The organism is Mucilaginibacter rubeus (genome assembly GCF_014643835.1).
GTDB classification, from domain to species: Bacteria; Bacteroidota; Bacteroidia; order Sphingobacteriales; family Sphingobacteriaceae; genus Mucilaginibacter; species Mucilaginibacter rubeus.
In genome coordinates this window covers 749,730-865,072 of sequence record NZ_BMKD01000002.1, presented here as the reverse complement: position 1 = coordinate 865,072, position 115,343 = coordinate 749,730, and the positions used below count along the sequence as shown (strand labels likewise).

Below are 115,343 nucleotides of genomic sequence, written 5' to 3'. Positions count from 1 at the left end.
GTTAACATTACCGCTACAGCAGGCGGCAGTATGCTCCGCAACAATTATAACCGCGATGAGGTACGTGCCGACTCGTTAGTATATCCGGGCGTGTATTCGATGGCTAACAATGCTGGTCCGCTGGTTACGTTGCCGTTTAAGTCAAAATATGCTATCAACAGCTTTTACGGCTTGTTATCTACATCTTTTAAAGATTACTTGTATGTGGATTTAACAGCCCGCCAGGACTGGATCAGCACGCTGGCTACTGCGAACCGTACCGATCAGGTTGGTTTCTTCTATCCATCGGCAAGCATGAGCTTTTTGCCATCTGAAGCATTCAAGCTGCCTAAATTTATTGACTATGCAAAAGTGAGGGCATCGCTTGCAGGTGTTGGTAGCGGTACAACAAATCCTTATCAAACCTCATTTAATTATGTATCGGCGGGTAGCACTTATGCAGGTGGTTTGCAAAATCCGCGTACACTATCAAACCCCGATCTGAAACCTTTACGCACCACAACGCTTGAAGTTGGTGCCGAAACCAGGATGTTCAGCAATCGCTTAGGTTTTGATATAGCTTTATATACGGGTAACACTAAAAACCAGATCCTGAGCCGTACTGTGGATCAATCGTCAGGTTATAACCAGGCAGTTATCAACGTAGGTAAGGTAAACAACAAAGGCATCGAAATTACATTGAACGGAACGCCTATACGCAAAGCCAACGTGTTTAGCTGGAATGTTACTGCAACCTTCAGCGCCAATAAAAACACCATTGAGCAACTTGCCGATAGCGCGGTTGTGTTGCGGAATGGCCCTACCGGCGGTGGCCAGATTGTTGCCCGTGTAGGCGGCAGTATGGGCGATATGTACGGTCGCGGTTATTTGCGCTCGCCTGATGGGCAGATCGTTTATGATGCTTCTACAGGTTTTGCCAAATTAGCTGATAACCTGGTTTATTTAGGCAACACTATCCCTAAATGGAAAGCAAGCATGGGGCACGATTTCAGGTATAAGCAATTTAACCTGCACCTGTTGTTTGATGCCCAGGTTGGCGGTGTATCATATTCGCTTTCAAACTATAAACTGGCCGAGCAGGGTAAAACAACGCTCACCCTACCCGGCAGGTATAACGGTATCATAGGCAAAGGCGTTATCCAAAACCCGGACGGCAGTTACAGACCGAACGATGTTATTGCAACAGATGTTGACGGTTACTACCGCTCACACTATGGTATTGATAATGCCGAAGGTAATACGTTTTCAACCAACTTCCTGAAATTCCGCGAGGCAAGGTTTGAATATTCATTGAGCCCTCGTTTAGTTAAACGCCTTGGATTAACGCGTGCTACGGTAGGTGTATATGGTCGTGACCTATACATCTGGACTAAGTGGCCAATCTTCGATCCTGAATTTGGTACGCTTTCGGGTACCGACATTGTGCAGGGATTTGAAGTGGCGCAGTTTCCATCAACCCGCACATTTGGTTTTAACATAGTTATTGGCATTTAATAATTAACAATATGAAAAGGAACGGATATATACTTATATCAATGATGATGTTGTTCGTTAGCATAATGTCGTCATGTAAAAAGGATTTTATTGCACTTAATACCGATCCCAACGGTACGCCTAATGCCTTGCCGCAGCAATTGCTGGCCCCGGCATTGGTGAATACATTGGGTACTAATATGCTTCGTGCCCGTAATTTTAATAACGAGCTGATGCAGGTTACAGTTGATGCAGGCGACTCGGAGGGTAGGGTGTTCAGGTATGACATCAAACGTACCTGGGCCGATGTTACCTGGAATGCCTGGTATACCCAGTTAACTAACTTTAAAGATATTTATACCATTGCCAGCAAGGAGGTTACCTATAACAAAACTTATATGGGCATTTCGCTCATTTGTCAGGCATGGTTGTACTCCATGCTCACCGATACTTATGGCGATGTACCTTACTTTGATTCGAACAAAGGCAAGGACGGAAACTTTACACCAAAGTTTGATAAACAGAAAGAGATCTACCTGGATATTTTTAAAAACCTGGAAGCAGCAGACACCCTGCTTAATGCTTCAGCAAACGTAGTTGCCGGCAGTGATCCGGTATTTAACGGCAATGCTTTAAAATGGCGCAAGTTTGGTAACACGCTTTATTTAAGGCTGTTGTTAAGGGTATCTGGTAAGGCTGATGTTTCGGCTGATGTGATCGCCAAGATCAAACAAATTGTTGATACCAATCCGGATGCTTACCCCATTATGGGCAGCAATGATGATTCGGCAGTTTTGCGGTGGACAGGCTCCGGTGCCTTGACATCTCCATTTATTGGGGGAGTACGCGAACAGGACTGGCGGCAACCCGGTATTTGCGAGTTTTTTGTAAACAACCTGGCTAAATGGGCCGATCCGAGGCTGGTTAACAACCGCTGGTCGATATCAAGTTACCAGGGTGGCATACAGGGGATTCCAAGTGGTTATGCCCCAGGTGAAAATGTTGGTATCAAATCATATTTCCAATCTACCACATCAACAACTACGTTAATGAACGATCCGTTGATGGGTAACATCATGAACTATTCGGAGTTGCAATTTATCCTTGCCGAAGCCGCTGCCAAGGGCTGGATAGCCGGCGATGCTGCTACTTATTATAAAAACGGTGTTCAGGCTGGTATCACTTTCTGGATCCCGACATATACAGTACCTATTGATACCTATTTAGCAGGCGCTGATATTACGTGGGATAATGCTGCTCCGCTTGATGAAAAAATGGAGATGATCCATGTTCAGAAATACTACTCCATGTTTTACACTGATTTTGAGCAATGGTTTGAATATCGCCGTACCGGCCACCCGGTATTGCCGAAAGGTAATGGTTTAAAGAACAACGGTATTATGCCGGCCAGGCTGCAATACCCGGTTTATGTACAATCGGCCAATCCTGATAGTTACAAGGCTGCGGTAGCTGCACAGGGTGCCGATGAGATAAGCACACAGGTGTGGTGGCAAAAACAATAATAACCCGGTTTTAAACTAAGAGATCCATAAAATGAAAAAAGTATATTTATTACTGGTGCTTGCAATGGCCGCCGGTATAAGTTCATGTAAAAAGAATAACTATGCCGAAGGTACATTAAGCCCCATCATAGCAGTTGTTGACCTTCGCGCTATTTACAAAGGCTCGGATGTTGTGCTGAACAGCAACAACATGGGTGGGGCTAAGGAAATAGTGGGTGTAGTAATATCAAATGCGGCGGCAGGTAACAGTCCGGCCGGCGTATTGGTGGTACAAAATAACCGCCGCAATGCTGTACGAGGTATTTCTCTTGAAATAGGCAGCGCAGCTGCAAATTATGTTCCGGGCGATTCGGTAATAGTGCAAGTTGATGGCGCTACACTTACCAAAGTAAATGGCAGTATGCGTGTTAAAGGTCTTACTGAAACATCAGTAAGTAAAGTTGCCGATAACAGACCTATCAAAGTACAATCTGTTCCGTCAGCTACTTTACTGGCTTCGCCGGACGTTTATGAAGGCACGCTGGTTACTATAGCCAAAGCGGTTACTGATCCGGAGCCGCAGCAGGGCGAAACCTACGCGGGTGATAAAACACTTAATGATGGTTTTGGCAAAATAACCATGCATACAGAGGCAAACGCTGCTTTCGCAAGTACCGAATTGCCGTTCAGCGCTAATTTTACAGGTATCCCGTTTGCGGTAACATCTGGTACGGATACCAGGTTGCAGCTTTGGCCGCGTACTATTGATGATGTGTTTACACTTGCGGCAACCAAGCCATCGCCGATTATTATAACCGGATACCTTACAAATCCTTCGGGCAGCGATGGTAATTATGAATATATTCAGTTCAAGGCAATTAAGGATATCGATTTTTCGGTAACCAATTATGCCGTGGTAACCTGTAATAACGCGGGTACCAACCCGGCACCTGCCAATGGCTGGGCGCAAGGTTTGGCAAAAACTTACAAGTTTAACCTTACATCAGGCACAGTTAAAAAAGGCCAGTTCTTTTATGTAGGTGGTAACAAAAATATCTGGGGCAAAGGCTCAACCGATATCAGTTCATCAAACTGGATCAACAGCACGATGTATGCCGAAATACCGGGTGCTGATTTTGGTAACGTAACTACTAACCTGTTAGCTAACAGTGGTAACGTTGCGGGTATAGCGGTATTTAGCGGCACAACTGTTACGGCTTCAAGTGTCCCTCTGGACGTGATCATGTATGGTGGCGGTGGTACCGTGTACTCTGCTGGCCCGCCGGAAATTGGTTACCGTATTACCAATACCGATTACTATAGTACCATTAACCCGGTAACCCGTACAGACCAGGGCTTTTATGGCGGTGGTACCAATACCTCAAAGCTCACCTTGCCAACTGATGGCCTATTTTGCCAGTTGGGTGGCGTTTACGATGCACTTACCGGCAGGTGGGTAACCGGCAGGACAGTGACCAGCGTTACACTTACACTAACATCGCCAATTACTGCTATTGAAACAGCTACTGGCGTAACAACGATTCAGAACTAAAACCTTACCCCAACCCCTCTCCAAAAGAGAGGGCTTTACAATTTCATCTGTTAAAGTCCTCTCCTTTGGAGAGGATTTAGGTGAGGTCAAAATATCATCAAATGAACAGAAGATCATTTTTACAGGGCGTAGGCCTTATAACCGGCGGCGCGTTCATCTCGCTGCGTGCCAATGCTCTTACTCAAATATTAAAAGGGGATACAGTAAAAGGCCGTGTCACCGCAGGCAAAAAAGGAATTAAAGGAGTGATAATATCCGACGGTTTTTCGGTAGTTATTACTGATGACAAAGGTAATTACGAACTTACTCCAAATGAAAAAGCCAAAAGCATTTTCATGAGCACGCCATCGGGGTACGAGTTTAAAACAGACTATAACGTAGCCAAACATTACGAAAACATAGGCGATAGTTCGCATTTTGATTTTAAGCTGGAGCCCTTAAAAGTTGACGACAGTAATCACCATTTCATTATCTGGGCCGATCCGCAGGTGAAAAACAAAAAGGATGTTAAGCAGATGATGGACACGTCGGTTCCGGACACTATCGCTACCATAAAATCGTTGGGAAAAAATGCGTTGGTGCATGGTATTTGCGTAGGAGATATCGTGTGGGATAACCATGAGCTTTTCCCTGCATATAACGAGGCTGTGGCGCAAATGGGGATCCCGTTTTTCCAGGCTATAGGCAACCATGATATGGATTACCGTATGGGCGGAGACGAAACCTCGGATGTTACTTTTAAGCAGATTTATGGGCCAACTTATTATTCCTTTAACCGTGGTAAAGCACATTATGTAGTATTGGATAATGTTCGTTACCTGGGCATTGAGCGCGAGTATGACGGTTATATCACCGAAGATCAGCTAAACTGGCTGGCAAAAGATCTGCAATATGTAAAGAAAGATGAATTGCTAATCATTAACTTGCATATCCCTGTGTATAACCAGGTAAAGAATAATAAGGATTTTTATAAAGTGCTGGATGGCTTCAGCAATGTGCACATCATGTCGGGCCACACGCATTACCATGATAACAATATCACCAACGCCATTTTTGAACATAATCATGGCACCGTATGCGGCGGCTGGTGGACAGGCCCCATATGCGTTGATGGCACCCCGCGAGGTTATGGTGTGTACTCAGTAAATGGCACCGAATTAAAGTGGTACTATAAATCTACAGGGTTACCGGCCGAAAATCAGATCAGTGTTTATGCAGAAAAATTAACCGACCAGATGCGCCTGATTGCTAATGTTTGGAACTATGACCCGCAATGGAAGGTGGTGTATTATTTAGATGACAAACCAATGGGAGCCCTAACAAAAGAACAGGGATATGACCCCTTATCAGTAAGTTTGTATAAAGGCGATCAATTACCTGCAGGCCGTCATTTTGTGGAACCTCATGAAACCGGGCACCTGTTTGTGGCGCACTTTGATCCGTCGGTTAAAAAGGTTAGGGTTGAGGCTACGGATCGTTTTGGGAATAAATATACAAGCGAATTAGATGCAAAATAAATTGAACATTGTTGCCGGAATAAGTCTTATCTTGTTATCAGGTTTTACCGTTGTCAAAAAAATGGAATTTAAAAACGCGGATTTTCCTTCATTCAGCGCCGAAGCGCATCGCGGCGGCAGGGGACTGAGGCCCGAAAACACCATTCCGGCAATGAAAAACGCCATTGATCTTGGTGTTGTTACCACGCTGGAGATGGATACGCACGTTACCGCGGATGGGCAGGTGGTTTTATCGCATGATGAATACATCAATCCGCTGTTTTCGCTTACGCCCGATGGTAAGGAGATCAGCAAGGAGGAAGCAAAAAACCTGATCCTCTATAAAATGAAATATGAGGATCTGAAAAAATATGATGTAGGCTCAAAGCCGTACAGCAAGTTTCCGCGCCAGCAGAAGATCAAAACCTATATGCCGCTGCTGTCTGAATTAATTGATTCGGTTCAGAATTATATTAAGGTAAATCATAAAAAGCCGGTATTCTACAACATCGAAACCAAATGCTCACCAGAAGGGGATGGTATTTATAATCCAAGCCCGGATGAATTCGCGGAGCGTTTGATGGCTGTTTTGATCGAAAAGAAAATCCTGCCTTACGTGGTGATCCAGTCATTTGATAGACGCACGCTACAGATCATCCACAAAAAATATCCTGATGTACGTACTTCCTATCTTATCGAAAACAAAAAAACGTTTGAAGATAATATGGCCGATTTGGGCTTTACCCCATTCATCTACAGCCCGGACTATAAACTGGTTGATGCCAACCTGGTAAAGAAATGCCATGATGCAAAGATTAAAGTACTACCATGGACAGTAAATACCAAAAAGGAAATAGAACAACTCAAAAGTTTAGGTGTTGATGGTGTGATTACGGATTATCCGGATTTGTTTTAGTGAAACAACCTGCCGCCACTCGGCTGGAGCCGAGCGGCGGCATATGTTTTTATCCTCGCCACGCCAAATAAGCTGAATGTAATGTCAATTTTCGATAATCTAAACATTAAATTTAAATGTGATATTGCGATTGTTAAAACGTTTTATCAATTTAACCAACAACCCAATCATGTTTAAATTAAGAGCTATATGCTTAGCAGCCTTTTGTGCGGCTTCACTCTCACTAAAAGCACAAACAGCGCAGCAGCCTGTAAAACCGCTTGCCCAGCTTCAGCAGGAATTTGTCGACCTGCGTTTTGGCATGTTTATCCACTTTAACATCCCAACCTATATGGATCAGGACTGGGCCGATCCGGAAGCATTGCCAACCATCTTCAATCCAAAAAAACTCAATTGCGATCAATGGGCAAAGGCGGCAAAATCGGCCAACATGACTTACGGTTGTATCACTACCAAACATCACAGCGGTTTTTGTATCTGGGATACCAAAACAACCGATTATAACGTAATGAACAGTCCGCTGAAAAAGGATGTGGTTAAAGAATATGCCGATGCGTTCAGGGCTAACGGTTTAAAAGTGTTCCTGTATTATTCTATTCTGGATACCCATCACAGGTTAAGGCCAAACATGATCACGCCAAAGCATATTGAAATGGTAAAAGCACAGATCACAGAACTGATGACCAAATACGGCGAGGTTTCTGCATTGATCATTGACGGATGGGATGCCCCATGGTCCAGGATCTCGTATGATGATGTTCCGTTTGAAGAGATCTACACACTGGTAAAATCATTACAGCCAAACTGCCTCGTAATGGACCTTAACGGAGCCAAATACCCCGCCGAGGGCATGTATTATACCGATATCAAAACTTATGAAATGGGTGCAGGGCAACGTGTATCAACTAAAGATAACCGCATGCCGGCCATTGCCTGTTTACCGCTGCAGTCAACCTGGTTTTGGGAAACAAAGCACCCGGCAGCCCAGGTTAAAGAACCTGCCAAGTTGGTTAATGATATCCTGAAACCGTTGAACAACGTTGACTGCAATTTTATCCTGAATGTAGCGCCTAATCGCGATGGCTTGTTTGACGATAACGCCCTTGCCGCGCTTAAGGAGATCGGCAAGCTTTGGAAAAACGAAGGTCCGCTTGCTAAACTCTCTCAACTGGATGCGCCTATCATCTCATCAAATATTGCTAAAAATCAACCGGCAAGTTCAAGCTGGAGCGATGATTCGGCCATTATGGATTTTGCGAACGATGATGATTTTCATAGTTCATGGGTATCAAACCCAACAGTTAAGAATCCATGGTACGAGATCGACTTTAAGAAAGACCAGGCCCTGAATACCATTGTTATTGCCGAAGAAAAGCCGAATATTTCACATTACCGTTTAGAATATTACCTTAACGGAAGCTGGAAGCCATTGTTTGACGGTGAGAATGCTAACAAGATTAAAGTTCATCGTTTTGACAGGGTATGGGCTGGTAAAGTACGGATCTCGATAGATAAGGCCGATCACCAGGTATCAATAGCCGAGTTCCAGGTTTATAACGAAAGAAGATAATTACACAATAACTAACTACTAACTGATGAGAGCCCGCCCGCAAAGCGGGTTTTTTTATTGAGCACTAACCGTTTTGGATATAAAAATGCCAATAAGCATTATTTTTTATAGATATCCCGTTGTTATACTTGTAAAAACAATTGTAACCTATTTTATGAACCAAGCTCTGAAAGCAGCACTCCTGTCTGCAGTTTTACCACTATGCATGCAACTGGTTGCGTTTAACGCAAACGCCCAAAACAATACTTTATGGTATAAACAACCCGCAAAGGTATGGACGGAAGCCTTGCCCATAGGCAACGGCCGGTTGGGTGCCATGGTTTTTGGAGGGGTTAATGATGAATTGCTGCAGCTCAATGAATCAACTTTATGGTCGGGTGGGCCGGTGAAGCAAAATGTAAATCCCGGTGCATTTCAGTATTTGGCCCAAGTGAGGGAGGCATTATTTAAAGGCGATTATCAAAAGGCGCATGAACTGACAAAAAAGATGCAGGGTTTGTACTCTGAAAGCTATCTGCCTATGGCCGATTTGCATATCAAACAATCATATAATGGAGTTAACAGTGCAAACTATTACCGCGACCTGAATATCGGTAATGCTGTTGCCACAACAAAATATACGATTGGCGGTGTAAACTATAAACGCGAGATTTTTGCTTCGGCACCCGATAAGGTGATCGTGATCCGGTTTACTGCCGATAAGCCTAAACAGTTAAATCTTAAAATAAATACTAACAGCCAGCTCAGGTTTCAAAAAGAGGTGCTGAATAAAAATATACTACAATTAAGCGGCAAGGCCCCAGCACATGTTGAGCCAAGCTATGTTGATTCAAAAAATCCCATAGTTTATGCCGATGATGATAAGTGCCGGGGTATGCGTTATGAGGTGTTGGCAAAGGCCGTAAGCAGTGATGGTAAAATAACTGCCGATACAAGCGGGATCACCGTAAAAGGGGCATCAAGTTTAACGCTGTATGTTACCGCAGCCACCAGTTTTAAAGCATACAACCAATGCCCTGATGGCGACGAAAAGGTTGCGGCCAAATACCTTGATAAAGCTGCTGCCAAACCTTATGCACAGTTGCTCGCCGCCCACCTGACCGATTATCATCGTTTTTTTAACAGGGTAAGCCTTAAAATTAACGATAACAAGGGCAGTCATGCCGAATTGCCTACTGATGAACGACTTGCGCTTTACAATAAGAATCATGGTACTGATCCTGGCATTGAAGCTTTATATTTTCAATATGGCCGTTACCTGTTGATAAGCAGCTCCAGAACACCGGGCGTTCCTGCTAACCTTCAGGGCATCTGGAATAAAGAATTACGTGCACCATGGAGCTCAAACTATACCAGCAACATCAACGTGCAAATGAACTACTGGATGGCAGAGGATTGTAACCTGTCTGAAATGCACCAGCCTTTATTTGAGCTGATCAAAGGATTGTCGGAAACGGGCGCTGGTGTTGCTAAAGATTTCTACCATGCTAAGGGCTGGGTAACCCACCATAATACAGATATCTGGGCTTTGGCTAACCCCGTAGGCGACCTTGGTCATGGCGACCCTAAATGGGCAAACTGGGCAATGGGTGGCGACTGGCTAACCCGTCATCTTTGGGAGCACTATTTATATACCGGCGATAAAGCGTTTTTAAAAAATACAGCTTACCCTTTAATGAAAGGCGCCGCCGAATTTACTTTTGATTGGTTAGTGCCCGATGGTCAGGGCCATTTGGTAACTGCACCGTCTATGTCGCCCGAAAATGATTTTATTTATGCTGAGGGTAAAACCGGGGATGTTTCTGTTTCTACTACAATGGATATGGGCATCATCCGCGATCTGTTTGATAACCTGATAGCAGCAACTAAGGTACTGGGCGTTGATGCAGCTTTCAGGGATTCGCTTATCGCCAAAAAAGCTAAACTGATCCCGTATCAGATAGGCAGTAAAGGCCAATTGCAGGAATGGTACAAAGACCAGGAATCGCCTGACCCGCATCACCGCCATGTATCGCATTTATATTCGGTTTACCCGGCTAATGAAATTTCGATAGCTACAAATCCTGAGTTGGCAGCCGCGGCTAAAAGATCGTTAGAGTTACGCGGTGATGAAAGCACCGGCTGGAGCCTGGCCTGGAAAGTAAACCTTTGGGCCCGGTTGAGAGATGGCAACCATGCCTACAAACTTTACCGCGATCTGCTGCGCTTAACCGGCGAAAGTGGATACAACTACAGCGAGGGTGGGGGCCTCTATCCAAATATGTTTGATGCCCATCCGCCGTTCCAGATTGATGGAAATTTTGGTGGCACCTCTGGTTTGGCCGAAATGCTGCTGCAAAGCCAGAACGGTAATGTACACCTGCTACCTGCATTGCCCGATGCCTGGGCAAATGGTGAAATTAAAGGTTTGGTAGCAAGGGGCGCATTTGTAGTTGACATGAAATGGGCAGCGGGCAAGGTTGTGACCGCCGATATTTTATCAAAAGCAGGAGGCACCTGTCGTGTTTTATCTAAATCTAAACTGACAGTTAAAGGTTTAAGTGTTACTCCTGTTAAAATAAAAGAGGGGTATGAGTTGGTGATCAATACAGAAAAAGGCAAATCATACCAGTTAGTAAGCAGCTTATGAGTAACAGCAGGAGAGATTTTTTAAAGAAAGCATCGCTGGCCGGAGCCGCGGTGGTGGCAGCACCAGGATTGGCATCAGCATCTGGCACAGATGATAAATATCTTCCCGATGATGGCGTAGGCAAAACCTTCCTGTTTCAAGGTGATTCGATAACCGATGGCGGTCGTAGTTATGATAAAGACTGGAACCATGTTTACGGGCAGGGCTATGCTTACCTGATAACCGCCCGCATTAATTTTGACTATCCCGGCCGTGATTACCAATTTTTTAACAGGGGCATTAGCGGGAATACCGTAAATGACCTTGCAGCACGCTGGCAAAAGGATACGTTGGATATTAAGCCCGATGTATTAAGCATACTGATAGGCATTAACGATGTGCACAGGGTAATTATGCAGGGCGATAAAGCAACCGCCAAAGATTTCGCCAATGCTTATGATAGGATGTTAACACAAACCAAAGCTGCGTTACCCGACGTTAAGCTGATCATGTTAGAGCCTTTTATTTTACCAGTTGGTATGGTAAGCAAGAACCCGGAGCTATGGACAACTGAAGTTCAAAAACGACAGGTTATGGTTAACTCACTTGCTTCAAAATTTAACGCCATTTTTGTGCCTTTGCAGGATGTGTTTAATAAGGCCTTGCAAAAAGCCAAAGCTGAGCATTGGATCTGGGATGGTGTTCATCCCATGCCGGCAGGGCATGAACTTATTGCCCGGGAGTGGATGAAGGCGGTTAAAAAGCTGTATTAAGTTTTCCCTAATTAGTTCCCGCAATCATTTGAATTGCCTCTTCGCGGGTTTTGTGTTCAATGGCCATTACAAATTCAACAGGGCCGCCGCCTTTACCGCAGCCAAAGCATTGAAAAATATTTTTTTCGGGCGATACCATCAGGGAGGTTGCCTGGTCTTTATGGAAAGGGCAGCGGCCTTTTAAATTTCTCCGGCTTTCTTCAAGCAACACATATTTTGAAACAATTCGTACAAGATCGACCTGTACCGGCGACAGGGAATGAGATGCAGACATGTTGGGTAATAGAATGATTAATTTATCAGGCTGCGAAAATAATTTTTTACCAGGTTGCAATAAGGGATTGTTGAAAAAAATGTGATTTCAACGGGATAAGGTAATGCCTCTTTATTACAAGTGGCAGTTTATATAGCAACTGGGCATCACTTTTATTTAGGCGCCCACATGCTAAGTTGATGGATGTTTAACAGATGGCTTGTTCTGTGCATTCCCAAAACAAGTTCGGTATGACTTTTTTTAAGTAACTGGCCATACTTTCTGCTTTTCTCAGAAATATTTACTTTAGCGACACAAGCAAATCGGCAAAAAAACTTTGCGCCTTTGCGAGAGAAAAATCAAACACCATGAACTACACTCAAATTTGCAAAGCTTTTAACGATTTAACCGTTACCGAGTTGTACCAATTACTAAAGCTCAGGAGCGAGGTATTTGTAGTTGAACAAAATTGTGTGTTTTTAGACACCGATGATAAAGACTACGCTTGCCACCATCTGTTATTGTTTGATGATGATCAGGAACTGGTGGCTTATGCCCGTATTGTACCCGCGGGTAAATCATATGCCGAAGCATCAATTGGGCGTATAGTTAGCAGCAAAAAAGTACGCGGTACAGGTGTAGGTAAAATACTAACCCAGGCCGCTATCGATCAAACTAAAAAGATCTATGGGGATGTGCCTATCCGGATAGGGGCACAGTACTATGCTGTCAAGTTTTATGAACAGTCGGGCTTTAAAATTGATGGTGAAATTTATGATGAAGATGGTATCGACCATATTGAAATGATCCTGTCCTGATAGATCTCTACCTGAAAAGAGCGTTGATGATTGCCGTTGCCCGCTTCACTAATTTGATGCAGTTGTAAATGTGGTACTGACTAAATTGTATGATGACACTTCCAAAAAAACTACATAGCATGAAAGTCATAATCTGCGGGGCGATGGTGTTTATCACGCCTGTACTGTCATCTATTGGTTGGGATTTGTCATACACATACCATGATCATCATGCACTGTTTATTTTTTACTTTGAGGTAACCGCATTTACGTTATATTGGCCCAGTAAAAACACAGTTCAGCATGTGTAAGCATTCGCCCCAATATGAATAAGTTATAACAAGAAATAGCAATCACAAATTACATATATCATGAAAACAAACATCGGAATTAACGAAGCCGACCGCCAGGTCGTTTCAGATCAGTTAGCCAAATTATTAGCCGACGAATTTGTACTGTACACCAAAACCCGTAATGCCCACTGGAATATTGAAGGTCCCGACTTTCATTCAATGCATGTGTTTTTTGAACAGCAATACAACGAGCTTGATGAAATTATGGACAGCGTGGCCGAACGCATCCGTAAGATAGGCCATTACGCGCCTGCTACTTTAACCCAATTATTACAACTTACCCATTTAACCGAAAAACTTGATCATAAAAATGATAGCCTTGGTTTTTTGAAAGAATTGCTTGAAGACCATGAAAGCATCATCGAGTTTATCCGCGGTAATATCGATCCTTTTGTTAGCAAGTACAATGATGCCGGTACCAGTGATTTTATTACCGGCCTTATGGAAACACATGAAGGCATGGCCTGGATGCTGAGGTCACATTTCAGATAAGATCCCCGTTTAAATTACACTTTTCGGCTCATATGGTCTTCCGGATGCAAACGGAAGACCGTGAGCGGAACGTAAAATGATTATGTCTGCAATATTATTCGGCCTGCTCATGGTGAGTTTAGTTGCAGATGATAATCCTATTGCCATGCAAACCTTTTGCACCTTCGGCACATTTTTTACTTGTTCCTGAAGTAAGATCTCCAGAGGAGAGCGTTAAATACAATCGATAATATAATGTATTAAAAAAGATAGTACAGGATGCCAGATCATGATGAAAGCGTTAGTATTGTTTAATTATAAACTTACCAGCTTTTACGATAAATCTGTATCATTTGGTATTTAGTCTTCGGTAATATCTTCAAAGAAAGCGCGGTTAACGAACTTGAATCGATGAAAAAGACTATGTTTAACCGGGCAACTAATAAAGCAGTGCGAAATACACCTTTGCTGTGGCATTTTCCATTGTGTACCTTCTTCAGAGGGAAATTATAAAAGTAGGCAAAAAGGTATTTTCACATGAAGAAAATCATCGGTATACTCATATTGACTATCATCTGTTTTATTTGCAAGGCCCAAAAGCTTCCTCCGGTTTTTGATGCTAAGCGATCTGCCGAAGCGCAATCGACAGAAACGGTGAGGAAATATCTTTCTCCGATCCGCATCCTTTGGAAATCGGCTGATGCCGCTACCAATATTATCAATGCCGAAAAACTGCTGAAGCAAGGTGATGGACAAGCCAATCTTTCAGGTAATGACTTGTGCATTCTTCAAAGTAATGAAAAGGGAAAGCCCGGTTTATTGCTTGATTTTGGTAAGGAATTGCACGGCGGTTTGCAATTGGTAACCGATCAGTCGAGGGGTGGCAAGCCGGTGAGGGTGCGTATCCGTTTTGGCGAATCGGCGAGCGAAGCTATGTCAGATATCGATACCATAAAAGGCGCTACTAACGACCACGCTATGCGCGACATGATCGTGTCCCTGCCATGGTTGGGTAAGCTGGAAATCGGCAACACCGGTTTTCGTTTTGTACGGATAGATTTGGTGGATGATAACAGTCAACTTAAGCTGAAAGAAGCAAGGGCCATTTTTGTTTACCGCGATATCCCTTACCTCGGCTCATTTAAATGCAGTGATACGTTGCTTAACAAAATCTGGCTTACCGGTGCGTACACCGTCCATCTTAACATGCAGGATTATCTTTGGGACGGAATCAAGCGCGATAAGCTGGTTTGGGTAGGTGATATGCATCCCGAAACATCAACCATTGCCGCTGTATTTGGCGATAATCCGGTGGTGTCAAAGAGCCTTGATCTGGCACGGAACACTACCCCTTTGCCGGGCTACATGAACGGGATGGTATCCTATTCCATGTGGTGGATCCTGATCCAACGCGATTGGTATATGCATACCGGTAATTTGAAATATCTGCAGCAGCAGAAAGCTTACCTGGTAAAGTTGCTGGATCAGTACGCTGTACAGGTTGATGCAAACGGCAGCGAAAAGCTGGACGGTGCCGGTCGGTTTTTAGACTGGCCATCGAGCGAAAATAAACCTGCTATTCATGCCGGCTTACAGGCCATGCTGGTGATGACCCTGAATGCCGGTGCCGAGCTCTGCAAAATATTGAAAGATCCGGCCACCGCCAAAAAATGCGAAGCCGCGGTTGCTAAACTAAAAAATAATGTGCCGGATGCCAGCGGTTCAAAACAGGCAGCAGCCTTATTGGGCTTATCGGGTTTACTCCCTGCCGAAAAAGCAAACGATATTCTTTCTAAAGATGGAGTACACAATTACTCAACGTTTTTTGGTTATTATATGCTGTTGACCAAAGCCAAAGCCGGCGACTACCAGGGTGGCATTGATGCTATCCGTAACTTTTGGGGACCGATGCTGAACCTTGGCGCTACTACTTTTTGGGAAGATTTTAATATCGACTGGCTGCCCAACGCTTCGCGGATAGATGAGTTGGTGCCCGATGGTAAAAAAGATATCCATGGTGATTATGGCGCTTATTGTTATAAAGGTTTCAGGCATAGCCTTTCGCATGGCTGGGCATCAGGGCCAACACCGTGGTTAACCGAGTATGTATTGGGTGTAAAGGTAATAGCGCCGGGTTGTAAGGTAATTAAGATTGAACCCCATTTGGGCGATCTGAGCTTTGTCGAAGGTACTTATCCAACGCCATATGGTATTGTGAAAATTAAACATGTTAAGCAGGCTGATGGTAAAGTGAAATCGGTGATTAATGCCCCAGCCGGGATTAGGGTAATTCAATAAATATCTACCGTTGCCGCTGGCAAAACCGTAAAGTATTGCCGTCAGTATCCGTAACATAAAACTCGCGCGTTCCCCAGGTTTGGTCGGTTGGTCCCTGGTGAACGGGCGATTCTTTTTTAACTGAGGTATCCAACCCGCGGGATAGGTAATATGTAAACCGGCTATCCATATCATTAACCCAAACATTTACCACCGAACCAAATAAGTGGTCGCTTTCATATACTGATAACTGCAGCTCTCCAAATTCGCTTATTAGGTCAATAACGCCGTCGTCAGCGGTGGCTTCTGGGTATTTGAGCCTGAAATCAAGCACGTTAGTGTAAAAACCAACGGCCTGGTGTAAGTCCCGGCATTTAAAAAGTGGGATCATTTTCATTGTGAAGTATTTGCTTAAAGTTAGCCCTAAACTTTTGTTAGAAGAAATATTAAAAGCGCAGCGATTGAATAATTGGATTTTTCATTGTTCAAAACAAATTTGTTACGGAGTTATTGATATTAAAAGTGCTATCTTGGTGTAATTATAAATCGCTGTATATGTCTACAACAAAGCCCTGCACTCCAACCGACGGCGAAGACAATTCAAACGGAACGCGCCGTGATTTTCTTAAGCAAACATCGCTGTTAACGGCCATTGCCTTAACACCGGGTACTGTAGTTAAAGCGGCCGAAAACCAATGGGATGAGAAACTTGCCGGCGTTTTTGAAAAGCAAGCCCTGCACCTGGAGGTGAACGGTGTAAAACATGAATTGATGGTTGAACCGCGCGTGACCTTGCTGGAAGTGCTGCGCGAATACCTCGACCTTACGGGTACCAAAAAGGGTTGCGACCGCGGCCAGTGCGGCGCTTGTACGGTGCATGTAAATGGCGTACGCGTTAACTCATGCCTAAGTCTTGCATTAACAAATGATGGTAAAAAGATAACCACTATTGAAGGCCTTGCCAAAGAGGAAGAGCTGCACCCTATGCAGGAGGCTTTTATTAAGCATGATGGTTTTCAATGCGGATATTGCACATCGGGACAGATCATGTCGGCTGTGGCTTTGCTTAAAGAAGGCCATTCCGGTTCTGAAACAGAGATCAGGGAGTTTATGAGCGGCAATATTTGCCGTTGCGGCGCTTATCCCAATATTGTTAAGGCTATTCAGGAAGTTAAAGGAGGTATGGTATGAACCAGTTTCAATACACACGACCAGCCGAAACGGCTGTCGCCGTTAAATCATTGGCAAAAGAACCAAACGGTTACTTTTTGGCAGGCGGAACCAATTTGGTTGATATGATGAAGATGGGATTGGTAGTACCGGATAAGTTGATTGATATTAACCGCCTCCCGCTTAAAAAGATAGAAAAAACGGCCACAGGTATGCACATCGGCGCTTTAGCCTCCAATAGTGAGGTTGCTGAGCACGCTTATATAAAGGCGCAATACCCGTTGCTGGCGCTGGCTATCAATGCCGGTGCTTCGCCGCAGCTGCGCAATATGGCTACCGTTGGGGGCAATCTTATGCAGCGCACCCGCTGTCCTTATTTTTTTGATACTGCCATGCCTTGCAATAAACGTACACCCGGAAGCGGTTGTGGAGCGTTGGAGGGGATTAATCGCATGCATGCCCTTTTTGGCGCCAGCGATAAATGTATTGCCGTTAACCCCAGTGATATGAATGTGGCGCTGGCCGCATTGGATGCCACCATCCACGTAACGGGTGTAAAAGGCCCGAGAGCCATTAAGATTGGTGATTTTCACCGCTTGCCAGGCGACCATCCCGAACTTGATAATACCCTGCAAAAAGGTGAGCTGATCACTTCAGTTGATCTGCCCACAGCATCATCTGCTTATAACAAACACGTTTACTATTTAAAAATCCGCGACCGTACATCATATGCCTTTGCCCTGGTTTCGGTGGCTGCTGCCTTGCATATCGAAAATAATACCATTACAGGCGCAAGGTTGGCGATGGGTGGGGTAGCACATAAGCCATGGCGTTTATCCACTGCCGAAACATTTTTAAAAGGTAAAGCTGTTAATGAAGATAATTTTAAGCATGCAGCGCAAATTGCCATGCAGGGAGCTAAAGCTTATGAGTACAACAAGTTTAAGTTAAAGCTTGCACCTAATGCTATTGTACAATCCTTAAAATTGGCCACCGGCCTTGCATCATAAATTAACAACTATTTAGCTAATAGATTTAATACTGATCTTCATGAAAAAAGACGCAATTGGCGATTCCTTAAGCCGTGTTGATGGCCGGTTAAAAGTAACCGGCGGAGCTAAATACAGCGGTGAGTATAAAGTCCCCAACCTCACCTATGGGGTGCTGGTATCGGCAACCATTGCTTCTGGTACAGTAACTGCACTTGATACCAGGTCTGCCGAGCGTGCGCCGGGGGTGCTTGCTGTCATTACGCCATTTAATGCGCCAAAAGTACCGGGTTATCAGGCCGGAGCCGAAAGGCCGGTACGCGGGCTTAAGTTATTTAATGATAATAAGATCTACTTTAACGCGCAACCCATCGCGCTGGTAGTTGCTGATACCTTTGAACGTGCTACCTATGCGGCAAGCCTGGTTAAAGCAACTTACAATACGGAGCCTTTTGAAACTGATTTTCATAAAAACATAGATAAAGGAGTAACCCCGCAAAAAGGTAATTATAAAGATTATGTGCGCGGTGAGGCAAATGCCTATAAAAATGCCCCGGTAATGGTTGAGGAGGAATATCTGCTTCCTACCGAAGTGCATAACCCTATGGAGTTGCACGTCACCACCGCTTTTTGGGATGGGGATGATAAGGTTACACTGTATACCAAATCGCAGGGGGTAAAAGGTTCCCAGCGATCCATTGCTGCGGCGTTCGGGCTTAACCCCGATAATGTGCAGATCAATTCGAGGTTTGTTGGTGGAGCTTTCGGCTCTTCATTACGTACCTGGCCACATGAAATTGCAGCCGCACAGGCAGCCAAGCTGGTAAAACGCCCGGTTAAACTTACACTTACCCGCGAACAGATGTTTACGCAGGTAGGTTATCGCCCTTTAACCATCCAAAAAATAGGACTGGGCGCAACTGCCGATGGTAAGCTGATTGGCATTACCCATGAATCGCATTCGCAAACGGCAGTGTATGAGGAATTTACTGAGGGGGCAGTAAATGTATCGCAGTTTTTATATAACAGCCCTAATGTAAATACGCTTTACAAGGTAGTGCCTTTAAATGTAGGCGTACCTGCGCCTATGCGCGGTCCGGGGGAGGCTACAGGTTCTTTCGCACTTGAATCGGCGCTGGATGAGTTATCTTACAAGCTTAACCTCGATCCCATAGAGCTAAGACTAAGAAACTATACCGATACCGATCCTGAACGGAACAAGCCATGGTCGAGCAAATACCTAAAGGAATGTTACCAGAAAGGGGCCGAGGCCATAGGCTGGGCCGATCGTAAAGCACAACCTGGTACCAATAAAGAGGGCGAATGGCTGGTAGGCTACGGGATAGGCTGCGGTGCGTTTGGTGCATACCGGGGCAATGCCATGGCTAAAATAAAGTTAATGGCTGATGGTAGCGTAAATATTCAGAGTGCGACGAGCGATATTGGCCCAGGCACCGGCACATCGATGGTATTGATAGCTGCTGATACTTTGGGGATTCCCGCGGATAAGATCACGTTTGAGCTGGGCAATTCGGCTTTTCCTAATGCGCCAACGCAGGGTGGATCGGCAACGGTATCATCTGTTGGTTCGGCGGTGCATGATGTGTGTGTGGCTTTAAAACAGAAGCTGTACACCATGGCCGGCAAACCTGCCGATAGTATGGAGCCTATTGATTACGTTGCTGTGTTAAAGCAAAACAATATGCCCTCGGTTGAGCTTACACAAGAATCAAAAGGCAATCCAGAAGCGCAAAAATATTCCATGTACTCGTTTTCGGCGCATTTTGCCAAAGTGCATGTACACCCGCTTACAGGGCAGGTAAAGATCAAGAAGATTGTAGCCTGTGTTGATGCCGGAAAAATAGTTAACCACAAAACCGCCAGCAGCCAGATGATTGGCGGCGCGGTTGGTGGCGTTGGCATGGCCATGACTGAAGAAGCTGTTTTTGATGAGCGTTACGGGCGCTACATTAACGGTAACTTTGCCGATTACCACGTGCCGGTAAATGCCGATATCCAGCAGATAGAAGCTATATTTATTGATAAGCCCGATCCGGTTTTGAATCCGGTAGGCACCAAAGGTATTGGCGAAATTTCGTTGATAGGGGTAGCTCCTGCTTTGGCAAACGCCATTTATAACGCTACGGGCAAAAGGGTAAGGGAACTGCCCATAACACCCGACAAACTGATATAGCTGTAAAGCTGCTGATGAAAGAGATCATTGATATTGTTGCTGCCTATGATGAGGCATATGCGCTGGGAAAAAAAACTGCCCTGGCTACTGTTGTATTGGTGGAAGGCTCTGCCTATCGTCGGGCCGGTGCACGTATGCTGATTACTGAGGACGGGCAACTTACCGGCGCCATCAGCGGCGGGTGTTTGGAAGGCGATGCCCTGCGCAAAGCCCGCCTGGTGATCCTGCAGCAGCAACCTTTACTGGTAACCTATGATACTACCGACGATGATGATGCCAAGCTGGGCGTAGGATTGGGTTGCAACGGTATTATCCATATTCTCATTGAACCCATAACCAGCGATATCAATAACCCAATTAGTCTGTTGAAAAATATCGTCAGCAATGGTCAGCATGCCGTACTTGCAACGGTATTTTCTATTAAAGACCGAAAAGCGCCACAGCCCGGTACCTGCCTTTGCCTTACCGAAGATAAACTTACGATAAGCCATCCCGGGCGCCTGCAATACCAGGTTACTTTGGTAAGTGATGCCGAAAGGGTACTGGAGGAACAGCGATCAGAAATACGGTTTTACCAGGCTGATACTGAATATACTGCCTTTGTAGAACATATTAAACCTGTGATTTCGCTCGTGATTGTTGGGGCAGGTAACGACGCAATTCCTTTAACACGGATAGCTGCGGTTTTAGGCTGGAATATTACCGTGATAGATGGCCGGCCTAATTATGCCATTAAGCAGCGCTTCCCGGTTGCTCAAAATGTTGTAACTGCCAAACCGGCTGAGGTATTATCAAATATAAAGATCAATGGTCGTACGGCTATTGTTATGATGACCCACAATTATAACTATGAGATAGCGCTGCTTAAAGAACTATTACCGACATCGTTACCTTATATCGGTATCCTCGGCCCCAAAAAGAAATTGGAGCGTATGCTGGCAGAAGTTGAACATGCAGGCATATCTATCAGCGAAGCACAAATGAACAACATCTATGGCCCGGTAGGCTTGGATATAGGCGCAGAGGGGGCCGAAGAGATAGCTTTATCGATTATGTCTGAAATTAAAGCGGTGTTATCAGCACGCCAGGGATATTCATTAAAATATAAACCCGCGCCTATTCATATTTCTAATCTTCAATACCTGGTTAAGTAGCCGTTAGGTATCAGGATTTGAAAGCTAAAAGCGGAACGCAAAAAGCGCTAAGCTTAAATCCAAAGATTGTCTATTAACTCTATTCAAATATTTTATATGAAATTAGTAGACTCTAAATAATTACTTTAGTTAGTTTTTCAAATCTTCTTCGAATTAACAGTTTTGGTTGCGATTTGTCATACTGCAATCATTAATTGTCCCGAACCGTAAAATAGACCAAAACATCAGAACTTTAGCCATTTTTAATCAGGTATTACTGCGCAATTTTGTATCGCATAGGTGAGGTAATGCAGCGGAATGGGTTGAGTTTTTAAGTGTGTAATATTTACACTAAGATGAGGCTGGTTGCCATAAACTTTAGTAAATTTATGTTAGAAAAACGAGGCAAATGAAGCCGGAATATTTTTCAGATCGGGACCTGATCCTGCTTTACCTGCCTATAAAATATTAAGTATCATGACAAGTATAACACCCCAGAGCGGCAAAAAAAAGATAGTAATTGTTGGCGGCGGTTTTGCCGGGCTTAACATTGCACAGCAGCTATATAAAAACAAGTATTATGATGTTACCCTGGTTGATAAAAATAACTACAATTATTTTACACCGCTGCTTTACCAGGTAGCAACCAGTTTCCTTGAACCATCAAGTATCAGCTATCCCTTCCGTAAGCTTTTCAGGGATAAAAGATTGAGTTTCCGTATGGCAGCCATGGTTAAGGTTGATCCTGCGGCAAAGATTCTTTATTTGAGTAATGGCGAGCTATCTTATGATTACCTCGTTTTCGCGGCCGGTGCAAGTACAAATTTTTACGGGATTGAGAGTATCAAACAAAATGCCATCTCCCTTAAAGAAATTGATGACGCGCTCCGAATGCGTAACAGCCTTATTAAAACAATGGAAAAGGCAGCCATTACTACCGATCCGATAGAGCGTCAAAAGCTTTTAACCATAGTAGTTGCCGGGGGCGGTCCAACTGGTGTTGAAGTAGCTGGTATGCTTGCCGAAATGAAAAACTATATCCTGAAAAAGGATTACCCCGAGCTAATGAATGCAAAAGGTAAAATTTACATAGTTGATGGCGGCCCTGATTTGCTTGCCCCCATGAGTGATAAAACCCACAAGGAAACCCGCCAGGCACTGATTGAGTTGGGTGTTGAAGTTAAATTAAATGCCCATGTAAACGATTTTAATAACGGTGTGATAACCTTTGCCGATGGTGAAACACTTGAAGCTAAAACCCTGATTTGGGCTGCCGGTATCATTGCCAATACTTTTGAGGGCATCCCTGCAAGTAGTTTAGGCATAGGCCGCCGCATGATCACTGATGAATATAACCGGGTTAAAGACCTTGAAGATATATACGCCATAGGCGATATCAGTGTGCAAATAACCGACCCGGTTTATCCCAAAGGGCACCCGCAACTGGCACAGGTTGCCATACAAATGGGACGCAATACCGCTAAGAACTTTATAGCCATGGCAAAAGGCAAAGCCATAAAACCATTTAAATATTTCGACAGGGGAGATATGGCCATTGTTGGCCGGCATAATGCCGTGGTCGACCTGTTTAAGCACAAGGTACACCTTAGCGGTATTGCGGCTTTATTTGTATGGCTATTTATCCACCTGATGTCCTTAGTGAATTATAATAATAAAATTAAAACTTTGTATAACTGGGCGGTGGCTTTTTTAACACGCGACCAGGCACTAAGGATGATATTTGGGAGCGGGGAGAGCCGGGCAGATTAATCGTCTGTATTAAATGGTTTGCTTATTACAGTTTTTCAAAAAAGGGGCAGTGCCTGGTGTAGGTTGCTGCCCCTTTTTGTTTCTTAAATAATGTGCAGGCGCGTTTGTGGCCAGAAACCATTGTAACAAATGGGCTGTCCCAATTTTTTGATTCCCGAAAAAAAAATGAAAAAAGGCCGGTGCTTCTTTTTTTTAAAATCCATGTGTTCCATTTTTTAAGTGTAAAATAACGGAACAGGTTAAAAATGTTATTCGTTGATAATCAGTGGTTTGTGTTTTTGCATGGAACATAGTTAAATTATTGATAATCAGTATTTAAAACTTTTTGGAGTATTTGTTTAGTGTTTCACCCTTAATCCAAACAGGGGCTGATTTTTTAGCATATTTTTATCCGTTTTTTGATGTTTTTTAGATGAGGCTAGTTGACGGAGTCTTGATGGTGACAAAGTACTGCCACCATTGCTTAAATCCGGGAAGATTAGCTTTGCGCTTATCTGTGTATATGACGAAGCTTCGCTTCGTCAGCCCCGAGGCTTGAGTAACTTTTATTACCGTGCACATGTGCCGCATGTGCTTTATCTGATATTAGTTTAGAGATACCCGCGAAACGCGCACCAGCACGGTAAAATACTTGTTTTCACAGTTGCGATTTAGCGGTTTAATGGTAGTTTTGAACAACCAATCGCAATTTTATGAGACGTTTAATTTTTATGCTTGCTTCAGTGCTTACTGTGGTAGCTGCCAATGCACAACCGGCTCCTGTTAAGGTAAATGAAGGGCTGCTGCAGGGTACCTTTGAAAATAGCCTCACAGTTTATAAAGGTATTCCATTTGCCGCTCCTCCGGTAGGCAAATTGCGCTGGTGCCCTCCGCAGCCCGCCGCGAAATGGGATGGTGTGCGCCTGGCGGACAGATTTGCCCCTGAACCCATGCAGGGGGGCAACCCTGTGTCGGGAAAAAGTGAAGATTGCTTGTACCTGAATGTTTGGACGCCTGCTAAATCGCCCGATAGCAAAATTCCGGTCCTTGTATGGATTTACGGCGGTGCTTTCAATGCAGGTGGCACTGCCGAATGGGCTTATAACGGTGCCAATCTGGCAAAAAAAAATGTAGTGCTGATAAGCATCGCCTATCGCGTGGGCCAGCTTGGATTTTTGGCGCACCCCGAATTAAGCGCCGAAAGCCCCAACCACGTTTCGGGTAACTACGGCCTTCTTGATATGATAGCGGCACTTAAATGGATTAAACAAAATATCGCGGCCTTTGGGGGCGATCCTGGCAAGGTAACTATTTTTGGCGAATCGGCAGGAGGCATCGCGGTTAGTATGTTATGTGCAAGCCCATTGGCTAAAGGACTGTTTCGCGGGGCTATTTCCGAAAGCGGGGGCTCATTCGGCCCAACGCGTACCACAACCTTTCCGGGCGAAAATATGAAAAAGCTGCATGATGCCGAGGCTGCCGGCGAAGCATATGCTAAAGGTGCCGGGTATCCCTCAATTGACAGTTTGCGAAAAGTTGATGCTGATAAGCTCCCTGCCGTACGCGGGCTTGCATGGCCCATTGTTGATGGTTGGGTGATTCCCGATGATCAGTACAGGCTCTACGAAGCCGGGAAGTACAACGACATACCGATACTGGTTGGTTATAACTCTGATGAAGGAGCCAGTTTTTCGCCGCCTAAAACTACGGATGACTATATCGCCGCAGTAAAAAACCGCTATGGAAAATTCGCCGATGAACTTATCAAGGCTTATCCGCCCGGCACAGGTACGGTAGCAAAAACCGCGCGCGACTTAACACGTGATGCGGCGTTTGGCTGGCATACCTGGAGCTGGGCTACATTACAGGCAAAAAGGGGTAAATCTAAGGTTTTTTATTATTATTTTGATCAACACCCCGAGTATCCGGCAGGTTCCCCGCAGACAGGTTATGGATCGCCGCATGCACAGGAAGTGGCTTACGTATTCGGCCTGCTTAATGCCTCAGGTGCGCAGGCTAAAGCAAACCTGGATATTTCGGATGCGATGAGTACTTACTGGACAAACTTTGCAAAGTATGGCGACCCCAATGGTGCCGGAAAGCCCGAATGGCCGGCCTACAGCCCTGCCCGTCCGGTAGTAATGTACTTTTCCCAAACGGCGCATACCGGCCCTGTTCCGGACCTTGCGTCGCTTAAAGTGTTGGATGCTTATTTCAGATGGAGGCGTTCGCCGGATGGCCAGGCCGGTGTTAAATAAAACGGGGGCGCCTGGCTCCTCGTAAAGGGTTGGTACCGGATTAAAGGAAATAGCTGGTTGGCCGATTAAGCTTTAAATAAAACTTGAATGAAGTTAAGAACTATTGATGCAGCATCGTTAACACCGGCGGAAATGCAGGTTTATCTGCACTATGCCATTGCACCCCGGCCAATATGTTTTGTATCCACTATCAACAAAAGCGGCGAGGTTAACTTAAGTCCGTTTAGTTTTTTTAATGTTTTTAGTATCAACCCGCCAATATGTGTTTTTTCGCCCACAAGCAGGGCGCGGGATAATACCACTAAGCACACACTCGAAAACGTTTTGGAAGTGCCTGAATGTGTGATCAATATTGTGAACTACGAGATGGTGCAACAGACCTATTTAACCAGTATGGATTACAAAAAAGGGGTAAACGAATTTGCAAAAGCGGGCTTTACCGAATTGGCTTCGGATACGGTAAAGCCACCGAGGGTAGCGGAGTCGACCGTTCAATTGGAATGTGCAGTGAATGATGTGATATCGTTAGGAAAAAACGGGGGCGCAGGTAATTTGGTTATTGCCGAGGTGAAACGGATCCATATCAGCGAAGCTATTTTGGACGCTAATGATAAAATAGACCCGCATAAAATAGATCTGGTGGCCCGTTTAGGCGGCGATTGGTATTGCAGGGTAACCAGTGATAATTTATTTAAAATTTCCAAACCAACAGGCAGCGCCGGCATAGGTATCGGTGTAGATGCTTTTCCAATAGAGGTTAAATACTCCAAAGTATTAACCGGGAATGATCTGGGGCTATTGGGGCTTGTTGAAACGCTGCCATCCCATGAGGAGGTAAGCGCTTTTAGCAAAACCGATGAAATGAAAGAACTGGTTGATGCTGCCACCAGTGACACCCACACTCTGCACCTGCATTTAAAAGCCAAACAATTGTTAGATAACGGCCGGGTAATGGATGCCTGGAAAGTGTTGCTAATGTAGTTTATTTAAGCCTTGCGATAGCTTTTATCGAAAGCTGAGGTCTTAAGCATTGTAAATTCAGCTTAACTTGGTCTAAGTTTAGCGATAGCGTAACTTAGACCTAAAACTATGCACGCATTTTGCCTGCGTAGTCCGACTGGCAGTAAAGTAATTACCACCGTCAAAAATTAAGCTGAAAGCTTAAATCATTTTAGGACGAAGTTACGCTATCGCTAAACTTCGACCAGTGGGGCGGACGCTTGCGGCTGCTGGGATACTCCGAATTTTAAATATAAGACACTCAAAATACATCAACCCACCGCCCCCATAAATTATATAGAAAAATGAAAAATCAAATAACGCTGAAGTTAGTTCTGATCAATGTTATTCCAATTATCTTTTTGCTGTTTAATATTTCTGAATTGTATAATGTTTTTTACGGAAATAGTGATTATTCATTTGGCAGTGATTTTTTTTCAGCTTATTCAATTTATCAATCTAAAATGTGGTATATTATTTACTTATCCATATTTATTGTATCGCTTTTGGGCATGATTTTATTTAGTAAAACAAATAAGCGGGTAGGTTATTATGCGCTGCTGATAGTTAACGTGCTGCTTTTTCTCTACCCGATGTGTACGAATTAATATGAACAATGGAATATTACATAATTTTTGAAAAGTTGTAAGGCTTACAACTTAGATAAGCAGCCTTAACACGCGTGCGCCAGCGAGGGGGTTAAATCAAACGCTACCGCAAGCGTCCTCGTTTGTGGACATCATGCTAAAACAACAGGTGGTTGATTAACTAAATGTGGGTTATAAGGAGACGCTTGGGATAGAGAAAGATAAAATGTATTTTTAAATATGAGTCGTAATTATAAATTCCATAACTCCGAAGGAATGTACTTTGTGAGTTTTGCCACGGTGTTTTGGATTGATGTATTTGTGCGACGATTGTACTTTGATTGCGTGGTAGATAATCTTAATTTTTGTGTGCATGAAAAGGGAATGGAAGTATATGCCTGGTGTATTATGCCAAGCCATGTTCATTTGGTATTTCGATCAGAGCGGATTAAACCCGAGGAGTTGATAGGTGGTTTTAAATCTGTAACATCGAGACAACTTATCAAGTTGATTGATGAAAATATACAAGAGAGCAGACGCGAATGGCTTTTAAATTCATTTAAAAAAGCTGGCGCAGCAAACTCAAATAATACAAAAAATCAATTTTGGCAACAACACAACCAACCTATTGAACTTTGGAGTAATCACGTTATACAACAAAAAATAGATTATACCCACAATAATCCGGTAGTTGCCGGTTTTGTTGAAAATGATTATGAATATCTCTATAGCAGCGCACGAGATTATGCTGATATCAAAGGATTAGTTGATGTAATATTGGATTAGCATATAAATTGAAGGCTACCGCAAGCGTCCTCGCTTATGGGCATCATGCTAAGTTATGCAAGGTATTTTGTCATGTTGTAGACCTTGAACGCGGGCCACAAGCGAGGACGCTTGCGGCAGCGGGGGCACGAGATTATGCTGGTGTTAAAGGGCTGGTTAAGGTAGAAATAGATTAGTTTATAAATTCAACGCTCCCGCAAGCGTCCTCGCTTGTGGACATCATGCTAAGTTATGCAAGCGGATCGTCATGTTATAGACCTGAACACGGGCCACAAGCGAGGACGCTTGCGGCAGCGGGGGTAGCTTCAGCACTGCAAAGCGCATTATAATACGACATCTCCCTCAAATGGTGGCTGTAACAGAAAGTCCCGCCATGCTTCTACAAGTTCTTTTAATTCTGTAGTAGGAATTTCCGGATAATTCCTCCCAACATCATCTATATAAAATATCGTAATGGTTTTGTAAACCGTAATTTCTACAAGATCGGAACCAGATTCATATTCGGCAAGTTCACCGCTGAGTACTTTTTCTATCTGTGGGATTACTTCTTCAATCAGGTCATCCGCCCCCCAACCATATAAAAAGCTGCTGGCTATACTATTGGTATGTGGTATCTTACTAATCTTTTTACCCCATTTGCCCATGTCCATAACCTTATTGGTAAAATTAATCTCGTATTTTTCTATTAACTCCCGGTTCATTTAGCGGTATTTTTTATGAGATAGATAAGCGTCATCGGTTATGCTCTCTTGTGGGCATGGTTGTGTTGATGATTTCTGTTTTTAAAGCTATGGTTAATTCTTGAAAGATACGGTATATATGATTGCGGTGTTGAGTGTTTTAGTACTGGTGCACGCGTGTCGCGTGTACCTTGTCCGTTTTGTTTTGAAAAGATATTTGACAAATTTGTAACTTCACCTAATTAGACATTCATGATCAGTTGAAAGAAACACGCGGCACGCGTGCTCCAGCGAAGAGATAGAGCATTAGTTCATTATATCAAATCAATACTTTCCAATGAATAACAATACGCGAACGGTATGCGATTTTACAACGTCAATATTTAACTACAACACAAAAAAAGTATTAATATATAACTATTAATATTGGGACCTAAACTTGTTTATTATGATTATCAATAAAAGCAAAATTATTGCTGCTCCATTGTTATTATTTTTTGTTTTTTGGAGCATCATTTTAATGGGGCAGACGAAGAAAATCCATTTATTGTGTCCACGTAAAAATTTTGAAAAAAAAATTATAGATTCTGTATTTGGCTATTTTAATTCAAGGAAAAAAAATACAATTCTGCTAAGAATTCAAAAGAATAAGGATTCTACATCCAGTGTCGGAGTAGGTGTCTATCAGGTAAGACTTACAACATTGGCAGAAGATGATCTTTATAGTTTACTTTTAAAGAAAGACAAATACTACGGCTTCTTTGAATATAAAAAGCACCCTGTTTTAGTTTATGGCCGAAGTGAAGACCCGGGATACTTCTTTTCGAGATTAAAAGCTACGAAAGCCTTCAAATTCTTAAACGCATATCAAGGAGGTTTTGATAACGAACCGCCTGTAAGTATTGAGCCAACAGTTTTTATTTTTTATTATAATAAAGATCGTTTTTTATTTGGATTGAGTGGTATGTTTGGCTTTTGGGAATAAAGTTAATATAAGCGTACAAGAGATCTTAGACGAAATCTTGAATTACGAATGCTGTTACTTATTGTATGTTTGAACAACAAGGGCAGTTCTCTGAAACTGGAATATATATTCTGGTCGAAGCGGTAGCCCGACTTGAACCTAAAACTGTTCAAGCATTTTGCTTGCATGGCCTAAATAGTAATAAACGATATAACTGTCATAAAGTTAAGCTGAAAGCTTAACTCATTTTAGGAGTGATTCCTTTATATAGTTAATCTTGCTTTGCCAAAGAAAACGGTCCCTTATATCTTGCATAATTTGATCTCTTTTTGGAATACTCTTTTTGCTTTGATATCGCTTAGTTTCTTTGAATAACAAATTCTTTTAAAAAATCTCTTAGCGCTTCACCCACAAATCAACCCCGCCACTGTCCTCACCTCCACAAAATCATCCCCCTCCAGATCCTTACAATTCACATGTGTATCGGTACAGATCAGCTTTTTAATAGCTCCGCAGGCCTTTAACTTCCCAATGCCATCGTTTACAAACAGGCCATGCGTAGTGATCACATAGATATCCCCGGCACCGGCGTTTTTATAAGTGAGGGCGGCGTTTACGATGCTGCCGCCCGAGCGGATCATGTCGTCATAAATTATGACTGTTTTTCCGGCTACGTCGGCATTGATGGCGCTTACTTCGGTATGGTCGCCTTTGAGGCGGCGTTTGAGGATGAAGGCGGCATTTACGCCCATATCATTCGCTAATGATTCCACCCATTTGGCGCGGCCGGCATCCGTGCTGGCCATTACAAAATTGTCGCCTCCGTATTGGGTGGCGGCCTCAATCACAATATCCTTGCAGTACACATGTACAGGGTACAGGTCCTGCTCAAAGTAGTACTGGATACCCTCGCTATGCAGATCGAACAGCATCACCTTATTGCCCCGGTTTGATTTTGGTATGGCCGAGAGCAGGCGGGCGCGGGTTTTGGCGGTCACAATTTCGCCGGGTTTAACGGCGCGTTCCATGGTGCTGTAACCAAAGTAGGGGATCACCAGCGTAAGCGAATCGGCACCATAACTTACCAGCGATGAAGCAAGGTCGTACAGTTCAAGTGTGGCGCTGTCGCTCACGGTACCGCCGATCAGCAATACCTCGCGGCCTTCCACGTTGGATAGGATGCGTTGGTAGCGTTCGCCATCGGTAAAGCGGCTTACTTCAATTTCGCCGCGTTCGCAATGGCCAAGGGCAAGCACTTTTTCGGCAAGGTATTCATATCCGGTTATGGCAAAAAGTAGTTTTTTCATTGTATAAGAGCTTAAAGCAGAAGGCCTAAAGCATAAAGCTTTTTTGTTTATGCGGTTTATTGGTGTTGCAAGGTATTAATCACCTGTTCAAAGGTAAAATCTTTCATGATATGGCCATTCTCGAAAACGGTTTGCAGCTGGTCGGCAAGTTCAGGTTGTTCGTCCTGCTGAATGGTTTTGTAGCCTTCAGTAGTTTTTACCAGTTTAAGGCGGCCGCCTTTGCTTTTTTTAAAGCTGGTGCTAATGTTGCCATTGGCGTCCATTTCGGCCGGACTTTTCTCTACAGCTACCTCTTTACCGTTTATGACGGCGCTGCTGCATTTTAGGGCGAACTTCTGGGTATCACGGTCGACTTTTTGCAGTAATGCGCCGCCCATGCCCAGCACCAGGTTTTCGGCGCTGATGCCGTTTTCTTTAAGGGCTTTATAAATGACGCCTATCTCGGTATAATTAACCCCATCGCCCTGGATCACCCTAACCTGCGGTGGCAGCACTTTATAGCCTTTGGCATTGGTGGTAAAGCCGAACTTATCGAACAGGATGTTAAAGATCTCCAGTAAGGTCATGACCGGGTCGCCGCTATCCGGGCGGATCACCAGTGTACCATCGCGTTTCAGGATCTCCTGTTTCAGGTTCTCGCCCCAGTACTCGCTGCAGGCACGGAAAATATTATAGCTATCGCTTACACAGGCAATGACGCCAGTGGGAAAGCTGCGCAGCACATGCTTAAACACTTCCAGTTCGCCTTGCTGCCCAAGCAGGGTACAAATGCTGTGCTCCGTAGCCGGGATGCTGAGGCCATATACCTTCTCTGCATGGTAATATTTAATAGCCATGCCCGATCCTGCCAGGTTATCGCTGCCTGCAAAGCTAAGCAGGTGCGCAGCCCCACCTATTTTGGCACTCTCCACGCTGCTCACCCCGCGGAAACCGAAGTCATTCAACACAAAGCCAATCCCACCAAAAGCTTCGGGTGTGGCGGTTTCTTCATAGTATTGGGTAACTACCTTTTTAACCTCGTGGCTAAGCGTAGCTACGGTGCAGGGGTACCAAGCCTGCATCAACAGGGTTTCGAGGAAGTTGGTGAGCCAGTAACATTCAGGATCGGTATTTTCGATGGTCATGAGCACGTTGCCGGTGGGTACGCTGGTGCCTTCGGCAACGGCTTTAATGCGCACCGGCAGGTGACCGTTGTATTTATCCAATATGTATTGAAACTTGCTGCAATCAAACACATCATTACGCCCGAAAACCTGTTTTAGAAATTCATCGGCTTCGTCCAGATCAACCTGGTTAAAGGCCGGTCCCTGCAGGTATTCCTTCAAAAAATATTGCAGACCGAAAAAAACGGTTTCGTTGAACATGCCTCCGCGGCTTTCCAGGTAACTGTAAATATTGGTGGTACCGGGGTAGTAAAATTTATGGTGGGCGTATTTATATGCGTCGGCTAAGAGGATCAGATTTTCCTTTTTCATGGCTTTAGTTTTTAAGGTATTTGCCGGTGATGAAATTAAACAATTCAACGTGTTCTTCGCTTATGGAGCCATCTTTTATCATCAATGGCAGGTCGGTAAGTTTAAACCAGGCCAGGTCGGCAATATCATCCTGGGCTTTTGGCTCACCGCCAATAAAGTCGCAGCTAAACAGCAGGGTAATGATCTTGTCGGCCTCGCTGCGGTAGCGCCAGTCGTTTATTTTGGCCGATGTTTCGTACTGCATGGCGGTGGTTTGCATTTCGCCGCACTCTTCGGCAAGCTCGCGTTTGGCGGCATCTTCGTAGCAGGCATCCTCAGGGTCAGAAAAACCACCCACAAAGCGCCATTTATTGTTGATGGCTTTTTTGCCTAACAGGATCTCGCTGCGGTTATTCCTGAACAGGGCTACATCCACCGTAGGGTACACCTTTGGATATTGGTTATAGTAAGCGTACAGGATGCCCGCGCGGAAATCATTTGAATCAAAAACCTTATCGGCGTATTGTTTGCGCAATTCGGTGGCGTTGTAGTCGCCATGCTCGGGCAGTTCGATGGTTTCAAATTTACCGCTATAGTAGGGGATGAAGCTATCGCGACTGCCGTACAAACAAAACTGCTCGGCATTGAAAACACTTTTCAGCAGGTTGTCCAGGTTATCCGACCAAACTTTATCGCTCGGATTATCGCTGATGGGCAGCACCACAATTTCAGGATAATCTTTTTTGATCATTTTTTCACGCGTGTAATAGTCGTAAGGGTTTTTGCGGCTGCCTTTTATGGGGCTAACACCCAGCAGTATGATCAGTTTGGCATGATTCTGCTTAACCTGAGCTATCAATTCCCGGTGACCCTCATGCAGGTATGGCGTTTGAAAGCGTGCTATAATTACTCCTGTTTTCATTTTTGATTTGCGTTAATTATACACAAATATAAATATGTGTTTTTAATACGCAAATTATTTTTTAATAAATCTTTGGTATGCTCGTAATGTTGAGTGATTAAATCAATGGACTCTGAAGGTTAGATGACAAAGAGGGCTTGTCAGTCTGAGCCTGTCGAAGACTCGTGTGCAGAGGCCTGCCCGCCATACTTCGACGGGCTCAGTATGACACCCATTTTTAAGTTGTCATAGGTAACTTGTTTCAGGATGACAGCAGAAGGTAGATTTAGAACCTGCTATATCTCGAAACTAATTCCCTCTTTCTTCAACTGAAAATATTTTTCCTCATTAAAACGGAAAAGGTTACCCGGTCTGCCGGCGCCTTCGAGGGCTTGTTTTTCGGTAGTTTCTTCAAGGAAGCCGTATTTGGTGATCTTCTTTTTAAAGTTACGGCGGTCGATAGGGCGGTCGAGCACGGCGAGGTAAAGTTTTTCGAGTTCAGAGAAAGGGAACTTTTCTTCAAGCAACTCAAAACCTACGGGTTGATAAAGCATTTTGCTTTTTAGGCGTTCGCGCGCTACGCTGATAATGGTTGTATGATCGAACGCCAGGGCGGGGAGCTTTTTGATATTGAACCAGTTTACGTCACTGGCATCGGTGGCGGCCCTCACAACAAAGGCGTCGGGTCTTACAAGCCCGTAATAAGTTATGGAGATCACCCTGTTACGCGGGTCGCGCCCTGGCTGGCCAAAGCTGTACAGTTGTTCCAGGTAAGTGATGTTAACACCGGTTTCTTCACGCAGCTCGCGTTGAATAGCTTCCTCTAACGATTCATGGTCAGCCACCAGTCCGCCCGGCAATGCCCAGCTGTTTTTAAAAGGCTCGATATTGCGTTTAATGAGCAATACGGACAATCCCTCCTTGGAGGTATATCCAAATACTACGGCATCAACGGCAACCTTTATATTTTGGGCGACTGACATAATACAAAGTTAGATATTGAGAAGCGGTGGGGCAAGAGAAAGGCAACTATTCAATTAATTAAAACCAGGGTGCCGGCACTATTTCATTATGTTTTATTAGCTGATGACGTAACCTGTTTAGTGGGTGGAATATTTAAAAGTTTTTTTATTTAAAAATTTTCTTGTAAATATGCCCTACCGATCAGTAAACCGTTTTACCGCCGCTATGCTTCACGATAAGGAATATCAAATGTGGCCCGATGCCCGGTTATTGGAGCAGTTAAGGCTTGATGACCGTAAGGCATTTGAAATTCTGTACCATAAATATTCGTCGAAATTGTTTTATGCGGCTTATAATCTTTTCAGGGATAAGGATGTTTGTGAAGACCTGGTGCAGGAGTTATTTATTGATCTGTGGACAAAGCGCAATCAGCTAAATATCACTTCGCTTGAAGCTTATCTTAAAGTAGCCATCAGGCACCGTGTGTTATTTTATCTGCGTACAAAAAAGGCATCGGTAGATCTCGCTGTGATTGAAACACTGGTTGAAAAGTATTCGGCCGATAGTAAATTGTTCCAGGATGATATTGCTCATTTATTGGAAGATGGCGTAGCTCAGTTACCCGAAAAATGCCGGCAGATCTTTACCCTGAGCCGTAAAGAGTATCTCAGCAATAAAGAGATAGCTACTCGGCTAAACATTTCTATTAAAACCGTCGAAAATCAGATCACTATCGCTTTAAGATACCTGCGTACTGGTTTAACCGACTATCTGCCATCGGTAGTGGCGCTGGTATTACTGCATATGTTTGGCAAATAGACCTAAAAAAATATTTTCAATTGCTTTAGGGGGTACCCCGGTTTATTGCATCCTGCAATTATAAACCATGGCAAAATTCCCTTTCAGAAAAAAACAATCCGGTGCAAATGACAGGCATTTGCAGGAAGAGCTTGTAAATAAATATTTCGACGAGCTCGATCTCCGCAGCGTACAAAACGAGGCAGGTGATGAGGTGGAATTTAATGCTGATGGTGTATACAGCAGGATCAATGCTGCTTTAGAGAATACAGAAAAGAAAACTCCCGGCAAATCAAAAAAATGGATGGTTGCGGCTTCGCTTCTTGCAGGCTTATGTGTTTCGGTAACAATAGCTTATCAATACCGCTATGCCCTGCTTGACAAACTTGATCCTATTGCCAGCAAACAATTGGTTGCCGCTAACGGGCAAACTGTAAACTTTACCCTTGCCGATGGTACTAAGATATGGTTAAACGCAGGCAGCAAGCTTACTTATCCTGAAACTTTTCGCGGTGAAAAACGTGAAATCAAGCTTGAAGGCGAAGCTTTTTTGGATGTAGCCCATGATCCTGCCAAAGCTTTTATTATACATACCGGAAAAGTGCGCACCCAGGTGCTGGGCACCAGTTTTAATATCAAAGCCTACGCTAACGAAAGCTTTATTAAGGTTGACGTTTTAAGCGGCAAAGTTGGGGTAGTTACTCCGGCCGGTGCAACAAAAAGTACAACCACATTTTTAATCCCCGCCGAGGAGGTTGTTTTTGATAAGGATAAGCTATCCGTGATAAAAAATGCTCAGGTTGATGTGAACGCCCTAAGCAGTTGGAAAGACGGTGAATTGGTATTTAAAAATATGGCGCTGCCCGAAGTGCTCAACACCATTAACCGCCACTTCAATGTAACCGTAAAGGCCGATGTTAACCTGGCACGTTGCTCTATTACCGCCAACTTTACCAATGTTTCACTGGAAAATATCATGAAGATCATATCGAAACTGGTGAAGGGAAAAGCTGTGCAAAAGGGCCCTGCTTATCAGCTAAAAGGCAAGGGCTGTTAACATAAAACCAATTAATAAAAGAGACATACCAATTATCAGTTAACCTAAATAACAAGCTATGATAACATAAATACATTAAAAAACCCTGCTCAAAAGGGATTTTGACAGGGTTAAACTAAAATGCCGGGTTATTAATAAGTGCAGCGTTTAGAGGTCCAATTCAGAACGAAGCACTTGAATTTCAAACACTTTAATTTTCTCAAATCTATGAATATATCTCTATTTTCAAATGGAGTAATTCGTCATGTATTAATATTAATGAAAATTACCTCGCTTGCCTGCTTTGTGGTTTGCCTCATGTGCTTTACGGCCGTGGCAAACAACTCGTTTGGCCAAAAATTTCTGGAGGTATCGGTTACGCTCAAATTAAAAAATGCCAAACTAACCGACGCGCTGGATAAGATCTCGAACCAAAAGCATATCAAATTTGCCTATGCCGATAATGTACTTAAACCAACTTATGTCATAAGCCTTAGGGTTAAAGACAAAAGTATTAAGGAAGTCCTTGATCAGGTGTTGACTCCCTTCAACCTCAGCTATAAGATCATCGATGATGTTATCGTTATTGATGAAAAGCCCGAGATTGAAAGCAGCACCGGCGGTATTGAGCAGGGCCCCAGGCAACCCATCAAAGTTAAAGGTAAAGTTACCGACGAAAACAACTTAGTTATACCCGGCGCAAGCGTACGGGTTAAAGGTACAACCATTGGCACCGTAACCGATATTAACGGTAATTACACCATTGATGCGCCCGATGCTGACGCTGTACTGGTGTTTAACTTTATTGGTTATACCACAAAGGAACAGCCCGTAGGTAGCCAAACTACGCTGAACGTGCAGCTGATCCCTGAAAGAACCTCTCTTAACGAGGTGGTAGTTATTGGTTATGGAACTCAAAGGCGCGCCAATGTTATTGGCGCGGTTGACCAGGTCAGCTCGAAGGCTATCGAGACGAAACCATCGGTTAACCTGACACAAGCTTTGCAGGGAACATCCCCAAACCTTATCATCCAGCAAACCAGTTCAGAGCCAGGCGCTTACGCTAATATTAATATACGGGGTATGAGTACCTTGAATGATAATAACCCGTTGGTAGTTATTGATGGTATTACGGGCGGCGATATCAACTTGCTCAACCCTTTAGATATTGAAAGTGTTTCGGTATTGAAGGATGCCGGTTCGGCTGCTATTTATGGTTCACGCTCGGCCAATGGGGTTATTTTGGTTACCACTAAAAAAGGAAAAAATAATTCGCGTACAACGCTTTCATATAATGGGCAGGCTGGCATCCAATCACCGCATGTTGGGTACAAGCCGGTGCATAGTTATGAAAATGCCATTTTGCGTAACGAGGCTGTGGTGAATGCCGGTTTGCAGCCTATTTACAGTCCGCAGCAAATTCGTGACTTTCAGCAGCAAGGCGATCAGCAATGGTTTTTGGATGCAATTTTAAAAGATGCATGGCAGCAAAATCACAACCTGGCTTTAACCGGCGGAAACGCCACTACTACGTTCCTGGTATCGGCCGGGGTTACTGACCAGCGAAGTAACCTGGTTGGTCCCAATTATGGCTTAAGGCGTTACAATTATAGAATGAACCTTACCAGTAATTATGGTAAGCTTAAGTTAACAGGCATACTTGCCTACTCACGTACCGAAATTAAAGAACATTCGTACAGCACCGGTACCCTTATTGTTGATGCTGGTCGTACACCTACTTATTATAAGATCAAAGACGACCAGGGCCGCTACCTTACCAATGATGTGCTTACCGAGTTTAACCCGTTGGGAATACTCGAAAAAGGTGGCTATCGGTTACGCGATAATGATAACATATTTGGAAATCTTAATGCCGAACTTTCCATCACTAAAGACCTGAAGTTAAAAGGTGTATTTGGTGGTACCTTGCTATCAAACCACATGTTTGGCAGGGTAATGCAGGTTAATTTTTATCCGTCGGGTACCTACGGTGCTGATAGAAACACCAACGACGAAAACGACAAAAACCTGTTTACCAATGCACAGTTCCTGGCGCAGTATACTAAAACATTTAATAAATCGCATAATGTTGATGTACTTATTGGTGTTGCTAATGAATCGACCACTAATAAATCAAACAGGCTTTATTTAAAGTATACCGACCCCGAGTTAGGAACCCCAGTTACAGGTACCGTTATCGACCCGGCGTCATCAAACACCAATAATAATACGGTAGAAACCAGTCTTAACTCGTTATTTGGCAGGGCTAACTATTCGTATAAAAACAAGCTCTACGGCGAGTTCGATTTCCGTTTGGATGCTTCATCCAAATTCAATACACAAAATCGTAACGCATTTTTTCCATCGGTTTCGGGCGGTTACAGGTTAACAGAAGAGGCCTTTATGCAAAACTATCGCGATAAATTAGGCGATATTAAGTTAAGGGCCTCATATGGTATTTTGGGAAACCAGAGTGTGCGCGATTATCAGTATCTGCGTACTTATGGGCCCTACCGCAATGGTGATGGAACAATCAATCCCAATCCTTACGGGTTCAATAATTCCGGCGTTGGCGGCATAACTATTGATTTTGCCAATCCAAACCTGCGTTGGGAACGCGCGGCAACGTTTAATGCCGGCGTTGATGCCAATTTCTTTAAAAACAGTTTAAGTGTATCGGTTGATTATTTCAACAAAACGACACGTGATATCCTGTTGCCGCCGGTTGTACCCGGAACTTTCGGCGCCGGGCTGCCAAGTTATAACGCGGGGAAGGTGCAAAACCACGGCTGGGAACTTACGGTTAATTATTATTTGACCACTCAAAACTTTAAGCATTCCTTTAGCTTTAATGTGGGCGATAGTAAAAACAAAGTTTTATACCTTGAAGGCGGCGACCAGTTAAAAACTTACGATGAGATGCAGGTTATTAACCGCGTTGGTCTGCCTATTGGTTCGTATGTGGGTTTAAAACGCGATGGCTATTTTCAAAATCTCCATGATATCCAAACAGGCCCTAAACCAGCCGGCCTAACTGTTTCGCCTGGCGACAATCGTTATGTTGACGTTAACGGCGACGGCATTATTGATGATAACGACAAGTTTGTTTTGGGCAACCCATTCCCACGATTGACTTTCGGTTTTACCTATAATGTTACGTTTAAAGGTTTTGACTTCAACCTGTTTTTACAGGGCGTGGGCAAGCGGAGCATGTTTGTAAGAGGCGAACAGGTTGAGCCCTTCCACGTAAATTATTCGCAGGTTATTTATCAGCACCAGTTAGATTATTGGACTCCTGAAAACCCAGACGCACGTTACCCAAGACTCGCAGCCAGCGGTAGTCAATCAAATGAAAATAATTTCAGGCGGGGGTCAGACATGTATCTGTTTGATGGCAAATACCTGCGGGTGAAAAATGTGCAGTTGGGCTATACCTTACCTGCTACATGGTCAAAGAAGTTGGGTTTGCAGAAACTGCGGGCTTATGTATCCGGTCAAAACGTACTCACTTTTTCAGGTATGAAGTTTATAGATCCTGAATCGACCGAGTTCAACAATAACCTTAGTGCAGGTGGAGCAAACAGCGCGCGCGCTTATCCAACACCAATTTATTATGGTTTTGGCTTAGATGTAACCTTATAATACTATCCATCATGAAAAAAAAATCAACACATAAAATTGCCTTCTTTTTACTGCTTGCCGGGTTGGCACCGGCCTGTAAAAAGCTTGACCTGGCACCGGTAAACAAATTTACCGATAACAACTTCTGGACGACAACTGAAAAGGCCGGTAGTGTACTTAATACGGCCTACACTCAAATGTATAACAACGACTATTTCTTTTATAATGAAGGAGCGTCGGATAATGCATACAATGGCCGTGGTGACAACCAGGGTGTGGCCTCGCTTGCCGCGGGCACATATGATCCGTCGTTAGGGCGTATCAAACAGGAGTGGGGGTTCCACTACAGCGGCATAAAAACCTGTAATATTTTTTTGGAGAATGTTGATAAGGTTACCGCTATGGATGCAACGCTGAAAGCCCGTATGAAGGCTGAAGCAAGGTTTATTCGTGCTTTTCATTATTTTATGCTGGAGACCTGGTGGGGGGATGTGCCTTTATTTGATCACGATATTACAATTGAAGAATCAAAAACAGTTGCACGTACGCCGAAGGCGCAGGTAGTGGATTTTGTTTTAAAAGAACTTGATGCAGCGGCTGCCGATTTGCCGGTGAACACCGCTTATAAAGAATCCGACAGAGGGCGCATCACTAAAGGCGCTGCCATTGCCCTTAAAGCAAGGGTGTTGTTATATGAAAACCGCTGGCAGGAAGTTGCTGCTACCTGCGAAAAGCTGATGAACGATAATAGTAATGGTACATACAGCTTGTTCCCCTCATATGAAGGTGTGTTTTTGCCGCAAAACGAATATAACAGCGAGGTAATACTTGACCTGGAATATGTACCTATTGTACGCACCTACAGCAACTTTTTTGATATGGCCCCGCTGGCTGTGGGCGCGCGTTTGAATGCACTTGCGCCAACTCAGGAACTGGTGGACAGTTACCTGATGGATAACGGAAAAAAAATATCTGATGCAGGTTCGGGCTACGACGAAAACAATCCGTACGTTCACCGCGATCCACGTCTAACCAATACTATTGTTTACAATGGCTATCAATGGAAAAAGCCTGATAACACAACACAGGTTATATATACCAAACCGGGCGATGATCCTGCTCCTACCAAGCTTGATGAATATGCTCCCGGAAAGGTAAGTTCGCCAACTGGCTACTATATCCGTAAGTATTACGATCCTACATCTGCCACTAATTTTCAGTCGGGTTTGAATCTGATCCTCATCCGTTATGCCGATGTGTTACTGATGTATGCCGAAGCTAAAAATGAGCTTGGCCAGCTGGATGCCGGTGTTTGGGATAAAACAATCAAAGCCTTGCGCAGTCGTGCAGGCTTTACCGATACCCCTGCATTAAATTTTGCAGCTGGAAGCCAAGCTGATTTAAGAGAGATAGTTCGTAACGAGCGCCGTGTAGAACTGGCTATGGAAGGCCTGCGGGTGTTTGATATCCGTCGTTGGCATACTGCCGAAACCGTACTGAACGGTTGGGCGCACGGAGCCAAATTTGGTCCGGCATCGGTTGATAATGGCTACATCAGGGCCAACCTGCGCACATTTGACAAAGGTAAAAACTACCTCTGGCCAATCCCTCGCGATGAGCGCGCTGTTGACCCTAACCTAACTCAAAACCCGGGCTGGTAAATCATTAATTATTTATAAAAAGACATTATAATCAATTACGATCATGAAAAATATTACATACTGCCTCATGGCAGGCATCATAGCCATTTTAATGGTAACAGGCTGCAAAAAGGATAAAACCTTACAACATACACAGGTATCGGCAGTAACCAACCTTTTTGCTCCTGCAAATAACAAATTCATCCAGTTAGAGCCGGTAACCGGTTCGGCCACATTTGAATGGGCCGAAGCCCATGCCGAAGACAATGGCCTGGTTTTGTACGAGGTTGCTTTTGATAAAGAAGGCGGCGATTTTTCAAAGCCAATTTATACTATTCCTTCAGATGCTAACGGACTCTACAACAAGCTTACCATCTCGTACAAAGACCTGAATAAGGTGGCCGATTTAGCCGGGATCCAACCGCAGGCTACCGGTAAATTGAAATGGACCGTAATGTCGTCGAAAGGTATCAATGTGGTTAAAGCGACTGCATCAAGCATTATTGAAGTGCAGCGTGCTGCGGGTTTTACAGATATTCCTGCCGATCTGTACCTGACAGGTTCGGCAACCGAAGGCGGCGAAGACTTAAGCAAAGCGGTACATTTTAAACAAACTGCAGCGGGTGTTTTTGAGGCCTGGACATCATTAAAAGCAGGTACCTACCATTTTGCCGAACGTAACACAGGCACTCCTGCTACTTACTCTATCGATGGTATTAAGCTGCTGAAAGATGGTAGCACTACCGTAACCGGCGCAACTAAAGTTGAGCGTATCGTAGTTGACTTTACATCTGCATCGGCTACTATAACCGAAGTAACTGAGGTTGGTTTATGGTTTGCGGCAGATAATAAAGTATGGTTCCCGCTCCCTTACAAAGCCGGTGGTAAATGGGAAATAGATAACGCTTCTATTGTATTTCACCAGGAATCATGGGGTAGGGATGAGCGTTACAAGTTCCGCTTTACCTTTAAAGATGCTGCGGGTAACACTTCAACCCAGTTTTATGGCAGCAAAAATTCGGATAACAGTCGCCCGGATGCCAATACAGCCAAATCATTCTGGTACATGGTGCCGGTTAACAACTCGCAATATGATTTCTGCTTTAAGTTTACCGGTGCAGCCGATAATCACAACGCCGATATCGTAGTTGACTTTAGCGCTGATGCTGCTGCTTATACCCACTCTGTTACTGTTAAATAATATTAACCGCCTACCTGCCGCCGTGTTGCCAAAATATGGCGGCAGGTTGACGATAAAAGATATTTTATGAAAAATAAATTGCTCAACATAGCTACTGCTGTCCTTGTAGGCGGCATAGCCATGACTTTTTCATCGTGTTTAAAGGATAAGCCTTTCCCCTTGTACGGCAACAAAGCTTCGGCAAAGGTGCAATATAAGTACGCCGAAACAGCCGATTCATTACAGGAAAAAACATACACAACCTTCATATCGGCAAACGGAAATTATTTTGTGGCGAACAATGCCGGCAGTACCACTTTTAATTACTGGCCTAATGCCCATACCCTTGATATTTTTACCGATGCCTACCTGCGCACCAATAATGATATCTACAAGCAAAGAATGAGCTCGCTTTTAGCCGGAATAAAAACTACTAACGGCGGTCTTTCCAATAATTTTTACGATGATATGGAATGGCTGGATCTGGCTACATTAAGGGCTTACAATGCTACAAAGGATGCCGCTTATCTAACGGCAGCCCACACGCTTTGGACAGATATTCAAACCGGCGAAAACAGCAACCAGGGCGGCGGTATAGCCTGGCGTAAAAATCAGTTGGATTATAAAAATACACCTGCAAATGCTCCGGCCATCATCTTTGCAGCCCGTTTATATGCTTTGGAAAAAAATGAAGCCGACCTCGCGACAGCAAAAAGATTATATACCTGGCTCAAGAAAACCCTGCTTGATCCTTCGGGCATTATCTGGGATGGTATCAACGCCAATGGCGACGGGCAGATCAGCAAGTGGAAGTTTACCTATAACCAGGGCGTGTTTATCGGGGCTTCATTGGAACTTTATCATGTTACCAAAGATGCTGCCTACCTTACCGATGCGGTAAACACAGCCAATGCCAGCATTAATGATACAGATATTTCACCCGGCGGCATCCTGAAATCGGAAGGGCAGGGTGATGGCGGTTTATTTAAGGGAATCCTGATCAGGTATCTTACACTGCTGGCCCTCGACCCCGATATTGCTGAAACCGACAGGACTAAGTTTATCAGCTTCCTGAAATTTAATGCCGAAACGCTTTACACAGCCGGTATCGAGCGGCCATCGCTCATGATCAGCCCCGACTGGAAAAAGAAACCATCGGGAACAACAGACCTTACTACCCAGTTAAGCGGTGTGATGATGGTTGAAGCTGCCGCAACGCTGAAATCGGCCGGTAAATTTTAAACAACAACTTTGTAACAATAAAAGCCATAAAAGTATTCAACCACTTTTATGGCTTATTTTAGTATCTGATTTATACCTGTCTTAAATACAATTATCTATGAAAATTAAATTGATTAGCCTGTTTTGTCTGTCTGTTGCCTTAAGTACAAGTGCCCAAACGCCCGGCTACAAAGAGCGGATAAAAATCATTAACCAAAATATCAACAGTTGTTTTGCTGATACCAAAACAGGGTTGTATCTTGAAACTACCGACTCGGTTGAGAATAAGGGCAACCATTCGTTTTTGTGGCCGCTTTGTGCCCTGGTGCAGGCCGCTAACGAAATGGAAGTGCTGGAACCTTCCAAACAATATCTTAAGCCTGTTATGGTTGCTATCCAGCAATATTATTCGCCTCGTTCACCTGCACCGGCTTACCAGGCCATGGTAGCAAAGGAAAAACAGGATTCGCGTTTTTATGATGATAACGAGTGGGTGGCCATTGCCCTGATGGATGCCTATAACCGTACCCATAATAAACAGTATTTGGAAACCTCTAAAATGATCTACCGCTTTTTACTAACCGGTTATACCAATGAAGCCGGTGGTGGTTTTTATTGGGAAGAAGGCAACCGGAAAAGTAAAAATACCTGCTCAAACGGTCCGGGGATTTTGGTGGCTTTGCAGTTGTACAAAGCAACAGGTCGTAAACAATATTTAGACACAGCTTTACTGGCTTATAACTGGACAAACAAAAACCTGCAGGCGCCATCCGGCTTGTTTTATGATAACATAAAGGTGCCGTCGTTAAAGATTGATTCGGCCATTTATACATACAACGCGGGTACCATGCTGCAAGCCAATGTGCTGCTCTATAACATCACCCATGATAAAAAATACCTGACCGAGGCCCGTCGCATAGCCAAAGCTTCCGAACAATATTTTTATCGTAACAACCGGTTGCCGGGCAATTATTGGTTTAATGCAGTTTTACTTCGTGGTTACCAGGAATTATATCGTGTTGACAAAGACAAAAAGCAAGTCCAGTTTTTTGTTGACGACGCCAACCGCATATGGCAACAGGAACGGAACGATAAAAACCTGCTCGGCCAGCATCGCATCAAAAGCCTGATAGACCAGGCAGCGATGATAGAGATTTATGCGAGGCTGGAGGAGATGGGGGTATAAGGTAAGATTACCGCCCGTCATGCCAAGCCAGTCGAAGCATGGCAGATAGGGCCTCTGCGCGCGCCCTTCGACAGGCTCAGGGTGACAGGCCCGCCCACGAAAATAAAACGGTTGTCATGCTTCGAGAGCCTACCCATGACAACTTAAAAAATGGGTGTCATACTGAGCCCGTCGAAGTATGGAGGGCAGGCCTCTGCGCGCGACCCTTCGACAAGCTCAGGGTAACAGGCCTTTATTTTTTGCTTTAGCTAATTCCGGTAAAAGATCCCAAGTGCCGTTTATGATAGCTTCTTTCTTTTCCCTCCTCCAGCCCTTAACTTGTTTTTCAAATGCAATTGCTTGATTAACGTCATTAAATACTTCATTAAAAACCAGTTTCAATGGTCGTCGTTTAAAAGTATAGCAAGCGGGGTTCTCGCCGGATTGATGCTCAATCAATCTTCGCTCAATATTATTAGTTATTCCAGTGTAGTACGAACCATCAGCACATTTCAATATATAAACGTGATATTGATTCAGGCCAACGTTTATCATCCCTTACCCAAACAAATTATTCGTAAACTCCATCTTTATCCTTGTTTGAAAGTTATCTATCGTCTTAAAAATCTCCTTTAAGGCCACTTTTTCAATTTTGGTGAGTTTGTCCGGGTCGATGTAGTTGTCGGGTTCGGTGCGGTCCCTGATAATTTGGGAGGCCTGGTTGCGGAGGCGCAGGCCCATTAAAAAATAGTACGACTGGATCAGCTCATGAACCTCTTTTTCGTTGAACACACCTTTCTCTTTTAGCGCCTTCAACCGCTCGCCTGGATTAACCTCAAAAATACGGTGGCGCAGGGCGTACATTCGCACCAGGTCGACGATAGGGGTCATTGATTTTTTAATGTCGAAAACTTCCTGGCTGCCTTTGGTGAACGTTTTGATGTTTTTGAAAAAGGTGAGGGGCGGCTCATATTGCAAAGCATTTTTAGCCATGTGGAAGAAGATCTTGCCCAACGGTTTTTGCAGTTCCTCATCCAGAAATTCTTTGAGCTCATCCATAATACTGGCCTCGCCATACAAGTAGCGGCAATCAAAAAAGGTAGAGAATTGGATCACAGTTTCGGGTACGGCCTCGGTCATCCAGCTTTCGTAATTGCGTTTCCAATGGGAGAGGGAGTGCGTCCATTTGGGGTTTTGGGCCATGTAGCCGCCGGTACAAAAGCTGAAGCCGATATGATCAAGCTTTTCGGATACCTGCTGCGCAAAGCTCAGGAAATATTCGCGCACTAACTCACGCTGCTCGTTGGCTTTATCTTCGTAAATAATGGCGTTATCCTGGTCGGTTTTAAAGGTTTGCTCTTTACGGCCTTCGCTGCCAAGCACCATGAAAACAAATTTGGCAGGCGGCTGTCCCATAGTTGCAATAACGCTTTCAATTACTTTTATGGCAATGGTATCGGCAATAGTGGTAATCACCTGGTTTACAATTTCGGCGTTTACACCACGGCCAAGCAATTGCGTAACCATTTGCGGTACCGATTCCCATTTACGCTTAAGCTCCTGTACTGAAATGGCTTGTTTTACCGATTGAATAAACACCAGTGGCGATTGCGCCTGTTCGGACAATAATTTATTCCTGCTGATGCTGCCTACAAATTCATCCCCGTTTTTGATGAGTAAATACCGGGTTTTGGTACGGAACATCATCAAAATAGCTTCGTATACATAAGCGTTGGTACTAATGCAAACGATAGGGTTATCCATAATGTTGCCAACCGGCTGGGCGTTATCTGCCTGTTTTGCAACTACATTATCGCGCAGGGTTATATCGGTCACATAGCCTACAATTTTGGCTTGTTCATCGCGAATAAAAATGCAGCTTACCTTATGTTTAGCCATTAGGCGGGCCGTTTCATAAACAGGGGTTCCTTGAGGGCAGGATACTATCTCGCGGTATTCGATACTTTCAATTTTACGCGAGTACATTTGTTCGGAAGCTATGTAGCTTTCCTCAAAAGTTGCCGGACGTTTATAAAAATGGGCGAACTCATCATCAAGCATCCGTTTGCCAAAATCGGCAGTAAAATATTGTACAAAATCCTCGTAAGCTTTGCACAGCGACCGGAAATCTTTGCGATGTAAAAAGAAAACGGTTGTGCCCTTTTTGGCTATTACCGTACGGATAGACTGTTTACGGTTAAGCAATACCGAAATACCTCCATAGCAGTAACCCGAATGATGATACTCCAACAACCGCTTATTTTGCTGGGTGTCATAAAAAAAGGATTCGTATTCGCCTTCGGCAATGATATCCACGCCACGCATTTTGGTTACTTCCTGCTGGTAAATAACCGTGTCTTTACTATAACGGATCTCCTGCAACTGGTCGGCAACCTGTTCCAATACTTCTGTAGGAAGCAGATTAAAAGGGGATACTTTACTTAAAAATTCAAGACGTTGAACCATATAACCAAAAAGCTATGATGATGATCAAAATTAAAATGATGGCTGCGGGTAAAAGGTATTTTTTTTCGGAGCGGATTTTTTGCAGGTAAACCTCTTGGTGCTCTACGCTCTCTTCGCTAATATCGCCGCGTTTCAGCATCTCAAAAAAGCATTCGGCGGTAGCTTCGGCATCTTCAAGGGCGTTGTGCTGCCTGTCGAATGTTTTGTTAAACAGTACTTCGTACAGTTGGTTTAACCTTAAATACTTGGTCTGCGGGTTTTGTACCCATTTGGTGGTAGCCAGCATGGTACAAAAGGTTTTTAAATTTTGAAGCGGATTAGTGATTCCTGTGCGATAAAACTCAACGCCGGCAACATTCAGGTCAAGCTCAATAAAATGACCTACTACGAGTGGTTGATATTCAAGCAGATCGTTGGCCAGCATGTTCATTACATCCCTCCGCCATTCACCGTGCTCAACCAAATATTCCTGGGTAAGGCCATGAACAGCATACGCTTTTGGGCTTATGGTGAAGTCATTATCCTTAATATAATGATCTTCGCGCTTTATCTCCTGCATGTCATTGGTGTACACAATCCACGACACCTGCAGGGCATAAGGCCAGTTGTCGTTATCACAATAGGGCAGGTCCCACTTTTTGGGCAGGCCGGAGGTTTCGGTATCTATGAATAAAAGGTAATCTTGCACATGCTAAATTTATGAATTTATTTGAATGATGGGAGCAAGTGTGAATTGCCTTTAAAACCATTGATTGGTCGAAAGTTATTTAGGAATTAAAATCAGATCATTAATTTAAAATCTTATGGAAAAAAAACCGCTGATTTAAAAGCAGATTTAATGCTTGGCTTAAATTCGCATATTCGTAATATACACTTATAGGAAAATATGATGACGAATAAGAAGATCAAATTTATTAAGGCTTTGATAAGCTATTTAACTTTTATTGGTTTGGTGACCCTTTTTATTTTAATTACGAAAATCAGCCAAATAATAGGAAATTTCAATATCTTCTTTATATCTGTTTTGTTGATTAATCTATTTGTCGTGGTGGTTAACTTATTCTTTTTGTTCAAAAAAGAATCCGAAAATGGCCGTAAATTGATTTTACTTGTAAACGCAATATATAGTTTAATTTCTGGCCTTGAGTTTCGCGGGAGAGGTATTATCATTAGCAATAATTTAGGCCCTGATATATCAGTTTATTTTAAAAAGAATTGGGGTGGTCTTGATTACGGTTTTTATTACGATGTTTTTAATGTAGTTATTAAACTGTTTTTCTACGACAATACTAAATATCCTCAATTGTCTTTTCAGGTAAATTTGATCATGTTGATGATAAGTCTGCTCCTTTTTTTTAATTGTAAAACCATGAGAAAATCTTTATATAAAGAGCGTTAACTGCAGCAGGTGAACAAATATTGCGTCGGCAGTCGGAAATGTATAAGTTGTCAATGTTACTGGTCGATGTTTAGCGATAGCGTTACTTCGTCCTAAAATGGCTTAATCTTTTGGCTTGAGTTAAACAATCCTTATTTGGAAGCGGGTTGAATAAGGGGCATTTTAACTAAAACCGGGCAAGCAGAATGCTTCCCCGGTTTTAGGTCCAAGTTACGCTGTCGCTAAACTTGAACCAGATTACGGGGGCTTACGGCGCTATCAACGTCTTCCTCTCCACTGTGTGCGCACTAAAGTACCCCAACGCGCCGCCTTTAATATTGGTTAGCGGATTTGCCGGGGCGGCGTTATTGCCATCGCCGTTTGCGCTGTTGCTGAGGCTGTAAAAGTATTTGTAAACCGCCTGATCAATGCTCATCATTTCAATGGTTACCTGATTACCGGGGCGGATATCGCGTGCCGGGTTATCGTTGCTGTTATCAAACCTGAGGTTGTTGTTCACTTCCTGCCCATTGGTAAATTCGTCGTCTTCCAGCATGATCGTTTCTTCTTTGCGGCCGTTTACATACTGTACAAAGCGATAATAGTTTTTGGTAGCTATAGGGTCGTCATATCGCACGGTAACATATTTGCGCGGGGTGCCGTCCTTGTTATTTTCAAGCTCGTCTTTAACCAGGTAAATACTATCTAAAGGAACGGCGGGATGCATCAAGCAGCTTGAGGTGAATGTTTTGCCATCAACACTCACACCAAGCTGATAGGTATGGCCAGGATTGCCTGTTAAGGTACTGTTTTGGTAAATACCGGTACCCGTAGCCGTAAGCGGGTAAACATTGTTATTATCATCGGCAATGGTAACGGTAGCGCCGCTTATCCCATTGAAGTCATTATTATCGGTGAAGTTTTTGGTCTTGCTTAATAATACTTTGCAGCCGCCGGCCCGGTTGGTTAATACGCCTTCAACTACATATTGCGGAGTGGTGTCTTTCAGTTTCAGGTCGATGGCTTTTTCGCAACTGCTTAAAGTTGCTGCAAAAAGCATAATGGTTATATATTTTATAGTGTTTTTCATCGGCTTAAAATTTAAAGTTATAGGTAACCGAAGGCACAAAGGTGAACAGGGTAGTACGCACAGCTTCGGTACGGCTTGCATCGGTTTTATTATCGCGAAAGAATATGCGGTAAGCGTTAGGATTGCCGTAAGCATTATAAAGACTGAAGGTTAGATCAGATTGAAATTTCGCTGTTTTTTTGAGTTGCCGGGTGGCTCCCAGGTCTAAGCGGTGGTAGGCCGGCATCCTGTCGGCATTTCGGTTGGTATAGTAGTAATAAGTTACGCCGTCAACCTGGTATTTGCCGCTCGGGAAGGTCACAGCATCGCCGGTATAGTAAACAAAGTTGGCCGAGAATGTCCATTTTTCGCTGGCTTTGTACATGGCTACAATGGCAATGTCATGGGTGCGGTCCTGCCGGGCATTGTACCACTGGTTGTTATTGATGCCGTCAATCATCCGTTCAGATTTTGACAGCGTATAGCTGATCCAGCCGCTAAGCCTGCCGGTTTTCTTCTTTAGCAAGAACTCGGCACCGTAGGAACGGCCTTTTCCGAAAAGCAACTGCGTTTCTATGGGTTGATTGGTGAACACATTGGCGCCATTGCGGTAATCTATCTGGTTTTGCAGCTTTTTGTAATAGCTTTCAACCGTAAATTCATAGTTGTGTTCGTTGAAATCCTTGTAGTATCCCACAGAGAACTGGTCGGCAATTTCCGGTTTAATGATATTAGTGCTGGCTACCCATTTATCCGTTGGCGAACCCGAATTAGAGTTGGAGATCAAATGCAGGTTTTGTGCATTACGGGCGTACGATGCCTTGATAGAACTCACATCATTTAGTTGGAAAGCTGCTGCAATGCGGGGCTCGGGGTTTATATAGGTTTTTACCTCCTGGCCGGAAGTGTAATGTTTAGAGCCTACGATGTTCCCGTCAGCATCAATATCATAATAATCGCCTGAGCCAAGAATGGTAAAGGCCGACAGGCGTACACCATAGGTTAGGGTAAAGCGGTCTGTTGCTTTCCAGGTGTTGGTAACGTAAGCGGCGTTTTCGAGGGCATACCTGTTTTGCAGGCTTTGAGATATAACGCCAGAGTTACCGGTTGCCGAAATTTCGCCCGGTTTAATGGTATGGTAAATGCTGTTTACACCAAAGCTGATGGTGTTTTTGCCGCCGGCATACCATTGCATGTCTTCCTTAAAATTAAAGTCGCGGATCTGCGAATAAATATTGTATTCGTTTACATCCTGCTTAATGTTAAGCTTATAGTCATAATTGCTGTAAATGAGCGAGGTGTTTGAAAACAGCTGACTGTTAAAAATATGGTTCCAGCGCAGGGTAGCCGTGGTGTTACCCCAGTTAATGCCGGCTATATCAGCAGCCTTAAGCACATCCTTTCCAAAATATCCCGAAACAAACAACCTGTCTTTATCGCCTAAAACATAGTTGGCTTTGGCATTAAGGTCATAAAAATAAAGCTGGCTTTTTTTTGCAATACTGTCTTTTGATAAGGCCAGGAAAGCATCTGCATAAGTACGCCGTGCGGAAATCAGGAAGGAAGATTTGCCTTTTTGAATAGGCCCTTCGGCATTGATGCGCGCGGCAATCAGGCCAATGCCGCCGCTTACGCCAAACTTCTGGTTGTTACCATCATTCATTTTAATATCCAGTACAGATGAAAGCCTGCCGCCATATTGCGCGGGCATGTCGCCTTTATAAATATTGATGTTCTTGATGGCATCCGAGTTAAAGGTGGAGAAGAAACCCAGCAAATGCGATGCATTGTATACGGGTGCCTCATCCAGCAGGATCAAATTTTGATCGGTTGCGCCACCGCGTACAAAGAACCCGCCGCTGCCTTCCCCGGCCGATTTGATCCCAGGCAGCAATTGGATGGTTTTGATTACATCCCGCTCGCCAAGCAGCACGGGAATGTTTTTGGTTTCCTGAATGCTGAGGTGTTCAACACCCATTTGCGGGCTCGCCAGGTCGCGTGCACCGGCAGGCGCTGCTTTAACGGTTACTTCCTGCAATTGCTGGGCATTGTCTTCCAGTTCGATATTTAAACGAAGGCTACCGGCTAATGATACCGGAACAACCGCGGCTTTTTGCCCCATGGCGGTTACCAAAAGCTCGTGATTGCCGGCAGGCAGCGTGAGCGAATAAAAACCGTATTCATTACTGGATGTGCCCGCGTTTACACTGGCCACCCGGATGCTTGCCCCGATGATCGTTTCGCCGGTTTGTTTCGATTTAATGGTGCCGCTTACGGTGTATTTCCCGTCTGCCGGGGCGACTGTCCGCTTTTTTATCTTAGTATCATCATATTTGATCAGTACATCATTATCCAGCACCGTAAAACTAAAAGGATGCGGAGCAAGGGCTTTGCGTAATACATCGCCTAAGGGTTGATTTTGGGCGTTGACACTGATCTTAACCGTGCTTTTGGCAACAGTTTCGTTATAGGTGAACCTTACGCCGCAGGCAGCCGTGATCTTATCCAAAGCCTGCTTAAGCGGTTCGTTGTTTATGGTTATAGTAACGGGTTTATCTAAAGGCCCCTGGGCTTGTGCTTTGCTTAGTGCCATCATTAAAAATAACAACATGCAGAGTGCCGTTCGTAAGGGTGTTCGCGTTATTTCGCAAATCAGCATGGAGGGCCATGCCGGTCTGTTGGTTTTCATAGTTGCTTTAAATTGTTGGTGTGGTTTGTTTTCCTTTTTAGGGATGATGTTTTAGAATAAAAAGGTTAATTGTTGGGTGGTAAAGGTTGCAGGAAATATTGGTTTTCGACGCGTTTCCACCGAAGGTCCATTACGGCGCAAAGTTTATTAAACGTTTTGTCGATAGGCTCATTCGTGTTGATATGACCGTAAAAACCGTTTTGGGTGATATCCGGCGTAAGGTTTATGCGGATACCATACTGATGCGACAGGTCGTCAACCACGGTTTGCAGGGACACCCCGTCATAACTGAACAAACCGGTACGTTGTGAAAGGAATTTGGAGGCATTGGGATAATTTTCTTTAATTAATGATCTGTCAGCCTTGTTATACAAGGCCCGTTGGTTAAGTACCATAATGGCTTGCTGGCTTTTGGGTAGGTTATGCTCCTGCACCGCCACTTTTCCGCTGATAACCGTAACTTCAGAGATAATCTGGTCGGGATAGGCCTTAACATTAAAGCTGGTACCTAATACAACGGTTTTAAGCTGTCCCGATTGGATAACGAATGGATGGTCTTCATCATGCACTACATCGAAAAACGCCTCACCCTCCAATGTTACCAAACGTTCTTTAGTCCTGAATTTATCTGGATAACTGATGCGGCTGCCGGGACTAAGCCAGATCCGGGTACCATCGGGCAAACTGATTTGCCGGTGTTTGCCCGGAGCTGTAACCAGATCGACCTGTTTGGCAGGATCAATAACTTCCAATACCTGGTTTTTGTAAAGCGCGGCAAAGGTAACCAGTAATACCACAGCCGCTGCAGCAGCTATATTTCGCCATAAGGTAAATACCTTACGCGCAGGTTGCCCCGGTGTTTCCATTTGCGCGGTTATCTTAGTCAAAATACTTTCCCGCAGCTGTTCAGGATTTTGGTATTTCGAGGCCGATAACAATACTTCCTCATCATTAAAACCGGCATACCAGGTATCAAGCCAGGCTTTTTCGTCAGCACTGATGGTGCCTTGTTTTAATTTATGAGCGAGCTCCTTTACGTTGTAGGTGTTGTTTTCCATTGTGCCTGATCTTTCAACCTTTTGCACATATAGTCAGTGATGGAAGCAGATACCCTTAGTGGAAAATGAAAAATATTTACCGCTATCTTTTTTTTCTTTTTTGGTGAGATAAAGATCTGTATAAGTTATGCTGGTTGAAATTTACTAATTTTAAAAAAGTCGATTAAAAACCAATCAAATGAGAAAAGTAATCTACGGCATTAACCTGAGCTTAGATGGTTGCTGCGACCACACCAAATTTAGCGGTGGCAAGGATATATTAGAACATTTTACCCGACTTATGGATGATGTAGACCTGATTGTATACGGGCGTAAAACCTTCGAGCTTATGGTTCCGTATTGGCCGGATGCCGCAAAAGATCCTTTATCAACCAAAGAGGAAAAAGAATTTGCACAGGCATTTGACGGTATTGAAAAACTTGTTTTCTCACGGACGCTGACCAGTACTGACGATAAAAACTCTGTAATTACTCAAGCAAACCCTGGCGAGGAGATCCGCAAACTGAAGCAACAGGCTGGTGGTAATATTTCAATAGGAGGTGTGAACCTGCCCTTACAACTCATTGAACTTGGTTTGGTTGATGAGTTTCATTATGTTATACATCCCGTAATTGTAGGTGAGGGAAGAAGTCTGCTGGAAGCCGTAGGTTTAAAGGAAAATGTAGGCTTAAAACTAATTGAATCAAAGACCCTTGAATCGGGCTGTATCGCGCTTCATTATGTTAAAAATTGAAGCGTATGTTAACTGAGGAGTAAAATTAGCACCGGCAGAGAAATACCCAGCGATTGCCTTAACGAACTTAGCGCCTTTGACATATGCGCTTCAACAGTTTTTTGCGATATGCCCAGTTCAGCAGCTATCTCGGCATAGGTTTTATTTTCATCGCGGCTAAGCAGGAATACGATGCGGCATTTTTCGGGCAGAAGGCTGATGCTGTGGTTAAGCCGTTGGCGCAGTTCTTTTTCCTCCAGCCATTGAATAGTGCTGTCGTCTGTTTCGTGCGAGGTAAAAGCGAGTTCATCCAGGTGCTGTTGTTTCCTGTACTGACGATCAAGATGATTGATCACCTTGTATTTAATGGCTACCGAAAGATACGTAGCCATGGTATGTGTTAACTTAAGGCTTGCCCGGCGCTGCCAGATGCTTAAAAATACTTCCTGAACCACTTCTTCGGCTTCATGCTCATCATCTAAACGGTGATAGGCAACAGCAAAGGTTTTATCCCAATACCGGTTATACAGCTCGGTAAAGGCATCGCGGTTGTCGCAGGCCATCAGTTGTAACAACTGTTCGTCGGTGTGGGCTATGTGCTGGTTTGGTACAGGCATTATTTTATCTGCAATGCTATGTTAAATAGATTGCAAAATCTTATTTTTTTGAACCTATTTAACATGTTTTAACAGTTTACAAGTTTAGAGTTTAATCAACATATAAAGTTACAGAGCTATCAATATTTATGAATTTCCTCTAAATAAAAAAGGTCGCCCCACAATCGGGGCGACCTGTATCGAATCAGTCAGTTAATAGTTTTTCAGTTAATTATTTAAAATGTAAAGCCTACCCGGGCAAAAAAGCGGCGGCCGTTTTCGCCCATCTGTACAGCGTCAAACGGGCCCGATGGTTCGTTATTATATGCCCATCCTTTAGCGCCTTTTACGTAAGCAAGGTCAGGGTGAACGTTAAAAATATTGTCGGCGCCTATGGATACACGAACCGATTTCGCCACTTTGTAAGCGAAATACAGGTCGCTCACTACTTTGCCGCTGTAAATATATTGGTCGGGCAGTTGTGCCGAACCATTATCAGTTGGTACGGTAGGGGTGAGGGTTGTACCGTCGCCATAGCCATCAATCACAACTTTGCCAAAGTAAGTAAAGCGGGTACCTACGGTAAAGCTTTTGTGGCTAAACTCGGGGTTTAAGCTAAGTTTTTGAGGCGGGGCCGATGCCAGGATAAATTTCTTTTCGCGCTCGCTCAAAAATGTTTCGCGCAAGGCAGGGGTACTACCAAGTATAGGCGGGTAGTTTACCTTGTCAATCTTCATGGTTTGGAAATTGCCTGTAAAAAGCACCCTGAACCTGTTGGCGCCAATAGTTTTGTTGTAGTCAATAACTACGTCCAAACCTTTGTTGGTAGTGTTTACAGCATTGGCAAAAAACTGGGCAGAGCTTACATGCAGGTTTTTCAGGGCATTGGTAAATGTAGGGTCGAGGGTTTCGTCATCGGCACTGAACTGGCCAGAAAGCACAACGCGGTCGGTAACTTTAATATAGTATCCATCAACAGTAAAGCTTAACTCAGGCATTGGTTTAAAGGTAAAGCCTAAACCGGCATTTTTTGATTTTTCCTGTTTAAGGTTAGGGATACCTGCTGCTTTGGTGATAGGGCTATAGTTTGGCGCTATTTTAACTTCAGATATCACCGTACCCTGTACGTTGGTAAAGGTTGAACTGTAATTGATCTGCTGTAACGAAGGTGCACGGAAACCTGTACCCAATGAACCGCGGATGTTAAAGTTATCGGTAATTTTATAGCGTGTAGCCAGTTTGGTATTAAAGTTTGAGCCAAAGTCGCTGTAATGTTCATAGCGGTTAGCGAAATCGACCAGCCATTTTTTAGTGATATCGCCTTCAAGATCAACATATACACCTTCTACCGAACGGTGGGCATTTACCACATCACCGGGCTGATAGCCGGGGAAGCCCTGTGAGCCTGCCGCTTTTACGCCAGTTGGATCATAATTTTTGTAGGATGCCTCTTCGCCCGAAAAGATCTTATAGCGCTCGTAACGGTATTCGCCGCCAAAACCAAGGTTAAGGCCCTGCATTACATTGCCAAAATGTTTGTTGATGTTCAGGTTACTGGTGTTTTGTAAAAACTCCGATCCGCCGTCGTCAAAATTGGTTTTACCAGCCCCTAAAGAAGCATTAAATGTTTTATAGCCAAAAAAGTGGAACTTATTGTTACCGATATTATTGCTCAAATCCCAGTCCCAGGCATTGCCCAGGGTACCTTTTGCGCCTACGGCAATGGCAAGATCTGTATTATGGGTGCGGATAATGGGATTGTAATATGATTCGCCGTCGGGAGTAGTAAAAATAATGCCGCTTACAGGGATTATGTTACCACTGTTGTCAGTAGGGAAACGTTCGGGGCGACCAGAGAAATTACGGGTAAAGGCATAATCATCAGATGCTTTATAGCTATAGCCGCCAAAGCTGTATAAAGTTGTACGGGTACCGGCAAGAGGTGATTCATGGTTGAAAAAGAATGTGCCGCTCTCGGCCGATCCATCGCCATTGGCACGCCTGTAAGGGTTTATAGGCAATGCTTTGGGATTTGAGGTTGTGGTATCATGAGTTTGGCGAAAGGTTTTGCCGTTTTTGGCATAGTCGCCCGTAAAATTGATGAAACCACCGTTTTTACCAAGAGCCAAACCATAATTGGCATCAATGGTGATACCATTGCCATCAATAGCACCACCGTGAGGGTATTGAGAGGCAACAACACTTTTACCACTGTTAAAGGCGGGATCATAGTAACCAGAATAACCAACGTTGGCATTAAACACGCCGGTGGTTTTCTTTAAAACAAGGTTGATAACACCCGCAATAGCGTCAGAGCCATACTGGGCCGAAGCGCCGTCGCGAAGGATCTCGATTCTGTCGATAGATGCCGTTGGGATCGAACTCAGATCGACACCGGAGTTACCGCGGCCGCGCGTACCGAATACCGAAACGAAAGCAGTGGAATGCCGCCGTTTGCCATTCACCAATACCAGGGTTTGATCAGGTCCTAAACCGCGCAAAGTACCCAGTTCAACGTGGTCGGCACCATCCGAACCGGATTGTTTATTGTAGTTGAATGAGGGAGCCGAGTAGTTAAGGATGTCAGTAATATCCATACGACCGGTTACTGAGGCCGCTTTACCCACATTAACAATATCAACAGGAACCGCCGTTTCAAGTTTTACCCGCCCGGCAGATCGTGTACCTATTAATACTACTTCATTTAATTGGGCTATATCACCAACCAGTGTAATATCAATTTTAGTACGTCCGTTAATAGCAACTGTTATGGTTTTGTAGCCCGTATAGCTTATAATCAGTTCATCAGTTGCCGCTGCTGAAATGGTGTATATCCCCTTTGCGTTGGTGCTTGTACCTAAATTACTCCCTTTTATATGTACCGATACCCCGGGCATTGGTGCATTGCTTGCCGCATCGGTAACGATTCCGGTTATAGCTTTCTTTTGTGCTAATGTCAATAGGGGAGTTATGGTTAGCAAAACGAGGGTGAATAGTAAAATTTTCTTCATAAAACGGAGGTTATGGCTATTGAAATAATGTTAATTTTAACGTAAGTTAATAATTATTGAATAATTGTCAATATAAAAACAATTTTATTGGAAGATTTGTACTTTTGATTTGCTGTTTTAGTTGATTTGGGATGAAAAATATTGGCATTGCTGTATTTTTTTATGCCACATTGTTGAATTAATAAAAAAGCCAACTGCTGAAAGGTCTTAATCCTTAACAATTGGCTTTTTTGGATTTAAAAAAATGAATTGAACGTCTTTTTGTCGTTTGTTTTTTTAATTAAATGGCTTTTTCAGGCTCGGTATCTTTTGTTGTTTTGCTCGCAGGCGCTTTTGCGGGAGTAACCGATGCTGCTTCGGTTGCTTTTTTCTCCTTTTTTGCTTTGGGTTCAGCGGGAGCAGCATGTACTTCCGGACTTAATTTAGTAGCCAATATTTTTGCCAGGCTTTTTGCAGCTTTGTCGATAGCCTTTTTAGTTTTGCCGGCATCGGGGCCAAATTCACTTACCAGGGTTTCAATCTGGATTACTAATTTTTCTTTTAATTGCTTCTTAAGAATTTTGCGGGCTTGTTTAGTAGCGGCTTTATCTTTTATATTTTTCATGTGAATGGATTGGAGATCGGGTGAAGCACAGTTTTTTTCTGCGCGGTGCAAAGTTAGGTTAATATAATGTGGTTTTAATATTATGTTTATGTTAACAATCGCTATTTATGTTAAATTTTTATTAATTGATAATCAGTGCTATTAATTGTTGTTGCTTTATTTATTTTTTGTTTCATAACCTTTGGCCTAATACGGCTTATACTAATTTTTTGAAAGCCTTAGGGTTAATTCTTAACTTAGCCGTTTATTTATCGCCCTAAAACAACATGATCAAAGATTTAAGTGCATTAACCCAGGTAGCCGAATTTCATGCCACTTTTAAGCATCCTATAATTGAAAAACCTGCAATACCCTCAAGAGCACGCTGTGATCTGCGTATCGAACTTATTGCCGAAGAACTAAAAGAACTGCAGCAGGCTGTTAATGATAATAACATGGTTGAAGTAGCTGATGCCCTCTGCGATCTGCAATATGTATTATCAGGAGCGGTACTTGAATTTGGTTTGGGCTCAAAATTTAAAGAGCTGTTTGATGAGGTTCACCGCTCCAACATGAGCAAAGCCTGCAAAACAGTTGAGGAGGCCGAAAAAACCATCGAGCATTATAAAAATACGGCCAATACAGATGCATACTATAAAGAGATAGACGGCTTGTACCTGGTATACCGCACCTCTGACCATAAAACATTAAAATCTATCAATTATTCGCCTGCCGATCTGAATGGCATTGTGGGTTAATCATAAACTAAAAAAACACTATTCCATTGTCAGCACAAGAATCCAACCAGCCTCAGGCTAAAACCAATATGCACCCGCGTAATAAACACCGCGGGGGGTATGATTTTAAAGCATTGATCAAAGCCACGCCTGCCCTGAGGCCGTTTGTGCGTACCAATGAATATGATAATTTTACCATTAATTTTGCCGATCCGGAAGCAGTAAAAACACTTAATAAGGCATTGCTGCAGCATCATTACGGCATAAACTACTGGGACATTCCCGAAGGTTTTTTATGTCCGCCTATACCTGGCCGTGCCGATTATATTCATTATGCGGCCGATCTGCTTGCTTCTGTTAATAACGGTGTTGTGCGCAAAGGCCGGAAAGTACGTGTGCTTGACATCGGAACAGGTGCTAACCTGGTTTATCCCATAGTAGGTTTCAAAGAATATGGCTGGAACTTTGTTGGCTCAGAGCTCGACCTAGAGGCTATGGCATCGGCACAAAGTATTGTTGAGCAAAACAGCCAGTTAAAGGTTGCTGTTGAATTGAGACAGCAAAGCAAGAAGGCCGATATTTTTAAAGGGATCATTAAACCCGGCGAGTTATTTGATCTTACAATCTGTAACCCGCCCTTCCACGCCTCGGCTAAGGAGGCTGCTGCCGGTTCGGCCCGTAAATGGGATAACCTTGGTTTAAGAAAGGATAAACAGCCTATACTTAATTTCGGCGGCCAAAATACCGAGTTGTGGTATCCCGGGGGCGAAGCTGCATTCCTGAAACTGATGGCAGCCCAGAGTAAGCCATTTGAGAAACAGGTTTTATGGTTTACCACGCTGGTTTCAAAAAAAGAAAATCTCAGGATCTTATATAATACCCTTCAAAAAGAAGGCGTAAAAGATGCGCAAACCATCAATATGTCGCAAGGCCAAAAGGTAAGCCGAATTATGGCCTGGACTTACTTAACGCCGGAGGAGCAGAAAATGTGGTTGAACCCTGATTTATAGGATTAAAGGATGCTGTGATATTTAAACCTTGATTTGCCGGACTTTAGGATAGCCTTGATGCTTTTTAATTCATGGTTATCCTAAAATCCTTTCAATCAAGGTTCAGCTTACACTCTCAAAAATGTCTTCTTGGTATATAGATAATACAAAAACGCCCATTTTACCATTACGAAGCAAATAGCCATTACTACGATATTGTAAGGATCGCCTACTAACTGGCCTATCCATCCAAAAAAGCCTTCGGTTGTATAACTCCATTTAATAAAGTGGCCCGAAATATAAATCAGGATGGAGTTCATGCCTATCACCCTGAAATAAAATGCCCATTTCTGATAGCCTTTTACATCAATGATGAAGTAAAATAATGCCATCAGCAATAGGCTTAAACCGCCTACATGCAGCACAAATGAGCTTGTCCACAGGTTTTTGTTGATCGGGAAATCAAGGTTCCAGATTTGTGCGAGAATGAGGAAGATCACCCCCACAACAGCCATGGTAGTTACCTTGCGCATTTGCGTAACGCCGCCCTTTTTAAGCAACAGGCCGGTAAGGATGCCCAATATGCCGGTGCTGATGGCCGGGATGGTTGAAAAAAGTCCCTCAGGGTCGTGGATGCCTAAATACAATCTGCCCGGTAGTATGCTGCGGTCAACGTATGAGGCAAAATTGCCTTTCATGGTCAGGTCGCCCATAGGGAAGCCCGGTGCGGAGGTAAACTTAAGCAGCAGCCAATAGCCGATGATGAAAAAGCCAAACCAAAACATTTGCCAGCGCTCGGTACTATACAGGTAAATGATGTTGGCAAACATATAGGCAATACCGATACGGCCCAATACGCTGGGGAAGCGGATATCTGAAACAGGCATAATTTTTAACCCGTTGTTTACCACAAGGCCGAGCAACACTAAAATAAATGCCCTTTTTATAACGCGCAGCAGTAATTGCTGACGTGTTTTGCCTTTTTCCAGTTCGCGCCCCACAGAAAATGGAGTTGATACGCCTGCCATAAACAGGAACAACGGGAAGATAAGATCATACAGGTGAAAACCATTCCAGTCGGGGTGGGTGAACTGGTTGGCAATAGCGCTCCAGAATGGTGAACCGGTGGCTTTGGCCATGCCATGGAAGATCTCTTCGCCGCCCATAATCCAAAACATATCAAATCCCCGAAGGGCATCCAGTGAAAATAAACGGGTGCGGGCCGCGTTAATGTCGTCGGCCTGTTTAGCACTTGCCTGGTCTGCTGTGGTAGCCATTAGTTTAATTGTATTTAGGTGTGAACTAAAGATAGGAAAAGCAATACTATTTAAAATTATTTTTTTACATCAATAACTTTTAAAAGCTGTTTAAAAAGATTTGTTGAGGTATTTTAATGCGAAGTGCCCTACGGTAGAAGATTTCAGAAATAAATCCAAAATGCTGCCGTAAATTCGCAGCCTTGTAATTATGCCCATGTTAGAGATCATATACCGCGATGAACATCTGATTGCCATCAACAAGCCTCATGGGTTGCTGGTTCACCGGTCGCCCATAGCAGCCGATGCTTCAGAGTTTGCCCTGCAATTGCTTCGGGATCAAATTGGCATGAAAGTTAACCCTGTTCACCGTATCGATCGTAAAACCGGTGGGATCCTGCTTTTTGCTTTTAATAAAGAGGTAGAGATTGCCATGCAAAAAGCATTTATGGAAAACCAGGTGAGCAAGAAATACCTGGCCATAGTAAGGGGCCATACACCTGATGCAGAAGATATAGATTACCCACTGCGCAAAGAGAACGGCACTTTGCAGGATGCATTTACCAGTTACACTACCCTAAAAAGGGCAGAACTTGATATAGCCCTTGGCAAACATCCAACTTCAAGGTATTCATTGGTTGAGGCTGTGCCTGCAACCGGGCGTATGCACCAATTACGCAAGCACCTGAGCCATATTTTTCACCCAATTATAGGCGACCGCACCCACGGCTGTAACAAACAGAATAAGTTGTTTTTAGAGCAATGGGCAATGACAACCATGCTACTGCATGCATCGCAGTTAAATTTTAAGCACCCCATAACCGGTGAAGAAATAACGATCAAAGCCGCACTTCAACCCGAATTTACCCGGGTTATGGAGATCATGAGCTGGTAAGCCAGCCTTCAGGTAATTATTTAAACAAAACGGGCTTAATATTGTATTTGATAGATGGAAAAGTCGGTGATCTATGATCTGGATACCGAAGATGGTATACGCCAGATCGGCATTGAAGCGGTGCAACAGCTGATACCCGGTACACATGTGTATGCAACGGGCGTATTTAGGTTAAGTGAAGGGGAAACAGATCTTGGAGATATTGTTTTTGACGATCACATGCACGAATGGGAATATACCTGTATGGGAAATTTAACCCATCGGGAAGCTAAAAAGGTTGCGAGGTTTATTAAGCATAATTTTAAAACGGAAGTGGCGGAGTAGGGAACTAAAGCAAAAAATCCCCTCAAGCGGGGGAATCGCACATTCCCCCGTTTTTTTAGTCTGTTAAGTTAATAGCTAAGCAGATGCATATAATCGGTCCCCCGGGAAAATTTTACCGTATCTTTGCGCCTCAACAAAAGCAAACCATGATTGATCAGGCATTGAGTAACCTCGGCATAACTGCCCTTAACCCCATGCAGCTTGCCGCGCTTAGTGCCGCTAAAAAAGGTGATGTAATCCTTTTATCACCTACAGGCTCGGGGAAAACGCTTGGTTTTTTATTGCCTTTGCTTAACCTGCTTGATGCCGGTGTTTCTACAGTACAGGTGATGATCCTGGTGCCATCGCGTGAGCTTGCTTTACAAATTGAGCAGGTTTGGAAATCTATGGGTACAGGGTTCAAGATCAATTGCTGTTATGGCGGCCATGCCGTGAAAATTGAACGCAATAACCTTTCGCATCCGCCTGCAGTTTTGGTTGGTACGCCGGGGAGGATTGCCTTTCATTTGCGTGAAGAAAATTTTAGTACTGATACTGTACGTACGCTCATTCTCGATGAGTTTGATAAAGCGCTTGAGTTCGGTTTCCAGGAGGATATGGCTTATATCATCAGGCAGTTGCCCGTTGTTAAAAAGCGGATATTGACTTCGGCGACTAAGATGGATGAGATTCCTGCTTTTACTGGAATTGTTAAACCTGTTGAAGTGAACTTTTTAAGTAATGTTACTTCGGCGCCAGATATTAAACAAAAAGCGGTGATATCCGAAGCTGCCGATAAACTGGATGCACTTTTTGCCCTGATCTGTAAAATTGGTAATAAAGCAACCCTTGTGTTTTGTAATCACCGTGAAGCAGTTGACAGGATCAGCGAGTTGCTTTGGTACAAGGGGTTGGAGCATGATGTTTTTCACGGCGGTATGGAACAGGACGACCGGGAACGCGCCCTGTTAAAATTCAGGAACGGAAGTCACCGTTTATTGATCACCACGGATCTGGCCTCACGTGGGCTGGATATCCCTGAAATAGAATATGTGGTACATTACCAGCTGCCGCATAATGAGGAGGCTTTTTTACACCGTAACGGCCGCACAGCACGTATGAACGCTAAAGGTACATCATACCTGATGCTAACACCCGATGAAAAGTTGCCATACTTAAAACAACTGCCCGAGATTGAAGAACTGCCCGAAAAACTGATATTGCCGCCTGCATCGCCTTGGCTTACCTTGTACATAGCCGCCGGCAAAAAGGATAAAGTTAACAAGGTGGATATTGTAGGCCTGCTGCTTAAAAAAGGCGGGTTGGCAAAGGAGGACCTCGGTTTGATAGAAGTGCTTGACTACTCTTCGTACGCTGCGATCAAGCGCGATAAAATAGAAAGTGTAGTAAAGCAGGTAAAGGCCGAAAAAATTAAGGGCAAAAAGGTGAAGATGGAAATTTCGAGGTAATTTTGTTTAAAAGAAGAATACTATGAGTAATAACGATATCATGAAAAAGCTGAGGGTGGCAATGAAATTTACTGATGATGATATTATCAAGGTTTTGGCATTAGTTAATTTCAGGATCACCAAAGCCGAAATAGGCGCCATATTCCGCGCTGATGACCACCCCAACTTTAAACCCTGCGGCGATCAGATCCTGCGTAATTTCCTGAATGGTCTCATCATCTACAAACGCGGCCCAAGGGAGCCAAAACCGAAACCGGAGGCAGGGAAGTAAGGTTGTTGGAGGCAACTCCAACAACGGCAAGAATGAGTAGATTGGTTGGATTTCACAGGCAAGATCCTGACTTCCGAAAAATCCTATGAAATCCCGGTTCAGACAAAAATCAATGCCCTTCCACAGGCTTTTCCTGTATTAATCTGTATCTCCCTGATTTAATCAACTTTTGTTGCTGAGCCGAAAATGAGGTCCGGCCGCCAAAATCCTGTACCCAATAGGTTTTATATTCTGCCACGCCAACTTCTTTAAAGTCCGGGTTCATGAGATTGCGGCAATGGCCTTCACTTTTAAACCAGCCAGCCATCACTTCCGCAATGCTTTGCTGGCCCTGGGCTATGTTTTCGCCTATGGCAAAACTTTTAAACCCTTTAAATTTATAACCGGCGTATACTATGCGGTCTTCCATGCTGCGGCCGTCTTTGCTGTCGTGACTAAAATAGCTTTTGCGGGCCATGTCTTTAGCGTGCCCTATAGCTGCATCTTCCAAATCATTATTCCAGGTAAGGGGAGGAGCCGGCGGGAAATATTTGCTGCCGCAATTGCAGCCTTTCTGGCGTGTAGCATTAATGCTGTTTAAAAACTCGGTCCTGAAGTGTTTGCTGCTTTGGCTGTAGGCATTCGCAAACCAGAATAATGCAGCAAATAATACTATCAATTTTTTCATCTTAGTGCTTTGACAATTTTAAACGCCTGTGGTTTAAATTATTGTTTAGGCCGCCTGATAGCTGAACGCCAGCGACCGGTTTTCTTCCGCCTGTAAATGATAATGATGGCTACAACGACGAGAACAAGAGTGGTGCCGATGAGAACGACAATGACGTTATGTGCCTGGCGTATCTTAGCATTGGCCTGCGCCTGGAGTTTTTGGTATATACTTTTTTTTTGGCTATCGCCGAATCCTGCTTTTTGATCTTGATCGAATCGGCAGCAGCTACCTTGGCAATGCTGTCGACCGTAACCTGGTTAAGACTATCGTCCAAAAATTCATGGCGTTTAATAGCTACCGCAGCTTTATCATAATCGTTCATTTTCCGGTACAGTTCGGCAAAGCCTACCTGCACTATCGACTCTTTTTTAGGATCGTGGGTTTTGAGCGACAATGTTAAAGCATCGTTCAGGTCCTTCATACTGAGTTTATAGTCTTTGATGTCGCTTTTAATGGCTGCAAGCTCTATGAGCGAGTTGATAATATTAAGGGTATCCTTCCTTTGTCTTGATATGGTGTTCGATTGCAAAATGAACCATTTAGCCTGGCTGAATTTACGCTGTGAGCGGTAAACCTTTGCAAGCGCGTTAAAGCTTGTACGCAAGCCTAAAGTATCGTTATAAGTTGAATAGCTATGCAGGGCGAGCATAGTGTAATTAAGCGCCTCAGTTTGGAAATAGTATTTCATTCGCCGGGTTGATACGGTATCGTATCCTAAATAATGAGCAGCTATTTGGGTATAGATAGGGCCTTTTAACGAGTCGCTGGTAACCTGTAATTTTTGCTTAAGACTATCAAGCTCACTGGTGTGTGCGGATAATTTAAGCGTGGCTGTCAGAATAAAAAGTAAGGTAATAAGTCTCTTCATATAACAGATTACTCGAAAATACAATAATCCACTTGTAATTAGGCAAATAGCGTGCCTGTTTAAGATCACCGCCATGGGTGTTTGTGAAAGGTGCTTGGCTTTTTGTTTGTTTTTGAATTGTATGGGCTGTTTTTCAGGAGGATAGCCCTGGAAATATTAATTAACAAATGTTTGCGCGTTTTCCACACTGCCTGCTTTAATACATAAAGTTGTATAGAAAAAGAGATTTTGCACTATTGGGTATTTAAAATAGCAAGGATTTTAAAGGTCAAAAGTTGCCAATCGCAGAGCTTTATTCCATTAAAATCCTATGCTATTCAAAGCAGGGCCCGTGAAGGTTTACAAGGTTTTAGCTATTGTTGTTAATTGGAATTGATAATTAAAAACCATATCTTAAGCCTATCTGAAACTGGTAAGGGTTGCCGCTTAAATTGGATACCCCTGCATTTGTGTTAACCGCGTATGCGTATTGTTTTTTAACAGGGTCGAAGCTTTTAATCGTATAAATAGGAGTTGCACCCAGGTTATGGTTAACGCCCCATTCTTTATTCAATAAATTGGCCACGTTAAATAAGTCGACAGATATTTCAAAATACTGTTTTTTAAATAGCGTAACCCTTTTAATCAATCGTAAATCAAATACACCATAAAACGGGTTTACTCCTCCATTACGTTCAGCAATTTTTCCGAAACTTTTAACTATGTAATTTTTGGCGCTTTGCTCTACCTTAGGGTTGTTCAGTATCGCATCGATCCCGTCTTTTATGTATTGAGGTGTTGACGCTGCATTCGGATCGTAAATGTAAGCCAGATCGTTACTGGCCACAAAATCGCCGTTCACGTTACCGTTCACCAATAAAGAATACCTGGTGCCGCTTATCCCCGAAAATCGCAAGCCTGCGCTAAAGCCATGAAAGGTTGGCGAACTTCCGTAAGCAACAATCTTATTCCTGAATTGGTTATCAGAATAATTCATGCCGCCCAGGTTACGCGGATCATCTTTTACATACTGTACAAGCGTAGCCGTATTAGCAACGTTTCCGTTGTATGATGTATTGTCTTTAGTTTGATTCCATGTATAAGAAACGGAGATTTCGCCCTGTTTATAATATTTGTAGTCGGCATCAATAACAAAAGCCATCTGGTTAACTCTTCCCTTGCTTTCTAATTCCAGTACCCTGCCTACTTCAGTTGTTTTTCTGCCTTGTGTCCAGTCAGCCGAACCATTTGACGCGTTTATTGTATTTGCCGGAACATATACACCTCTGTTATCTTCGGCAGCAATACGGAAGTACGGCTGATCAACCATGTTTTTATCCAGATAAGTATAGTTGTTGCGGCCTAAACTTAAGTAGCCGGATGCTGTAACCCTGAAGTTTTGAGCAAAGAAGTGCGAATAAGACAAGTTGGCTTTGTAAACCGTTGGCACTTTAGCATCCTTGCCATTCATATTAATAGTAGCAAGCTTGGGTATGGTGGGGTTATTAAGTAAATCCTGTCCTGGTGCTGTTGCAGGGTCCTTGCGGTAAGCCGGAAAGTTAGGGGTAGGCACCTGGCTGCCGTTAAGATCAACACTTAAAATGTGTGAGCCATCAAACAGCATATTGTTTATCATAGAATAAGGGTTCAATGCCGAACCTAAAATGCCGCCACCTAACCTGACAATGTCTTTACCATTTTGCCCTACATCCCAGGTGGTTTGCAAACGCGGTTGAATTTGTAGCGTAGCCAGTTTGTTAGATGTATTTAAGCCTAAAGTTTTATAAACCGTAGGATTGAAATTTGCCTGGTCAAGGTAATCGGTGTAATCGATACGTACCCCGGCGGTTACTTCAAAACCCGGAAACAACATGGTTTGTACCTGGGCGTAAGCATTAGGTGCAAGTATGTTAAATTTAATGTTCCGGTTTGATGAGGTATAAATATCCCTTGCAAAGCGATAGGGTGTAAGGTTATTGAAATTAGTTAAGCCTGTAAAGTAAAAACGTCCATTGGTTTCGCTGCCGTAAATAGAATTTTGGTTGGTGAAAGTTAACCCTCCACCAAATGTAAAGTTATACTTGCCTTTGGTCCAGTACAAGTTGTCGGTTAGCTGTGCTACATTATTATTAAAATAGTCGCCGCCGTAACGTTGCCCTCCCAACTGTATGGCGGTTGAATAAGTGGATCCATCTGCTGCAAGCGAGGAAATATTCTGCACAATAGCGCGGGGAATATTATCGGCAGGTAACTGGCTGTTTGCAAACATCTTGTTGTACTCCCAGTAGTGCTGCACTTTCAGTTCGTTGGTTAAATTAGGGCTGAATATACTACGCAATGAGGCCATTACACTGTTATTTAAACTTTTGCGCGTGCTGTAAACTTCGTAGATGTTTATGGCAGTATTATCACCGTCGGATTGGTTGTCAAGGTCATAGATAAAGTTATCGCGGATGGTAAACAAATTTTTGGAATTAATTTGCCAGTCGACACGTGCAAAAGCAGCGTGAGTATTTTTAAATTTATCAAACTGACCAAACTGTGGGGTATTGGCAACTCCATATTTAGCCCTTGCTATGCTCAAAAAGTTATCTAATGTGGCCTGGGTTACATTGTTTCGTTTTTCGTCATCTGCAGATTGGATATTGGCAATATAAAGTGGCCTTGAATCTGCCTGATGATCCCACGCAATAAAGAATTGCGCTTTATCTTTAACAATAGGGCCTCCTAATGAAAAACCATATTGATAAGTAGAAAACGACTGGTTACGTTTTAATCCATTTAATCCAAATGGACTGGATAGCCAATTTGCACGTGCATAAGTGAAAGCGCTCCCTGATAATACGTTAGTTCCTGATTTGGTTACCGTACTTATTGTACCGCCGCCGACATTGCCATAAGTAACATCATATTGATTGGTAACTACCTGAAATTCCCTTACAGCCTCAAGCGAAATAGAGTAAGCACCGGTTGGTTGGCCACCGGCTATAGTACTGCGTGCCGCCATGCCATCAATGGTATAATTTGTAGCTGAGCCCAGCTGCCCGCTTAAGCTGCTTCCCGCGCTCAATGGAGATAAATCGGCCAGGGATGTGAAATTACGACCGTTTACCGGTAACTTGGCTATATCTTTAGCTGTAACAGCAGTGGATGAGCCAATGTTTTCGATCCTGTTACGGGTTGTGGTAGTTCTTACTTCAACAACATTGAGTTCCTGGATCTTTTCTGTCATTACAAACGTAACCTGTAGCAAGTCGCCCTGATTTAAAGCATAACCGGTTTGTTTTTGTGCAGTCATGCCCATAATTTCTGCCGTTATGCTATAAGGCGCGCCCAGCGGAAGCTCCTTTAACAGAAATGTTCCTTTTGAATTGGTTGTAGCTTTGATTACAAACCCGGTCGACTCATTTTTAACGGTAATGGTTGCATTTGGCAGGGCTTCACCATTCGGGCCGGAAACCTTCCCTGAAATACCGGCCAAATTGGTTTGTGCCATACCCGCCGTTATTAAAAATAAATTGAATATGCCCAAAAGGCACAACTTTTTAAAAAAAACTTTGTTTATCCTTAACATTTTAACATTTTTAGTTAAGGCAAAAATGCATCTGCGGTGTTAAGGGGAGGTTGGTGAAACGTTAAAAATTGATAATGTATTTCGGGGAATATTGATAAAGTTTCAGTATTTTTTGCTTATATTTAATATAATGATAATTTGTAGTAAACGCTAACAATCCGCTAATTGTGTAAGCAAGATGTTACACTACGAGATTACCCTTTGGTATTTATTTAAAGCAGACTGCAAACCCGGGATTTTTTTTAACAGTACATTGTATAAGGCAATACCTAATGCCGCACAAGTGATACCGGCTAACACGTCGAGCACGTAGTGGTGGCTTGCATATACCGCCGTAAACCAGATGCCAACGGTTACCACCGCAAAAAAGATATTAGCAAGTCCCAGCTTGTTTTTTAAGCCGTAGTAAAGCACTATAACCGGGTATGACGAATGCAGCGACGGCATGGCAGCAAACACGTTTGAACCTTTTGTATAAATCCCTTTAAAAACCCCGGCATGAAAATAGGCGTCAAACCTGGCCAGCCCGGCGGTATTGCCCATGGTTAACGGAATAAAATGAAATCCGTGATATTGAACAAACCAGGGTGGTGCGGCAGGGTAGGCGTAGTAAACTATAAAGCCCAGGATATTCACCAAAACAAACGTTAACGAAAAATTGAGGAACTGTTTTTTGTTTTTGAAGAACAGGTAAGCGGCAAAACCCAGCGGCACGGGGATCCAGCATAAATAGAATAAACCCGATAACACATCAATAAAAGTGTTGCTATTGGCCAGCCAGTATTCGTTAGGTGTAAGCAGCTTGCCGTTAAAATGAATGCCGAACAGGCGTTTCTCTGCATTATAAAGCTCGGCAATATGTACCGGGTTGTAGTTATAATTGGGGAAGGCTTTCATGTAATCAAAAACAATCCAGTACACTATGAAAATAGTGAAGCCCAATATAAACTTGCGTGTTATTGCCGATGCATAGAACAGCACATTGAAAATAACTACCAGCGTAAGCTCGTCTGGTTTATAACCAATAAGGAAAGTTGAAAACGCCAGGTAAGCAATGGAAAGCAACGAAACAATAATTATCGACCGGATATTTACTGTTACGCCTGTATTGGCATTGGTCATTGCTATTTTTTTAAGAAATCTGAACGGAAAATTTTATCCCAGAAAGGTGAACTCACACCATAGCCTTTTTCAGGATCCTGGTAGTGGTGCAGCATATGGTGTTGTTTTATTTTTTTGAACAGCCCGCTTTTAAAATTAAAATGGTGCATGGCATAGTGCGATATATCATAAAACAGGTAACCTAAAATAAAGCCCGGAAAAAAGCCCCAGATGTAGTTTACAGGCAATAACCATTTAAACAAAAAGAAAAAGCCTGTAGCCAGCGGAATGCTTAATGACGGGGGCAATACCAAACGTTTGGCATCGCTCGGATAATCATGATGCACGCCATGCATGATAAAATGCAGACGTTGTGCCCATTCCAGTTTTTCGCTTGGCTGATAGTGGAAAACAAAACGGTGCATGATGTATTCGGTGATAGTCCAGATGAAGAGGCCGAAAATAAACAGGCCAAGATATGTTAATACATCCAATCCCAGGTCAAAGAATTTATAGCTGCAATATCCAATAACGGGTACAAAAATATATAGAGGTACGGTATAGTGTACCTTTGATAAGCCTTCTAAAAAGTCGCTCTTAAACATTCGCACCGATTCCTGCGAGTTGGATATATATTTCTTTTTCATTGTTATAATCAGGGTTTAAAATGTTTTACGATCTCTCTGCCTGTTTATGGTGTTAAAATTGTTCAGAATGGCTGGCCTTAAACCAGCAAAAGGCAATTTTAGCAAAGATATTGCTAAGCGTAAATGCCTTTATTTTATTGTTACGAAGATATGATATTTGTTGCTAAGTCTTAAGCCTAAAGTTCTAAGTCTTAGGAGAAGTAATTCAACGTCCTCGTTTAAGACTTTTGACTTAGAACTACAGCCTTACTTACCTTCTTCCTCTTCCAGTTTAATTAAAGCTTTTTTAGCTTCTCTTAGCCTGTTAAAAGCCGTAATATTGGTTAAAACGGCAAGTATTACCAATGGGATAGTAAATATCGATATGGTTTCAAATACATGAAATTTGATGCCGGGAACAAATAATTTATAGTTACCGCCGATGTATTGAGCTACTATGCCCGATAAAGCTGCGCATAAGCCGATAGTTACTACACGCTCGGGCCTTTGCATTAAACCGCCTTTAATTTCAACACCCAAACCTTCGGCACGTGCACGTACATAACTAACCATCATTGAGCCAATCAGTGCTATAAAGGCGGCTATCGAGCTCAGGAAATAGTGATGTGCTACCAGGTAATAGCAAATGCCCAGGAACATGATCAATTCGCTGTAGCGGTCAAGTACGGAATCATACAAAGCACCAAAGGTTGATTTCATATTGCCTAAGCGGGCTACCTGACCGTCAAGCATATCAAATAAGCCTGCAAAAAGGATGAGGCCGCCGGCCCAGCCAACGTAGCTCAGGTCGCCGCGGTTACCTTCTTCGGCACCTAAAATAAATATGCCTGCAACGCCTACATTAAGTACAAAACCTATGGTAGTAACTGCATTGGGGGTTAAGCCTATTTTTATGAGGATCTTCACAAACGGATCAATAACCTTATATATCCCTAACTGTAGGCTGGTTCTGAATGATCTCCTAAGTGTTGTTGTTTGCTGTTCCATTTTTCTCTCTGCTTATTTAGGTGCAATGATTAGAAGTCGAATTTAACCCTTGTGCGCAGGCCCCATTGGGCAACGTTTGGCTGGTCAAGGTAGTTAAAGCGCCTCACAAAATCTATGCGTATAAATTTAAATATATTTTCAATACCAACACTACCCTCAACATAAGGCGTTTTGCCCAATGTATAAGTAATCGGCACGCCATCGGTGCCAACAGGTAGTTGATATAATGACGGATGTATCGAAGGATTGTTTTGATCAGACAGGCCGCCGTATAGTACTTTTAACGATGCGGTTTCGCGCCATTTCAATTTCTTTAACAAAGGTATTTTATTAAAGAAGAAACCGCTGAAGTGCTGATCTATCCTGAAGCTGGCATATTTATCACTCACAAACTCCAAAAAATTCATTAAGTTGTATGAGTCGAGGTCATACGCGTAAGTTTGGTTAGCCCTGTGTATGGTTAATAAAGGGTACGGCACCGAACCAAAGATTTTACCTGCCGAAACATTAATATCCGCATAACCTAACTGCGAAAAATAGAAACGTTTATCGGCACGGAAGTCAAGCTTTTGATAATTGTATTCGCCGGCAAATAAGCCTTTAATACCTTGAGCATAATCAAGTTCAAAGGCCGGGTATTTGTTAGGGATAGGGATGCGATAGATCTTGCCCTGGTAAAACTGCTCATGAGGTGCCCAGCGGATACTTCCGGTAAGCTCGGTGGTGGTTAAATGATGGATAGAATTTGGCAGATCATTAACAATATTATCAAAATATAATGATCCCGCCGGCTCTTGGGTCCATTTTTTGAAGCCCGCGGCAAACGAAAGATGGCTTTCCAGTTCGTGTAAATAATCAAACCTGTAAAAATCGTTATAAAGGAACTTATCGTTCACACCACGCTTAAACGATAACAGGAAGTTATCCTCCTGCACAAACTGCAGGCTTGCGCCAGGGATTTTGGTATCACGCTGAAAACTTGCCCTAATATAGTTTTGAGGGAAACGATAGATAGATTTATTATTAATGGAGTAGGTTGCACTTAAAAAGTACTTCCAGCGCTCGTCTTTAAAACCATAAGCTGCATAAGTTTCAAAATAATAACGTTTGCTTAATTCGGGTGTTGTACGGCCGCCTACACGTAAACGGAAACCTTCAACCGGGTTAAAGCTGTAAAATGTGTTGGCAGGACCTAACTCAAATTTACCAAAGCCTTTATAGCCTGCAAGCAGGAGCGTTGCTATATCAACCGTACGTTTAAACGAAGGCATATTACGCAAGCTGTCGATGTTTTTATAAACCTTTGATTCGGCAAGCGTTAAAGTATCCGGCCTGTTTTCCTGCCAGAAGGATTCGGGGCGATGTTTCACTTCATCGCTTAATTCAGCATATGGCGATCCCTGGTAAGTTGTATCCGGCCGGGGTTTGTTAACCACGTAATTGCTGTAGGTTATGGCCCGGATACCAAATAAACCACTCTTTGCATCTTTTTTGGAAGCGCCAAAATCTGCAATGGTAGTACTTTTGCTCAGATGATATCGGCCATCGGGGTTTTGCTGAAACTCCAGGTTAACAGTCATCGACCTGATAAAGTTGATGTTGATATGTTTATTAATGGTCAGGTCGCACTTTTGTACAGCGTAGTTACCATCAAGCGTGATGTATATGCTACCCTCAAAAAGTACGTCGGTTGTATTGCGGGGGGTAAAGTCAAGCTTAACCAGTTTGTTGTTATGTGCGTCAACAATGGTATCGGCAATAAAGTATTTGTAATAGTTCGGCGAGTTGTCAGATATTGGGCTAAGAAACTGGCTGGTTATCAAAAATACGTTGTTGGTATAAATATCAACCTTGTTGTATAAGTGCTTGAAATATTGGGTAAGCCCTTCATTATCGATACCCGCACCGTAGTTAACACTTTTTTGGCCGGTTATATCTTCCCTTGTTTTTTCGGGGTTTTTGCGGTAATAAACCTGCTGCAGCTTTTCATCAAGATAAATAGGCAACAATGATTTGCCTGGTACCAATGAGCTATCGCGGTTATCTAAAATGAACTTATACTTGCGAAAGAATTTCCTGTCCGAAAACTGGGCGGATACATTGCTTAGTGCAAACATCATTTTATCATACTCCTTGTATTCAACATAGTTGTATGCTTCGGGACGGTTCTTTTCTTTATTTTCGATAACCTTACGGATCAGCTCAACAGCGGGGTTGTCTTTATTACGGTACTTAGGTTTTTTGCCCGATTTTACCACAACCTCGTTAAGTTGCTGAGAAGCGGGGAACATCTTTACATTGATAACCTGCTCTTTACCGGGAACAACAGCTAAAAAAGCATCTTTATAGCCTAAAAATGAAATTTTGATTTGTTTATATTGCTGATTGTTTGTAGCCAGGCGATATTTGCCATCAACATCTGTAGTGGTACCGGTAGTGCTGCCCGTAAAAGAAATACTAACAGAAGGCAGGGTTTGTTTATTACCTGCATCGGTAACAGTACCCGTTATTACCGTTTGCTGCGCATATAATGCCGAAGCAGAGAAGAACAGTATTAAGAAAAATAAGCTTTTATAAAATTTTTTACAATCCATGTACTTTGTGCATTGTGCAAATACAAACTTCTTTTTTCGGCTTAACACTTTTATTATCGGATAAAGAGGTATGTATCGGTTATTCAAATATTTTTGGCAGATTAATTATGCCCGCCTCCGTATGTTTTTCATTGTTCTGCCGCTTAATCTCTCTACACTTACCTTGTTTTGTACACTCCCGGCAGATGGTTATTACGGAGTTTACAATTAACAGGCCAAAGGTAAAAAAAATCACTACAGACTAATGTGGTCAAAAAGTCAAATATTGTTTACAGCTATTTACGCTATCATATTACTGTAATTATAACTAAACTCAAACAACGGCTTGGCCGGTTAGTTAGTATTCCTATTGTTTGCTGTTAGTTATATAACCAATTGCGTAACGCTCTGATAATTAGATGTTATTTGCCATTTTTTGATTGTTTGGAAGAAGTCGTTTAGGTTAATAAATAACATTATTTAACAAATTAACATTAGCGCCAATAAGACTATTGCCTTAAAATAATGTTACTTGCGTATGATCATTTTTACCTGATAAAAACAAAACAGCCGTAAAGCAGGGTTTAGTTGCTTACGGCTGTTTTGACGGTATTTGGTAATTTAACGATTATTCGGTCGCGAACATATCGTCATAATAATCCAAACCAAGGTGGGTGATCAGGTCCTCGCCCATCAGGTAACGAAGGGTATTCTCCAATTTGATCAGTTGTTTAAAGATGTCATTTTCTGCATGTAAACCCGGTGCAGTTTGAGGCGATTTCAGGTAGAATGACAGCCATTCCTGGATACCGCTCATGCCGGCACGTTTAGCCAGATCGCAGAAGATAGCCAAATCAAGCGCGATAGGGGCAGCAAGGATTGAGTCGCGGCAAAGGAAGTTGATCTTGATCTGCATTTTGTAGCCTAACCAGCCAAAAATATCGATGTTATCCCAGCTCTCTTTGTTATCACCATGCGGAGGGTAGTAGTTGATACGGATTTTGTGGTAGATGTTACCATAAAGTTCCTGGTTATCTTCCGGTTTGAAAATATCTTCCAATACACCCAGTTTTGATACTTCTTTAGTTTTGAAGTTATCCGGATCGTCAAGAACCCAGCCATCGCGGTTACCCAAAATGTTGGTCGAGAACCAGCCATGCACACCTAATGAACGCGCTGCCAAACCTGGGGCCAATACTGTTTTCATTAAAGTTTGACCTGTTTTGAAATCTTTACCAGCAATCGGGGTTTTGGTTAATTTGGCCAGTTCGATTAAAGCAGGGATATCAACTGTTAAGTTAGGGGCGCCGTTAGCAAAAGGAACACCTAATTTTAAAGCCGCGTAAGCATAGATCATGCTTGGAGCGATCAGCTTGTCGTCATTTTTCAATCCTTCTTCAAAAGCGGCTAATGACTGGTGTACAGCAGATGCTTCATAATAGATCTCGGTTGAACCACACCATACCAACACAACCCTGTCAAGACCATTAGCCTCTTTAAAGTTTTTGATATCTTCCATTACCTGCTCGGCAAGTTCAAGCCTGGTTCCGGTTTTAACGTGGGTGCCATCAAGGTTTTTAGCGTAGTTTTTATCAAACGCGGCTTTCATTGGCTTTATAGCTTCCAATTCGGCTTTAACCGAATGTAAAAGTCCTGCTTCCAATACCTGTGCGTTTGAGGCAGCTTCAAATACGTTATCTTCATAAACATCCCAACCGCCAAATACGATGTCGTTTAAATCGGCTAAAGGAACAAATTCTTTAATTTTCGGGTTACGGTTTTCGGTTCTTTTTCCTAAACGTATGTGGCCCATTTGAGTAAGGGAGCCAATTGGCTGCGAGATGCCTTTTTTAACGGCCTCTACGCCGGCAATTAAGGTAGTTGCTACAGCGCCTAACCCGGGGATCAGGATGCCAAGCTTACCTTTAGCAGGTGTAATGTTGATTTTCATTTATGTTACTATTATTTATTTCAAATTAATTGGTTAAAGCCATTTGTTGGCTTTATACCATTTTAGCGTTTCGGCCATGCCGCTTTGCAGATTGTATAAAGGATAAAAACCCAGGTCGGATTTAGCTGCTTCAATATCGCAATTCCAGTTAATGGCGGTCAGTTCATTAAGCTTTTCGATATTCAGCACTGCAGCTTTGTTGCTCAAAGAACTTATTTTTTCAGATACTGCTGCAATCATTTTAACAAAATTTACAGGCAGATGAAACTTTAGCGTTTTTAGCATTAATACATCTTTGGTGATGGTGCCTAACTCATAACGGTTATAAAAATTACCATCGCTCAGGTTATATGTCTTGTTATTGCCACCGTATAAAGCCTTGATACTTGCTTTGGCCAGGTCTTTAACATATATAAAGCTGAGTTTTTGCTGCGCCTTGCCTATATAGGGCTCAATGCCCTTCACTATCTGTTTAAAAAATATAAATATGCCGGTGTCCCTTGGTCCGTAAACCGCGGTAGGTCTTAGTATGGTATAATTCAGGCCGCTCACCGTTTTTAATTTCTGTTCGGCAAGCAATTTGCTCCTGCCGTATGCTGTAACAGGATGCGGAGGGGTTGCCTCGGTTATGGTGCCGGTTAGCGTATTAAGCGGCCCAACCGAAGCCAGGCTGCCAATAAGTACAAACTTTTTTAAATCGGGGCAAGCTTCATAAGCCGCCGAAGCAAGGTTATGGGTATATGTAGCATTGATCCGGTTATATTCGGCTTCGGAGCGGGCACTGGTTACACCTGCCGCGTGGATGATATAATCGGGCTTTATCTCGGCCAGTTGCTTCTTTAATGTTTCCTTATTGTTAAATTCGGGATAGATATATTGGATATCTAAATCGTTTAAGTGACTTATTACACTGCTTTTTCTGATGGCTATAAAAACCTCCAGATTGTTTTGTAAGGCCTCTTCAATCAAATGGTATCCAACAAATCCGCTTCCACCGGTTATTAAAACCCGCTCCCTCATATCGCTTTTTGATATAACCTGTATTTTTTATAAGGATCGCCTTTTATGGCTTCAATGGCACGGTTCATCATGTCGTTGTTTTCCAGTGTCCAGCCGGCTTCGGCATGTTTATAACCCTTGGCCTTATATTCCTTTATGATGGTGCCATATAAACAGGCCTCGATACCCATTTTGCGGTAATCTTCAATAACACCGAGGGCATAAATACGGATACCGGTAATGCTTTTTTTGCCGAACAGTAATTTGAAAATACCGGTTGGCAACAACCGACCGCGTTTTATTTTTTTGAAGATGTCATTATAGTCGGGCAGGGCCAGGCCAAATGCAACTATCTTGCCACGTTGCTCGGCCACGATGGCAAAATCGGGATCAAGGATCAGTTTAAGATCTTTGGCCAGGTAATCGTACTCTTCGTTGGTCAGGGGCACAAAACCGGTGTTTTTGTCCCATGCTGAGTTATACACTTCGCGCAGTTTGGCGGCTTCCTCCTTGAAATTTTTAAGGTTGATCTTACGAATAACTATATCGTTTCGCTTTAACCGCTCTTCAAGCGCGTTTAATAAACGTACTGATTTATCATCATAAGCTTGTCCGTCCCAGTGCCAGGCAATCAGATCGACATCTTTAGCAAAACCAAAATTTTCGACCAGATTAGCGTAATAAGCAAAGTTATAGGTGTTCATCAGGAACGGTGAACTATCAAATCCCTTTATTAATAAACCGCAAGGCTCATTGGTTGAAAAGTTGGTAGGGCCTAATAATTTGCCGGTAACGCCTTTTTCTTTAAGCCATTTGGTAACGGTTTCAAAAAGCAGGTTAGATACCGCCGTATCGTTAATACAATCAAAAAAGCCAAAAAAGCCATCGTTAACGTGGCTGTATTCGTTATGGCCGTTATTAAGGATCGCGGCTATCCGGCCAACAATTTTATCGCCATCATAAGCTAAAAAGGGTTGTACGGTATTGTGTTTATGGAAGGGATGTTTGGTTAAGAGGTCCCTTTGGGCAATAAACAACTCCGGAACATAGTAAGGATCGTCCTTGTACAGGTCATGCGGGAAATCAATAAACGAAGCCAGTTCTTTTTTTGATTTAACCGTTACTATTGTAATCATGTGTGGTAAATGATTGAATAAAGCAAATTGGTATGCTTTAAAATAAAAAGTGCATTTAGCTTACCTTAATTAAAAAGCAGCTAAATGCACCTCAGGTTTCTTCATTATATTTTTTCTTTAACAGAAGCGGTTACACCAACTTCTTTAAAGGCTTTTGACAGTTTTTCAACGGCTTCGTCAATTTGCTCAAAGGTATGGGTAGCCATCAATGAGAAACGAAGCAGTGACGAATCGGAAGGAACGGCAGGGGATACAACCGGGTTAACAAATACACCTGAAGCTTGCAGGTGTTTGGTAACCGCGAAAGTTTTTTCGTTATCACGAACGTAGATCGGCAAAATAGGGCTTTCGGTAGGGCCAAGGTCAAAGCCTTCTTCCAGCAAAAGTTTCATGGCATAATTGGTGTTATCCCATAATTTCTCGATACGCTCCGGTTCTGATTCAATGATATCTAATGCGGCAATCACGCTGGCTACAGAGCCCGGAGGCATACTTGCGCTAAACATCAATGAACGTGCGCGGTGTTTGATATAATCAATAGTATCCTGATCGCTGGCGATGAAACCACCTAACGAGGCTAATGATTTACTGAAGGTACCCATGATCAGGTCAACTTCATTGGTAAGGTTAAAGTGTGAGGCGGTACCTGCACCCTTATCACCAATTACACCAAGGCTGTGGGCATCATCAACCATGATATTGGCACCGTAAGTATCGGCAAGCTCAACAATCTTAGGCAATTTAACAATGTCGCCTTCCATGCTAAAAATACCGTCAACAGCGATAATCTTCACGGCATCTTCAGGAAGTATGCTTAATTTGCGCTCCAAATCGGCCATATCGTTATGGGCGTACTTGATCACTTTTGAAAACGACAGGCGGCTGCCGTCAATGATACAGGCATGGTCATACTCATCAAGTATGATATAGTCATTCCGGCCGGTAACGCACGAAAGTACACCAAGGTTAACCTGGTAACCTGTGCTGAATAAAACAGTAGCTTCTTTGCCTACATAGTTAGCAAGCCTGTTTTCAAGCTCAATGTGGATATCAAGTGTGCCGTTCAAAAAACGTGAACCGGCACAGCCTGTGCCATATTTGTCAATTGCTTTTTTTGAAGCTTCTTTGATTTTTGGATGATTGGTAAGGCCTAAGTATGAGTTAGAACCAAACATTAATACCCGCTTGTTGTCAATAATTACCTCAGTGTCTTGTGCAGACTCAATAGGCCTGAAATAAGGATATAACCCCCGTTCACGCAGCATATTTGCTACTTGAAACTGAGCGATTTTCCCATGTAGTTTTTTAACCATGTATATTAACTCTGCTTAAATTTTGTGTAAAAATACCATGAATAAGCATATAACTTATACGGTGTGTGTAAATTTTTTTAAAATAATGCCTATTAACGTATCAATACTACTTAAGAAGCACACAAATTCTTACACGGCAAATTAATTAATTTTTTTGTTTATATCGAGCCTATTATTTTCATTTTTTTGTCAAAAGCCCAAAAAGCTGATACTATCCCGTGTTTTTGTAATTTTTTACGTAAAATTCTTGTTCGTGATTTTAAATTAGTAATATTAATTACATATTCGCATTCCCCGTAACAATCCTGCACTAATTATAAAATTTTTCTTATAATTTTTGCCTGATATACATTGTTATTTATAGCTACCCTATGAAAAAACACAAGTACTTTTTGGCGCTTCTTGTACTTAATTTAACATTGAATTTACATAGCAATAGTTATGCCCAAACTGCCGCTGATAGTATAAGCGGACCGGTTTCCCTAAAACAGGCTATTGACTTTGCCTTGCGTAACCAACCAACAGTAAGGCAGGCTTCCATTGATGAACAGATCAATGAGCGTGATATTAGAATTGGCCTGTCGGCCTGGCTGCCGCAGGTGAACGGCTCGGGCCTTTATAATTATTACTATAAGGGCAGCCCGCAGGCTGGTGCCTCCGGTGCTAACATCCCCAGCAACGCGGGCAGTATCCGTAACCTTTCAACCCTGGGTGTCACAGCCTCACAGGTATTATATAACAACGATGTATTTCTTGCTTCAAGGGCGAAAAGATATTCGCGCGAGTACTATAAGCAGAACACCTTGAGCAGCCAGATTGATGTAGTAAGTGATGTAAGCAAAGCTTTCTTTGATGTTTTACTATCCGGCAAACAACTTGACATCACTAATGAGGACATCATCAGGTTGCAAAGAAGCCTGAAGGATGCCAAAAGCAGGTATACCGCCGGTGTATCCGATCCTACGGATTATAAGCAGGCAACCATCGCTTTAAATAATTCATTGGCTACCCGTAAACAAACCGAAGAAGCCATCAAAAGTAAAACGGCTTTATTAAAGCAGATCATGGGCGTAGGCGCAGCTACACCGTTAAGCCTTTCTTATGATTCGAGCCGGTATGAACAGGAGGCCAGTATTGATACTTTGCAATCGCTCAATGTAAATAACCGGATCGAATACCGTTTGCTTGAAACAACAAAGGCACTCAATAATCTCAACGTAAATTACTATCGCTTTGGGTTTTTGCCTTCATTATCAGCGGTAGGGAGTTACCAGCATGCATACTTCAGTCATGATTTAGGTGATTTGTATAATAAGTCTTTCCCTACAGGTTATGTTGGCTTAACGCTGGCTGTACCTATTTTCCAGGGGACGAAGCGCCTGCAAAACCTCGCTAAAGCCAGGCTGCAGGTTGAACGTACCGACCTGGACCTGATCAATACAAAAAATAGTATTTATACGGAATATACCCAGGCACTGGCGGCATATAAAAGCAATTATACCAGCTACCAGCTCATTCGCGAAAATGTAACACTTGCAAAAGATGTATATAAGGTGGTAAGCCTGCAATACCGCGAGGGAGTAAAAACTTACCTCGACGTAATTGTATCGCAGGCAGATCTGCGTACTGCCGAACTGAGCTATTATAATGCCCTGTTCAATTTGCTCAGCAGTAAAATTGACCTGCAGAGAGCCCTTGGAATCCTGCCTGTTCAGCAACCATAAGATATCGTTATAAAAAAATAAAAACTACAGCAACACACGAACAACCTATTCTACATGAAACATACATATATATATTGGTTAGCCCCTGCAGCACTTTTAACATGGGCATCATGCGGTAAACCTAAAAAGGGCGGGCCGGCGGCCATGCCCCCAACACCAGTATACCTTGCCGACGCTAAAACAGCCGAAGCAGTATACTATGATAAATACCAGGGTATTGTGGTTTCGGTGAACACTGTCGAACTGCGCAGCCAGGTACCGGGTTTTGTAACGGGTATATTTTTTAAAGAGGGTGATGTTGTGCAAAAAGGCAAAGTATTGTATGAAATAGATAAACGCAAATACCAGGCTGCTTTTGACCAGGCTAAAGCTAATGTGCTAAGCGCCGAGGCCAATTTGGTTAAAGCGCAAAAAGACATTGACAGGTATAACATGCTGCTTAAGAGCGATGCGATTGCCCGTCAGACAGTGGATCAGGCACAGGCTACTTACGAAACTAATAAAAGCCAGGTTGCTGTAGCCAAAGCCGCGCTTGAGTCGGCCCGTACCGATTTATCATATGCCACCATTACCGCGCCTTTTACGGGGCGAATAGGGATCTCGCAGGTGAGGCTTGGAACACAGGTAGCAGCAGGAACCACATTGATGAACACCATATCGGCCGAGCACCCCATAGGTGTTGATGTGGTGATCAATGAGCAGGATATCAACCGCTTTTACGGTCTGCAAAAATCAAGTACCGACAGTACCTTTAAATTGGTGCTGCCCGACGGAAGCAAATACAACAAAACAGGTAAAGTACTGGCGATTGACAGGGGCGTTAGCAACCAAACCGGCAGCATTAGGGTGAGAATCCAGTTCCCGAACGAGGATGATGTGCTTAAGGATGGCATGAGTTGTGTTTTACAGGTGCTGAACAGCCAGTCGGGCCAGCGGGTACAAATCCCTTACAAAGCAGTAACTGAGCAAATGGGTGAGTTTTTTGTTTTCGCAACGAGAGATACTGTTGTTAAAGATACAGCTGCCGATAAAACTGTTAAGGACAGGCGCGATACAATTGCAAAACAGGTGAAGGTGAAATTAGGGCCGCGTATTAACAGCGACGTAGTGATAATGGATGGCATAAAACAAGGTGATAAAGTGATTACCGACGGTTTTCAGCGTTTGCGCGATGGTGGCAGGGTCACTACCGGAACAGCCGCGCCGGCCGGAGCAGCACCCAAAAAATAAATTTATATCAACAGGAAAAATTTTAAGCCGAAGAAGGGGCGCATCTACCCTGGAAAACTTAATATAGAGAAAGAATGATCGCAGATACTTTTATAAAACGACCGGTTACCGCTATTGTAATATCCCTGGTGATATTAATAGTGGGCATCCTGTCAATATCCAGCCTGCCTATAGGCCAGTACCCTGATATTACACCTCCAACCGTGTCAGTTAGCGGTAACTATGTCGGTGCCGACGCGCTAACCGTAGAGCAAACTGTTGCTACCCCGGTTGAGGTTCAGGTAAACGGCGTACCAGGCATGACCTACCTGCAAAGTAACAGCAGTAGTAACGGGCAAATGAGCATGACCGTTAACTTTGACGTTGGTACAGATATTAATATCGCAGCGCTCGACGTGCAAAACCGTGTAGGTATTGCTTTACCAACCTTGCCGCAGGAGGTACAGCGTTTGGGTATGGTGGTACGTAAACGTAACCCAAGTATCCTGATGCTTGTGGCCATGTTTAGTCCAAAAGGCACCCATGATGTCACTTTTACTGATAACTATACCAACGTATTTATAAAGGACGCTATTTTGCGTACCAAAGGAGTTGGCGACGTTGTTACACGTGCTGATGATTTTAGTATGCGGATCTGGCTTAATCCGGACAAACTTGCTGCGTTAGGTATGAGTGCTGCGGATGTAACCAGTGCCCTACAGGAGCAAAACGCGCAGGTTGCCGCCGGTACGGTAGGCGCTACACCGCAATTAAAGGGGCAAACATTTGAGTATTCGGTAATTGTAAAAGGTCGTTTAGAAAAGCCTGAAGAATTTGGTAACGTGGTTGTTAAAACCCAGCCTAACAATGGGGGCATAGTACACTTAAAAGATGTTGCCAGGATTGAGCTGGGTAAATTCAACTACTCAGGTAACTCATTTGTTGATGGTAAAAGGGCATCTTATCTGCTGGTGTACCAGGCCCCGAACAGTAACTCGCTTGAAACTGCCGATAATGTATACGCTACTATGAATGAGCTTAAAAAGAGCTTTCCTAAAGATATAGATTACGTAGTTCCTTTTGAGGCCATAACCGTGGTAAAGGTGTCGGTAAGCGAGGTTATCGAAACGCTGGTTATTGCACTTGTACTGGTTATTATTGTAGTATTCCTGTTTTTACAAAGCTGGCGCACAACCCTCATTCCGGTACTGGCTATTCCGGTATCAATTATTGGTACGTTCATTTTCTTTATTCCGCTCAACTTTACTATCAATACGTTAACGTTGTTTGGTTTCGTACTGGCCATTGGTATTGTGGTGGATGATGCTATTGTGGTGGTTGAGGCTGTACAGCATTATATGGATGAGGAGGGTATGACACCTAAAGAAGCCACCCAGCACGCTATGGCCGATATCTCGGCCCCCGTAATAGCAATTGCACTGATCCTGGCTGCAGTGTTTGTGCCGGTAGGCTTTGTGCCGGGTATAGTAGGGCGATTGTATCAACAGTTTGCCATCACCATTGCCATATCTGTATTGATATCGGCTTTTGTTGCGCTATCATTAACACCTGCATTGTGTACGTTGATATTAAGGCCGCATAAGATAGATGAAAGCTCTCGTGGCTTAAATAAGTTTTTCTTTAAATTCAATACCTGGTTTACCCGCGTAACCGGTAAATATCGAAACACGGTTGATAAAAGCATTAAAAACTCAAGATACATTATCATTCTGCTGGTATGTATCATTATAGGCGCGATACTTTTATTTAGAAGCAAGCCGTCTGGTTTTATTCCGCTGGAAGATGATGGTCGTGTGTATATTACTTTTGATTTGCCCGAGGCGTCAGCAACCGGCCGTACTGTTGATGTGTTGCACAACATGATGAGAACGCTTGATAGCGTACCGGAAATAGCTCATTACGCGGCGCTGGGTGGTTTGAATGCCATCAGCTTTGCAAGTAAATCAAATAGTGCAACCATATTCGTGCAGTTGAAACCTTGGGATGAACGTAAAGAAAAGTCGCAGCAGATAACAGCGCTTGTTGCACGGTTAAACCAAAAGCTCGGTAAGTATAAGGAAGCCAATGTTGTGGTGATCCAGCCACCGGCAATTCCGGGGTTGGGTAGTACAGGAGGTTTCTCGTTTATATTAGAGGAGAAACAGGCAGGCGGCGATATCAAGGTATTTGAGAAAACGCTCCGAACGTTCCTTGGCGCAATCAATCAGCGTAAGGAGATAGCAAGGGCCTTCTCGTTCTTTACTGCCAGTACGCCTGCTTACCAGTTAACGATAGACAGAGAGAAATCTAAAAAGCTTGGTGTAGCGATATCTGACGTGAACAATGCGCTGCAAACCTATTTGGGTAGTACCTATATCAACGACTTTACCATTTACGGCCGTAACTTCAGGGTAGTGGCCCAGGCCGATACCAGTTATCGTACAAATGTGCAAAACATAGGACAGTATTTTGTGCGAAATTCTTCAGGAGCCATGGTGCCATTGAGCACACTTACATCATATAAGGTAATTGAAAACTCACCATTGATATCGCACTATAACCTGTTCCGTTCGGCCGAGATTAACGGTAGTACCAAGCCGGGGTATAGTAGTGGTGATGCTATTACCGCTTTGAAAGAGACAGCAGCGCAGGTATTGCCGCAAGGTTACGGTTACGAGTTTTCGGGCCTGAGCCGTGAGGAGTTATTATCCGGGTCAAAAACGGTATATATATTTGCACTGTCAATAGGATTCGTGTTCCTGTTCCTGGCTGCTTTGTATGAAAGCTGGTCGGTACCCTTCTCTGTGTTATTGTCAGTGCCCCTGGGTGCATTTGGTGCCATATTGTTCCTTACTTTCTGGCCTGATCTTACCAATAACGTTTACGCCCAGATCGGTTTGATAACGTTGATAGGTTTAGCAGCCAAAAACGCCATCCTTATTGTAGAGTTTGCCAAGGAACGGGTGGATGCAGGTATGGAACTGGAAAAAGCTACGCTCGAGGCTGTCCGCCTGCGTTTAAGGCCAATCATCATGACGTCGATGGCATTTATATTAGGTGTAGGTCCGTTGATGGTTGCATCGGGTGCCGGTGCTGAAGCCCGTAAAACCATAGGCTGGACTGTGTTTGGGGGAATGCTTACCGCTACTTCATTAGCTATATTTATAGTACCGGTTTTATTTTACCTGATCACCAAAATGGCTTACGGTAAAGAAAAACTTGCCGAGCTTGAAAAAAATTATGATCCTAAAAAGCACGGGCCGGAGGCATAATAATTGTTAAAGTTTTGTAAAAAGAGAGGCGCAAGTCTCTCTTTTTTACTTTCCGGCAGGTTTGGTATACTGTTATACCTCGCTATTTAACCATTTATAGGCTCGAAATTTGGTGTTAGTAGACACTTTTGATGCTTATGCAGGGCAGTTTTTAATAAAACCATTCATCATAAAATATATTAAACGGTAATTATTTTGTATTGACCTTATCGCTTTAAATATTATTGATTTTCAATTATTAAGTCGTGTGTGATTGGATTAAATGCGGTTGTTTTATTAGTTTAAATAATATCCTGGATAGTAAATGATGCCAATAATGGCAAAGTATTTGTTAAGGAGGAGTTAATACAATGAAAAATTAAAAAATGAACATTGTAGAATTTGACTAAAAAACACAACTATGAAAACAATGACTAAAATGATAGCTTCGGCGTTTACTGCGGTGGCTATCTTCATCGGAACAAATGTTAAAGCTCAAACCACACCAGCAAACGCGTTGCGCTTTGGGGTTGGCCTGGAAGCAGGTATCCCAACAGGTAACGCCCACGACATTTCAAAATTTGAGTTAGGCGGTACCGCTCGTTTGCAATATGGTGTAAGTAATGATTTAGCCCTTACACTTACCTCGGGTTATTACAATTTTTTTGGTAAAACCTATACTTCATCATTTTCCAACTCTACGTCAACAACTACAGTTACAGTTAAGGGCAGGTCTTTAGGCATAATTCCTGTAAAAGCCGGTATTAAAGCTTTTGTTGGCGATGGCTTTTATTTCGCAGGAGAGGTGGGTGCCGGTTTTGAAGTTCACCCACCAATTGCAGGGGGTGAAAAGAATACTAAACTTATACTTTCTCCCGGCTTAGGTTATGCCACCAAATCATGGGATATTGGTGTGCGTTATGAAAACTTCTCGGGACAAAGCAATAACTATGGCCTGGTTGGCTTACGTTTAGCTTATGGATTTGGATTGTAAGACTGAACCATGATTTTTAGGATTTCAGGATTGTCCTGATTTAAAGAAAATAATTACAATAAAAAAATCCGCTTGTTATTTGGCAAGCGGATTTTTTTATTTCTGAACCCGGATTTGGAGATTTGCCGGATTTTTGGGATTTGAAAGGCGACCGGATAAGTATCCGGAGAATCCGTTAATCCTAAAAATCGTGGTTCAGACTAATTTACCCAACGCTTCTTTTAACCTTCTCATAGCTTCAATCAGCTTATCTTCGGCCGCAGCATATGATAAACGGATTGAAGAGGGGTCACCGAATGAATCGCCGCCCACGGTAGCTACGTGGCCTTCTTCAAGCAGGTAAAGGCTCAAGTCGTCAGAGTCATTGATCACGCGGCCATTGTAGCTTTTACCAAAGAACGAAGTAACGTTAGGGAAAAAGTAGAACGCTCCATCTGGCAGGTTTACTTTAATGCCTTCTATTTCGCTCAGCAATTTATAAACAATATCACGGCGTTTTTTGAATGCGGCGCGCATTTCAAGCACGCTTTCCAAACCACCTTCGTAAGCGGCTATGCCGGCACGCTGAGTGATTGAACAGGTACCGGAAGTTACCTGGCCCTGCATTTTATCAAAAGCAGCAGCAAGTTCTTTAGTGCTGGCTGTGTAACCAATACGCCAGCCGGTCATGGCAAAAGCTTTCGACCAGCCGTTGATGATAACCACACGATCTTTGATATAGTCAAACTGCGCGATAGACTCGTGTTTGTCAACAAAGTTGATGTGTTCGTAGATCTCATCGCTCAGGATATAAACTTGTGGATATTTTTCAAATACCTTAGCTAAACCTTCAAGTTCATCTTTGCTGTAAACGCTTCCTGTAGGGTTGCAAGGTGATGAAAACATGAACAGTTTGGTTTTAGGCGTAATAGCAGCCTCTAACTGCTCAGGGCTAATTTTGAAGTTAGTATCAACGGTAGTGTTAATGAAAACGCTTTTACCTTCGGCCAATTTAACTACTTCACTGTATGAAACCCAGTAAGGAGTAGGGATAATTACTTCTTCGCCGGGGTTAACCAAACACAATACCGCGTTAGCGATAGCCTGCTTGGCACCTGTTGAAACAACTATGTCGGCAGCATCATAATCAAGATTGTTCTCGTTTTTTAGCTTTGTAACTACGGCTTTACGAAGGTCAGGGTAGCCTGCTACTGGTGTGTAGTAGGTGAAGTTCTTGTCCATGGCCTGCTTGGCGGCTTCCTTGATGTGTTCAGGGGTATGAAAATCAGGTTCACCAAAGCTAAGGCTGATCACGTCGACACCTTTAGCGGCAAGTTCACGGCCCAGTTTGGCCATTTTAATTGTTGCAGATTCGGACAGGTTTTGTATCCGGGTACTTAATGCGCTCATATAAATTATGTTATCGCGGCAAATATAGAAAATAACTTTACTGCTACTTACGCTTGTTATTTTTTAAATTTGCGGCCTAATACCACCCTTGCTTTGAATCAACAAAAAAGGATCATTTTAATTTCGCTGATAACGGGGATTGTGCTGATGCTGGCGAAATTTGGCGCCTACTTTTTAACAGCCTCCAATTTTGTACTTACCGATGCCGCCGAAAGTATTGTAAATGTAATAGCAAGCTCATTTGCCTTTTACAGTATCTATCTTTCCGCCCTGCCACGAGATGAAAACCACCCTTACGGCCACGGCAAGGTGGAGTTTTTTTCTGTTTTTATAGAAGGATCACTTATCGGCATTGCCGGGTGCATAATCATTGTAAAATCGGTTTACAGCTTTTTCTTTCCCAACATTATCCATGACCTGTTTACCGGTGCCATTATTATAGCGGCTACTGGAGCCATTAATGGCGTGCTGGGTTATTATATGATCCGTAAGGGCAAAGAGCTTCGTTCCATCACCCTTGATGCCGACGGTCGTCATTTGCTGGCCGATACCGTTACCAGCGTAGGCCTGGTGGTAGGTTTATTGTTAATTGAATTTACCAGGATTTTATGGCTCGATAGTGCATTATCTATATTGGTTGGCTTATATATAGTGTACAGTAGTTACAAATTGGTGCGTAAATCGGTAGGGGGATTAATGGATGAGGCAGATTTTCAGGTAGTGACCGGGATCGTGAACGTTTTAAGTGAAAAACGCCGTGAGGCCTGGATAGATGTACACAATTTGCGCGCGCAGAAATATGGACATGAGCTGCATATCGACTGTCACATGACGCTGCCAAACTATTTTGATCTGAACACAGTACATACCGAAATATCATTGGTTGATAAGATGATTAATAAAGATATGGGCATCAAAACGGAGCTTTTTATTCATGCTGACCCTTGTGTGCCCAATTGCTGTCACTACTGCAGTATGCCCAATTGCCCTATCCGGTCGGAAGCAAAAACCGAAACAATAGCCTGGACAATGGAAAAGGTTGTACGTAATAAAAAACACTTTGAATAATGGAATACTTTAATGTAAGGGTTTACGGTCTGCTTCTGAACGATGATGATGAATTGCTCATAAGCGATGAACAGGAATATGGCATGCGTTTTTCAAAGTTCCCGGGCGGAGGCCTGGAACTTGGTGAGGGCCTGATTGACGGGCTTAAACGTGAGTTTATGGAAGAGTGTAATATTGAGATTGAAGTTGTAGGCCATTTTTACACCACTGATTTTGCCGTAAAATCGGCATTTAACAACTCCCAGGTGATCAGTGTATATTATTTGGTGCGAAGCATCACCCCGGTTAATTTGAATATAAAGGCTGTTGCATTTGATTTTGACGGGGAAGGAGAGGTGTTGCAGGCTTTTAGATGGGTGCCGCTTACCGCGCTGAGCGTAGCCGATTTTGAATTTCCGACAGATAAACGTGTGGTTGAACTTTTGCAGAACGAACTATGAACCTTACCGAAAGGGATTTAAAAGTAATATGGCACCCCTATACCCAAATGAAAACCGCGCAGCCGCCTGTAGGCATTGTACGCGGCGAAGGGGCACTGTTATTTGACGAAGAAGGAAAACAGTACATTGATGCAGTATCGTCATGGTGGGTAAACATTCACGGGCATGCTCATCCTTATATTGCCCAAAAGGTATCAGAGCAGCTTCACAAACTGGAACATGTGATCTTTGCAGGCTTTACCCATGAAGGCGCCGTTGAATTGGCGGAACGGCTGTTAGCAATTTTGCCGGGCAACCAAAAAAAGGCATTCTATTCAGATAACGGTTCAACCGCTGTTGAGGTGGCCATAAAAATGTGCCTGCAATACTGGCTTAATAAAGGTGATCAGCGCACCAAAATCATAGCTTTTAATAATGCTTACCACGGCGATACCTTCGGGGCTATGGCCGTAAGCGGCCGCAGTGCATTTACCAAAGCGTTTGATAGCCTGTTGTTTGAAGTAGAATTCATCGACATCCCTACAAAAGAAAACATCTCAAATCTCAAATCTCAGATCTCAAATCTAAAGAACGAAACAGCCTGCTTTATTTTTGAACCATTGGTGCAGGGCTCGGCAGGGATGATCATGTATGAGGCTGAGTATTTGAATGAATTGATGGCCCACTGCCGTGAGGAGGAAGTGATGCTGATTGCCGATGAGGTGTTTACAGGTTTTGGTCGTACGGGTAAACCCTTCGCCACAAATCATGTGGATGTTGAACCGGATATCATGTGTTTCTCAAAGGGGCTTACAGGCGGTACCATGGCCCTGGGCTTAACTACCTGTACGCAGCAAATTTATGATGCTTTTTTATCGGATGATAAGTTGAAAACCCTTTTTCACGGGCATTCGTTTACGGCCAACCCGATAGCATGCGCTTCGGCATTGGCAAGTCTTGATCTGTTTCAACAACCCGAAACGGCAGAGAACATTGCCAGGATCAAAGCCGCTCATACCGCCTTTGCAGATAAGATCCGCAATCACCCTAAAATAAAAACCGCGAGGCAAACAGGCACTATACTGGCCATGGAGTGGGAAACCGGCGATAATACCTCATACTTCAGTTCGCTTAGGGATAAGCTGTACCATTATTTTTTATCCGCGGGGATCATATTGCGTCCCCTGGGGAACGTTATTTATATTTTACCGCCATATTGCATTACTAATGAGCAACTCAACTATGTTTACAGCAAAATTGAGCAGGCTCTTGAAGAACTATAAATTATGCTGAACAAAATACTACCTACCATAATTGCCGATAACGAACTGCATTCACGCTGGTTAAATACTTTATCCTTAATGGAAAATACCGGCGCACGCAAGATTTCGGCCAGTGAAGATCCACTTACTGTGACTTACATCATATTAAAGCACGCTGCCGAAGAGCACCGTCATGCTTTCTACCTAAAAAAACAACTGGAAAAAACGGCTGTAACACTGCCTACGTACGCGGCCGAATACCTGCTGGCTCCGGGCTCAAGTAAGTACTATTTGAACCAGTTGGATGTTGATGTTTGCCGTTATTTAAAAAGCGAGCTTAACCTGAAAGGTGCCGACCTCCGTTTTGCAGCTTACCTGTTGGTTACCTACGCTATTGAGGTACGTGCCGATGAACTTTATCCAATTTACCAGGATGCCCTTGACGAAGCAGGCAGCAAAGTGAACGTAAAATCAATCATTTTAGAAGAGGAAGGTCATTTGGAAGAGATGATCAACCAACTACAGCATTTTTCTCCTCAATGGGAATTACATGCTCAAAAAGCGGTTGAATTTGAAACCAAATTGTTTAATCAGTGGGTTGAGCAGTTGGGGAAGGAAATAGCTTTATAAACTCCCGTCATTGCGAGGTACGAAGCAATCGCGAACTATACGGAGAGACTCTGCTAATCGGGGATTGCTTCGTACCTTATAATGACGTTTTTGAGAATTAGCATTGGTAGTCAATACGCCATATACTCCGTAAACACCTGTTGCAGATAAGCTTTACCGTAAGCAAGTGCTGTTTCGGTAGCCTTTTTATCAGCATTTGGTTTGCTGTTATAGATCGTGGTGCGGCCGGCGTTATCATAGGATACCGCCTGCCCCGGGTGCATAAAACCGAACCCGTTATCCCAATCAAAAAAGGCAAACTCTTTACTATTGGGATTCAAGAGATCTTTCGACCACTTAAACTGATTATGTGGCATACCTAACTGAGCCAGCAGGGTAGCTGCGAGGTCTGTTTGTCCGCCCAGTTTACTGTTCTTTTTACCACGATATTCGGGCTTGATCACATCGCCGAAAAACAAAAGAGGTATATGGTATTTAGCCGGGTCGTAAGCCTCGGCTGTATTACGCGGCAGGCGGTGACCGTGATCGGCCACAAGGATAAACAGTGTGTTTTTATACCAGGGCTGTTTTCTGGCCTGATCAAAATAAGCGTTCAGGCATGAATCGGTAAAATAGGCTGTGCTTCTGAATTTATTACTTAAATCAGCGTCATCACTAAAATGGTGCTTAACAGGCAGTACAAAAGGCTCATGATTGGATGAGGTTTGTACATAATTAAAAAAGGGCTGTTTTTGGCGGGCCAAATATTGTAGGTTTCGCATAAGCAGGTCATCGTCATAAACGCCCCATTGTGTTTTTATATGGCTATTATCAAAGCTGGCCTCGTCGATAATATGATCGATATTATGAGAAGTCATGAACTTATCAAAATTCATGTAATTACTTTTGCCACCATAAAAATAAGCGGTTTCATAACCTGCATCTTTAAACGATGCAGATATAGCCGGAAGTTTTTTATGTTTAAGCGTATCGCTGATGATGGTGCGGATCGCCTGCGAAGGGAAGCCGCTCATAAGGGCGATAATGCCTTTGTCAGTACGATCGCCGGAGGCGTAGATGTTGTTAAAAAGCAGTCCGTTCCTGATGAACTTTTCAAAGTTTGGTGCCACGCCTTTATCACCGCCTAATGATTCGATCACATCGGCTGTATAACTTTCTAACTGGATAATTACCACATTGGGCCTGCTGGTGGTAAGGATTTGTTCGGTAGAATCGTTTTTAACATCGTACAGCTCATTAACAATTTTAGCAGCATCAATTGGATGGTTGTAGAGATAAGGGTTATAAGGTGCGCGCAGGTTTTCAAATACATTGTTAAAAAGGTTCCACTCGGTGTTGAGCGCACTCTGGTTAAGAATCTGCTTTTCGGAGAAATAGGCGGAATTCTGGCTTACTGGCTTAGCTTGTAAACCACCACGCATCAGCACAAAGTTCAAAAATAAAAGTAGTGCAGTAAGCGAAACTTTTAGGCTTGGCCGGGCTTCGGGCTTTTTAAAATCGTAGTTGATTATAAAGTGAGATAACATTATGCCTGTTGTCAGTAAAGCTATGCCAATGAAAATACATTTACCAACCGGCGAAGAACCGCTTGAGGCAATGGCTTCTGAAGGGGCATGATAAAATGAAGTAAACACTCTGAAGCTAACCTTGGTACCCCACTCGCGAAAGATATTGAAGTTAAGTACCGTATTTAACGAAATGCAGAACAGACAAAACCAAACATAAGCCTTTAACCAGATGGGCTTTATCCTAATCTTTGGAATGAACCAGTTGATAGCAAATACAAGGATTGGTATGATGCAGATATAGGCAGTTGCCGAAACATCGAGTCTTAGGCCCCAGAAAAACGTTTGAAGGATTTCACTGATGCTGGCATTATCAAGCTTGTGCAGAAAATAGATCTCAAATGTCGCTCTTGTTATTGCGAAAAAGGCGATCCAAAAGATGAAGAATCTGAAAAAGCTAAAAAGGTTCCTTAACATTGGGGTAACAAAAATAATATTTTGCTACAATGTTAAGGAACCTTTAATGAATTGTTAATGAAATATTTTCGATTACCTGCCGCCACTCATAGCTTTCAGGTCATCCAGGGTGATCTTTTCAAAATCGGCAGGGATGCCGAAAATACCGGCAGGGTTTTTTTGCTCAGTTATGCTTTTAACAGTAACCTCGGTGCTTTGGCCCTGTGAAAATGAAGTGTATTGTACCGGGAAACCACCAACAGATCGGTAGTATTTAGCAATAGCAGTTACAGGTACAGTAACATCATTAGTTACCCAGATATCATAAGTTTTGTTGGCTTTTGCATCTGTAGCTACCACTTTTTTGCAATTAAAACCCGAAATAACTTTAGTTTCGGTACCGGGAGCAAAAGTAAGAGTTGGTAATGAAGCCATAGCCTGGTCAACCTCATCAGGAGTAGCAACCGCAGCTTTTTTGATAGATGCAACAGGTACATCAACCATTACAACTAATGATTTACCATCGGCATCGGTTAATATTTTTATGGTAGCAGGCCCTGTAGTAAATTGCATTGCGGCCGAATCGGCGCGGAAATAACTTTTAGCTTCAACCTGTTGCCCCTGCATAGCCGTTGAAATAGTTACCACACCCTCTTTGTAAGCTTTTTGGGCGTTTGCGCTGATAGCTGTTGCGGTAAGGGCAAGGCCTAAGGCAACATTGAAAATTTTAATGTTCATGTTTTGAGTTTGATTTAATGCCAAATTAATTTTTAATAATTAAAAGACAAATTTTTAGATAAGTAGTTTAATATGTTTTTCAATTAGATGCTGTCACGAACGATTTGTTACGTTTTAATATTACATAATTGACATGCAGGGCACGTGCCTGATCTGCAATAAATTGTACGGTTTTAGGGGCATTGGTAGCATCAATAATTATAGTATGATATTCGTGATTTTTATTAATAATAGCAAGCGGAATTTTAGGGCTCCCGGTTATGTATAGGTAGTCGGTTTTTTGTTTTACCGCGGATATGGTGTCCACATAATCTCTGTTCACAACAGCTATCGACCGATTTCGAAATTGAATAAAATTATTCTGTTTTCGTAAAAAGCCAGATCGGATATCCTGATCAGGTTGATACAAAGCGATGTCGTTTATTTTACAACTATCAAGATAAGGTTGGATAGAATAATGGTAGTTTTTGTCGGTATCAGTGAGGTTACTTAGTACAAGAGCACGGTTACCGTTTTTAAAGATGATCCCGATGTTTTTGCGCAGGTTTAAAAAGGCGATGCTGTTGGTTGTATATGAGCGGTATGTTTTTATGCTGATACTTACAGCTAACAAAAATATCAATGCAATACCTGCTCTCAGCAGCCATATTTTTCTATCGTACAAAAAGTAAAAAACGCATATGATAATAGCGTAAAGCAACAGGTACTCGGTTGTGGTAAGCCATATTTTGTTAATGCTTGCCAACGGCAGGTGCTCAAACCTGGCCAGTACAGCGTTCATGAGCAGGATGGTTTTTTCGAGGAACCAGGCAAGGCCGGCAGATATAAAGGGGATTTGCGGCAATAGCAGGTAAAAGATCCCGCTATACATAATAACAGCTGTGGGAACGATGATGAACAGGTTGCTAAACAAAAAATAAACCGGGAACTGGTGAAAATAAAAAGCGCTCAGCGGAAAGGTAATCACCTGCGCGGCTATGGATACCGAACATAAGGCCCACAGCTTGTCAATCCATTTGTTATTAAAAATAAACCAGGCATAAACCACCGGCTGTAAAACAACAAGTCCGGCAACGGCAAGATATGACAATTGAAAGCCTACATCTGTTATCAGCAAAGGGTTATAAAGTAATAATATAAAAGCCGATATAGCCAGAATATTTAAATTGTTGATGTACCGGTTGTAAGTTTTACCGATGATAACCGTGCTGATCATGACAGCTGCCCGACAAACCGCGGGTGAAAAACCGGTTAACATAGCATAATACCAGATGATAGGAATAATGATGATCGCTTTAATCACCCTGCCATGCCTGAACCTGTTCAGGAAATTCAGCATAAATGCCAGCAAAGCCCAAATGATAGCCACATGAGCACCGGAAACCGATAGTACGTGAATGGTGCCGGTTTTGGAATAGGCCTGCAATACATCTTCGCTTAAATCAGCTTTATAACCTAATATTAAGGTGGAGGCTACGGCTATAGCATTTGGATCGTGCATTTGGTTTTTTAGCTTTTCAACCATTTGTAGCCTTAGCGTCAGCGCGTTTGCTATGAACATATTGCCGGCGTGTGATTGCACCAAACGGTATTGCCCCGGGTATAAAAACTCCTGGTAATAAATGTTTTGATGGGCGAGGTGTTTTTTATAATTAAACTCGGCAGGGTTAAAAGGCGGATCGATAGGCGAATACTTACAGGGGATGAGCAGTTCATCGCCGTAGTTCAATCGCGTTGCAGCGCTGTCTTTGATGCTGATCATCAATGTACCGGTTGTTGGTGTTGGCTGTTTTTGATTAATGTTTGCAATTACAGTGGCTGTAAAGCGGATGAGCCCGTTTTTAAGTTGGGGCTCGTTATTAATACGTACAAGCAACTTTTGGGCGGGTTGTTTTGAAAAATGACCGGTGTTATTGAGCTCATTATTATTAATTGTTGCTATCCAGCCGGCAAGCAGTAATAGCAGGTGAATGATTGTGCCGCCCAGCCACCGCCTTTTATAAACTTTAAAAGGGCTAAAATAAAAATTAAGCAGGAGAAATAATATTAGCAGACTGGCAAACCCAATAGCCAAGGGCATTAAATAAGCGACAGACCTTAAATTGATCCCAGCGCTTATACCCAATAAAAAAGGAATCAGTAAAATAACAACCGGGATCTCGCCCTTGTGGTTAGCGATCATATATCTTTACGGATTGTTATAGCAGGTGACAGCATGGTTATAGGTTAACCCGACGGTGTTTTGGAAATAAAGATAGTTTTTATGCGGAAGATTACAACTGATCGCGTACCTCAAGCAGGAATTTTTTGAGGTTTTCGAGCGAATCGATAACGCGCTGGTTATCCCTGGTATCGCTCATGTTGTTTTTAAGATGTTCTTTTGCTCCGTTTAAAGTGTAGCCCTTATCACGGATAAGGTGAAAGATGATCTTGAAGTTTTCAATGTCTTCGGGGGTGAAATACCGGTTGCCTTTTTTGTTTTTCTTGGGTTGCAGAACATCAAACTCTTTTTCATAAAAACGTATAAGCGACTGATTAACATCAAACATGGCCGATACCTCGCCCATGGTGTAGTACATCTTGCTTATCTCACGTTCTTTATACGGCATAATACAAATGTATCTATTTGATTTCGGAATTGGGAATTTCGATTTCGGAATTTTCTTTGAATCTGATCCATATAATTCTATATTTATGGCTCTAATAACCTTATGACTATTAAACTATTGATAACATACACGCTGTGTGTGTTATGTACTATGCGGTTAAGTGCCCTCGAAGTTGATTCGGCTGTAACCATAACCTCCTTGAAAAATGAGTTTCGGTTTAATTGGAACAGCAAAGATAACCGTGTAGAGATCATCCAGAAACTTAATAATATCTACACCAGTAGTGCTTACCAGGTTAATTACACGGTATCTGAATTTTACAACAACAATATCTCTATTGATAATATAACCTGCAAAGTTGACGGCCGCACTCCCCGCGGTTTTAAACCTGAGTATACTTATTACAGCAATAATGATATTTTTTATTCGGACGAACGGTTGTGTTACTTTACGCTCGATCTGGCAAAAAAAGGAAGTATTGGCAATGTTACTTTTGAAGAAACCGTTAATGATCCCCGCTATTTTACCAATATTTATTTTGCTGATAACCTGCCGGTCCAACAAGGCGAAGTCAGTATCGAAATTCCGCGCTGGATGAAGGTGGAGATTAAGGAGTTTAATTTTAATGCTTTTAATATTAAAAAAAGTACCGTTTATAACAGCAGCAATGATGCCGATATTATAACATATAAGTTTACTAATATCCCGGCAATGAAAAAGGAATTGCATGGTCCGGGCCCAACCTACGTATATCCGCATTTGCTCATCATGTGTAAATCGGCGATTGTAGGGAGTAAACAATTTACTTATTTCAATACTCTTGCCGATCTTTATGCATGGTACCACGAGTTAGTAAAGGATGTGGCCGGCGACCCCGCGCTGTTACGTACTAAAAGTAATGAGCTCACTGCAGGGTTAACTAATGATTTAGATAAAATAAAAGCCATATTTTATTATGTTCAGGACAACATCAGATATATAGCATTTGAAGATGGCATAGCAGGTTTTAAACCTGAAAAAGCCGACGAGGTGCTAAGAAAAAAATATGGTGACTGTAAGGGAATGGCCAACCTCACCAAAGCCCTGCTTGTATCTGCAGGCTTTGATGCCCGGTTTTGCTGGCTGGGTACAAAACATATTGCTTATGATTATCAAACACCCTCAATGGCAGTTGATAATCATATGATTTGCGGGTTGCCTTATAAAGGCAAAATCTACTATCTTGATGCTACTGAAACCTATATAGGTATTAATGAATATGCTGAAAGGATACAAGGCAGACAGGTTTTAATGGAAGATGGTGATAAGTATATTCTCGGTAAAATACCATACGCGCAACCTCAGCAAAATGTAAGCAGCGAAATAAGCAAACTCTATATAAATGGAGCAAGCCTTGCCGGTAAAGTGAGCAACGTTTGGAAAGGAGAGGATAAAGAAGCAGTATTAGCCGGAATAAATAGCATTAAGCATGAAAATGTCGAAGATGTTATGAAACATTATCTTGCTGCAGGTAATACCGATTATGCCATCAATAACCTTGTTTTAAGTAGCACAAGCAATCCCGACAAAGATTTAAATGCCGGGTATGATGTTGATCGTAAAAGTGGAATATCTGCTTTTGGTAAAGAGTATTATATTGATCTGGATAACCGTAAGGACCTTTCGGGTGCTGTCATAGCTATTGATGAGCAAAAAAATGATTATTGGTTTTCAAGAAAAGACCAGATTGCAGCCGAGACCGAACTCACGCTGCCGCCAGGTTATAAAACTGCAAGCATACCGCCCGGCGTTAACATATCCAGGCCGGGGTATGAGTTTTATATCACTTACATCAGTTCGCCCGGAAAAATCACTTATAAAAAAACGTTGCTCATAAAGAACACGCTGCTTACAAAAGCAAATTTTGTACAATGGAACCAGGATATTGAGCTCCTGAATAAAGCTTACAACGAAAATTTAGTTATAAAACCTGTATCACAATGAAAAAAACATTACGTTTATTATTTTTCTTTCCTCTGTTTGCTATGACCGCGGGTGCGCAAAACAATAACCAAACCTATGCGGAAAAAGCAGCCGAAATTCAGAAGGAGGTTTGGGGGACAACCGTGCCTGAATTTGCAACCACAAAGGTGCCTGTTAATTTAAGTAATGAAAGCGCCGTGGTTTTTGCCAAATCATACAGCATGCAAAGATCGCTGACCAATAAATTTAAATTTATGATCATCACGGCGTCATCAACAACTCGGGCACTCAAGCTTACCACTTTTCACGAACGGGTTAAGATAAACGACAAATCAGCACTTGAAGATTTTTCAACTATATCTTACCAAAAACGTCTTGATGAAAGCGTACATATTTTGAGCGCTAAATTTTCCATGACACATGACACCTACATTGGGGCTAAGATCATTAAGCCAAGCGGCAAAGAAGTTGTGGTAAACACAAGCGAAGAAGTTCTGATCAAAAATGAAAAGAACGATCAGGTGAGTAAACTTGCCGTATCCGATTTGCAGGTTGGTGATATACTTGATTATTACGTGAGCACTGTCGACGTAAACGAAAATGCAAGTACCGATAATTTTGCTGATAACGACATGGTTTTTGTATTGGCCGGCGAGTATCCTGTTTTATACAGTAGCTATGATTTTCAATATTCAAAAAAAGATAATGTAAAGCATATTTGTGCAAATGGCGCCCCGCAGTTTAATATAAGTACGAACGCAGCCGGCGACCAGATATACAGTTTAAAGGTCAGAGATCAGGCAAAATATTCGAGTGAATTTTGGACTTCCAAGTTTCGTCAGTTCCCTTATATCGAAATCAGCAGTTCACACACCATGGGCTTTGTAAAGTTTGTTTCGGGTGGTAAAGCAGGTGAAAGTGCTGCCGATAGGTTGCAGGCCAATAAAGCAATTTTTGAAGGAACTTTTACCGAGCGGAACATTCCTTACTTCAGCGATGTTGTTGATCGTTTAAAAAAATATTTCGACGGTAAAAAGAACATTAAAGCTGTACCGCTTGATAGCGCTATGAAGGTGCTTTACAATATCAGAAAGGGGATGGTTTTTGGTAGTTATAGTAAAGATGATGTTGGCAAAGTTGATGAAATCAATTATCGTCGTATGTCCTCAAAGTTTAATACGGTTGTTATGAGCATGGCTTTAAATGATCTGAAAATTGATCATGACGTATTATTGGTTTGTTCGCGTAATGCTAATACACTAGATAATATCTTTAATTATAGTGATTTTGACGCCTGTATCCGCATAAACGATACCAAGCCGCTATATATGTTTTTTGATGACGCCGCAACTCACTTTAATGAGATACCTCAACGCTTTCAGGGTGAAAAAGTGATTGTGCTTACTCCTAAGCGGGAAAGTTCAACCAAATATTCGTTTGCTGAAGGTACAGCGGTTTTGCCGGTAATGCAGGCCGCTGTTAATAATATCAATGAAGACATTAAGGTTTCGCTTTTGCCGGCCAATATGCAAAAAATAAAGATACAGAGGTTGGTTAAACAAACAGGTTTGATGAGGCATGATGATCAGTTACGTTTACTGCCCGTAGTTGATATTGATAACATCCTTATGGAATTATCTAAGAGTGAAAGGCTGGAAAAACGACTGGCAGAAAACCCTGAAACAAAAAAACTGCGTGATGATTTCAGCTACGCATTTTCGGATGATGAGTCAAAATCAGTAAAGAAATTTACATCTGAAATAAAAGCCCAGTACGAGCAGGAGCCAACCCAGGTTACAGATTGTAAAATTATTAACGCCGCTCTTGATAACAGCAATCCAGTTTTTCAGTACTCAGAATCATTTGTATTGGATAATCTGGTAAAAAAAGCGGGCAATAATTATATTATTGACGCAGGTAAACTTGCAGGATCGTTTTACAAACTGGTGGAAAAAGAACGAAAACGCACTTATGACGTGTATATGCCATGCTCCCGTAGTTTTAAATACACCATAAACATTGCTGTACCACAGGGATATACAGCCAAAGGCCTTGAGGAAATAGCAGCAAAAAAGACTAATAAAACCGGTTCGTTTTCGTCAGAAGCAACCCTTAACGGTAATGTTGTAACTATTGTGATAACACGTGTTTACAATAATAATTTTGAAAAAGCAGAAAACTGGCCGCTCCTTAGCGAGGTGATTGACGCTTCAGCGGGATTCAATGCGCAGAAAATACTGTTTGAGAAAAAAAGTTAATGACTGTTTAAAAAAGTCCGGATACTACATTCGGACTTTTTTTCAACCCGCTCTATAATTGCATCAGTAATTATTTTTAATGTCCGCTAAATCTGTATCGTATGGCTATTTGGTTTCGCTCCAGGGCAGGGAAGACGCTTTGCCTGCCAGGAAATCAGCTTTGCGGCTGGCCAGGTCTTTAGCCTGTTGTTCAAGCACAGCGTCGTTTTCATTATCTATGCGATAATTATAATCCAAACTGTCAAGAAAAGCCAGGAGTACTCGCTTCTCCTGTTCGTTTTGAATATCAACTCTTAAAGTTTCCATAAACAAATTTAAAGCAAATAAGGTAAATTGTATTAATATATATCGACGAATGAGGGTTAATATGATGTAATTAATAAATAAAGCTCAAATTGAAAGTCCCTCAGGGGCTCTCGGAGTAATTCCTTTTACTTTCCGACTTCCGGACTTTCTGACTTCCCGACTATTATTTACCTTTGCTTCCTATGACTGCTACCGAAATACGACAGGCTTTTCTTGATTTTTTTGTTTCAAAGGGACATACCATCGTTCCTTCGGCACCAATTGTAATTAAAAACGATCCAACCCTGATGTTCACCAACGCGGGGATGAACCAGTTTAAAGATATATTTTTAGGCGAGGCGGCACCGAAAGCCCCGCGCTTGGCGGATACGCAGCGTTGTTTACGCGTGTCCGGCAAGCACAACGATTTGGAAGAGGTGGGTATCGATACCTATCACCACACCATGTTTGAAATGCTGGGCAACTGGAGCTTTGGCGATTACTTTAAAAAAGAAGCCATTGCCTGGAGCTGGGAGCTGCTTACCGAGGTGTACAAGCTGCCTAAAGACCGCCTGTACGTTACCTATTTTGAAGGTGACGAAAAGGAAGGCCTCGAAGCTGATACCGAAACCTACGAACTGTGGAAACAATATGTAGCGGAAGATCATATTCTCCGTGGCAACAAAAAAGATAACTTTTGGGAGATGGGTGAGACTGGCCCATGTGGCCCTTGTTCAGAGATCCACTTTGATAGCCGCCCGGATAATGAGCGTACCGAAGTAAGCGGTGCAACTTTAGTTAATGCCGACCATGACCAGGTTATCGAAATCTGGAATGATGTATTTATGCAATTCAACCGCCTTAAAGGTGGTGTATTGCAACCATTGCCCAACAAACATGTGGATACCGGGATGGGTTTTGAGCGTTTGGTACGTGTATTACAGGGCAAAACATCCAACTATGATACCGACGTTTTTCAACCAATGATCCAGTTTATTGCCGATAAATCGGGCAAAAAATATAACAGTGCCGCCAAACCCGGCGATGCCGATTGGAATGATGCTGTGGCTATGCGTGTTCTGGCCGATCATATTCGTGCCATAAGCTTTGCTATTGCTGATGGTCAATTGCCTGCAAGTAACAAAGCGGGGTATGTGATCCGCAGGATCTTACGTAGGGCAGTGCGTTATAGCTATCAAACTTTAGGTTTTAAGGAGCCTTTCTTTAATCAGTTGGTGCCGTTATTGGCCGGACAGTTTAAGGGGGTGTTTGATGAGCTATTTTCGCAAAAGGATTTTGTGCAGAAGGTGATTTTGGAAGAGGAGGTTTCTTTCTTAAGAACACTGCAGCAGGGTATAAGCTATTTTAATAAAAGCGTGAGCGGCAATAATGATAAAGTTTTAAGTGGCGCCCTCGCATTTGAATTATCTGATACCTACGGCTTTCCTATCGATCTTACCGAATTGATGGCGCGCGAAATTGGCTGGACAGTAGATATGGAGGGTTTTGAAGCCGCTCTTCAGGAGCAAAAGACCCGCTCCCGCGCTGCTACCGCTATTGATACCGGCGACTGGATCGTTTTAAAAGATGATGAATCGGTTGAGTTTACCGGTTATGACGAAACCGAAACCATTGCCCATATCGTAAAATATCGTAAGGTAACCGCTAAGGGCAAGGAACAATACCAGTTGGTGCTGGATAAAACACCTTTCTATGCTGAAAGCGGTGGGCAGGTAGGGGATAAGGGCGAACTGGTTTTCCCTGATGGGGAGATCATCCTGGTTACAGATACGAAAAAGGAGAACGGACTGATAGTTCATTTTACCGATAAATTGCCGCAGGATATTGACGATGCCTTAACTGCTATTGTTGATCCTGCTCTACGCAGCCAAACCAATAGTAATCACTCGGCTACGCACTTGCTGCATGCTGCCATGAAACAGGTTTTGGGAAGCCATGTAAACCAAAAAGGATCATTGGTGAATGCCGATTACCTGAGGTTTGATTTTTCACACTTCGCTAAAGTTACTGATGAGGAGCTGGCGCAGATAGAAGCTATCGTAAACCAAAAAGTACGTGAAAATATTCCGTTGAAAGAAGAGCGCAGTGTACTGTATGCCGAAGCCATCAGCAGCGGTGTAACTGCTTTGTTTGGCGAAAAATATGGTGAATACGTACGCGTAATTACCTTTGATGATAACTTTAGTAAGGAGCTTTGCGGTGGTACACATGTGAAAGCTACCGGGCAAATTGGTTTCTTCAAAATTATAGCCGAAAGTGCTGTAGCCGCCGGTGTGCGCCGTATTGAAGCCATTACCGGTGTTGCCGCCGAAAAATATATCGTTACCCAAAACGCTTTGGTTAACCAGTTAAAGGAGCTGCTTAAAAATCCAAAAGATCTATCAAAAAGTATTGAAGGATTATTGGACGAAAATGCTAAGCTAAAAAAAGAGATCGAGAAATCGATCCTTGAAAAATCATCAGGTTTAAAAACTGAGTTGGCCCAAAAAGCCGAAGCTATTGGTGATATCAATTTCATCGCCCAAAAAGTTGCCCTGCCTAACGCCGATGCGGTTAAGAACCTGGCTTACCAGCTTAAAGATATCGTATCGAACCTGTTCCTTGTGCTGGTTGCTGATTTCGATGGCAAACCAAGCATTACCGTAATGATTGCCGAAAACCTGGTGAAGGAAAAAGGCCTGCATGCCGGTAACATCGTTAAAGAGCTGGCTAAAGAAGTTAAAGGCGGTGGCGGCGGTCAGCCGTTTTTCGCTACAGCTGGTGGCAGTGATGTAAGCGGATTGGATAATGTATTGGTGAAAGCGAGGAGTTTTGTAGGGTAAAAAGGCTTTCATGCGGAGCCTGTCGAAGCATGGGGGGTAGGGCCTCTGCGCGCGACCCTTCGACGGGCTCAGGGTGACAAGCCCTCTATAACAAATAGCATTTCACAGTTCAAACCAGATATCCAAATTCCCATGACCTGGTGTATAAATAATCTAATAAATAAAAAGACCGCTTTTATTGAGCGGTCTTTTTATTTATATACTTTTTAGGGGAAAGCCTGTTGGACAATTAATGGCGGTGACCATTTTTTTGTCCACGGTGTTCAACTACGCGGGTACGTTTTACTACGGTTTTATGCGGCTTTTGGTAATGGTTTACTACCTTGGTACGGTTAACCACATGTGTGCGGTTCATTACCCTGGTGCGATAGTTATCTCGCACTATAACATTCTTTGTACCGCGGTAGCGGGCATAGGTGTCACGGTCGTGTGTAAAATAGGTATACGCTCTTGGGCGGTTTACGGCCACTTTGTAACCTGTCGCAATGTTGTAGCTGGCATAGCGTGGCGGCAATGATCGCCTCCAAACCCAGTTTCCGCCATCCAAATAAACATATTGATGAGTAGGGACATAATAGTAGCTTTCTACATCGGGTAAGTAGTAATAATTAATACCCGCATATTCGGCGGGCGGGTTCCATAAGCCAACATTTAAATTTACACTTACCTGTGCATTTGTCCTGGTAACCGAAGCTGCAAGTAAAAAACATCCTGCAAGCATTCCTAAAATTAATTTTTTCATGGTGTCTGTCTAAATATGAACACTTATTCAATTTCTGTGCCTGACAAATAAATAGACAGCGGAGGATACAGAAAGTTTAATCATGCTGACGACAGGCATGTTTTGAATTGAATATTCCCATCAACTGATCTCCAATCATCTGCTATAATCTCTATAACCCCTACCTTACAACTATATAATTGCACTTTTACCGTTGTTTTAAAAGCAAAATGGTGTTGTTACTGTATTAATCTTTATATATTTGACTTTTATACATCAGTAAAATCATAGCTGAATTTTTATTTTTATGACAGTTCTCGCAGACGGGGTAGCTGAAAAGTACGAGTTGGTGATAGGCCTCGAAGTACACGCGCAGTTATCTACATCAAGTAAGATATTCTCGGCAGATTCGGCTGCCTTTGGTGCCGAACCTAACCGCCATGTTAGCGCGGTATCGCTGGGCCATCCAGGCACTTTGCCCTTTATTAATAAAAAAGCGGTTGAATATGCCGTTAAAATGGGCCTGGCCTGTAATTGCACTATCAACCTGAATAACAGCTTCGCCCGTAAAAATTATTTTTATGCCGATCTGCCCAAAGGCTACCAGATTAGTCAGGACCAGGCGCCTGTTTGCCTTAACGGTTATGTGCCCGTGAAACTGGCCGATGGCACTGAAAAGAACATAGCCCTGCACCACATTCATATGGAAGAGGATGCCGGGAAAAGTATGCATGATCAGCACCACGCCGATTCACTTATCGACCTGAACCGCGCCGGTGTACCGCTGGTGGAGATCGTATCTGAACCGGATATGCGCAGCGCCGAAGAGGCTGGTCAGTTCCTGACCGAAATGCGTAAAATTCTCCGCTATCTTGATATTTGCGATGGTAACATGGAAGAGGGCAGCATGCGCTGCGACGCTAATATTTCGGTGCGGCTTAAAGGTGCAACTGCCTATGGTAACCGTTGCGAGGTAAAAAACCTTAACTCCATCCGTAACGTGCAGCGTGCTATTGAGCATGAGTTTGCTCGCCAGGTAAACATTATTGAAGCCGGCGGCCACATCGATCAAAATACGCTGAACTTTAACGCCGATACAGGCGAGACCTCAGTACTCCGTTCAAAAGAAATGGCCAACGATTACCGCTATTTCCCTGAGCCGGACCTGCCACCCTTGAAGCTTACCAATGAGTATGTGGAAAACGTCCGTAAAAGCTTGCCGGCGCTACCCGGTCAGTTGTATCATAAATACACCGAGCAATTGGGCTTAACCGCTTATGACGCCTCGGTTATCACTGCCGATAGGGACACCGCCTTTTATTTTGAATCGCTGATAAAATATACCGATCATTATAAAGCTGCTGCTAACTGGCTGATGGGTGCTGTACGCTCATACCTGAATGATCATAACCAAACCATTGGTAACTTTGCTGTTACGCCGCAAAACCTTGCCGCCCTCATCAAACTAATTGACACCGGGGTGATAAATAATTCTGTAGCTTCGCACAAATTATTTCCTGCCATGATCAAAGAACCCGGCAAAAAACCGGATGATCTGGCTAAGGAACTTAACCTGCTGATAAGTGCCGATGGTGATGATGTAACCCGTTTTATAAAGGATGCCATCGCCAAATATCCTGATAAGGTTAAGGAATACCAAAAGGGGAAAAAGGGCGTTTTAGGCCTGTTTATGGGCGAGATCATGAAAAGCTCAAAAGGGAAGATCGACCCACAGAAAACTAACCAGCTATTGATAAAGGAATTAGAAGCTAAGTAAATGAAAGTTAAAAATCTGGCTGCCGGCGCGTTGTTATTGCTTAGCGCGGGCATGTACTCTTGTAAAAACGAATCACAATTTAGTGTTTCGGGAACTATCAAAAATCCGGGTAACCTTAAAGCTGTTTATTTGATTGAGGCCGATAGCTCGGGCTTAAAGGTTGTTGATTCTACTTCGTTAGGCGAGGGTGGTAAGTTTGAGTTTAAGCATGTAGCGCTTTATCCAAACTTGTTTAAACTTAGGGTAGGCAATACTGGTCCGCAGGGTGGCGAAATGCAGGGCGAAAACCTGTACGATTTCATTGCTAAAAATGGCGACGATATTGAATTCGAGACAGACAATAACAATAAAAACCACGAGTATACTATCAAAGGTTCTGATGATTCGGATAAGATAAAGGAGTTTAACCGCATCAGTAATCTTTACGGTGATAAAAATGCTAAGCTTTTCGCCGAATACCAGGAAAAATCTCGCGGTGAGCGGAATGATTCGCTGCTAAAAATATATATGCCTATATTTTTAAAGAATGTGAATGAAGGCGGCGAAGCGGTTTTAAAATTTGTGAACGATAATAAAAAATCGCTTGCGGGCTTTTATGCAGCTACCACGCTCGATCCTACCAAATACGAAGCCCAGCTTATTAAATTTGCCGATGAAATCAGGGGCGATTTTAAAGATAACCCTACCGTGCAAAAGTTTATCGCGCAAATGGATAAGGCTAAGCCGATATCCCTTGGTCATAAAGCGCCCGAGTTTACCGTTAACGGTATTGATGGCAAGCCAATTAATTTGTCTGATTACAAAGGCAAATATGTAATGATTGATTTTTGGGCTTCATGGTGCCAGCCTTGCCGCCAGGAAAATCCAAATGTGGTTAAACAGTACAATGCATTTAAAGATAAAGGCTTTAATATTTTAGGGGTATCGCTTGATAAGGACAAAGCACCATGGCAAAAAGCCATCAGCGATGATAAACTTGCCTGGGCGCATGGCTCGGATTTAAACGGCTTTGAAGGCCCTACAGAAAGGCTTTACCATATTGAAGCTATTCCTTCAAATTTCATCATCGATCCGCAGGGAAATATTGTTGCCAAAAATATTACAGGCGCCGATCTTGAAGCTTTTTTAAATAAAACATTTAAATAGCCTCAACTTAGGGTTAATATAAGGTAACGTTTAACAATTTGTTAATATTAGCTTAACTATTAGCTGTTGTAAAGCGTATACTTTTATACAAAAAATTTAACGCAACATGAGCAGCACCGCAAAACAGAAAATACTTATTGTTGATGATGAACCGGATATTTTAGAACTGATTGAGTATAACCTCAAAAAGGAAGGTTACCAGGTGTTTTTAGCACGTAACGGCCAGGAAGCTGTTGCCGAGGCAAAAAAGGCCCTGCCTGATCTGATTGTACTTGACATCATGATGCCTAAAATGGATGGGATAGAAGCATGCCGCATTATGCGCACCATGCCCGAGTTTAAAAATACCTTTATGGTGTTTTTAACAGCCCGCAGCGAAGAGTATTCGGAAATTGCCGGTTTTAACGTAGGTGCCGATGATTACATTGCAAAACCTATCAAGCCACGCGCGCTGGTTAGCCGTATAAACGCCATACTTCGTCGTAATGCCCCTGCCGAAGACGTAATTGATAATAAACTGGAAATAGGCGACCTGGTTATCGACCGCGAAGCTTACCTGGTTTATAAAAACGGTGTTAAAGTTGTATTGGCCAAAAAAGAATTTGAGCTGTTGTACCTGCTGGCTTCAAAACCCGGTAAAGTTTATACCCGTGAGGTGATCCTTAAAAACATCTGGGAAGATTCGGTAGTGGTTACCAACCGCACCATCGACGTACACATCCGTAAACTACGCGAAAAACTGGGCGACGATTGCGTTGCTACTGTGAAGGGTGTGGGTTATAAGTTTGAGGCTTAAGCCCCCCGGCCCGAAGGGAGTGATATTAAAAAGCGATTGGATTGTCCAATCGCTTTTTTATTGGCATTGTAATTAATCTGCTTTGGCTATAACTTCATTACGATAGTATTTTCGGCGAAGCCAAAATGCCACGTTAACCAGCGCTATCAGTGCCGGCACCTCAACCAGCGGGCCGATTACCCCTGCAAAGGCTTGCCCTGAGTTAATACCAAATACACCAATAGATACCGCGATAGCGAGCTCAAAATTATTGCCGGTAGCTGTGAAGGCAATGGAGGTACTTTTTGAATAATCAGCACCAAAATATTTGCCGATGAAAAAACTAAGCATGAACATAATTGCAAAGTAAAATACCAGCGGTATAGCAATGTGAACCACATCCATAGGGATTTGCACTATAAGCCTACCCTTGAGGCTAAACATCAGTATAATGGTAAACAACAGCGCAATAAGGGTTATGGGTGAAATAAAAGGAACAAATTTTTGCTGAAACCAGCCCTCGCCCTTTAGTTTGATCAATGTATAACGACTAATAATACCGGCGGCAAAAGGAATACCAAGATAGATACCCACGCTTTTGGCAATCTGGAGCATGGTAATATGTACCTGGAGACTTTTAAAGCCAAGCACCGGCGGCAGTACGGTTATAAAAATGTAAGCATATACGCTATATAAAAGTACCTGGAAAATACTGTTCAGGGCTATCAAACCGGCGGCATATTCGCGGCTGCCATCGGCAAGTTCATTCCATACCACAACATGGCAATACAACGGGCAAGCCCAATTAGTATTAGTCCTGTCATATATCCTGGGTAACCGCGCAGGAAAACGACAGCTAAAATGAACATTAGGATAGGGCCTATTATCCAGTTTAAAACAAGCGAGGCACTTAATATCTTAATATCTTTAAATACCCTGCCCATTTGTTCATATTTTACTTTGGCAAGCGGCGGGTACATCATTAATATGAGGCCGATCGCCAACGGAATATTAGTAGTCCCGCTCGAAAACGAATTGATAAAATCGGACGATGAGGGTATAAAATACCCTGTTACAACGCCTATAGCCATGGCCAGGAAAATCCAGATGGTGAGATAGCGATCAATAAAACCGAGCCGTTTTCGTTCAACAGCCGGAGTGCAATTATTGGCAGACATATTATTGCGCTTCGGTTAAATGCTGTTCTACAAATTGTTGGGTGTACGCTTTGATCTGTTCACGTACTTTTCTGAATTCGCCCATTACTTCATCTTCGGTGCCGCGGGCTTTGGCCGGATCCGGGAAGTTGTAATGAAAACGTTTCACATCCCCCGGAAAGTAAGGGCAGGCTTCGTTAGCATTATCGCAAACGGTTATTAAATAATCAAAAGCAACGTTGGCGTATTCATCCACATGGTTTGAGGTATGGTTGGAAATATCAATATCATCCTCGGCCATGGTTTTAATAGCTTTGGGGTTTACGCCATGTGTTTCAATGCCTGCACTGTATATGTTTGCTTTACTGCCCGCAAAATGCTTTAAATATCCCTCGGCTATCTGACTCCGGCAACTATTGCCTGTGCACAGTACTAATATATTTTTCATAATTGTTTTATTGGCAGCAGCCTGGTTCGCAGCATACTTTTGTTTCGGGTTTTTCGGCATACACGGTGACGCTTACAATAGCGCTGTTGCCGTTTTTAAATTCGTTAATTTCATCTGCCGATAGGTAATTGCTTAAAATATCATCAGGAATAATAATGGCTTTTTCTTTTTGCACAATGATATTGACAAAACCATTTTTGCTGATGAGCTCAAGGTATTCCTCTTTTTGAATGGCCCCTGATACGCAGCCTGCATACATTTCGGCGGCTGTCCTGATCTTTTCGGGCAGGCTGCCTGTCAATACAATATCCGAAATGCTAAAATGGCCCCCGGGTTTCAATACGCGGTAAATGTCTTTAATGACAGCGTTTTTATCAGGCACCAGGTTTAATACACAGTTGCTTACAATCACATCGGCCGCGTTGGCAGTTACCGGCATATGCTCGATATCGCCCAAACGGAACTCCACATTATTAAAGCCAAGTTTGTCGGCGTTTTCGCGTGCCTTGCTAATCATAGCTTCTGTAAAATCAATTCCTATTACTTTGCCGGTCTCGCCGGTTTCGGAGCGGGCTATAAAGCAATCATTACCTGCACCGCTGCCGAGGTCAATTACCGTATCACCCTTTTTAATTTGGGCGAATTGCGTGGGCAAACCGCAGCCTAAACCAAGATCGGCATCGGCATTGTAACCCTGCAGTTTGGTATAATCTTCGCTCATGATATTATAAACCTCGGTTGAACATCCGCTGGCTCCGCAGCATGATGATTGATTGGTATCCTTGTCCTGTAAGGCAATTTCGCTGTATTTCAGCTTTACCAACTCTTTTAATTCCTCGTTTGTTTTCATTTGTGTATTGCAATATTACGATTAATGTGACCAAAAAATTTTAACAGCAATTATTGAAGTCTTTGTACGATGAGAATAGTTTATTCAACTCATCATTCAGGTTTTGCCAGGCTTCGGGTTCAATGCAGTAGCAAACGCTTACGCCTTCAATGGTACCCTGTATAAGGCCGGCATTCTTTAATTCTTTAAGATGCTGGGACACTGTAGGTTGGGCAAGCCCCAGTTCAGATGACAGATCCCCACAGATACAAGCCTTGGCTTCAATAATAAGCTGCAGGATGGCAATACGGGCCGGATGAGCGATAGCTTTAAGCTGCACAGCCAGTTTGTTCTGCTCGTCGGTAAATATTTCTGTTTTAGTGATTCCCATAATTATATTGCAATATTACGATTAATTAAATTACTGTCAATAGCTTTTACAATTTAATTTTCGGCTGGATGTTGATTGATGAAGTAAATTCGGACAGAGGAGAGGAAGACCTGCGAAGTTTCTAAAACTTCGCAGGTCTGAAAATTAGCAATCTTACTTAGCTGTAGCTGCCGCTTTCTTTTTAACGCTGGTAGCTGCTTTAGCAGTTTTCGATGCTACGGCTTTCTTAGCTTCCGTGGCTTCAGTTTTGGCTTTTGTGGTAATAGCTTTTGCTTTAGTTGCTGCCTTTGCTTTTACTTCAGCCGCAGCTTGTTTAGCGGTTGCTGCTTCATCTTTTGCTTTGGCGGTAATGGCTTTAGCCTTAGTTTCGGCTTTGGCTTTTACTTCAGAAACTGCGTTTTTTGCTTTGGCGGTTACCACATTTGCTTTTTTAGCTGCTGTGGTTTTAGTTGGCGCAGCTTTTTTGGTAGCCGTGGCTTTTTTAGCGGTTACTTTTTCCTTGATATCCTCTATTTTTTCTTCGGCTGCTTCTTTTACGTCTTCGGCTGTATCTTTTGTGCCTTCCCAAAGGCTTTCAATTGTTTCTTTAACCTTCTCGAAAAATCCTTTTTCTTCGGGTTGGGTTGATTGATCACTCATGATGTTTTTATAGATAGGTAAACAGATTGTTATTAATTAACCTGTTAACCTCAAAAAGTTTAGGTTTGTTTTAAATCTGCTTAACAAACATTAAACATCGAAGCCATTAAGATCAGCCCGTAAACCTGGCATTACTCAATCCATATAAGCCGTCTATTATTTTTAAAGTAGCCTCGCCAACTCTTTGGTTCAAGAGTGATCGTATCTCGATATAGATATCCAGTTTAACCCATAGATGGATCGCTTACAGTGTTTCGGATTTATCACCTAAATGTTCATAAAATGATACTCCGGCAGCATTCCACAGGTTTTCAGATTTTTGCCTGAAACACCATTCGGCAAAATCATAGTTCTTTTTGAGTTGTGCGACGTTATTACTTTTATGAGAAGCTACAGTAACCGGTAATAACTCCATGAAAACGCCATAAATTGAAGTTTGTGGATCCTCAAAGTCCTTCTTTAAGGAAGGGAGGCATTCAATTGCCCGTTTTCGCCAGGCGCTCATAACTGCTGATATTTCTTATTGTTTTTTAAAATAGATAAAAGGCGGGAGTTTACCAAACACAAACTTTGTAACATCGCAAAGCCACATTTGCTGGTCAAGGGCTTTTCCTTCATAGTCTCCAAGCAAATAAATGCCGCCGCCAACATGGTCTTTATAATCTTCGATGAGTTGGAGTATCGCGCTGCCTTCAAAAGGTTCTTCGGCCAAAAGAAGTTTAACTTCGTTGCTCCCTTCACCAACATAATCAAGCATGGTATCGGCTCCTTCAACCATTTCAAGGTCGGCCTTAACGCCCTGCCAATCGGGTAGATCGATGTACCAGCGGCCGTTATCTTCTTTTATAAATTTATAAGTATGAATAGCGGTTGTCATTACGCTAATATAAAGCAAAAAGTCCTGCCGTTGGGCAGGACTTTTGTATAAAAAAGGTGTTCAATTATTTCACTACCGAAAACTTATAAAGCGATTGCGTTTTATAGGTATCGCCGGGTTTCAATTCCGTAGAAGGGAATTGCGGCTGATTTGGTGAATCAGGAAAATGCTGGGTTTCCATCGCGAATGAAGTACGGTACTCATCTTTAATACCGCGTTTCATTGCATTTTTAGCCTGCATAAAGTTACCGCTGTAAAACTGTAAGCCAGGTTCTTCGGTAAATACTTCCATTTTGATACCGCTTTTATCACCTACAACAGTCGCAATTGGAGTGCTCAGGTCATGTTTGTTCAGTACGAAGTTGTGATCGTAACCTTTGCCATCTTTTAACTGCACATTGTCGTCGTTAATGCGTTTGCCAATGGTTTCGGGCTTAGTGAAATCGAACGGAGTGCCGGCAACTTTTTCAAATTTCCCGGTAGGGATCAAGCCTGCATCAACCGGTAAATAATTATCAGCATCTATCTGCACCAAATGATTGAGGATTGTACCGCTGCCTTCGCCATTGAGGTTAAAGAACGCGTGATTGGTAAGGTTAACAACCGTTTTTTTATCGGTAGTAGCTTCGTACTGGCATTTAAATGAGTTATCCTCGGTAAGGCTGTAAATTACTTTAACATTAAGGTTACCGGGGAAGCCTTCTTCCATATCTTTTGAAAGATAGGTAAGCTCTACGGTAGATGAATCGATCATTTTACCATCCCACACCACTTCCTGGAAACCGTGTTTGCCACCGTGCAGCATATTGGGCGTATTGTTAATTGACGATTGATAATCTTTACCATCTATTTTAAAATGGCCTTTGGCAATACGGTTGCCGTAACGGCCAATGGTAGCGCCATAATAACGTTCGGTTGATTTTTCAAAACCTTCCACATCATCAAAACCTAAAACAACATCGGTTAACTTGCCGTTTTTGTCGGGCACTAACAGGCTTACCACACGGCCGCCATAATTGGTGATGGTGGCAATAATGCCGTTTTTGTTTTTAATGGTAAATAAGTGGGTTTGTTTACCATCGATTGTTTTTTCGAATGCTGATGCAGTGGTTTGGGTGCTATCCGCCATAGTAGTGTTTTTCTGTGAGGTTGAATTTTGATTACAGGCAGCCAAATATAGGCTACAAGCAGGTAAAATTGTTAAATAAATACCTTTAATTAATTTTCTCATAAATAGGTTGGTTATAGTTTGGTTTAAAAATAGCTTTTTTTCATTATTCCTTCGTTTTATAATGGATCTCACTTAAACCACGCAATTTTTCAGCAGCAAACTCTGCCGTGATATCGCGTTGCGGATTGGCCAGCATCTCATAACCTACCATAAACTTTTTAACCGTGGCCGAACGTAACAGCGGCGGATAAAAATGCATATGCCAGTGCCAATAGGGATGATCGCCCGAGTTAACCGGAGACTGGTGCATACCAGCCGAATAAGGGAACGATGTTTCAAACATGTTATCATACCTGATGGTGAGCCTCCTGATAGCGTCGGCAAGGGCATGTTTTTCCTGCTCGGTAAAGTATAAAATGCTTGTTACATGCCTTTTGCTTACAATCATAGTTTCGTACGGCCAAACTGCCCAAAACGGTACAAGCACAACAAAATGTTCATTTTCAAAAACTATGCGGTCCTGCTTTTTAAGTTCCAATGCAAGGTAATCGGCTAAAAGGCTTGTACCTTTTTGCTCAAAATGAAGCTTTTGCTGCTGGGTTTCTTTGGCTACTTCAACGGGCAGGCTGTTTTGCGCCCAGATTTGCCCATGCGG

The 115,343-nt window shown here is 43.0% G+C and carries 93 protein-coding genes and 1 pseudogene (2 of these 94 cut by a window edge); 50 read left to right on the top strand and 44 right to left on the bottom strand.

Going from position 1 to position 115,343, the window contains the following annotated elements; genetic code table 11:
* The 8 genes from IEX80_RS10165 to IEX80_RS10130 form a co-directional block, all read left to right on the top strand.
* Positions 1 to 1,494, top strand: the 3' end of a protein-coding gene (locus tag IEX80_RS10165; RefSeq protein ID WP_188832786.1) for a SusC/RagA family TonB-linked outer membrane protein. It extends 1,959 nt beyond the left edge of the window; the window shows 1,494 of its 3,453 coding nt (coding positions 1,960–3,453); its start codon lies off the left edge, out of view; it ends in the stop codon at positions 1,492 to 1,494.
* Positions 1,495 to 1,505: 11 nt separating this feature from the next.
* Positions 1,506 to 2,996: a SusD/RagB family nutrient-binding outer membrane lipoprotein gene (locus IEX80_RS10160; protein ID WP_188832785.1), complete on the top strand. Its 1,491-nt coding sequence runs from the start codon at positions 1,506 to 1,508 to the stop codon at positions 2,994 to 2,996.
* Positions 2,997 to 3,027: 31 nt separating this feature from the next.
* Positions 3,028 to 4,527: a DUF5689 domain-containing protein gene (locus tag IEX80_RS10155; protein ID WP_176627725.1), complete on the top strand. Its 1,500-nt coding sequence runs from the start codon at positions 3,028 to 3,030 to the stop codon at positions 4,525 to 4,527.
* Positions 4,528 to 4,628: 101 nt separating this feature from the next.
* On the top strand, positions 4,629 to 6,044 hold the full coding sequence (locus tag IEX80_RS10150) for a calcineurin-like phosphoesterase C-terminal domain-containing protein (protein WP_176627724.1): 1,416 nt from the start codon (positions 4,629 to 4,631) through the stop codon (positions 6,042 to 6,044).
* Between the two features lie 61 nt (positions 6,045 to 6,105).
* Positions 6,106 to 6,939: a glycerophosphodiester phosphodiesterase gene (locus tag IEX80_RS10145; protein WP_229701584.1), complete on the top strand. Its 834-nt coding sequence runs from the start codon at positions 6,106 to 6,108 to the stop codon at positions 6,937 to 6,939.
* A 169-nt stretch (positions 6,940 to 7,108) separates the two neighbouring features.
* On the top strand, positions 7,109 to 8,509 hold the full coding sequence (locus IEX80_RS10140) for an alpha-L-fucosidase (RefSeq protein ID WP_090533375.1): 1,401 nt from the start codon (positions 7,109 to 7,111) through the stop codon (positions 8,507 to 8,509).
* Between the two features lie 154 nt (positions 8,510 to 8,663).
* Positions 8,664 to 11,138, top strand: coding sequence for a glycoside hydrolase family 95 protein (locus IEX80_RS10135; protein ID WP_229701583.1), 2,475 nt, complete (start codon positions 8,664 to 8,666; stop codon positions 11,136 to 11,138).
* Positions 11,135 to 11,890, top strand: a complete 756-nt coding sequence (locus IEX80_RS10130; protein ID WP_090532904.1) for an SGNH/GDSL hydrolase family protein — start codon at positions 11,135 to 11,137, stop codon at positions 11,888 to 11,890. Before IEX80_RS10135 ends, IEX80_RS10130 begins: the two co-directional genes overlap by 4 nt.
* Before the next feature lie 7 nt (positions 11,891 to 11,897).
* On the opposite strand, the gene IEX80_RS10125 is transcribed toward IEX80_RS10130, so the two are convergent.
* Positions 11,898 to 12,164, bottom strand: coding sequence for a CHC2 zinc finger domain-containing protein (locus IEX80_RS10125; RefSeq protein WP_139160036.1), 267 nt, complete (start codon positions 12,162 to 12,164; stop codon positions 11,898 to 11,900).
* Positions 12,165 to 12,511: 347 nt separating this feature from the next.
* Here IEX80_RS10125 and IEX80_RS10120 point away from each other — a divergent pair, with 347 nt between their 5' ends.
* From IEX80_RS10120 to IEX80_RS10105, 4 genes are all read left to right on the top strand, one after another.
* Positions 12,512 to 12,961: a GNAT family N-acetyltransferase gene (locus tag IEX80_RS10120; RefSeq protein ID WP_090532901.1), complete on the top strand. Its 450-nt coding sequence runs from the start codon at positions 12,512 to 12,514 to the stop codon at positions 12,959 to 12,961.
* A 119-nt stretch (positions 12,962 to 13,080) separates the two neighbouring features.
* On the top strand, positions 13,081 to 13,251 hold the full coding sequence (locus IEX80_RS10115; protein ID WP_175490077.1) for a hypothetical protein: 171 nt from the start codon (positions 13,081 to 13,083) through the stop codon (positions 13,249 to 13,251).
* A 60-nt stretch (positions 13,252 to 13,311) separates the two neighbouring features.
* Positions 13,312 to 13,785 (top strand): Dps family protein, encoded by a 474-nt coding sequence (locus IEX80_RS10110; RefSeq protein ID WP_090532899.1) that lies wholly within the window; start codon positions 13,312 to 13,314, stop codon positions 13,783 to 13,785.
* Positions 13,786 to 14,301: 516 nt separating this feature from the next.
* Positions 14,302 to 16,062 (top strand): alpha-L-rhamnosidase-related protein, encoded by a 1,761-nt coding sequence (locus IEX80_RS10105; protein ID WP_090532897.1) that lies wholly within the window; start codon positions 14,302 to 14,304, stop codon positions 16,060 to 16,062.
* Between the two features lie 4 nt (positions 16,063 to 16,066).
* Here IEX80_RS10105 and IEX80_RS10100 read toward each other — a convergent pair whose 3' ends face one another.
* Complete coding sequence (locus tag IEX80_RS10100) at positions 16,067 to 16,438, bottom strand: VOC family protein (RefSeq protein ID WP_188832784.1); 372 nt, start codon at positions 16,436 to 16,438, stop codon at positions 16,067 to 16,069.
* A gap of 158 nt (positions 16,439 to 16,596) precedes the next feature.
* On the opposite strand from IEX80_RS10100, the gene IEX80_RS10095 reads away from it, so the two are divergent.
* From IEX80_RS10095 to IEX80_RS10060, 8 genes are all read left to right on the top strand, one after another.
* Complete coding sequence (locus IEX80_RS10095) at positions 16,597 to 17,232, top strand: (2Fe-2S)-binding protein (RefSeq protein ID WP_090532893.1); 636 nt, start codon at positions 16,597 to 16,599, stop codon at positions 17,230 to 17,232.
* A complete protein-coding gene (locus IEX80_RS10090) occupies positions 17,229 to 18,221 on the top strand; it encodes an FAD binding domain-containing protein (RefSeq protein ID WP_090532891.1) in 993 nt (330 codons plus the stop codon). Before IEX80_RS10095 ends, IEX80_RS10090 begins: the two co-directional genes overlap by 4 nt.
* 40 nt (positions 18,222 to 18,261) lie before the next feature.
* A complete protein-coding gene (locus IEX80_RS10085) occupies positions 18,262 to 20,394 on the top strand; it encodes a xanthine dehydrogenase family protein molybdopterin-binding subunit (RefSeq protein ID WP_090532889.1) in 2,133 nt (710 codons plus the stop codon).
* Positions 20,395 to 20,408: 14 nt separating this feature from the next.
* Positions 20,409 to 21,548 (top strand): XdhC family protein, encoded by a 1,140-nt coding sequence (locus IEX80_RS10080; protein WP_176627716.1) that lies wholly within the window; start codon positions 20,409 to 20,411, stop codon positions 21,546 to 21,548.
* A gap of 456 nt (positions 21,549 to 22,004) precedes the next feature.
* A complete protein-coding gene (locus IEX80_RS10075; RefSeq protein ID WP_188832783.1) occupies positions 22,005 to 23,297 on the top strand; it encodes an NAD(P)/FAD-dependent oxidoreductase in 1,293 nt (430 codons plus the stop codon).
* Positions 23,298 to 23,989: 692 nt separating this feature from the next.
* A complete protein-coding gene (locus IEX80_RS10070) occupies positions 23,990 to 25,534 on the top strand; it encodes a carboxylesterase/lipase family protein (RefSeq protein WP_090532885.1) in 1,545 nt (514 codons plus the stop codon).
* 87 nt (positions 25,535 to 25,621) lie between these two features.
* Entirely contained in the window at positions 25,622 to 26,515 is an 894-nt protein-coding gene (locus tag IEX80_RS10065) for a flavin reductase family protein (RefSeq protein WP_090532884.1), read from the top strand.
* An 845-nt stretch (positions 26,516 to 27,360) separates the two neighbouring features.
* Positions 27,361 to 27,906 (top strand): transposase, encoded by a 546-nt coding sequence (locus IEX80_RS10060; RefSeq protein WP_176627712.1) that lies wholly within the window; start codon positions 27,361 to 27,363, stop codon positions 27,904 to 27,906.
* Positions 27,907 to 28,229: 323 nt separating this feature from the next.
* Here IEX80_RS10060 and IEX80_RS10055 read toward each other — a convergent pair whose 3' ends face one another.
* Positions 28,230 to 28,607 (bottom strand): hypothetical protein, encoded by a 378-nt coding sequence (locus tag IEX80_RS10055; RefSeq protein WP_188832782.1) that lies wholly within the window; start codon positions 28,605 to 28,607, stop codon positions 28,230 to 28,232.
* A gap of 427 nt (positions 28,608 to 29,034) precedes the next feature.
* Between IEX80_RS10055 and IEX80_RS10050 the strand changes: the two genes are divergently transcribed.
* Positions 29,035 to 29,571: a hypothetical protein gene (locus tag IEX80_RS10050; RefSeq protein WP_091162070.1), complete on the top strand. Its 537-nt coding sequence runs from the start codon at positions 29,035 to 29,037 to the stop codon at positions 29,569 to 29,571.
* A gap of 383 nt (positions 29,572 to 29,954) precedes the next feature.
* Here IEX80_RS10050 and IEX80_RS10045 read toward each other — a convergent pair whose 3' ends face one another.
* The 4 genes from IEX80_RS10045 to IEX80_RS10030 all read right to left on the bottom strand — a co-directional run bounded on the left by IEX80_RS10045 (position 29,955) and on the right by IEX80_RS10030 (position 34,195).
* On the bottom strand, positions 29,955 to 30,857 hold the full coding sequence (locus tag IEX80_RS10045) for a ribose-phosphate diphosphokinase (protein WP_188832781.1): 903 nt from the start codon (positions 30,855 to 30,857) through the stop codon (positions 29,955 to 29,957).
* Between the two features lie 56 nt (positions 30,858 to 30,913).
* Positions 30,914 to 32,332 carry a nicotinate phosphoribosyltransferase gene (locus tag IEX80_RS10040; protein ID WP_188832780.1) on the bottom strand — a complete coding sequence of 473 codons (1,419 nt, stop codon included), beginning with the start codon at positions 32,330 to 32,332 and terminating at the stop codon, positions 30,914 to 30,916.
* A gap of 4 nt (positions 32,333 to 32,336) precedes the next feature.
* Positions 32,337 to 33,233 (bottom strand): NUDIX domain-containing protein, encoded by an 897-nt coding sequence (locus tag IEX80_RS10035; protein ID WP_188832779.1) that lies wholly within the window; start codon positions 33,231 to 33,233, stop codon positions 32,337 to 32,339.
* Between the two features lie 275 nt (positions 33,234 to 33,508).
* A complete protein-coding gene (locus IEX80_RS10030; protein ID WP_188832778.1) occupies positions 33,509 to 34,195 on the bottom strand; it encodes an NUDIX hydrolase in 687 nt (228 codons plus the stop codon).
* Between the two features lie 169 nt (positions 34,196 to 34,364).
* On the opposite strand from IEX80_RS10030, the gene IEX80_RS10025 reads away from it, so the two are divergent.
* The 7 genes from IEX80_RS10025 to IEX80_RS09995 all read left to right on the top strand — a co-directional run bounded on the left by IEX80_RS10025 (position 34,365) and on the right by IEX80_RS09995 (position 44,857).
* On the top strand, positions 34,365 to 34,994 hold the full coding sequence (locus IEX80_RS10025; protein WP_188832777.1) for an RNA polymerase sigma-70 factor: 630 nt from the start codon (positions 34,365 to 34,367) through the stop codon (positions 34,992 to 34,994).
* 67 nt (positions 34,995 to 35,061) lie between these two features.
* Positions 35,062 to 36,030, top strand: coding sequence for a FecR family protein (locus IEX80_RS10020; protein WP_188832776.1), 969 nt, complete (start codon positions 35,062 to 35,064; stop codon positions 36,028 to 36,030).
* Positions 36,031 to 36,288: 258 nt separating this feature from the next.
* A complete protein-coding gene (locus tag IEX80_RS10015) occupies positions 36,289 to 39,651 on the top strand; it encodes a TonB-dependent receptor (RefSeq protein WP_175489970.1) in 3,363 nt (1,120 codons plus the stop codon).
* An 11-nt stretch (positions 39,652 to 39,662) separates the two neighbouring features.
* A complete protein-coding gene (locus IEX80_RS10010; RefSeq protein WP_188832775.1) occupies positions 39,663 to 41,291 on the top strand; it encodes a RagB/SusD family nutrient uptake outer membrane protein in 1,629 nt (542 codons plus the stop codon).
* A 43-nt stretch (positions 41,292 to 41,334) separates the two neighbouring features.
* Positions 41,335 to 42,471: a SusE domain-containing protein gene (locus IEX80_RS10005; RefSeq protein WP_090526297.1), complete on the top strand. Its 1,137-nt coding sequence runs from the start codon at positions 41,335 to 41,337 to the stop codon at positions 42,469 to 42,471.
* Positions 42,472 to 42,537: 66 nt separating this feature from the next.
* Positions 42,538 to 43,692, top strand: a complete 1,155-nt coding sequence (locus tag IEX80_RS10000; RefSeq protein WP_188832774.1) for a glycoside hydrolase family 76 protein — start codon at positions 42,538 to 42,540, stop codon at positions 43,690 to 43,692.
* 97 nt (positions 43,693 to 43,789) lie between these two features.
* A complete protein-coding gene (locus IEX80_RS09995) occupies positions 43,790 to 44,857 on the top strand; it encodes a glycoside hydrolase family 76 protein (RefSeq protein ID WP_188832773.1) in 1,068 nt (355 codons plus the stop codon).
* A 216-nt stretch (positions 44,858 to 45,073) separates the two neighbouring features.
* On the opposite strand, the gene IEX80_RS09990 is transcribed toward IEX80_RS09995, so the two are convergent.
* Genes IEX80_RS09990 through IEX80_RS09980 form a run of 3 tightly spaced genes read right to left on the bottom strand, consistent with a single transcriptional unit; the run spans position 45,074 to position 47,990 of the window.
* The gene (locus IEX80_RS09990; protein ID WP_229701582.1) at positions 45,074 to 45,391 is read right to left on the bottom strand and encodes a GIY-YIG nuclease family protein; all 318 of its coding nucleotides are present in this window, start codon (positions 45,389 to 45,391) and stop codon (positions 45,074 to 45,076) included.
* A gap of 3 nt (positions 45,392 to 45,394) precedes the next feature.
* Entirely contained in the window at positions 45,395 to 47,302 is a 1,908-nt protein-coding gene (locus IEX80_RS09985) for a DUF294 nucleotidyltransferase-like domain-containing protein (protein ID WP_188832772.1), read from the bottom strand.
* A complete protein-coding gene (locus IEX80_RS09980; RefSeq protein WP_176627700.1) occupies positions 47,286 to 47,990 on the bottom strand; it encodes a 3'-5' exonuclease in 705 nt (234 codons plus the stop codon). Before IEX80_RS09980 ends, IEX80_RS09985 begins: the two co-directional genes overlap by 17 nt.
* Before the next feature lie 198 nt (positions 47,991 to 48,188).
* Between IEX80_RS09980 and IEX80_RS09975 the strand changes: the two genes are divergently transcribed.
* Complete coding sequence (locus IEX80_RS09975; protein ID WP_188832771.1) at positions 48,189 to 48,701, top strand: hypothetical protein; 513 nt, start codon at positions 48,189 to 48,191, stop codon at positions 48,699 to 48,701.
* Between the two features lie 247 nt (positions 48,702 to 48,948).
* On the opposite strand, the gene IEX80_RS09970 is transcribed toward IEX80_RS09975, so the two are convergent.
* The 3 genes from IEX80_RS09970 to IEX80_RS09960 all read right to left on the bottom strand — a co-directional run bounded on the left by IEX80_RS09970 (position 48,949) and on the right by IEX80_RS09960 (position 53,496).
* Entirely contained in the window at positions 48,949 to 49,770 is an 822-nt protein-coding gene (locus tag IEX80_RS09970) for a DUF4249 domain-containing protein (RefSeq protein WP_188832770.1), read from the bottom strand.
* 4 nt (positions 49,771 to 49,774) lie between these two features.
* Positions 49,775 to 52,438, bottom strand: coding sequence for a TonB-dependent receptor (locus IEX80_RS09965; protein WP_229701581.1), 2,664 nt, complete (start codon positions 52,436 to 52,438; stop codon positions 49,775 to 49,777).
* Positions 52,439 to 52,503: 65 nt separating this feature from the next.
* A complete protein-coding gene (locus IEX80_RS09960) occupies positions 52,504 to 53,496 on the bottom strand; it encodes a FecR family protein (protein WP_188832769.1) in 993 nt (330 codons plus the stop codon).
* A 178-nt stretch (positions 53,497 to 53,674) separates the two neighbouring features.
* Here IEX80_RS09960 and IEX80_RS09955 point away from each other — a divergent pair, with 178 nt between their 5' ends.
* On the top strand, positions 53,675 to 54,229 hold the full coding sequence (locus IEX80_RS09955) for a dihydrofolate reductase family protein (protein WP_176627696.1): 555 nt from the start codon (positions 53,675 to 53,677) through the stop codon (positions 54,227 to 54,229).
* 8 nt (positions 54,230 to 54,237) lie between these two features.
* Here IEX80_RS09955 and IEX80_RS09950 read toward each other — a convergent pair whose 3' ends face one another.
* The 3 genes from IEX80_RS09950 to IEX80_RS09940 form a co-directional block, all read right to left on the bottom strand.
* Entirely contained in the window at positions 54,238 to 54,825 is a 588-nt protein-coding gene (locus tag IEX80_RS09950) for an RNA polymerase sigma-70 factor (RefSeq protein ID WP_188832768.1), read from the bottom strand.
* Positions 54,826 to 55,040: 215 nt separating this feature from the next.
* Positions 55,041 to 57,815, bottom strand: a complete 2,775-nt coding sequence (locus IEX80_RS09945; RefSeq protein WP_188832767.1) for a TonB-dependent receptor — start codon at positions 57,813 to 57,815, stop codon at positions 55,041 to 55,043.
* Positions 57,816 to 58,095: 280 nt separating this feature from the next.
* The gene (locus IEX80_RS09940) at positions 58,096 to 58,419 is read right to left on the bottom strand and encodes a hypothetical protein (protein WP_188832766.1); all 324 of its coding nucleotides are present in this window, start codon (positions 58,417 to 58,419) and stop codon (positions 58,096 to 58,098) included.
* Positions 58,420 to 58,685: 266 nt separating this feature from the next.
* Between IEX80_RS09940 and IEX80_RS09935 the strand changes: the two genes are divergently transcribed.
* On the top strand, positions 58,686 to 59,156 hold the full coding sequence (locus IEX80_RS09935) for a pyrophosphohydrolase domain-containing protein (protein WP_217633138.1): 471 nt from the start codon (positions 58,686 to 58,688) through the stop codon (positions 59,154 to 59,156).
* 26 nt (positions 59,157 to 59,182) lie between these two features.
* Complete coding sequence (gene rlmF, locus IEX80_RS09930) at positions 59,183 to 60,145, top strand: 23S rRNA (adenine(1618)-N(6))-methyltransferase RlmF (protein WP_229701580.1); 963 nt, start codon at positions 59,183 to 59,185, stop codon at positions 60,143 to 60,145.
* 107 nt (positions 60,146 to 60,252) lie between these two features.
* Here the strand turns inward: rlmF and IEX80_RS09925 are convergent, their stop codons facing one another.
* Positions 60,253 to 61,401: an acyltransferase family protein gene (locus IEX80_RS09925; protein WP_188832765.1), complete on the bottom strand. Its 1,149-nt coding sequence runs from the start codon at positions 61,399 to 61,401 to the stop codon at positions 60,253 to 60,255.
* Between the two features lie 196 nt (positions 61,402 to 61,597).
* Between IEX80_RS09925 and IEX80_RS09920 the strand changes: the two genes are divergently transcribed.
* From IEX80_RS09920 to IEX80_RS09905, 4 genes are all read left to right on the top strand, one after another.
* On the top strand, positions 61,598 to 62,275 hold the full coding sequence (locus IEX80_RS09920; protein ID WP_090526328.1) for a pseudouridine synthase: 678 nt from the start codon (positions 61,598 to 61,600) through the stop codon (positions 62,273 to 62,275).
* A 54-nt stretch (positions 62,276 to 62,329) separates the two neighbouring features.
* Positions 62,330 to 62,599, top strand: coding sequence for a hypothetical protein (locus IEX80_RS09915; protein ID WP_090526329.1), 270 nt, complete (start codon positions 62,330 to 62,332; stop codon positions 62,597 to 62,599).
* A 146-nt stretch (positions 62,600 to 62,745) separates the two neighbouring features.
* Positions 62,746 to 64,047: a DEAD/DEAH box helicase gene (locus tag IEX80_RS09910; RefSeq protein ID WP_188832764.1), complete on the top strand. Its 1,302-nt coding sequence runs from the start codon at positions 62,746 to 62,748 to the stop codon at positions 64,045 to 64,047.
* Between the two features lie 22 nt (positions 64,048 to 64,069).
* Positions 64,070 to 64,318 (top strand): DUF1456 family protein, encoded by a 249-nt coding sequence (locus IEX80_RS09905; protein WP_090526331.1) that lies wholly within the window; start codon positions 64,070 to 64,072, stop codon positions 64,316 to 64,318.
* 109 nt (positions 64,319 to 64,427) lie between these two features.
* Here IEX80_RS09905 and IEX80_RS09900 read toward each other — a convergent pair whose 3' ends face one another.
* From IEX80_RS09900 to spt, 11 genes are all read right to left on the bottom strand, one after another.
* A complete protein-coding gene (locus IEX80_RS09900; protein ID WP_090526334.1) occupies positions 64,428 to 64,985 on the bottom strand; it encodes a CAP domain-containing protein in 558 nt (185 codons plus the stop codon).
* Positions 64,986 to 65,094: 109 nt separating this feature from the next.
* Complete coding sequence (locus IEX80_RS09895; RefSeq protein ID WP_176627689.1) at positions 65,095 to 65,895, bottom strand: hypothetical protein; 801 nt, start codon at positions 65,893 to 65,895, stop codon at positions 65,095 to 65,097.
* Positions 65,896 to 66,274: 379 nt separating this feature from the next.
* A complete protein-coding gene (locus IEX80_RS09890) occupies positions 66,275 to 69,370 on the bottom strand; it encodes a TonB-dependent receptor (protein ID WP_229701579.1) in 3,096 nt (1,031 codons plus the stop codon).
* Between the two features lie 264 nt (positions 69,371 to 69,634).
* A complete protein-coding gene (locus tag IEX80_RS09885) occupies positions 69,635 to 70,570 on the bottom strand; it encodes a phosphatase PAP2 family protein (RefSeq protein WP_090526341.1) in 936 nt (311 codons plus the stop codon).
* Positions 70,571 to 70,572: 2 nt separating this feature from the next.
* Positions 70,573 to 71,196, bottom strand: coding sequence for a sterol desaturase family protein (locus tag IEX80_RS09880; RefSeq protein WP_090526343.1), 624 nt, complete (start codon positions 71,194 to 71,196; stop codon positions 70,573 to 70,575).
* A 246-nt stretch (positions 71,197 to 71,442) separates the two neighbouring features.
* Entirely contained in the window at positions 71,443 to 72,183 is a 741-nt protein-coding gene (locus tag IEX80_RS09875) for a CDP-alcohol phosphatidyltransferase family protein (protein ID WP_112655852.1), read from the bottom strand.
* 29 nt (positions 72,184 to 72,212) lie between these two features.
* Positions 72,213 to 74,777, bottom strand: coding sequence for a DUF5686 family protein (locus IEX80_RS09870; RefSeq protein ID WP_188832762.1), 2,565 nt, complete (start codon positions 74,775 to 74,777; stop codon positions 72,213 to 72,215).
* A 607-nt stretch (positions 74,778 to 75,384) separates the two neighbouring features.
* Positions 75,385 to 76,707, bottom strand: coding sequence for an inositol-3-phosphate synthase (locus tag IEX80_RS09865; protein WP_090526349.1), 1,323 nt, complete (start codon positions 76,705 to 76,707; stop codon positions 75,385 to 75,387).
* A gap of 33 nt (positions 76,708 to 76,740) precedes the next feature.
* Positions 76,741 to 77,727, bottom strand: coding sequence for an NAD-dependent epimerase/dehydratase family protein (locus IEX80_RS09860; protein ID WP_090526351.1), 987 nt, complete (start codon positions 77,725 to 77,727; stop codon positions 76,741 to 76,743).
* On the bottom strand, positions 77,724 to 78,842 hold the full coding sequence (locus IEX80_RS09855) for a GNAT family N-acetyltransferase (RefSeq protein WP_090526353.1): 1,119 nt from the start codon (positions 78,840 to 78,842) through the stop codon (positions 77,724 to 77,726). Before IEX80_RS09855 ends, IEX80_RS09860 begins: the two co-directional genes overlap by 4 nt.
* A gap of 104 nt (positions 78,843 to 78,946) precedes the next feature.
* Positions 78,947 to 80,155, bottom strand: coding sequence for a serine palmitoyltransferase (spt, locus tag IEX80_RS09850; protein ID WP_090526354.1), 1,209 nt, complete (start codon positions 80,153 to 80,155; stop codon positions 78,947 to 78,949).
* Positions 80,156 to 80,526: 371 nt separating this feature from the next.
* Between spt and IEX80_RS09845 the strand changes: the two genes are divergently transcribed.
* The 4 genes from IEX80_RS09845 (at position 80,527) to IEX80_RS09830 (ending at position 87,333) form a co-directional block, all read left to right on the top strand.
* Positions 80,527 to 81,879, top strand: coding sequence for a TolC family protein (locus IEX80_RS09845; RefSeq protein WP_090526356.1), 1,353 nt, complete (start codon positions 80,527 to 80,529; stop codon positions 81,877 to 81,879).
* Positions 81,880 to 81,933: 54 nt separating this feature from the next.
* Entirely contained in the window at positions 81,934 to 83,109 is a 1,176-nt protein-coding gene (locus tag IEX80_RS09840) for an efflux RND transporter periplasmic adaptor subunit (protein ID WP_090526359.1), read from the top strand.
* Between the two features lie 74 nt (positions 83,110 to 83,183).
* Positions 83,184 to 86,360 (top strand): efflux RND transporter permease subunit, encoded by a 3,177-nt coding sequence (locus IEX80_RS09835; RefSeq protein WP_090526361.1) that lies wholly within the window; start codon positions 83,184 to 83,186, stop codon positions 86,358 to 86,360.
* A 400-nt stretch (positions 86,361 to 86,760) separates the two neighbouring features.
* Positions 86,761 to 87,333, top strand: coding sequence for a hypothetical protein (locus tag IEX80_RS09830; RefSeq protein ID WP_090526363.1), 573 nt, complete (start codon positions 86,761 to 86,763; stop codon positions 87,331 to 87,333).
* Positions 87,334 to 87,528: 195 nt separating this feature from the next.
* Here IEX80_RS09830 and IEX80_RS09825 read toward each other — a convergent pair whose 3' ends face one another.
* Complete coding sequence (locus tag IEX80_RS09825; RefSeq protein WP_188832761.1) at positions 87,529 to 88,722, bottom strand: pyridoxal phosphate-dependent aminotransferase; 1,194 nt, start codon at positions 88,720 to 88,722, stop codon at positions 87,529 to 87,531.
* A 93-nt stretch (positions 88,723 to 88,815) separates the two neighbouring features.
* Between IEX80_RS09825 and IEX80_RS09820 the strand changes: the two genes are divergently transcribed.
* Genes IEX80_RS09820 through IEX80_RS09805 form a run of 4 tightly spaced genes read left to right on the top strand, consistent with a single transcriptional unit; the run spans position 88,816 to position 92,101 of the window.
* Positions 88,816 to 89,790, top strand: coding sequence for a cation diffusion facilitator family transporter (locus tag IEX80_RS09820; RefSeq protein ID WP_112655876.1), 975 nt, complete (start codon positions 88,816 to 88,818; stop codon positions 89,788 to 89,790).
* The gene (locus IEX80_RS09815) at positions 89,790 to 90,230 is read left to right on the top strand and encodes an NUDIX domain-containing protein (RefSeq protein WP_090526365.1); all 441 of its coding nucleotides are present in this window, start codon (positions 89,790 to 89,792) and stop codon (positions 90,228 to 90,230) included. The genes IEX80_RS09820 and IEX80_RS09815 overlap by 1 nt, the downstream gene beginning before the upstream one ends.
* Positions 90,227 to 91,492, top strand: a complete 1,266-nt coding sequence (gene bioA, locus IEX80_RS09810) for an adenosylmethionine--8-amino-7-oxononanoate transaminase (protein ID WP_188832760.1) — start codon at positions 90,227 to 90,229, stop codon at positions 91,490 to 91,492. Before IEX80_RS09815 ends, bioA begins: the two co-directional genes overlap by 4 nt.
* A gap of 3 nt (positions 91,493 to 91,495) precedes the next feature.
* Positions 91,496 to 92,101, top strand: coding sequence for a hypothetical protein (locus IEX80_RS09805; protein ID WP_217633140.1), 606 nt, complete (start codon positions 91,496 to 91,498; stop codon positions 92,099 to 92,101).
* 110 nt (positions 92,102 to 92,211) lie between these two features.
* On the opposite strand, the gene IEX80_RS09800 is transcribed toward IEX80_RS09805, so the two are convergent.
* The 4 genes from IEX80_RS09800 to IEX80_RS09785 all read right to left on the bottom strand — a co-directional run bounded on the left by IEX80_RS09800 (position 92,212) and on the right by IEX80_RS09785 (position 97,409).
* Entirely contained in the window at positions 92,212 to 94,083 is a 1,872-nt protein-coding gene (locus IEX80_RS09800; RefSeq protein ID WP_188832759.1) for an LTA synthase family protein, read from the bottom strand.
* 72 nt (positions 94,084 to 94,155) lie between these two features.
* Positions 94,156 to 94,800: a DUF4412 domain-containing protein gene (locus IEX80_RS09795; RefSeq protein ID WP_090526371.1), complete on the bottom strand. Its 645-nt coding sequence runs from the start codon at positions 94,798 to 94,800 to the stop codon at positions 94,156 to 94,158.
* A 79-nt stretch (positions 94,801 to 94,879) separates the two neighbouring features.
* The gene (locus IEX80_RS09790) at positions 94,880 to 96,982 is read right to left on the bottom strand and encodes a ComEC/Rec2 family competence protein (RefSeq protein WP_188832758.1); all 2,103 of its coding nucleotides are present in this window, start codon (positions 96,980 to 96,982) and stop codon (positions 94,880 to 94,882) included.
* Positions 96,983 to 97,073: 91 nt separating this feature from the next.
* Positions 97,074 to 97,409 carry a MerR family transcriptional regulator gene (locus IEX80_RS09785; RefSeq protein WP_090526375.1) on the bottom strand — a complete coding sequence of 112 codons (336 nt, stop codon included), beginning with the start codon at positions 97,407 to 97,409 and terminating at the stop codon, positions 97,074 to 97,076.
* Between the two features lie 102 nt (positions 97,410 to 97,511).
* Here IEX80_RS09785 and IEX80_RS09780 point away from each other — a divergent pair, with 102 nt between their 5' ends.
* On the top strand, positions 97,512 to 99,392 hold the full coding sequence (locus tag IEX80_RS09780; RefSeq protein WP_188832757.1) for a transglutaminase-like domain-containing protein: 1,881 nt from the start codon (positions 97,512 to 97,514) through the stop codon (positions 99,390 to 99,392).
* Positions 99,389 to 101,629, top strand: a complete 2,241-nt coding sequence (locus tag IEX80_RS09775) for a DUF3858 domain-containing protein (protein WP_188832756.1) — start codon at positions 99,389 to 99,391, stop codon at positions 101,627 to 101,629. The genes IEX80_RS09780 and IEX80_RS09775 overlap by 4 nt, the downstream gene beginning before the upstream one ends.
* A gap of 105 nt (positions 101,630 to 101,734) precedes the next feature.
* On the opposite strand, the gene IEX80_RS09770 is transcribed toward IEX80_RS09775, so the two are convergent.
* A complete protein-coding gene (locus tag IEX80_RS09770) occupies positions 101,735 to 101,935 on the bottom strand; it encodes a hypothetical protein (RefSeq protein WP_090526381.1) in 201 nt (66 codons plus the stop codon).
* Between the two features lie 182 nt (positions 101,936 to 102,117).
* Here IEX80_RS09770 and alaS point away from each other — a divergent pair, with 182 nt between their 5' ends.
* Positions 102,118 to 104,757 (top strand): alanine--tRNA ligase, encoded by a 2,640-nt coding sequence (alaS, locus tag IEX80_RS09765; RefSeq protein ID WP_188832755.1) that lies wholly within the window; start codon positions 102,118 to 102,120, stop codon positions 104,755 to 104,757.
* A gap of 229 nt (positions 104,758 to 104,986) precedes the next feature.
* Here alaS and IEX80_RS09760 read toward each other — a convergent pair whose 3' ends face one another.
* Positions 104,987 to 105,499, bottom strand: coding sequence for a hypothetical protein (locus IEX80_RS09760; protein WP_176627675.1), 513 nt, complete (start codon positions 105,497 to 105,499; stop codon positions 104,987 to 104,989).
* Positions 105,500 to 105,785: 286 nt separating this feature from the next.
* On the opposite strand from IEX80_RS09760, the gene gatB reads away from it, so the two are divergent.
* From gatB to IEX80_RS09745, 3 genes are all read left to right on the top strand, one after another.
* A complete protein-coding gene (gene gatB, locus IEX80_RS09755; protein ID WP_188832754.1) occupies positions 105,786 to 107,255 on the top strand; it encodes an Asp-tRNA(Asn)/Glu-tRNA(Gln) amidotransferase subunit GatB in 1,470 nt (489 codons plus the stop codon).
* Complete coding sequence (locus IEX80_RS09750; protein ID WP_176627673.1) at positions 107,256 to 108,401, top strand: TlpA disulfide reductase family protein; 1,146 nt, start codon at positions 107,256 to 107,258, stop codon at positions 108,399 to 108,401.
* Between the two features lie 106 nt (positions 108,402 to 108,507).
* Entirely contained in the window at positions 108,508 to 109,197 is a 690-nt protein-coding gene (locus IEX80_RS09745; protein WP_022831601.1) for a response regulator transcription factor, read from the top strand.
* 72 nt (positions 109,198 to 109,269) lie between these two features.
* Here IEX80_RS09745 and arsB read toward each other — a convergent pair.
* The 9 genes and pseudogenes from arsB to IEX80_RS09700 form a co-directional block, all read right to left on the bottom strand.
* Positions 109,270 to 110,120 (bottom strand): annotated as a pseudogene (gene arsB / locus IEX80_RS09740) (ACR3 family arsenite efflux transporter).
* A 235-nt stretch (positions 110,121 to 110,355) separates the two neighbouring features.
* Positions 110,356 to 110,781 carry an arsenate reductase ArsC gene (locus IEX80_RS09735; protein ID WP_188832753.1) on the bottom strand — a complete coding sequence of 142 codons (426 nt, stop codon included), beginning with the start codon at positions 110,779 to 110,781 and terminating at the stop codon, positions 110,356 to 110,358.
* A 7-nt stretch (positions 110,782 to 110,788) separates the two neighbouring features.
* Positions 110,789 to 111,631 carry an arsenite methyltransferase gene (locus tag IEX80_RS09730; protein ID WP_090526395.1) on the bottom strand — a complete coding sequence of 281 codons (843 nt, stop codon included), beginning with the start codon at positions 111,629 to 111,631 and terminating at the stop codon, positions 110,789 to 110,791.
* 40 nt (positions 111,632 to 111,671) lie between these two features.
* Positions 111,672 to 112,001, bottom strand: a complete 330-nt coding sequence (locus IEX80_RS09725; protein WP_090526397.1) for an ArsR/SmtB family transcription factor — start codon at positions 111,999 to 112,001, stop codon at positions 111,672 to 111,674.
* A 153-nt stretch (positions 112,002 to 112,154) separates the two neighbouring features.
* Positions 112,155 to 112,640, bottom strand: coding sequence for a hypothetical protein (locus tag IEX80_RS09720; RefSeq protein WP_090526399.1), 486 nt, complete (start codon positions 112,638 to 112,640; stop codon positions 112,155 to 112,157).
* A gap of 244 nt (positions 112,641 to 112,884) precedes the next feature.
* Complete coding sequence (locus tag IEX80_RS09715) at positions 112,885 to 113,145, bottom strand: DUF7674 family protein (RefSeq protein ID WP_090526401.1); 261 nt, start codon at positions 113,143 to 113,145, stop codon at positions 112,885 to 112,887.
* Positions 113,146 to 113,160: 15 nt separating this feature from the next.
* A complete protein-coding gene (locus tag IEX80_RS09710; RefSeq protein WP_090526402.1) occupies positions 113,161 to 113,517 on the bottom strand; it encodes a DUF6717 family protein in 357 nt (118 codons plus the stop codon).
* A gap of 64 nt (positions 113,518 to 113,581) precedes the next feature.
* Complete coding sequence (locus tag IEX80_RS09705) at positions 113,582 to 114,748, bottom strand: aldose epimerase family protein (protein WP_188832752.1); 1,167 nt, start codon at positions 114,746 to 114,748, stop codon at positions 113,582 to 113,584.
* A gap of 43 nt (positions 114,749 to 114,791) precedes the next feature.
* On the bottom strand, positions 114,792 to 115,343 hold the 3' portion of the coding sequence (locus IEX80_RS09700) for a UDP-glucose--hexose-1-phosphate uridylyltransferase (RefSeq protein WP_188832751.1). 501 nt of this gene lie beyond the right edge of the window; the window shows 552 of its 1,053 coding nt (coding positions 502–1,053); the start codon falls outside the window, past its right edge; it ends in the stop codon at positions 114,792 to 114,794.

Excerpts from the sequence above, each read along its gene's own strand:
- IEX80_RS10080 (WP_176627716.1), top strand. The coding sequence starts at position 20,409 with ATGAAAGAGATCATTGATATTGTTGCTGCCTATGATGAGGCATATGCG.
- IEX80_RS10070 (WP_090532885.1), top strand. The coding sequence starts at position 23,990 with ATGAGACGTTTAATTTTTATGCTTGCTTCAGTGCTTACTGTGGTAGCT.
- IEX80_RS09855 (WP_090526353.1), bottom strand. The coding sequence starts at position 78,842 with ATGATTACAATAGTAACGGTTAAATCAAAAAAAGAACTGGCTTCGTTT.
- IEX80_RS10155 (WP_176627725.1), top strand. The coding sequence starts at position 3,028 with ATGAAAAAAGTATATTTATTACTGGTGCTTGCAATGGCCGCCGGTATA.
- IEX80_RS10055 (WP_188832782.1), bottom strand. The coding sequence starts at position 28,607 with ATGAACCGGGAGTTAATAGAAAAATACGAGATTAATTTTACCAATAAG.
- IEX80_RS09985 (WP_188832772.1), bottom strand. The coding sequence starts at position 47,302 with ATGGTTCAACGTCTTGAATTTTTAAGTAAAGTATCCCCTTTTAATCTG.
- IEX80_RS10115 (WP_175490077.1), top strand. The coding sequence starts at position 13,081 with ATGAAAGTCATAATCTGCGGGGCGATGGTGTTTATCACGCCTGTACTG.
- IEX80_RS10035 (WP_188832779.1), bottom strand. The coding sequence starts at position 33,233 with ATGAAAACAGGAGTAATTATAGCACGCTTTCAAACGCCATACCTGCAT.
- alaS (WP_188832755.1), top strand. The coding sequence starts at position 102,118 with ATGACTGCTACCGAAATACGACAGGCTTTTCTTGATTTTTTTGTTTCA.
- IEX80_RS09705 (WP_188832752.1), bottom strand. The coding sequence starts at position 114,748 with ATGAGAAAATTAATTAAAGGTATTTATTTAACAATTTTACCTGCTTGT.
- IEX80_RS09860 (WP_090526351.1), bottom strand. The coding sequence starts at position 77,727 with ATGAGGGAGCGGGTTTTAATAACCGGTGGAAGCGGATTTGTTGGATAC.
- IEX80_RS09880 (WP_090526343.1), bottom strand. The coding sequence starts at position 71,196 with ATGAAAAAGAAATATATATCCAACTCGCAGGAATCGGTGCGAATGTTT.
- IEX80_RS10050 (WP_091162070.1), top strand. The coding sequence starts at position 29,035 with ATGATTATCAATAAAAGCAAAATTATTGCTGCTCCATTGTTATTATTT.
- IEX80_RS09875 (WP_112655852.1), bottom strand. The coding sequence starts at position 72,183 with ATGGAACAGCAAACAACAACACTTAGGAGATCATTCAGAACCAGCCTA.
- IEX80_RS09725 (WP_090526397.1), bottom strand. The coding sequence starts at position 112,001 with ATGGGAATCACTAAAACAGAAATATTTACCGACGAGCAGAACAAACTG.
- IEX80_RS09945 (WP_188832767.1), bottom strand. The coding sequence starts at position 57,815 with ATGAAGAAAATTTTACTATTCACCCTCGTTTTGCTAACCATAACTCCC.
- IEX80_RS10095 (WP_090532893.1), top strand. The coding sequence starts at position 16,597 with ATGTCTACAACAAAGCCCTGCACTCCAACCGACGGCGAAGACAATTCA.
- gatB (WP_188832754.1), top strand. The coding sequence starts at position 105,786 with ATGACAGTTCTCGCAGACGGGGTAGCTGAAAAGTACGAGTTGGTGATA.
- IEX80_RS09950 (WP_188832768.1), bottom strand. The coding sequence starts at position 54,825 with ATGCCTGTACCAAACCAGCACATAGCCCACACCGACGAACAGTTGTTA.
- IEX80_RS10110 (WP_090532899.1), top strand. The coding sequence starts at position 13,312 with ATGAAAACAAACATCGGAATTAACGAAGCCGACCGCCAGGTCGTTTCA.
- IEX80_RS09785 (WP_090526375.1), bottom strand. The coding sequence starts at position 97,409 with ATGCCGTATAAAGAACGTGAGATAAGCAAGATGTACTACACCATGGGC.
- IEX80_RS10145 (WP_229701584.1), top strand. The coding sequence starts at position 6,106 with ATGGAATTTAAAAACGCGGATTTTCCTTCATTCAGCGCCGAAGCGCAT.
- IEX80_RS10010 (WP_188832775.1), top strand. The coding sequence starts at position 39,663 with ATGAAAAAAAAATCAACACATAAAATTGCCTTCTTTTTACTGCTTGCC.
- IEX80_RS09925 (WP_188832765.1), bottom strand. The coding sequence starts at position 61,401 with ATGGCTACCACAGCAGACCAGGCAAGTGCTAAACAGGCCGACGACATT.
- IEX80_RS10140 (WP_090533375.1), top strand. The coding sequence starts at position 7,109 with ATGTTTAAATTAAGAGCTATATGCTTAGCAGCCTTTTGTGCGGCTTCA.
- IEX80_RS09770 (WP_090526381.1), bottom strand. The coding sequence starts at position 101,935 with ATGGAAACTTTAAGAGTTGATATTCAAAACGAACAGGAGAAGCGAGTA.
- IEX80_RS09795 (WP_090526371.1), bottom strand. The coding sequence starts at position 94,800 with ATGAACATTAAAATTTTCAATGTTGCCTTAGGCCTTGCCCTTACCGCA.
- IEX80_RS09920 (WP_090526328.1), top strand. The coding sequence starts at position 61,598 with ATGTTAGAGATCATATACCGCGATGAACATCTGATTGCCATCAACAAG.
- IEX80_RS09885 (WP_090526341.1), bottom strand. The coding sequence starts at position 70,570 with ATGACCAATGCCAATACAGGCGTAACAGTAAATATCCGGTCGATAATT.
- IEX80_RS10100 (WP_188832784.1), bottom strand. The coding sequence starts at position 16,438 with ATGAAAATGATCCCACTTTTTAAATGCCGGGACTTACACCAGGCCGTT.
- IEX80_RS09780 (WP_188832757.1), top strand. The coding sequence starts at position 97,512 with ATGACTATTAAACTATTGATAACATACACGCTGTGTGTGTTATGTACT.
- IEX80_RS09965 (WP_229701581.1), bottom strand. The coding sequence starts at position 52,438 with ATGAAAACCAACAGACCGGCATGGCCCTCCATGCTGATTTGCGAAATA.
- IEX80_RS10045 (WP_188832781.1), bottom strand. The coding sequence starts at position 30,857 with ATGAAAAAACTACTTTTTGCCATAACCGGATATGAATACCTTGCCGAA.
- IEX80_RS09905 (WP_090526331.1), top strand. The coding sequence starts at position 64,070 with ATGAGTAATAACGATATCATGAAAAAGCTGAGGGTGGCAATGAAATTT.
- IEX80_RS10085 (WP_090532889.1), top strand. The coding sequence starts at position 18,262 with ATGAAAAAAGACGCAATTGGCGATTCCTTAAGCCGTGTTGATGGCCGG.
- IEX80_RS09900 (WP_090526334.1), bottom strand. The coding sequence starts at position 64,985 with ATGAAAAAATTGATAGTATTATTTGCTGCATTATTCTGGTTTGCGAAT.
- IEX80_RS09720 (WP_090526399.1), bottom strand. The coding sequence starts at position 112,640 with ATGAGTGATCAATCAACCCAACCCGAAGAAAAAGGATTTTTCGAGAAG.
- IEX80_RS09975 (WP_188832771.1), top strand. The coding sequence starts at position 48,189 with ATGATGACGAATAAGAAGATCAAATTTATTAAGGCTTTGATAAGCTAT.
- IEX80_RS10075 (WP_188832783.1), top strand. The coding sequence starts at position 22,005 with ATGACAAGTATAACACCCCAGAGCGGCAAAAAAAAGATAGTAATTGTT.
- IEX80_RS09825 (WP_188832761.1), bottom strand. The coding sequence starts at position 88,722 with ATGAGCGCATTAAGTACCCGGATACAAAACCTGTCCGAATCTGCAACA.
- IEX80_RS09735 (WP_188832753.1), bottom strand. The coding sequence starts at position 110,781 with ATGAAAAATATATTAGTACTGTGCACAGGCAATAGTTGCCGGAGTCAG.
- IEX80_RS09805 (WP_217633140.1), top strand. The coding sequence starts at position 91,496 with ATGCTGAACAAAATACTACCTACCATAATTGCCGATAACGAACTGCAT.
- bioA (WP_188832760.1), top strand. The coding sequence starts at position 90,227 with ATGAACCTTACCGAAAGGGATTTAAAAGTAATATGGCACCCCTATACC.
- IEX80_RS09970 (WP_188832770.1), bottom strand. The coding sequence starts at position 49,770 with ATGAAAAACACTATAAAATATATAACCATTATGCTTTTTGCAGCAACT.
- IEX80_RS10135 (WP_229701583.1), top strand. The coding sequence starts at position 8,664 with ATGAACCAAGCTCTGAAAGCAGCACTCCTGTCTGCAGTTTTACCACTA.
- IEX80_RS10065 (WP_090532884.1), top strand. The coding sequence starts at position 25,622 with ATGAAGTTAAGAACTATTGATGCAGCATCGTTAACACCGGCGGAAATG.
- IEX80_RS09730 (WP_090526395.1), bottom strand. The coding sequence starts at position 111,631 with ATGAAAACAAACGAGGAATTAAAAGAGTTGGTAAAGCTGAAATACAGC.
- spt (WP_090526354.1), bottom strand. The coding sequence starts at position 80,155 with ATGGTTAAAAAACTACATGGGAAAATCGCTCAGTTTCAAGTAGCAAAT.
- IEX80_RS09840 (WP_090526359.1), top strand. The coding sequence starts at position 81,934 with ATGAAACATACATATATATATTGGTTAGCCCCTGCAGCACTTTTAACA.
- IEX80_RS09750 (WP_176627673.1), top strand. The coding sequence starts at position 107,256 with ATGAAAGTTAAAAATCTGGCTGCCGGCGCGTTGTTATTGCTTAGCGCG.
- IEX80_RS10000 (WP_188832774.1), top strand. The coding sequence starts at position 42,538 with ATGAAAAATAAATTGCTCAACATAGCTACTGCTGTCCTTGTAGGCGGC.
- IEX80_RS09835 (WP_090526361.1), top strand. The coding sequence starts at position 83,184 with ATGATCGCAGATACTTTTATAAAACGACCGGTTACCGCTATTGTAATA.
- IEX80_RS10040 (WP_188832780.1), bottom strand. The coding sequence starts at position 32,332 with ATGAAAAAGGAAAATCTGATCCTCTTAGCCGACGCATATAAATACGCC.
- IEX80_RS10125 (WP_139160036.1), bottom strand. The coding sequence starts at position 12,164 with ATGTCTGCATCTCATTCCCTGTCGCCGGTACAGGTCGATCTTGTACGA.
- IEX80_RS10090 (WP_090532891.1), top strand. The coding sequence starts at position 17,229 with ATGAACCAGTTTCAATACACACGACCAGCCGAAACGGCTGTCGCCGTT.
- IEX80_RS09710 (WP_090526402.1), bottom strand. The coding sequence starts at position 113,517 with ATGACAACCGCTATTCATACTTATAAATTTATAAAAGAAGATAACGGC.
- IEX80_RS09895 (WP_176627689.1), bottom strand. The coding sequence starts at position 65,895 with ATGAAGAGACTTATTACCTTACTTTTTATTCTGACAGCCACGCTTAAA.
- IEX80_RS10015 (WP_175489970.1), top strand. The coding sequence starts at position 36,289 with ATGAAAATTACCTCGCTTGCCTGCTTTGTGGTTTGCCTCATGTGCTTT.
- IEX80_RS09940 (WP_188832766.1), bottom strand. The coding sequence starts at position 58,419 with ATGAAAAATATAAAAGATAAAGCCGCTACTAAACAAGCCCGCAAAATT.
- IEX80_RS10150 (WP_176627724.1), top strand. The coding sequence starts at position 4,629 with ATGAACAGAAGATCATTTTTACAGGGCGTAGGCCTTATAACCGGCGGC.
- IEX80_RS09845 (WP_090526356.1), top strand. The coding sequence starts at position 80,527 with ATGAAAAAACACAAGTACTTTTTGGCGCTTCTTGTACTTAATTTAACA.
- IEX80_RS09910 (WP_188832764.1), top strand. The coding sequence starts at position 62,746 with ATGATTGATCAGGCATTGAGTAACCTCGGCATAACTGCCCTTAACCCC.
- IEX80_RS09815 (WP_090526365.1), top strand. The coding sequence starts at position 89,790 with ATGGAATACTTTAATGTAAGGGTTTACGGTCTGCTTCTGAACGATGAT.
- IEX80_RS10060 (WP_176627712.1), top strand. The coding sequence starts at position 27,361 with ATGAGTCGTAATTATAAATTCCATAACTCCGAAGGAATGTACTTTGTG.
- IEX80_RS10130 (WP_090532904.1), top strand. The coding sequence starts at position 11,135 with ATGAGTAACAGCAGGAGAGATTTTTTAAAGAAAGCATCGCTGGCCGGA.
- IEX80_RS10160 (WP_188832785.1), top strand. The coding sequence starts at position 1,506 with ATGAAAAGGAACGGATATATACTTATATCAATGATGATGTTGTTCGTT.
- IEX80_RS09760 (WP_176627675.1), bottom strand. The coding sequence starts at position 105,499 with ATGAAAAAATTAATTTTAGGAATGCTTGCAGGATGTTTTTTACTTGCA.
- IEX80_RS09865 (WP_090526349.1), bottom strand. The coding sequence starts at position 76,707 with ATGAAAATCAACATTACACCTGCTAAAGGTAAGCTTGGCATCCTGATC.
- IEX80_RS09790 (WP_188832758.1), bottom strand. The coding sequence starts at position 96,982 with ATGATCGCTAACCACAAGGGCGAGATCCCGGTTGTTATTTTACTGATT.
- IEX80_RS09715 (WP_090526401.1), bottom strand. The coding sequence starts at position 113,145 with ATGAGCGCCTGGCGAAAACGGGCAATTGAATGCCTCCCTTCCTTAAAG.
- IEX80_RS09775 (WP_188832756.1), top strand. The coding sequence starts at position 99,389 with ATGAAAAAAACATTACGTTTATTATTTTTCTTTCCTCTGTTTGCTATG.
- IEX80_RS09800 (WP_188832759.1), bottom strand. The coding sequence starts at position 94,083 with ATGTTAAGGAACCTTTTTAGCTTTTTCAGATTCTTCATCTTTTGGATC.
- IEX80_RS09830 (WP_090526363.1), top strand. The coding sequence starts at position 86,761 with ATGAAAACAATGACTAAAATGATAGCTTCGGCGTTTACTGCGGTGGCT.
- IEX80_RS09870 (WP_188832762.1), bottom strand. The coding sequence starts at position 74,777 with ATGGATTGTAAAAAATTTTATAAAAGCTTATTTTTCTTAATACTGTTC.
- IEX80_RS09890 (WP_229701579.1), bottom strand. The coding sequence starts at position 69,370 with ATGGCACAAACCAATTTGGCCGGTATTTCAGGGAAGGTTTCCGGCCCG.
- IEX80_RS09995 (WP_188832773.1), top strand. The coding sequence starts at position 43,790 with ATGAAAATTAAATTGATTAGCCTGTTTTGTCTGTCTGTTGCCTTAAGT.
- IEX80_RS09990 (WP_229701582.1), bottom strand. The coding sequence starts at position 45,391 with ATGATAAACGTTGGCCTGAATCAATATCACGTTTATATATTGAAATGT.
- IEX80_RS10025 (WP_188832777.1), top strand. The coding sequence starts at position 34,365 with ATGCCCTACCGATCAGTAAACCGTTTTACCGCCGCTATGCTTCACGAT.
- IEX80_RS09960 (WP_188832769.1), bottom strand. The coding sequence starts at position 53,496 with ATGGAAAACAACACCTACAACGTAAAGGAGCTCGCTCATAAATTAAAA.
- IEX80_RS09955 (WP_176627696.1), top strand. The coding sequence starts at position 53,675 with ATGAGAAAAGTAATCTACGGCATTAACCTGAGCTTAGATGGTTGCTGC.
- IEX80_RS10105 (WP_090532897.1), top strand. The coding sequence starts at position 14,302 with ATGAAGAAAATCATCGGTATACTCATATTGACTATCATCTGTTTTATT.
- IEX80_RS09915 (WP_090526329.1), top strand. The coding sequence starts at position 62,330 with ATGGAAAAGTCGGTGATCTATGATCTGGATACCGAAGATGGTATACGC.
- IEX80_RS10030 (WP_188832778.1), bottom strand. The coding sequence starts at position 34,195 with ATGTCAGTCGCCCAAAATATAAAGGTTGCCGTTGATGCCGTAGTATTT.
- IEX80_RS10020 (WP_188832776.1), top strand. The coding sequence starts at position 35,062 with ATGGCAAAATTCCCTTTCAGAAAAAAACAATCCGGTGCAAATGACAGG.
- IEX80_RS09935 (WP_217633138.1), top strand. The coding sequence starts at position 58,686 with ATGATCAAAGATTTAAGTGCATTAACCCAGGTAGCCGAATTTCATGCC.
- IEX80_RS10005 (WP_090526297.1), top strand. The coding sequence starts at position 41,335 with ATGAAAAATATTACATACTGCCTCATGGCAGGCATCATAGCCATTTTA.
- IEX80_RS09745 (WP_022831601.1), top strand. The coding sequence starts at position 108,508 with ATGAGCAGCACCGCAAAACAGAAAATACTTATTGTTGATGATGAACCG.
- IEX80_RS10120 (WP_090532901.1), top strand. The coding sequence starts at position 12,512 with ATGAACTACACTCAAATTTGCAAAGCTTTTAACGATTTAACCGTTACC.